Source organism: Streptomyces sp. NPDC001502 (genome assembly GCF_042894785.1).
In the GTDB taxonomy this organism is placed as follows: Bacteria; Actinomycetota; Actinomycetes; order Streptomycetales; family Streptomycetaceae; genus Streptomyces; species Streptomyces kutzneri.
This window is the reverse complement of the sequence record NZ_JBIAVW010000010.1, coordinates 228,736-325,857: the sequence shown is the minus strand read 5'-3', so window position 1 is coordinate 325,857 and position 97,122 is coordinate 228,736. Positions and strand designations below refer to the sequence as shown.

95 protein-coding genes, 4 tRNA genes and 2 pseudogenes (1 of these 101 only partly in view) are annotated in these 97,122 nt (G+C 71.7%); 53 read left to right on the top strand and 48 right to left on the bottom strand.

What is annotated here, in order from left to right; translation table 11 throughout:
- Positions 1–371: 371 nt before the first annotated feature.
- Positions 372–1,124, bottom strand: a complete 753-nt coding sequence (locus ACFY0D_RS20495; protein ID WP_390799562.1) for a hypothetical protein — start codon at positions 1,122–1,124, stop codon at positions 372–374.
- A 120-nt stretch (positions 1,125–1,244) separates the two neighbouring features.
- A complete protein-coding gene (locus tag ACFY0D_RS20490) occupies positions 1,245–3,326 on the bottom strand; it encodes a bifunctional glycosyltransferase 87/phosphatase PAP2 family protein (protein ID WP_390799561.1) in 2,082 nt (693 codons plus the stop codon).
- 240 nt (positions 3,327–3,566) lie between these two features.
- Here ACFY0D_RS20490 and ACFY0D_RS20485 point away from each other — a divergent pair, with 240 nt between their 5' ends.
- Complete coding sequence (locus ACFY0D_RS20485) at positions 3,567–3,770, top strand: antitoxin (RefSeq protein ID WP_327385706.1); 204 nt, start codon at positions 3,567–3,569, stop codon at positions 3,768–3,770.
- Positions 3,771–3,910: 140 nt separating this feature from the next.
- Entirely contained in the window at positions 3,911–4,243 is a 333-nt protein-coding gene (locus ACFY0D_RS20480; protein WP_301371460.1) for an antibiotic biosynthesis monooxygenase, read from the top strand.
- 179 nt (positions 4,244–4,422) lie between these two features.
- Here the strand turns inward: ACFY0D_RS20480 and ACFY0D_RS20475 are convergent, their stop codons facing one another.
- Positions 4,423–4,818, bottom strand: a complete 396-nt coding sequence (locus ACFY0D_RS20475; RefSeq protein ID WP_390799560.1) for a nuclear transport factor 2 family protein — start codon at positions 4,816–4,818, stop codon at positions 4,423–4,425.
- A gap of 107 nt (positions 4,819–4,925) precedes the next feature.
- On the opposite strand from ACFY0D_RS20475, the gene ACFY0D_RS20470 reads away from it, so the two are divergent.
- Complete coding sequence (locus ACFY0D_RS20470) at positions 4,926–5,438, top strand: GNAT family N-acetyltransferase (protein ID WP_390799559.1); 513 nt, start codon at positions 4,926–4,928, stop codon at positions 5,436–5,438.
- Between the two features lie 46 nt (positions 5,439–5,484).
- Here ACFY0D_RS20470 and ACFY0D_RS20465 read toward each other — a convergent pair whose 3' ends face one another.
- Both ACFY0D_RS20465 and ACFY0D_RS20460 read right to left on the bottom strand, forming a co-directional pair.
- Positions 5,485–7,554, bottom strand: coding sequence for a DHA2 family efflux MFS transporter permease subunit (locus tag ACFY0D_RS20465; RefSeq protein ID WP_390799558.1), 2,070 nt, complete (start codon positions 7,552–7,554; stop codon positions 5,485–5,487).
- Between the two features lie 134 nt (positions 7,555–7,688).
- Positions 7,689–8,429 (bottom strand): hypothetical protein, encoded by a 741-nt coding sequence (locus tag ACFY0D_RS20460; protein WP_390799557.1) that lies wholly within the window; start codon positions 8,427–8,429, stop codon positions 7,689–7,691.
- A gap of 40 nt (positions 8,430–8,469) precedes the next feature.
- On the opposite strand from ACFY0D_RS20460, the gene ACFY0D_RS20455 reads away from it, so the two are divergent.
- Together ACFY0D_RS20455 and ACFY0D_RS20450 are read left to right on the top strand one after the other, a co-directional pair.
- Complete coding sequence (locus ACFY0D_RS20455; protein ID WP_158712014.1) at positions 8,470–8,643, top strand: peptidoglycan-binding protein; 174 nt, start codon at positions 8,470–8,472, stop codon at positions 8,641–8,643.
- A gap of 134 nt (positions 8,644–8,777) precedes the next feature.
- Positions 8,778–9,461, top strand: coding sequence for an HAD-IA family hydrolase (locus tag ACFY0D_RS20450; RefSeq protein WP_390799556.1), 684 nt, complete (start codon positions 8,778–8,780; stop codon positions 9,459–9,461).
- Between the two features lie 1,442 nt (positions 9,462–10,903).
- Here the strand turns inward: ACFY0D_RS20450 and ACFY0D_RS20445 are convergent.
- Together ACFY0D_RS20445 and ACFY0D_RS20440 are read right to left on the bottom strand one after the other, a co-directional pair.
- Positions 10,904–11,431 carry a DinB family protein gene (locus tag ACFY0D_RS20445; protein WP_390799582.1) on the bottom strand — a complete coding sequence of 176 codons (528 nt, stop codon included), beginning with the start codon at positions 11,429–11,431 and terminating at the stop codon, positions 10,904–10,906.
- Positions 11,432–11,618: 187 nt separating this feature from the next.
- Positions 11,619–12,236 (bottom strand): TMEM165/GDT1 family protein, encoded by a 618-nt coding sequence (locus tag ACFY0D_RS20440; RefSeq protein WP_390799555.1) that lies wholly within the window; start codon positions 12,234–12,236, stop codon positions 11,619–11,621.
- Positions 12,237–12,777: 541 nt separating this feature from the next.
- On the opposite strand from ACFY0D_RS20440, the gene ACFY0D_RS20435 reads away from it, so the two are divergent.
- From ACFY0D_RS20435 to ACFY0D_RS20420, 4 genes are all read left to right on the top strand, one after another.
- A complete protein-coding gene (locus ACFY0D_RS20435) occupies positions 12,778–13,422 on the top strand; it encodes an HNH endonuclease family protein (protein ID WP_390799581.1) in 645 nt (214 codons plus the stop codon).
- Between the two features lie 94 nt (positions 13,423–13,516).
- Complete coding sequence (locus ACFY0D_RS20430; protein WP_390799554.1) at positions 13,517–15,175, top strand: alkaline phosphatase D family protein; 1,659 nt, start codon at positions 13,517–13,519, stop codon at positions 15,173–15,175.
- A 264-nt stretch (positions 15,176–15,439) separates the two neighbouring features.
- Positions 15,440–16,072 (top strand): DedA family protein, encoded by a 633-nt coding sequence (locus tag ACFY0D_RS20425; RefSeq protein ID WP_390799553.1) that lies wholly within the window; start codon positions 15,440–15,442, stop codon positions 16,070–16,072.
- 172 nt (positions 16,073–16,244) lie between these two features.
- Entirely contained in the window at positions 16,245–16,754 is a 510-nt protein-coding gene (locus ACFY0D_RS20420) for a hypothetical protein (protein ID WP_390799552.1), read from the top strand.
- A gap of 12 nt (positions 16,755–16,766) precedes the next feature.
- On the opposite strand, the gene ACFY0D_RS20415 is transcribed toward ACFY0D_RS20420, so the two are convergent.
- Positions 16,767–16,991 (bottom strand): DUF2277 domain-containing protein, encoded by a 225-nt coding sequence (locus ACFY0D_RS20415; RefSeq protein ID WP_030389450.1) that lies wholly within the window; start codon positions 16,989–16,991, stop codon positions 16,767–16,769.
- A 15-nt stretch (positions 16,992–17,006) separates the two neighbouring features.
- Positions 17,007–17,651, bottom strand: a complete 645-nt coding sequence (locus tag ACFY0D_RS20410) for a hypothetical protein (protein ID WP_390799551.1) — start codon at positions 17,649–17,651, stop codon at positions 17,007–17,009.
- Positions 17,652–17,777: 126 nt separating this feature from the next.
- On the opposite strand from ACFY0D_RS20410, the gene ACFY0D_RS20405 reads away from it, so the two are divergent.
- Entirely contained in the window at positions 17,778–17,852 is a 75-nt protein-coding gene (locus tag ACFY0D_RS20405) for a 50S ribosomal protein bL37 (RefSeq protein ID WP_100661309.1), read from the top strand.
- Positions 17,853–18,094: 242 nt separating this feature from the next.
- Here ACFY0D_RS20405 and ACFY0D_RS20400 read toward each other — a convergent pair whose 3' ends face one another.
- The 3 genes from ACFY0D_RS20400 to ACFY0D_RS20390 form a co-directional block, all read right to left on the bottom strand.
- Positions 18,095–18,622, bottom strand: a complete 528-nt coding sequence (locus tag ACFY0D_RS20400) for a DUF4352 domain-containing protein (protein WP_390799550.1) — start codon at positions 18,620–18,622, stop codon at positions 18,095–18,097.
- Between the two features lie 715 nt (positions 18,623–19,337).
- Positions 19,338–20,972: a hypothetical protein gene (locus tag ACFY0D_RS20395; RefSeq protein WP_390799549.1), complete on the bottom strand. Its 1,635-nt coding sequence runs from the start codon at positions 20,970–20,972 to the stop codon at positions 19,338–19,340.
- A 100-nt stretch (positions 20,973–21,072) separates the two neighbouring features.
- Entirely contained in the window at positions 21,073–21,528 is a 456-nt protein-coding gene (locus ACFY0D_RS20390; protein ID WP_390799548.1) for a GNAT family N-acetyltransferase, read from the bottom strand.
- On the opposite strand from ACFY0D_RS20390, the pseudogene ACFY0D_RS20385 reads away from it, so the two are divergent.
- The 3 genes and pseudogenes from ACFY0D_RS20385 to xerC all read left to right on the top strand — a co-directional run.
- Positions 21,475–22,260 (top strand): annotated as a pseudogene (locus ACFY0D_RS20385) (ATP-binding protein); the annotation flags it as partial. The gene ACFY0D_RS20390 and the pseudogene ACFY0D_RS20385 sit on opposite strands and share 54 nt — an antisense overlap.
- Before the next feature lie 448 nt (positions 22,261–22,708).
- On the top strand, positions 22,709–22,906 hold the full coding sequence (locus ACFY0D_RS20380) for a helix-turn-helix domain-containing protein (RefSeq protein ID WP_390799547.1): 198 nt from the start codon (positions 22,709–22,711) through the stop codon (positions 22,904–22,906).
- Positions 22,906–24,046, top strand: a pseudogene (xerC, locus tag ACFY0D_RS20375) (tyrosine recombinase XerC). Before ACFY0D_RS20380 ends, xerC begins: the two are co-directional and overlap by 1 nt.
- Positions 24,047–24,109: 63 nt before the next feature.
- Here the strand turns inward: xerC and ACFY0D_RS20370 are convergent.
- Positions 24,110–24,184 (bottom strand) — tRNA-Val (locus ACFY0D_RS20370).
- Positions 24,185–24,289: 105 nt separating this feature from the next.
- Between ACFY0D_RS20370 and ACFY0D_RS20365 the strand changes: the two genes are divergently transcribed.
- From ACFY0D_RS20365 to ACFY0D_RS20355, 3 genes are all read left to right on the top strand, one after another.
- Entirely contained in the window at positions 24,290–25,534 is a 1,245-nt protein-coding gene (locus tag ACFY0D_RS20365) for a hypothetical protein (protein ID WP_390799546.1), read from the top strand.
- A gap of 119 nt (positions 25,535–25,653) precedes the next feature.
- Complete coding sequence (locus ACFY0D_RS20360; RefSeq protein WP_390799545.1) at positions 25,654–26,388, top strand: DUF4383 domain-containing protein; 735 nt, start codon at positions 25,654–25,656, stop codon at positions 26,386–26,388.
- 69 nt (positions 26,389–26,457) lie between these two features.
- Complete coding sequence (locus ACFY0D_RS20355) at positions 26,458–26,670, top strand: zinc ribbon domain-containing protein (protein WP_094744670.1); 213 nt, start codon at positions 26,458–26,460, stop codon at positions 26,668–26,670.
- Positions 26,671–26,729: 59 nt separating this feature from the next.
- Here ACFY0D_RS20355 and ACFY0D_RS20350 read toward each other — a convergent pair whose 3' ends face one another.
- Genes ACFY0D_RS20350 through ACFY0D_RS20335 form a run of 4 tightly spaced genes read right to left on the bottom strand, consistent with a single transcriptional unit; the run spans position 26,730 to position 32,042 of the window.
- A complete protein-coding gene (locus ACFY0D_RS20350) occupies positions 26,730–27,389 on the bottom strand; it encodes an O-methyltransferase (RefSeq protein ID WP_390799544.1) in 660 nt (219 codons plus the stop codon).
- The gene (locus tag ACFY0D_RS20345; RefSeq protein ID WP_390799543.1) at positions 27,386–28,216 is read right to left on the bottom strand and encodes an HAD family hydrolase; all 831 of its coding nucleotides are present in this window, start codon (positions 28,214–28,216) and stop codon (positions 27,386–27,388) included. Before ACFY0D_RS20345 ends, ACFY0D_RS20350 begins: the two co-directional genes overlap by 4 nt.
- Positions 28,213–30,834 carry a phosphoribosyltransferase domain-containing protein gene (locus ACFY0D_RS20340; RefSeq protein ID WP_390799542.1) on the bottom strand — a complete coding sequence of 874 codons (2,622 nt, stop codon included), beginning with the start codon at positions 30,832–30,834 and terminating at the stop codon, positions 28,213–28,215. The genes ACFY0D_RS20345 and ACFY0D_RS20340 overlap by 4 nt, the downstream gene beginning before the upstream one ends.
- Positions 30,835–30,875: 41 nt before the next feature.
- Complete coding sequence (locus tag ACFY0D_RS20335; RefSeq protein ID WP_390799541.1) at positions 30,876–32,042, bottom strand: HpcH/HpaI aldolase/citrate lyase family protein; 1,167 nt, start codon at positions 32,040–32,042, stop codon at positions 30,876–30,878.
- A 194-nt stretch (positions 32,043–32,236) separates the two neighbouring features.
- On the opposite strand from ACFY0D_RS20335, the gene ACFY0D_RS20330 reads away from it, so the two are divergent.
- On the top strand, positions 32,237–33,013 hold the full coding sequence (locus ACFY0D_RS20330) for a TerD family protein (RefSeq protein ID WP_390799540.1): 777 nt from the start codon (positions 32,237–32,239) through the stop codon (positions 33,011–33,013).
- A 107-nt stretch (positions 33,014–33,120) separates the two neighbouring features.
- Here ACFY0D_RS20330 and ACFY0D_RS20325 read toward each other — a convergent pair whose 3' ends face one another.
- The 6 genes from ACFY0D_RS20325 to ACFY0D_RS20300 all read right to left on the bottom strand — a co-directional run bounded on the left by ACFY0D_RS20325 (position 33,121) and on the right by ACFY0D_RS20300 (position 37,745).
- Positions 33,121–33,861 carry a Tellurium resistance gene (locus tag ACFY0D_RS20325; RefSeq protein WP_351149271.1) on the bottom strand — a complete coding sequence of 247 codons (741 nt, stop codon included), beginning with the start codon at positions 33,859–33,861 and terminating at the stop codon, positions 33,121–33,123.
- Positions 33,862–33,983: 122 nt separating this feature from the next.
- Positions 33,984–35,099: a DUF475 domain-containing protein gene (locus ACFY0D_RS20320; protein WP_390799539.1), complete on the bottom strand. Its 1,116-nt coding sequence runs from the start codon at positions 35,097–35,099 to the stop codon at positions 33,984–33,986.
- A 25-nt stretch (positions 35,100–35,124) separates the two neighbouring features.
- Positions 35,125–35,700 carry a TerD family protein gene (locus tag ACFY0D_RS20315; RefSeq protein ID WP_030715379.1) on the bottom strand — a complete coding sequence of 192 codons (576 nt, stop codon included), beginning with the start codon at positions 35,698–35,700 and terminating at the stop codon, positions 35,125–35,127.
- Positions 35,701–35,937: 237 nt separating this feature from the next.
- Positions 35,938–36,513 (bottom strand): TerD family protein, encoded by a 576-nt coding sequence (locus ACFY0D_RS20310; protein WP_030715382.1) that lies wholly within the window; start codon positions 36,511–36,513, stop codon positions 35,938–35,940.
- Between the two features lie 180 nt (positions 36,514–36,693).
- The gene (locus ACFY0D_RS20305; protein WP_390799538.1) at positions 36,694–37,152 is read right to left on the bottom strand and encodes a peroxiredoxin; all 459 of its coding nucleotides are present in this window, start codon (positions 37,150–37,152) and stop codon (positions 36,694–36,696) included.
- Positions 37,153–37,313: 161 nt separating this feature from the next.
- The gene (locus ACFY0D_RS20300) at positions 37,314–37,745 is read right to left on the bottom strand and encodes a DUF3052 domain-containing protein (RefSeq protein ID WP_314250818.1); all 432 of its coding nucleotides are present in this window, start codon (positions 37,743–37,745) and stop codon (positions 37,314–37,316) included.
- Positions 37,746–38,204: 459 nt separating this feature from the next.
- Here ACFY0D_RS20300 and aceE point away from each other — a divergent pair, with 459 nt between their 5' ends.
- Together aceE and ACFY0D_RS20290 are read left to right on the top strand one after the other, a co-directional pair.
- Complete coding sequence (gene aceE, locus ACFY0D_RS20295) at positions 38,205–40,937, top strand: pyruvate dehydrogenase (acetyl-transferring), homodimeric type (protein ID WP_390799537.1); 2,733 nt, start codon at positions 38,205–38,207, stop codon at positions 40,935–40,937.
- Positions 40,938–41,028: 91 nt separating this feature from the next.
- Positions 41,029–41,862 (top strand): potassium channel family protein, encoded by an 834-nt coding sequence (locus ACFY0D_RS20290; protein ID WP_390799536.1) that lies wholly within the window; start codon positions 41,029–41,031, stop codon positions 41,860–41,862.
- Here the strand turns inward: ACFY0D_RS20290 and ACFY0D_RS20285 are convergent.
- Positions 41,843–42,244, bottom strand: a complete 402-nt coding sequence (locus ACFY0D_RS20285; protein WP_390799535.1) for a peptidase inhibitor family I36 protein — start codon at positions 42,242–42,244, stop codon at positions 41,843–41,845. The two genes, ACFY0D_RS20290 and ACFY0D_RS20285, sit on opposite strands and share 20 nt — an antisense overlap.
- A gap of 386 nt (positions 42,245–42,630) precedes the next feature.
- Here ACFY0D_RS20285 and ACFY0D_RS20280 point away from each other — a divergent pair, with 386 nt between their 5' ends.
- The 3 genes from ACFY0D_RS20280 (at position 42,631) to ACFY0D_RS20270 (ending at position 45,591) form a co-directional block, all read left to right on the top strand.
- The gene (locus ACFY0D_RS20280; RefSeq protein ID WP_390799534.1) at positions 42,631–43,293 is read left to right on the top strand and encodes a TetR/AcrR family transcriptional regulator; all 663 of its coding nucleotides are present in this window, start codon (positions 42,631–42,633) and stop codon (positions 43,291–43,293) included.
- Between the two features lie 219 nt (positions 43,294–43,512).
- The gene (locus tag ACFY0D_RS20275) at positions 43,513–44,664 is read left to right on the top strand and encodes an alpha/beta hydrolase (protein ID WP_390799580.1); all 1,152 of its coding nucleotides are present in this window, start codon (positions 43,513–43,515) and stop codon (positions 44,662–44,664) included.
- Between the two features lie 66 nt (positions 44,665–44,730).
- Positions 44,731–45,591: a DUF4429 domain-containing protein gene (locus ACFY0D_RS20270; RefSeq protein WP_390799533.1), complete on the top strand. Its 861-nt coding sequence runs from the start codon at positions 44,731–44,733 to the stop codon at positions 45,589–45,591.
- A 15-nt stretch (positions 45,592–45,606) separates the two neighbouring features.
- Here the strand turns inward: ACFY0D_RS20270 and ACFY0D_RS20265 are convergent, their stop codons facing one another.
- Complete coding sequence (locus ACFY0D_RS20265; RefSeq protein ID WP_390799532.1) at positions 45,607–46,629, bottom strand: aldo/keto reductase; 1,023 nt, start codon at positions 46,627–46,629, stop codon at positions 45,607–45,609.
- Positions 46,626–47,024 carry a MerR family transcriptional regulator gene (locus ACFY0D_RS20260; protein WP_202201697.1) on the bottom strand — a complete coding sequence of 133 codons (399 nt, stop codon included), beginning with the start codon at positions 47,022–47,024 and terminating at the stop codon, positions 46,626–46,628. The genes ACFY0D_RS20265 and ACFY0D_RS20260 overlap by 4 nt, the downstream gene beginning before the upstream one ends.
- Positions 47,025–47,102: 78 nt before the next feature.
- Between ACFY0D_RS20260 and ACFY0D_RS20255 the strand changes: the two genes are divergently transcribed.
- The gene (locus ACFY0D_RS20255) at positions 47,103–47,921 is read left to right on the top strand and encodes a serine hydrolase domain-containing protein (protein WP_390799579.1); all 819 of its coding nucleotides are present in this window, start codon (positions 47,103–47,105) and stop codon (positions 47,919–47,921) included.
- Positions 47,922–47,927: 6 nt separating this feature from the next.
- Here ACFY0D_RS20255 and ACFY0D_RS20250 read toward each other — a convergent pair whose 3' ends face one another.
- Positions 47,928–48,596 (bottom strand): pirin family protein, encoded by a 669-nt coding sequence (locus ACFY0D_RS20250; protein ID WP_390799531.1) that lies wholly within the window; start codon positions 48,594–48,596, stop codon positions 47,928–47,930.
- A 92-nt stretch (positions 48,597–48,688) separates the two neighbouring features.
- Between ACFY0D_RS20250 and ACFY0D_RS20245 the strand changes: the two genes are divergently transcribed.
- The 5 genes from ACFY0D_RS20245 to ACFY0D_RS20225 all read left to right on the top strand — a co-directional run bounded on the left by ACFY0D_RS20245 (position 48,689) and on the right by ACFY0D_RS20225 (position 53,600).
- Entirely contained in the window at positions 48,689–49,906 is a 1,218-nt protein-coding gene (locus ACFY0D_RS20245) for a CdaR family transcriptional regulator (RefSeq protein WP_301371398.1), read from the top strand.
- 89 nt (positions 49,907–49,995) lie between these two features.
- Complete coding sequence (locus ACFY0D_RS20240) at positions 49,996–50,913, top strand: ACP S-malonyltransferase (RefSeq protein WP_382540783.1); 918 nt, start codon at positions 49,996–49,998, stop codon at positions 50,911–50,913.
- 19 nt (positions 50,914–50,932) lie between these two features.
- Positions 50,933–51,937 carry a ketoacyl-ACP synthase III gene (locus tag ACFY0D_RS20235; protein WP_327385631.1) on the top strand — a complete coding sequence of 335 codons (1,005 nt, stop codon included), beginning with the start codon at positions 50,933–50,935 and terminating at the stop codon, positions 51,935–51,937.
- Between the two features lie 57 nt (positions 51,938–51,994).
- Positions 51,995–52,243, top strand: coding sequence for an acyl carrier protein (locus tag ACFY0D_RS20230; protein ID WP_030009997.1), 249 nt, complete (start codon positions 51,995–51,997; stop codon positions 52,241–52,243).
- A gap of 79 nt (positions 52,244–52,322) precedes the next feature.
- Positions 52,323–53,600: a beta-ketoacyl-[acyl-carrier-protein] synthase family protein gene (locus ACFY0D_RS20225; protein WP_390799530.1), complete on the top strand. Its 1,278-nt coding sequence runs from the start codon at positions 52,323–52,325 to the stop codon at positions 53,598–53,600.
- A 101-nt stretch (positions 53,601–53,701) separates the two neighbouring features.
- Here the strand turns inward: ACFY0D_RS20225 and ACFY0D_RS20220 are convergent, their stop codons facing one another.
- Positions 53,702–54,196, bottom strand: coding sequence for a DUF3145 domain-containing protein (locus ACFY0D_RS20220; RefSeq protein WP_030160508.1), 495 nt, complete (start codon positions 54,194–54,196; stop codon positions 53,702–53,704).
- Positions 54,197–54,445: 249 nt separating this feature from the next.
- Between ACFY0D_RS20220 and ACFY0D_RS20215 the strand changes: the two genes are divergently transcribed.
- Positions 54,446–55,345 carry an SGNH/GDSL hydrolase family protein gene (locus ACFY0D_RS20215; protein ID WP_390799529.1) on the top strand — a complete coding sequence of 300 codons (900 nt, stop codon included), beginning with the start codon at positions 54,446–54,448 and terminating at the stop codon, positions 55,343–55,345.
- Between the two features lie 87 nt (positions 55,346–55,432).
- Here the strand turns inward: ACFY0D_RS20215 and ACFY0D_RS20210 are convergent, their stop codons facing one another.
- On the bottom strand, positions 55,433–57,883 hold the full coding sequence (locus ACFY0D_RS20210) for a beta-glucosidase (RefSeq protein ID WP_390799528.1): 2,451 nt from the start codon (positions 57,881–57,883) through the stop codon (positions 55,433–55,435).
- A gap of 160 nt (positions 57,884–58,043) precedes the next feature.
- Here ACFY0D_RS20210 and ACFY0D_RS20205 point away from each other — a divergent pair, with 160 nt between their 5' ends.
- Entirely contained in the window at positions 58,044–58,619 is a 576-nt protein-coding gene (locus ACFY0D_RS20205; protein ID WP_351149307.1) for a TetR/AcrR family transcriptional regulator, read from the top strand.
- Positions 58,620–58,697: 78 nt separating this feature from the next.
- Here ACFY0D_RS20205 and ACFY0D_RS20200 read toward each other — a convergent pair whose 3' ends face one another.
- Complete coding sequence (locus ACFY0D_RS20200) at positions 58,698–59,021, bottom strand: putative quinol monooxygenase (RefSeq protein WP_390799527.1); 324 nt, start codon at positions 59,019–59,021, stop codon at positions 58,698–58,700.
- Positions 59,022–59,219: 198 nt separating this feature from the next.
- On the opposite strand from ACFY0D_RS20200, the gene ACFY0D_RS20195 reads away from it, so the two are divergent.
- Positions 59,220–59,939: a carbon-nitrogen hydrolase family protein gene (locus ACFY0D_RS20195; protein ID WP_390799526.1), complete on the top strand. Its 720-nt coding sequence runs from the start codon at positions 59,220–59,222 to the stop codon at positions 59,937–59,939.
- 13 nt (positions 59,940–59,952) lie between these two features.
- On the top strand, positions 59,953–60,675 hold the full coding sequence (locus ACFY0D_RS20190) for a PaaI family thioesterase (RefSeq protein ID WP_390799525.1): 723 nt from the start codon (positions 59,953–59,955) through the stop codon (positions 60,673–60,675).
- Between the two features lie 4 nt (positions 60,676–60,679).
- Here the strand turns inward: ACFY0D_RS20190 and ACFY0D_RS20185 are convergent, their stop codons facing one another.
- Complete coding sequence (locus ACFY0D_RS20185; protein WP_390799524.1) at positions 60,680–60,964, bottom strand: winged helix-turn-helix transcriptional regulator; 285 nt, start codon at positions 60,962–60,964, stop codon at positions 60,680–60,682.
- Between the two features lie 147 nt (positions 60,965–61,111).
- Between ACFY0D_RS20185 and ACFY0D_RS20180 the strand changes: the two genes are divergently transcribed.
- The gene (locus tag ACFY0D_RS20180; RefSeq protein WP_390799523.1) at positions 61,112–62,005 is read left to right on the top strand and encodes an NAD(P)-dependent oxidoreductase; all 894 of its coding nucleotides are present in this window, start codon (positions 61,112–61,114) and stop codon (positions 62,003–62,005) included.
- 11 nt (positions 62,006–62,016) lie between these two features.
- On the opposite strand, the gene ACFY0D_RS20175 is transcribed toward ACFY0D_RS20180, so the two are convergent.
- From ACFY0D_RS20175 to ACFY0D_RS20165, 3 genes are all read right to left on the bottom strand, one after another.
- Positions 62,017–62,817, bottom strand: coding sequence for an EI24 domain-containing protein (locus tag ACFY0D_RS20175; protein ID WP_390799522.1), 801 nt, complete (start codon positions 62,815–62,817; stop codon positions 62,017–62,019).
- A gap of 66 nt (positions 62,818–62,883) precedes the next feature.
- On the bottom strand, positions 62,884–63,306 hold the full coding sequence (locus ACFY0D_RS20170) for an organic hydroperoxide resistance protein (protein ID WP_202201684.1): 423 nt from the start codon (positions 63,304–63,306) through the stop codon (positions 62,884–62,886).
- Between the two features lie 64 nt (positions 63,307–63,370).
- Positions 63,371–64,393 carry an NADP-dependent oxidoreductase gene (locus ACFY0D_RS20165; protein WP_390799521.1) on the bottom strand — a complete coding sequence of 341 codons (1,023 nt, stop codon included), beginning with the start codon at positions 64,391–64,393 and terminating at the stop codon, positions 63,371–63,373.
- A gap of 95 nt (positions 64,394–64,488) precedes the next feature.
- Between ACFY0D_RS20165 and ACFY0D_RS20160 the strand changes: the two genes are divergently transcribed.
- Complete coding sequence (locus ACFY0D_RS20160) at positions 64,489–64,914, top strand: MarR family winged helix-turn-helix transcriptional regulator (protein ID WP_390799520.1); 426 nt, start codon at positions 64,489–64,491, stop codon at positions 64,912–64,914.
- 110 nt (positions 64,915–65,024) lie between these two features.
- Here ACFY0D_RS20160 and ACFY0D_RS20155 read toward each other — a convergent pair whose 3' ends face one another.
- Entirely contained in the window at positions 65,025–65,756 is a 732-nt protein-coding gene (locus ACFY0D_RS20155; protein ID WP_390799519.1) for a hypothetical protein, read from the bottom strand.
- A 78-nt stretch (positions 65,757–65,834) separates the two neighbouring features.
- Here ACFY0D_RS20155 and ACFY0D_RS20150 point away from each other — a divergent pair, with 78 nt between their 5' ends.
- A complete protein-coding gene (locus ACFY0D_RS20150) occupies positions 65,835–66,413 on the top strand; it encodes a hypothetical protein (protein ID WP_390799518.1) in 579 nt (192 codons plus the stop codon).
- On the opposite strand, the gene ACFY0D_RS20145 is transcribed toward ACFY0D_RS20150, so the two are convergent.
- Positions 66,410–67,066 carry an esterase/lipase family protein gene (locus tag ACFY0D_RS20145; protein WP_390799517.1) on the bottom strand — a complete coding sequence of 219 codons (657 nt, stop codon included), beginning with the start codon at positions 67,064–67,066 and terminating at the stop codon, positions 66,410–66,412. The genes ACFY0D_RS20150 and ACFY0D_RS20145 overlap by 4 nt on opposite strands.
- Positions 67,067–67,359: 293 nt before the next feature.
- On the opposite strand from ACFY0D_RS20145, the gene ACFY0D_RS20140 reads away from it, so the two are divergent.
- From ACFY0D_RS20140 to ACFY0D_RS20130, 3 genes are all read left to right on the top strand, one after another.
- The gene (locus ACFY0D_RS20140) at positions 67,360–68,397 is read left to right on the top strand and encodes a rod shape-determining protein (protein ID WP_030715469.1); all 1,038 of its coding nucleotides are present in this window, start codon (positions 67,360–67,362) and stop codon (positions 68,395–68,397) included.
- Positions 68,394–70,025 (top strand): GAF domain-containing protein, encoded by a 1,632-nt coding sequence (locus tag ACFY0D_RS20135; RefSeq protein WP_390799516.1) that lies wholly within the window; start codon positions 68,394–68,396, stop codon positions 70,023–70,025. The genes ACFY0D_RS20140 and ACFY0D_RS20135 overlap by 4 nt, the downstream gene beginning before the upstream one ends.
- A gap of 160 nt (positions 70,026–70,185) precedes the next feature.
- Positions 70,186–70,701 carry a GNAT family N-acetyltransferase gene (locus ACFY0D_RS20130; RefSeq protein WP_390799515.1) on the top strand — a complete coding sequence of 172 codons (516 nt, stop codon included), beginning with the start codon at positions 70,186–70,188 and terminating at the stop codon, positions 70,699–70,701.
- A 19-nt stretch (positions 70,702–70,720) separates the two neighbouring features.
- Here the strand turns inward: ACFY0D_RS20130 and ACFY0D_RS20125 are convergent, their stop codons facing one another.
- Positions 70,721–71,161, bottom strand: a complete 441-nt coding sequence (locus ACFY0D_RS20125) for an Lrp/AsnC family transcriptional regulator (protein WP_390799514.1) — start codon at positions 71,159–71,161, stop codon at positions 70,721–70,723.
- Positions 71,162–71,230: 69 nt separating this feature from the next.
- On the opposite strand from ACFY0D_RS20125, the gene ACFY0D_RS20120 reads away from it, so the two are divergent.
- Together ACFY0D_RS20120 and ACFY0D_RS20115 are read left to right on the top strand one after the other, a co-directional pair.
- Positions 71,231–71,965 carry a hypothetical protein gene (locus tag ACFY0D_RS20120; RefSeq protein ID WP_390799513.1) on the top strand — a complete coding sequence of 245 codons (735 nt, stop codon included), beginning with the start codon at positions 71,231–71,233 and terminating at the stop codon, positions 71,963–71,965.
- A 210-nt stretch (positions 71,966–72,175) separates the two neighbouring features.
- Positions 72,176–73,531 carry a carboxyl transferase domain-containing protein gene (locus tag ACFY0D_RS20115; RefSeq protein ID WP_390799512.1) on the top strand — a complete coding sequence of 452 codons (1,356 nt, stop codon included), beginning with the start codon at positions 72,176–72,178 and terminating at the stop codon, positions 73,529–73,531.
- On the opposite strand, the gene ACFY0D_RS20110 is transcribed toward ACFY0D_RS20115, so the two are convergent.
- Positions 73,528–74,601 carry an esterase-like activity of phytase family protein gene (locus ACFY0D_RS20110; RefSeq protein ID WP_390799511.1) on the bottom strand — a complete coding sequence of 358 codons (1,074 nt, stop codon included), beginning with the start codon at positions 74,599–74,601 and terminating at the stop codon, positions 73,528–73,530. The genes ACFY0D_RS20115 and ACFY0D_RS20110 overlap by 4 nt on opposite strands.
- Positions 74,602–74,748: 147 nt before the next feature.
- Positions 74,749–75,570 (bottom strand): helix-turn-helix domain-containing protein, encoded by an 822-nt coding sequence (locus ACFY0D_RS20105; protein ID WP_390799510.1) that lies wholly within the window; start codon positions 75,568–75,570, stop codon positions 74,749–74,751.
- 48 nt (positions 75,571–75,618) lie between these two features.
- Here ACFY0D_RS20105 and ACFY0D_RS20100 point away from each other — a divergent pair, with 48 nt between their 5' ends.
- Positions 75,619–75,981: a cupin domain-containing protein gene (locus ACFY0D_RS20100; protein WP_390799509.1), complete on the top strand. Its 363-nt coding sequence runs from the start codon at positions 75,619–75,621 to the stop codon at positions 75,979–75,981.
- A gap of 614 nt (positions 75,982–76,595) precedes the next feature.
- On the opposite strand, the gene ACFY0D_RS20095 is transcribed toward ACFY0D_RS20100, so the two are convergent.
- On the bottom strand, positions 76,596–77,858 hold the full coding sequence (locus tag ACFY0D_RS20095) for an MFS transporter (RefSeq protein WP_390799508.1): 1,263 nt from the start codon (positions 77,856–77,858) through the stop codon (positions 76,596–76,598).
- A gap of 214 nt (positions 77,859–78,072) precedes the next feature.
- Between ACFY0D_RS20095 and ACFY0D_RS20090 the strand changes: the two genes are divergently transcribed.
- A complete protein-coding gene (locus ACFY0D_RS20090) occupies positions 78,073–79,230 on the top strand; it encodes a glutamate--cysteine ligase (protein ID WP_390799507.1) in 1,158 nt (385 codons plus the stop codon).
- A gap of 66 nt (positions 79,231–79,296) precedes the next feature.
- Here ACFY0D_RS20090 and ACFY0D_RS20085 read toward each other — a convergent pair.
- The 3 genes from ACFY0D_RS20085 to ACFY0D_RS20075 all read right to left on the bottom strand — a co-directional run bounded on the left by ACFY0D_RS20085 (position 79,297) and on the right by ACFY0D_RS20075 (position 79,711).
- Positions 79,297–79,370, bottom strand: a tRNA-Ile gene (locus ACFY0D_RS20085).
- 190 nt (positions 79,371–79,560) lie between these two features.
- Positions 79,561–79,633 (bottom strand) — tRNA-Asn (locus tag ACFY0D_RS20080).
- 5 nt (positions 79,634–79,638) lie between these two features.
- Positions 79,639–79,711 (bottom strand) — tRNA-Asn (locus tag ACFY0D_RS20075).
- Between the two features lie 145 nt (positions 79,712–79,856).
- Here ACFY0D_RS20075 and ACFY0D_RS20070 point away from each other — a divergent pair.
- The 5 genes from ACFY0D_RS20070 to ACFY0D_RS20050 all read left to right on the top strand — a co-directional run bounded on the left by ACFY0D_RS20070 (position 79,857) and on the right by ACFY0D_RS20050 (position 86,112).
- On the top strand, positions 79,857–80,162 hold the full coding sequence (locus ACFY0D_RS20070) for a YtxH domain-containing protein (protein WP_351149383.1): 306 nt from the start codon (positions 79,857–79,859) through the stop codon (positions 80,160–80,162).
- A gap of 95 nt (positions 80,163–80,257) precedes the next feature.
- Complete coding sequence (locus ACFY0D_RS20065; protein ID WP_301371342.1) at positions 80,258–81,706, top strand: FGGY family carbohydrate kinase; 1,449 nt, start codon at positions 80,258–80,260, stop codon at positions 81,704–81,706.
- A gap of 144 nt (positions 81,707–81,850) precedes the next feature.
- Entirely contained in the window at positions 81,851–83,584 is a 1,734-nt protein-coding gene (locus ACFY0D_RS20060) for an ABC transporter ATP-binding protein (protein WP_390799506.1), read from the top strand.
- Positions 83,581–85,503, top strand: coding sequence for an ABC transporter ATP-binding protein (locus tag ACFY0D_RS20055; protein WP_390799505.1), 1,923 nt, complete (start codon positions 83,581–83,583; stop codon positions 85,501–85,503). Before ACFY0D_RS20060 ends, ACFY0D_RS20055 begins: the two co-directional genes overlap by 4 nt.
- A gap of 87 nt (positions 85,504–85,590) precedes the next feature.
- Positions 85,591–86,112: a GNAT family N-acetyltransferase gene (locus ACFY0D_RS20050; protein ID WP_390799504.1), complete on the top strand. Its 522-nt coding sequence runs from the start codon at positions 85,591–85,593 to the stop codon at positions 86,110–86,112.
- A 67-nt stretch (positions 86,113–86,179) separates the two neighbouring features.
- Here ACFY0D_RS20050 and ACFY0D_RS20045 read toward each other — a convergent pair whose 3' ends face one another.
- A complete protein-coding gene (locus ACFY0D_RS20045; RefSeq protein ID WP_390799503.1) occupies positions 86,180–87,292 on the bottom strand; it encodes an RNA polymerase sigma factor in 1,113 nt (370 codons plus the stop codon).
- A 93-nt stretch (positions 87,293–87,385) separates the two neighbouring features.
- On the opposite strand from ACFY0D_RS20045, the gene ACFY0D_RS20040 reads away from it, so the two are divergent.
- Both ACFY0D_RS20040 and ACFY0D_RS20035 read left to right on the top strand, forming a co-directional pair.
- Positions 87,386–87,988: a hypothetical protein gene (locus ACFY0D_RS20040; protein WP_390799502.1), complete on the top strand. Its 603-nt coding sequence runs from the start codon at positions 87,386–87,388 to the stop codon at positions 87,986–87,988.
- Positions 87,985–88,947 carry a nucleotidyl transferase AbiEii/AbiGii toxin family protein gene (locus tag ACFY0D_RS20035; RefSeq protein WP_390799501.1) on the top strand — a complete coding sequence of 321 codons (963 nt, stop codon included), beginning with the start codon at positions 87,985–87,987 and terminating at the stop codon, positions 88,945–88,947. The genes ACFY0D_RS20040 and ACFY0D_RS20035 overlap by 4 nt, the downstream gene beginning before the upstream one ends.
- Here ACFY0D_RS20035 and ACFY0D_RS20030 read toward each other — a convergent pair.
- From ACFY0D_RS20030 to ACFY0D_RS20015, 4 genes are all read right to left on the bottom strand, one after another.
- The gene (locus tag ACFY0D_RS20030) at positions 88,944–91,037 is read right to left on the bottom strand and encodes a molybdopterin oxidoreductase family protein (RefSeq protein WP_390799500.1); all 2,094 of its coding nucleotides are present in this window, start codon (positions 91,035–91,037) and stop codon (positions 88,944–88,946) included. The genes ACFY0D_RS20035 and ACFY0D_RS20030 overlap by 4 nt on opposite strands.
- Positions 91,038–91,083: 46 nt before the next feature.
- Entirely contained in the window at positions 91,084–91,458 is a 375-nt protein-coding gene (locus ACFY0D_RS20025; RefSeq protein ID WP_390799499.1) for a hypothetical protein, read from the bottom strand.
- Between the two features lie 75 nt (positions 91,459–91,533).
- Positions 91,534–92,304, bottom strand: coding sequence for an SDR family oxidoreductase (locus ACFY0D_RS20020; protein WP_390799498.1), 771 nt, complete (start codon positions 92,302–92,304; stop codon positions 91,534–91,536).
- Positions 92,305–92,370: 66 nt separating this feature from the next.
- Positions 92,371–93,078, bottom strand: a complete 708-nt coding sequence (locus ACFY0D_RS20015) for a vancomycin high temperature exclusion protein (RefSeq protein ID WP_390799497.1) — start codon at positions 93,076–93,078, stop codon at positions 92,371–92,373.
- Positions 93,079–93,412: 334 nt separating this feature from the next.
- Between ACFY0D_RS20015 and ACFY0D_RS20010 the strand changes: the two genes are divergently transcribed.
- The 4 genes from ACFY0D_RS20010 to dnaG form a co-directional block, all read left to right on the top strand.
- Positions 93,413–94,138, top strand: coding sequence for a sirohydrochlorin chelatase (locus ACFY0D_RS20010; RefSeq protein ID WP_390799496.1), 726 nt, complete (start codon positions 93,413–93,415; stop codon positions 94,136–94,138).
- Between the two features lie 36 nt (positions 94,139–94,174).
- The gene (locus ACFY0D_RS20005) at positions 94,175–95,500 is read left to right on the top strand and encodes a deoxyguanosinetriphosphate triphosphohydrolase (RefSeq protein ID WP_390799495.1); all 1,326 of its coding nucleotides are present in this window, start codon (positions 94,175–94,177) and stop codon (positions 95,498–95,500) included.
- Positions 95,501–95,593: 93 nt separating this feature from the next.
- A complete protein-coding gene (locus ACFY0D_RS20000; RefSeq protein WP_301371320.1) occupies positions 95,594–96,868 on the top strand; it encodes an NAD(P)/FAD-dependent oxidoreductase in 1,275 nt (424 codons plus the stop codon).
- A 34-nt stretch (positions 96,869–96,902) separates the two neighbouring features.
- Positions 96,903–97,122, top strand: the 5' portion of a protein-coding gene (dnaG, locus tag ACFY0D_RS19995) for a DNA primase (protein ID WP_390799494.1). 1,706 nt of this gene lie beyond the right edge of the window; 220 of the gene's 1,926 nt are visible here — the first part of the coding sequence; its start codon is at positions 96,903–96,905; its stop codon lies off the right edge, out of view.

Here is a 97,122-nt window from a genome sequence, read left to right as displayed (position 1 = left end):
CCGGCGCCTGAGACGCGGGGGTCCCGGGCGGAGCCCCCCTCTCCCAGCCCCGCCGGCGCCTGAGACGCGGGGGTCCCGGGCGGAGCCCCCCTCTCCCAGCCCCGCCGGCGCCTGAGACGCGGGGGTCCCGGGCGGAGCCCCCCTCTCTCAGCCCCGCCGGCGTTTGAGGCGCGGGGGTCCGGGGGCAGCGCCCCCGCAACGGCGCCGCACCCGTTCGAGTGGCGGCCCGACCCGAACGGAGTGATCCTGGCAAGCAGCGGCGATCCAGCCGAAGGGGCGCCGGGGCAGCGAATGCCCCGGCGCCCCTTCGGCCTCCCCGAGCCAGATCCGGCCAGGGCAACGGCCCGGCCAGGGCAACGGCCCGGCTAGGGCTACGGCCCAGACGGCCTCCCCGCAACCGCGTCGTACACCCGCAGCCGCACCCTCCTCCGCCACCCCTCCCTCTCCTCCCGCACCCGCGCCCTCCGCTCCTTCCGCCCCCCGGCGGGATACCGCGCCCGCGCCCACGGCGACCCCGGCCGGGCCAGCCGCACCGCCCCGACCAGCGCGAAGAACGGTACGAGGATCCCCAGCAGCCCGGTGAACACCTTCCCCTTGGCCAGCGCCACCAGCGCGAAGCCCGCGTTCACCGCGACCACCACCACGTACGTCCAGCCGGAGGCCTTCGTACCGCCCTCCGATACGTCGGCGTCGTCGACGCCGAAGGGCGACGCCCCCAGCAACAGCAGCCCGCACGCCGCGGCCCCGACCACCACCGCGTCCACCGACAGCCGGCCCTCCTCGGACCAGTACACGTCCTTCAGGTGCAGGATCAGCGCGAACTCGTCGAGCACCAGCGCCGTCCCGATGCCGAACACCGCCGCGTCGATCTCCGCCCACGGGGGCCGGTCGCCGGTCGGGGAGGCCAGCCCCAGCCCCCCGACGATCATCAGGACGACGCCGAAGACCACGTGATGGATGTGCAGCCCGCCCGGCGTGACGTTCTTCGGCCACCAGGAGACCTGCGCCCGGATCAGCCGCACGCTGATCCGGATGAAGAGGAACGCGCCGAGGAAGCCCAGCAGCAGGCAGAGCAGCGGCTGCTTGCCGGGTTCGACGATCTGACGCTGGTACCAGTCGCCCACGGGTCAGGCCACCCGCCCGGCGGCGTGTGCGCCCCCCGTCGGCTTCGCGCTCATGACCCGATGCTGGCACCGGGCCGGGCGCGGCGCCTGCGGGAGCCGGCCCGGCGCCGCCGCGAACCCCTACGAGGTCCGGGCCGGGGCCTTCTGCCGCCGTTCCCGTCCCTCGCTCGGCTCCTCCTCCTGCTCCTCCTTCTGCTCCTCGCCCACCGCGCCCTTGCGCTGCGCGGGCAGGGTCAGCTGCAGCCCCCGCGGCCCGGACAGCACGTACACGAGCCCGAAGCCGGCGGACACGACCACGGCTCCGCCGACGGCGTCCAGCACCCAGTGGTTGGCGGTGGCCACGATCGCGCACACCGTGATCAGCGGGTGCAGCGCGCCGAGCAGCTTCTGCCAGCCCTTCGGCGCCAGCACCACGATCACGATCCCGCACCACAGCGACCAGCCGAAGTGCAGCGAGGGCATCGCCGCGTACTGGTTGGAGATCGCGGTCATGGCCCCGTACGAGGGGTTGGCCAGGTCCTGCGGCCCGTGCACCGTGTCGATGAAGCCGAGGCCGGGCATCAGGCGCGGCGGTGCGAGCGGGTAGAGCCAGAAACCTATGAGGGCCAGCACCGTGGCCAGCCCCAGCGAGGCCCGCGCCCACCGGTAGTCGCCGGGGCGCCGCCAGTACAGGACCGCCAGGATCGTCAGCGGGACCACGAAGTGGAAGGAGGTGTAGTAGAAGTTGAAGAACGCCTCCAGCCAGGGCGTGTTCACCACGGCGTGGTTCACGGCGTGTTCGATGTCGATGCCCAGCGCGCGCTCGATCCCGTGGATCTGGCTGCCGTTGCCCTCGGCGAGGCTGCGGCTGGTGGGCGCGGCGGCCCGGATGTGCGAGTAGAGCGAGTAGCCCACCCGTATCAGCAGGAGTTCCAGCAGCAGGTTCGGGCGGGACAGCACGCGCCGCCAGAACGGCATCAGCGGCACCCGCGCCCAGCGGGCCGCCGCGGGCCGCCCGTAGTCGGTGGGTACGGGCTCGCGCCAGTACGCCGACGAGCGCGGCAGGAACGGTACCGCGCAGGCCGCGGCCACGGCGGTGAGCAGCAGCACGTTGTCGCGTACGGGGGCCAGTGCGGCCAGGTTCGGCAGCAGCATCGTGCTCGGCAGGGTCATCGCGAGGACCACGGCCACCGGCCACACGGGCCGGTCGGCAGCCCGCTTGCCCACCTTGCCGGCGACGGCGAGGAGCACCCACAGCAGCTGGTGGCGCCAGCCGGTCGGGGACACGGCGACGGCCACGCAGCCGGTGACGGCGACGGCGAGCAGCAGCTGGCCGTCGCGGGCGTAGCGGACCGCGCGGCGCAGGCCGATCCAGACGAGGGCGGCCGCGAGGGCTGCGTAGAGCAGGATCTCCGCGGGTCCGGTCAGGCCGAGGCGCAGCAGCGCGCCGTGCACGGACTGGTTGGCGAGACCGTCGGGGGCTCCGCCGAGGCCGGTACCGGCCAGGTGCTCGACCCAGTACGTCCAGGAGTCGCGCGGCATGGCCGCCCAGGACAGCGCGGTGGCTCCGGCGAAGGTCACGGCGGCGGTGCGCGCGGTGGGGCGGCGTCCGGTCAGCCACAGCAGCGGTGCGAACAGCAGCAGCGCGGGCTGGAGTGCGGCGGCCAGGCCGACGAGGAAGCCGGCGGGCCGGTCGCCGGGCACCCGGAACACGGCGATGAGCACCAGCAGCACGGGCAGGACGGCGGTCTGGCCGGGTGAGGCGGCCTCGCGGACGGGGAGCGAGACCATCATCAGGGCCGTGAGCACGGGCGCGGCGAGCAGCGCGGTGCGCCGCGGCACGGGGTCGGGCAGGCCGCGGGCGGCGACGAGCCCGATGGCGGCGACGCACAGCAGCGTCACGCAGGTCCAGGCGACCTCCAGCGACGGGGGGGCGAGGCCGACCAGCGGCCTCAGGACCAGCCCGGCGAAGGGGGTGTCGGAGAACTGGCCGGTGTCGTAGACCGATCCGGGCAGGCTGCCGGGGAGGTGGAAGCCGCTCAGCCACTCGGCCGGTGGCACCCGCAGCACGGCGGCGGCCTGTCTGACGGCGAGCGCGCCGGCCAGTGCCCACAGGAGAAGGCGAGCAGCCCCGAGCCTGCCGTGATCGCCTATGACTCCGGCATGTCCGTTCGCACCGCTGTGCTCTGCCGCGTTAGCCACGCCTCGCCGGCCTCCCGCCATGTTGACCGCAACCCTGACTTCGCCTGGCTGCCGCGCTCCATTACCCGCACGACGATATCTCCCACGGGATGCGTTGGACGGCTCTCACGGGCATCGCGAAGACCGACACGCCCGCCGACCTGCGAGGCCCGTTCCCGGACGGGGCCCCGGGTCGATCCGGGGCCCACGGGCCCTCCAGGTGCGGACAGCGGACTTCGTGGCGAAGCTGAGGTGACAGGCATTCCGTGGAGAGGACGGCTCATGTCCATGCTTGACAAGCTCAAGGACCTCATCAAGGGACACCCTGACCAGGCCCGCCAAGGTGTCGAGAAGGCCGGAGACGCCTTCGACGCGAAGACCGGGAACAAGTACCAGAGCCAGGTCGACACGGCGCAGCAGAAGCTCAACGAACAGATCGGCAAGCAGCCGCCCACGTCCGGGGAGGGCCGGCCGCCTCAGACCTGAGATGTGGAACCACGGCCACGGCGCAGGGACCGCACCACGGTGCGGTCCCTGCGCCCTTTCGGAGGGGCGGATGTAGGAAACTGCACGCATATCGTCGAGGCCGGGCGTTGGCCCGGCCTGTGTTTCATGAGAGGTGTCCTGTGCCTAGTGTCGTAAAGATCAACGCACTGACGGTTCCCGCCGAGCAGCGGGAGATCCTGGAGCAGCGCTTCGCCTCCCGGGCCGGGGCGGTGGAGAGCTCGGACGGGTTCGAGTGGTTCGAGCTGCTGCGCCCGGTGGAGGGCACGGACCAGTACCTGGTCTACACGCGCTGGCGTTCGGAGGAGGATTTCCAGGCGTGGATGGAGGGCCCGATGAAGGCCGCTCACCAGGGCGGCGGCGAGGGTGGCGGCGAGCGGCCGAAGCCCGCGGCTTCCGCCTCGACGGTGTGGTCGTTCGAGGTCGTGCAGCAGGCGGCCCCGAAGCAGGCCTGACGCCGTCCGGATGCGCGCAACGGGCGTGGTCCGGGCCGACACCGGCCCCGACCACGCCCGTGGCGCGCGGCGGGCTCGGGGGCGCGGCGGGCTCGGGGGCGCGGCGGGCTCGGGGGCGCGGCGGACTCGGGGACTCGGCGGACTCGGGGACTCGGGGACTCGGGGACTCGGGGGGAGCGTCAGCTCCAGAAGGCGTCTTCCTCGTCGATGTCCGCGGTGCACTGGTCGATATCGGTGATCTTGTTGCCGATGATCGTGAAGAAGAGCCCCTGGCGGATCTCGATGCCGCGGTCACCGCGGTCGGCGCGTGCCGTGTGGAAACTCATCACGTGCCCCCGCCCGTCCGCCAGCACCGATTCCAGATCCACCTGGAAGGTGCCCTTCGTCTCCTCGCCGAGGCGGCGGTAGAAGTCGAGGACGTTCTCCCGCCCCTTGTGGTGCCCGGACAGCGGGTTGCTGCCCGGCACGTGGTGGATGACATCGGCCATCAGCAACGTGCTCATCGTCTCCATGTCGCCTTTGCCGAAGGCCTCGTAACCACGGCGGACCAGGGCACAGTCGGGATGCTCTGACATGGCGTTCCCACCCTCCGGGTACGCAGGGAATGTCCTTTTTCCTATCATCGGCCCGGCCTTGTGGATATTCCACGCGGGAGATCCGCCGCGAACTCCACAATGACGCCATGACCACTCACAGCGAACACCGCACACCCACCCGGTCGTGGACCGTGGCCCCCGAACCGTTCACCACCCGGGACGCCACCGCCCTGCGCCGCGCGTACTACGCCGAGGTCGCCGGCCGTTACTGGAAACGACAGGTCACCGAGACCGAGATCGACCAAGGGCTGCTGGACTTCCCGGACGACGGGCTGGTCCCGCCGACGGGCCAGTTCGTCGTCGGCAGACTCGACGGCGAGCCCCTGGCCTGCGGCGGGATCCGGCTGCTCGACCCCCTCACCGCCGAGCTCACCAGGGTGTACGTCGACCGGCGCGCCCGCGGCACCGGCGGCGGGGCGGCTCTGCTGAATGTCCTGGAGGCGGAGGGCCGTGCGCTCGGCGCCGAGCGGGTCCGGCTGGACACCCGGTCGGACCTCGTGGAGGCCCGGGCGTTGTACGCGCGCCACGGGTATGCGGAAATACCGGCCTACAACTCCGGCCCGTATGCCCACCACTGGTTCGAGAAGCGCCTGGCCTGAGCCCGCGCCCCGGCGACGGGGCCGCGCACCGGCAGAGCCGCTGCCGCTAGTGGGCGGCGTGGTCCCGGCGCGGCAAGGCGTCGTAGGGCTCCTCGGCGTCGGAACCGCACAACTCCTTGTTGATCTGCCGCACCAGCTTCACCAGGTCCGTCGGACGGTCCGGGCCCCACCAGTCGCCGAGCAGCTCGGCGAGGGACTCCTCCCGGGCCTCGGCAAGCTTCGCGGCGCACGCGCGCCCCTGGTCGGTCAGGACCAGCGGCAGCCCGTCCCGGACGGCGAGCCCGCGCTCCTCGACCTGGCGGGCGGCGTCCGTGACGACCTTCAGCGGCACATTGGTGCGCTCGGCGAGCATCGCGGGCTCCACGGAGCCGTACCTCTTGATCCGCAGCAGCAGCCAGCTGGAGGCGGGCAGCAGGTCGTAGCCCGCCTTCTCGGTGATCTTCTCGTAGACGTGGCGGCGGCCCTCCCGGGTGCCGAGGACCGACAGGGCACGGGCGACCTCGTCGTGGGAGGAGCGCTGGACGGGGTTGGAGGCCAGGGTCTCCGTCACATCGGGGGCGGTGACCGAGCCGCGGAGCTTGTCCTCCTTCAGGAACCAGGCGATCACGAAGGCGATCAGGACGATCGGCACCGCGTAGAGGAACACGTCGGTGATGGCGGTGGCGTAGGCGTCGAGCGCCTGCGGTTGGAGCTCGGCGGGAAGTGCGCCGATGGCCCGCGGATCCGCCTCCAGCTGCGCGACGCTCGCACCGGCCGGCAGCGTGACGCCCGCGAGGGAGGCGGCCAGCTTGTCGTCGAGCTGATGGGTGAAGACCGTGCCGAAGATGGCCACGCCGAAGGAGGCGCCGATGGAACGGAAGAAGGTGGCACCGGAGGTGGCGACGCCGAGGTCGGCGTAGCTGACCGCGTTCTGCACCACCAGGACGAGCACCTGCATGACCAGGCCGAGCCCGGCACCGAAGACGAAGAAGTAGATGCTCATCTCCCAGGTGGAGCTGGTGCGGTGCAGCTGGTGCAGGAGGAGCAGACCGAGCGCGGTCACGGCCGTGCCCGCGATCGGGAAGACCTTCCAGCGCCCGGTACGGCTGACGATCTGGCCGGAGGCGGTGGAGGTGATCAGCATGCCGATCACCATCGGCAGCATGTGGACGCCTGACATGGTCGGTGAGACGCCCTGGACGATCTGGAGGAATGTCGGCAGGTAGACCATCGCACCGAACATCGCGAAGCCGACGACGAAGCTGATCGCCGAGCAGAGGGTGAAGGTGCGGATGCGGAACAGACCCAGCGGCAGGACGGGTTCGGCGGCCTTGCGCTCCACGAGGAGGAAGCCGGCGAGCAGGACGGCGCCGAGGACGGCGACGCCGATGGTCCGGGCCGAGCTCCAGCCCCAGGTCCCGCCGAGGGAGGCGACGAGCACGAGACAGGTGGCGACGCAGGCGATGAGGAAGGTGCCGAGGTAGTCGATGGTGTGCTTCGCGGAGCGCGCCGGGATGTGCAGGACGGCGGCGATGACGACGAGCGCGACGAGACCGATCGGGAGGTTGATGTAGAAGACCCAGCGCCAGGACAGGTTGTCCACGAACAGGCCGCCCAGCAGCGGGCCCAGCACGCTGGTCGCGCCGAAGACGGCGCCGAAGAGGCCCTGGTACTTGCCGCGTTCACGCGGCGGGACGATGTCGCCGACGATCGCCATCGACAGCACGATCAGTCCGCCGCCGCCCAGGCCCTGCAGGGCGCGGAAGCCGATGAGCTGGGGCATGTCCTGGGCGATCCCGCACAGGGCCGACCCGATGAGGAAGAGGACGATGGCGTACTGGAAGAGCCTCTTGCGTCCGTACTGGTCGCCGAGCTTGCCCCACAGGGGGGTGGCGGCGGTGGAGGCGAGTATGTAGGCGGTGACGACCCAGGACAGGTGCGCCATGCCGCCGAGGTCGCTGACGATGGTCGGCAGGGCGGTGGAGACGATGGTCTGGTCGAGTGCGGCGATCAGCAGGCCCAGCAGCAGGGCTCCGATGGAGACGAGTACGTCGCGGGAGGCGTGCTCGGCGGCGGGACCGGCCTTCTCCGGGTCGAGAACGGGGCCCGGGCCCTGCGCGGTCACATCCTGAGCCATCGATACCTCCTCAGGCCGGATCAACATCTCCATCCTGAGCGGTGTGTCCGGTTATGGCCTCTCGGGCGGTTGGGAGGGCCCCTGCGGGTCTGCATAATCGCAGGCAATAGCCAGGGAGGGAGTCCAGTGAGCCGTCAGCACTGTCCAGAATGCGGCGCCGCCGGCGCAGGCTGCGGGTGCGTGCCGGGTGTGGGTTTCAACCCGTTGCGCATCCGCCCGTACGTGACGTTGCCCGACCCGGGCGAGCCGGACACTCCGGTGTCCCCGCAGCCGGTGTCCGCAGTGGTGGCCCCGGACCCGCGCCCGGCGCCCGTGCCTGCGCCGGCGGAGGACGACACTCCGGCGTACGGGATACCCGTGCCGCCGCAGGACGGGCCGTGGCCTGCGGGGCCCGCCGGGCCTGCGCACGCGGCGCACCCGGCCGAGACGGTCCAGCTCCGGGCGGTCCCGGCAGCGGGCCCCACGTACGACAGCGGAGCGGGAGGGGGTGGGGGCGGGGGCGGGGGCGGGGCCCCGGAGAAGCGAACCGGCCCGGCCGCCCGAAAGCCGCTCGCGCTGCTGATCGGCGCCGCGGCGGCGGTCGCCCTCAGCGGGACGGCCGTGGCGGTGTGGGCGCTCCCGAGTTCCACCGAGACCGAGGCCGTGCTGATGGACGCGAAGGCGTCGGCGCCCGTGACGAGCGCAGCCCCGGCCGCGCCCTCAGCGAGCCCGTCCCCGAGCAAGGGCAGCCCGTCCCCCTCGGCCTCCCCGTCCCCGAGCGCCTCGAAGTCGGCGTCGCCGTCCCCGTCGCCGAGCGCGTCCCGCACATCGGCGCCCCCGTCCCCCAGCCCGTCTCCGAGCGCGAGCCGCTCCTCCAGCCCACCGCCGCCGCCCACGCAGGCCCCGACCCTGCGGCACGGGGACTCGGGTTCGGAGGTGGAGAAGCTTCAGCGGCTGCTCGCGGCGCAGGGCCTGTACCGGGGCAGGATCAACGGCCGGTTCGACTGGCGGGTGGAGGAGGCCGTGTCGGAGTTCCAGTACGACAGAGGCATCGACGATCAGGAGTGGGGCTTCTACGGGCCGGTGACCCGCAAGGCTCTGGAGGGATAAGCGTCACATGTCCGCTGGTGGCGCGGACTGCCCTTTGTTTTGTATCGTGAAGGAACAAAGTGGTTCCGTCCTCATTCCCTGACCGGTGGACGGAACCACTTGTTCTCTTTCCCGCCCCGTCTGGAGCCCCGCCGATGCCGGCCAGCACCACCACCGCACCCGTCGCCCTCACCGCCAAGGCCCTGCTCCTGGACATGGACGGCACGATCGTCAACTCCGACGCGGTGGTCGAACGCTGCTGGCACGAGTGGGCGGTCTCCCACGGGCTGGATCCGCAGGAAGCCATGAAGGTGGTCCACGGCCGCCAGGGCTACGCCACCATGGCCGTGCTCCTGCCGGACCGACCCATGGAGGTCAATCACGCCGAGAACGCCGTGATGCTGGCCCGCGAAACGGCCGACACCGACGGAGTGGTCCCGGTCGCGGGCGCCCCGGAGTTCATGGCCGCGCTCGACGGCCTGCCGCACGCACTGGTCACCTCCGCCGACACCGCCCTGGCCACGGCACGGATGACCGCCGCCGCCCTGCCGATGCCCGGGGTACGGGTCACGGCCGAGTCCGTCCAGGCCAGCAAGCCCGACCCCGAGGGCTTCCTCATGGGCGCCGCCGCACTGGGCGTGGACCCGGCCGACTGCATCGTCTTCGAGGACTCGGCCGCGGGAATCACTGCGGGCCGGGCGGCGGGCATGCGCGTGATCGGCGTGGGCCCCCGCGCAGCCGCCCACGCCCCGACGGCCCACGTCCCGGACCTGACGGCACTCCACGTCACAACGACCCCGGACGGCTCGATCACCATCACGCTCCAGCCGACGGCCTAACGGCAAACCCACAGGCCGCCGCCAGGCCTACGGGGGCGGGCGGGGCGGGCCGGGAGGTGCGGCGGGGGCTTCGGAGGGCGGGAGCCGGCGGCTCCGGTGTGCGGGAGCCGGCTGGACGGGGTCCGGGAAATGCGGCGGGGGCTCGGGTAGTCGGGATCTGCTCGATCGGTATCAGCGATGGGTATGGGGGTTTCCCGTCAGTCCCATCGTCCCTCCGTGTCGGGCCGGTCCCTCAAGGGCGCTCCTTCGTCGCGTCGCTTCGCGATGGCCTTCGGCCACCCTTGACCGACCGTCCCGCCCCGGAGAAACGAAAGACTGCCGGGAAGCCCCCAAAGGAACGGGCCGGGACATCAAGACAGGGACGGGGCGGCCAGAGACGTGCTGCCCGGTCGGGCGCGAAGAGCCACGATCAAGAGACGGGGCCCATCACAGACCAGGGCCCGTGTCGAGGAAGCGCACCCGATCGCTACGCGCTCCCCATCTCTCAGCGTCCGACGACCGTCCTGGGCTGGACATAAGCCGCCCACGACCTCGGGCGTTTCTCACCGACGGCGTCCGACGACCGTCTGCGGCTGTTCATAAGCCGCCCACGGGATCGGTGCGGCGCTCGACATGCGTCCAGCGGCCGTCCAGGGTGGGCATAAGCGGCCCACGACCCTTGGGCGCTCCCCCTGGGAGGTGCCTGACGGCTGTCCGGGGCGTACAAGCGCGGGACAGCGGCTATGTCGTCGTGGATGCGGGTCAGAGCAGGTGGGCGGTTCGAAAGGCCGACACGTTTGCCCCAATTACCCTTGTTTGACAGTGAGTTTGTGGTGCCGTGTGTGCACTGACCCGGCTCCACGACGGAATAGCCGAGCTGCCGGCCGTCCGCCCCTCTCAACGGCTCGCATCAGCCACTGACAGGCGCCGGTCGCGGTCACGGAGAAGCGCGTAGCGATCCGAGGCGGCCTGCGACCGGCCACAAGCCGCCGTCGGACGCATAACAAGCGTGGGGCCGGGGCCGTGGGCGGCTTATGTCCAGCCCAGGACGGTCGTCGGACGCTGAGAGATGAGAAGCGCGTAGCGATTGGACGCGCTCCCCCCGACGCGGATGCTGGTCTGTGATGGGCCCCGTCTCTGGACCGTGCTCACCCGGACCCCCTGCGCATCTCTGATCGCCCCGTCCCTGTCTTGATGTCCCGGCCCGTTCCTTTGGGGGCTTCCCGGCAGTCTTTCGTTTCTCCGGGGCGGGACGGTCGGTCAAGGGTGGAGCGCAGCGACATCGCGAAGCGACGCGACGACGAAGGAGGAGCGCCCTTGAGGGACCGTCCCGACACGGAGGGACGATGGGACTGACGGGAAACCCCCATACCCATCCCTGATACCGCCCCAGCAGCTCCCGCCCACCGAAGCCCCCGCCCCAGGCCCGACCCCGATCGAGCAGCTCCGCCCCCCGAAGCCCCCTACTGCCCCACTCGCCCGTCGATGCGTTCCCGCAGGAAGTCCGCGTGGCCGTTGTGGCGGGCGTATTCCTCGATCATGTGGACCAGGACCTCGCGGAGCTCCATCGGCTCGTCGCCGTGTCCGCTGTCACCCGTGACGTCCAGGCTGGCGGCTTCCGCGACCAGTTGTTCCGCGAAGGCGACTTCGGCGCGCCAGGTGGCCCACGCCTCCGCGACCACCTCCGGGTCGGCCACCGCGCCGGTGAACTCCCCCGCGCGGTCCTCCTCCGAGCGGTAGTGCCGACGTATCTCCTGACCCGCCATCACCTGCCGGAACCAGTACTGCTCCACGCCCGCGAGGTGGCGTACGAGACCCAGGAGGGACAGGTTGGAGGGTTCCACCGAGCGCCGTGCCAGGGCCTCCGCGTCGAGGCCCGCGCACTTGAGTTCCAGGGTCAGGCGCTGGTCACGCAGGTAGCCGGCGAGTACGGCGTGCTCGCCCTGGAACCCGCCGTCGGTCCGGGTGTCCTCGTCGGGGTGGACGAACATGTTGGACCAGCCGAACTGACGGTCCTCGGCGGACGCCGGCGCGGACGCGGATCCGGGTGCGGGCTCGACGGCGGGGCCGGTGGAGGAGGCGGTGGAGGCGGTGGTGTCTGTCACGCGCACGAGCGTGACCTGCGCACCGCCTCCCCGCAAGGAAATATCCGCCGCCGCGGCCCGCACCTCCGGCGTGTCAGCCCGCGATCGCCTCGTAGAGCGAGAACGCGGCCAGTGCGGCCATCACAGCAGCCGCGATCTTGGTGATCAGTCGCAGCGGCACGTACTTCATCAGGGTGCGCCCGCCCAGGATGCCGATGCCGGCGACCGCCCACAGAGCGAGGACGGCGCCGATGCCGACCGAGACGGGGTTGTCGTACCGGGCGGCGAGGTTGGCGGTCATGATCTGGGTCAGGTCGCCGAATTCCGCCACCAGGATCAGCATGAAGCCCGCCCCGGAGACCTTCCAGAAGGACTGGTCGGCGGGCGCCTTGACCTCCTCGTCCCCGTCGTCCTTCTTCAGGAGCAGCATGGCCGCGCCCAGGAGGAAGAGGACGCCGACGACGGCCTGGACGAGCCGGTGCGGGAGCAGCGTGAGGACGCTGCCTGCGGCGATGGCGAGTGCGACGTGTACGGCGAAGGCGGCGGCGACGCCCGCGAAGACGTAGGAGGCGCGGTAGCGCGTGCCGAGCATCAGGCCGGCGAGGGCCGTCTTGTCGGGGAGTTCGGCAAGGAAGACGACGCCGAAGGCGATCGCCGTGATGCTGAAGCTGAACACGGGGGTGAAACCTCGATCGGTCGGGCAGGGCGCCATCGGGACCGAGAGACCTGGGGTGTGTCAGGGGTCGCTTCGGCTCGGCGGCGCCCTGGCTTGCGCGTGCGCGTACGAAACGCGCCTGCGCTGAACAGGACACTGCGGCCGAAGGTCTCGCTGGCCGGCCGCTGTCCGCGTCCTGCCTCCGGGCGCCGGCTGGTGTGACCCAGCAGTATGTCGACGGTCCGGCGAAGAGCTACTCCCCTTCTGCTCAGAACAGAGTACGCGACGCCCCCGACCGGCCGGAATAGGTCTTTGGTCCCGCCCCCGCCCCGCGCTGCGGCCGCTCGGCCTCCGCCCGCGGCCCGCCCTGCCCCCCGCTCTGACCTGGGCCCGGCCGGCCGTCCTTGCCGCACCCACCCTCTTCGGAATTTCAACCTCCGTTTAAATCAGGAGCGTTGGGTGACTTGATGTGACGTGCTCATGTCGCCAGGCTGTCACCTGGCGCCCACCCCAGCGACACCCGGCGCCAGGACCATGGCCACGCCCCGCCGGGGCCGCACGGCCGCACCCCCGCACCCAGGGAGCCCTCATGGCACTCATACCCAGCATCTACGCGCGTCGAATTGGCGTGCTCGCGTCAGCCGCCGCACTCGCCGCGCTCACCTCCCTCCTGAACGCCCCCACCGCCCAGGCCTCCCCGCCCGCCCCCATCAGCGCCTCGGCCGCCCGCGCCTACCTGGCGACGGTCACCCCTAAGACCGAGGGATCCACCAGCGGCTACAGCCGCGACCTCTTCCCGCACTGGAGCACCGTCTCCGGCAGCTGCAACACCCGCGAGACCGTCCTCAAGCGGGACGGCGTCAATGTCGTCCAGGACTCCGCCTGCGCCGCGGTGAGCGGAAGCTGGTACTCCGAGTACGACGGCGTCACCTGGACCGCCGCCTCCGACCTCGACATCGACCACGTCGTCCCGCTCGCCGAGGCCTGGCGTTCCGGTGCCAATTCCTGGACCACGAGCAAGCGCCAGCAGTTCGCCAACGACCTCACCCGCCCGCAGCTCATCGCGGTCACCGACAACGTCAACCAGGCCAAGGGCGACCTCGACCCCGGCAAGTGGCTGCCCTCGCGGACGGCCTACCGTTGTACGTACGCACGGATGTGGGTCAACGTGAAGCAGTACTGGGGTCTGAGCATGGACTCCGGCGAGAAGACGGCCCTGGTCAACATCCTGAACGGCTGCTGACCAAGCCGGCCGATCTTTCCCCCGTCAGGGGGAGGCGTGGCTCCCCCCACCCGTCGTACCGTGATCGAAGGGGCTACGGAGGAGGGGGAGTTGCATGGCCGGACTGCGTCTGGGGCCGCTGCTGCGCCACGTCGACTGGGACACGGGCCGGTCGGCCACGATATGGGTCGAGGCGGACCGCCCGTGCACGGCCGAGGTGCGGTGCACGGACGGGGCGGGCGGCAGTGCGCGCACCTTCCAGATAGCCGGTCACCACTACGCGCTGGTGCCGGTGACCGGCCTGACGCCGGGCGCGACCACGGCCTATGAGGTGCTGCTCGACGGCCGGCCGGTGTGGCCGCTGCCGGAGAGCGGTTTCCCGCCGAGCACGATCACCTCTCCCGCCGTGACGGGCTCGGGCCGGCCTTCGCCCGGGCTGCGCGTGACCTTCGGTTCCTGCCGGCAGGCCGCACCGCCCGCCGGCCGGCACGGGCCGCACGGCGCGGACGCGCTCGACACCCTCGCGGCGCGGCTGGCCGCCGATCCGGAAGCGGTGCGCCCGGACGTCCTGCTGCTGCTCGGCGACCAGGTGTACGCGGATGCGCTGTCCCGGGAGACCCGGCAGTGGCTCGCGGCCCGGCGGGATCTGCGGGAGCCGCCGGGTGCCCAGGTCGCGGACTACGAGGAGTACACCCGGCTCTACTACGAGTCCTGGCTCGACCCGGAGATCCGCTGGCTGCTGTCGACGGTCCCTAGCCTGCACATATTCGACGACCACGACGTCATCGACGACTGGAACACGAGCGCGGCGTGGCTGGCGGAGATGCGGGCGACGCCGTGGTGGCGCGAGCGTGTCCTCAGCGGGCTGATGTCGTACTGGGTGTACCAGCACCTGGGCAATCTCTCCCCCGCCGAACTGGCCGCCGACGCGGTGTACGAGGCGGTACGGCAGACCCCTGACGGTACGGACGTACTCCAGGCCTTCGCGTCCGCGGCGGATGCCGATCCGGGCACGGTGCGCTGGAGCTACCGGCGCGACTTCGGCCGGACCCGGCTGCTGATGGTGGACACCCGGGCCGCGCGGGTGCTGGCCGAGGACGGGCGGGCGATGCTCGATCCGGCGGAGCAGCAGTGGCTGCGGGAGAACGCGCTGGCCGGGCACGGGGGTTACGACCATCTGCTGATCGGGTCCTCGCTGCCCTGGCTGATGCCGCCGCTGATCCACGATGCCGAGACGTGGAACGCCGCGCTGTGCCGCGGGGAGCGGGGGCCTCGGTGGGCGCGGATCGGGGAGGACCTGCGCCGGCGCAGCGATCTGGAGCACTGGGCGGCGTTCCCGGCCTCGTTCGCGGCCCTGACGGATCTGATCGAGGAGGTGGGGACGGGGCCGCGGGCGCCGGCGACGGTGTGCGTGCTGTCCGGGGACGTGCATCACGCGTATGTGGCCGAGCCTCGAATACCGAGTACGGCACGGGTGTTCCAGCTGACATGCTCGCCGGTTCACAATTCCATCCATACCGCGGTGAAGTGGGGTTTCCGGCTGGGCTGGTCCCGGACGGGGCGGTGGCTGGGGCGCGGTTTCTCCCTGCACGGGCGGACGGGGCGGCCGCCGCTGAACTGGCGGCGTACGGGTGGGCCCTGGTTCGGGAACCAGCTGATGACGCTGGCTCTGTCGGGGCGGACGGCGCGGCTGCGACTGGACCAGGCGCGCAAGAAGCGCGAGGGGGCCGTGCTGGTGACGGTGCTGGACCGGGATCTCACGGCGGCGGAGTAGGGGATGTGGCGGGCCCCGGCGGTGCGGGGTGGTGAACTTGGCGTGGCGGCGCTGCGGGAGTCGTCCTTGACGGGCATCAGCCTCCGGCAGGGGTCCGGCCCCGGCAGGCGTCCGTCCCCGGCAGGCGTACCGGGCAGGCGCCCCGGGCGTCCGGGGTGCGAACGCCGGGCGTACGCTGTCTGGCTGTCAGGCCGCTCCAGCCGCTCCCCGCGACGTCGCGGCGCTTCGTGTCGCAGCACGTCAACCGGACTGGGGAGTCCCGTTTTGTTTGAGACGCTGGGATCGCTGACCGCGAGCCCATGGATCTACGCCCTCGTGGCGGCCTCCATCGTGCTCGACGTCTTCCTCCCCGTGCTCCCGAGCGGAGTCCTGGTGATCACCGCGGCGGCGGCCGCGGCGGCCGCCGGGGCGGCGGGCCCGGTGCCGGTGCCGGTACCTGAACAGGTGCCGGACATCCTGCTCCTGCTCGTGATCGCCACGACCGCCTCGGTGCTGGGTGACATGGCCGCGTTCCGGCTGGGCCGGCGCGGCGGAGCCCGGCTGGACCGGGCCATCGCCCGCTCCCGGCGGCTGACCCGGGCCCACGAGCGCCTCGGTACGGCTCTGGCGCGCGGCGGCGGCGCCCTGGTGGTCATCGCCCGCTTCGCCCCGGCGGGACGCTCTGTGGTGTCGCTGGGTGCGGGCAAGACCCAGCGAAAGGTGGCGGAGTTCCTGCCCTGGTCGGTCCTGGCGGGCATGGCCTGGGCCGGTTACAGCGTGGCCCTCGGCTACTTCGGTACGCAGTGGCTGGGCACCCAGTGGCTCGGTACCGCCCTGTCGGTGGTCGCCCTCTTCGCCGCGGGCGCCCTGGCGGCCTTCCTCGTCCGCCGCCCGGAGGCGGCTGCGGCGACGGCGTAGGCCGTCCAGCACGACTCGGCTCCCCCGGGCGGAGCAGTGGCTCACCCGTTCACCCGGCCCCGATCGCCGCCCCCGGGCTGGGCTCCTAGCGTCCACAGCACGGTGCGCAACCGAATCCGCGTCACACCAGTGGCCTGGCCGCGCCGTTTCGACGAGCCGAGGAGTCCTCTCCATGCCCGCCAAACCGCCCGCCGCACCGCCCGCCACGGCGCGCCGCCTGATGACCGTCGCGGCCGCGACGCTCATCGCCGCTGCCGCCGCGCCCGCCACACTCGCGTACGCCTACCCCTCCGCGACCGTCTCACCCACCACTGTCGCCCCGGGCGGCCGGGTCGCTCTCAATGTCACGGGCTGCGGAACCCAGGTCGCCAGGGTCACGTCGACCGCCTTCGGCGAGGTCCGGCTGACCCCGGGCAGCTCGGCGGCCACCAACCTCATCGGCACCGCCACCGTCTTCAACAACGCCAATACGGGCACGCACAGCGTCGTCTTCGAGTGCGGTGGCCCCGGGGGCGAGCGCACCACCGTATCGCTGCAGGTCACCACAGGTGCGGCGCGAGGTGGGACGGGCGGCAGCATCGGTTCGATGAGCCCGGGCCAGATCGCCGTGGGCAGCGCCCTCACCGCGGGCGCGCTGGGCGCCGGAGTGTGGGTGATGCGCCGCCGCGCGGCGGCCTCGTAACCCGCGACGGGGTCATGCCGGGGCGGCCTGCCCCCGTACGTGCACTCCGTCGAGCAGCGCCGCGGTGGCCTCGGCGACGGCGTCCACCGCCGCCTCGAACACCTCGCGGTTGTGCGCGGCGGGCGCCCGGAACCCGGACACCTTCCGTACGTACTGCAGGGCGGCGGCGCGGATCTCCTCCTCGGTCGCCTTCTCGGGGATGGCCGGCGGGCGCAGGGTCTTAATGGAACGGCACATACCCCTACTATCGCGCTACCGGGGCAGCTCGGCCCCGGAAAGTTTCATGATCAAACCGGCTTGGAGGCGGGCCCTGAGCCCCGGGTCCTCGACCGTGTCCAGCAGCTCGATGGCCTGCTGGGTCGTCTCGGCGGCCCGCCGGTCGTCCCGCAGCGAGGCGGTCTGGTCGGCCATGTGCTTGAGCGCGATGTCGGCCCGCCGGTGGAAGAGCTGCCCGATCAGGGTGGTGACCAGTCCCGCCGAGCTCGTGACGATCCCCAGGTAGAGCTCCCCGCCTCCCTCGGCCTTCCAGACGGCCAGCCCGACCCCGAAGAGCAGGATCGCCGCCCCGACCCCGGCGAACCGCTGGCTGGTCGCGAAGCTGCTGCGCGCCTGGGTCAGTCCGTAGGCGTAGTACTCCACGAGGATCGGCGTGAAGTCGTCCCGCCGGTCGCCGAGCTGCGCCGCGGGGTGCTGGATCCCGCCGACGTCCTGGAACTTTCCCCCGCCGGGCACGGCGGACGGCCTGTCGGCCTCGCCCGGCTCGGCGAGGTGCGCGAGCAGCCGCACCCGTTCCTCGTCCCGCTTCCGCTCGAATCCCACCCCGAGGGATCGCTCCATCAGCGCCAGCGCCACGGCGACCACGGCGACGACCAACCCACCCCACGCGAGCTCGCCCATCCCCCGACGATCCCACGCCCCGAACCGGCGGCCAAGAGAGCGTCCGCCTCCCCAAATGCGGATGAACCACACCGAACCTAGACTGACCGAGGCATGAACCTGTCGCCGACGAGGGAGACCACGACCATGGCGAAGCGAGGCAACAAGCGTCGGGCCCGCAAGAAGAAGAAGGCCAACCACGGCAAGCGCCCCAACGCCTGAACGAACCACCCGAAAGACCCCCGGCCACAACCGGCCGGGGGTCTTCGCGGGTCACGTCCTCTTGGTGCAACTGGCACCGAGAGCTGTTCACCATCGCGGGCTTGGTACACGGACGCCCCGCGGCCGTCTGCGCCCTACACCTGGGCCGAGTCACATCGCCCTCCCTCCCTGCCCAGCGACGGCCCCGCGGGCGCGGGCGGCGCACCACACGCGGACGGAAGCACGACCGGCACACACCCGGGTCAACGCCGACCGGTCAGATCGACGGTGGTACCACCGCTGAACAGCGAGTCGTGCAGCTCGATGCGAACAGGGTCCGCAGCCTTGGGAACGTCGAAGACGACGATGCCGTCAACAGCATTGCCGGGGTTGATCTGCTGGAGGAACGACTCGCTTCCGTCGAGATGGAGCGCTGCGGCGGTGTCCGCGCTGTACTTGCTGCCGTTGCGGTCGATGAGCTTCTGGTCGGCACCGTCGAAGGTTTGCGCCCGGTCGCCGATGTTCTTCACGGTCATGTGCACAAGGAAGAACTGCCCTTGCGCGTTCCGACCGTACGCACCTCCGACATTCCGCACCCCGGGCTGCAGCTTGGTGACCGTGAACTCGAACTTCCCGTCCCGAACCGGCTCCCCCACCCCGGGCCGGCGCCCGGACTCCTTGACGGCCTCGGCTTCGGTCTTGGTCGCAGGCGGCGGTGCGACCGGCTCCTTACCGCCGAGCGCCCCCAGGACCCCCAGGCCCACAAGTCCGGCGGTCACGGCCAGCAACACCGTCAACAGCCGGTGCCGGGCAAACCACCTCCGCCGCTCCGGCGGACGCTCCGGGACGAACCCCCACTGCGGCGGCGGCTGAGGGCTCATGGCAACCTCCGGGCTAGGCCTCGCGGATCCCGATTGTCCCGCCGCAGGCACGTCCCGGCATTCCGAGAACAGAGTCGGCCGCAAGCCCGCGCCGGAAAGTCCGGCCCGAAGGGGCCGATCACCGCCTCACCGGGACTCGGCCACCACGAACCCGCCGAGCGCGTACGGCTCTTCACTCCATCTGGCGCGGGGACAGACCCACTTCGACGACACCCACGGCCTCGCGCGGTCCGGCTGCACGACGCCCTGCGCATAGTCCCAGTGGGGTCGGACATGGACGCAAAAAGACCCCCCGCCATGATCGGCGAGGGGTCCTCCCACTGGTGGGCGCGAACGGTTTCGAACCGCCGGCATCTGCTTTGTAAGCTCCCCCAGTACATGAGATGGCCTCGGGATTGGCCCACCAGCCATGCGAAGAGAGCACGGCCAGGTGCGGTACGGACCCGTCGACGTGAGCCGACGTTGCCGTCAGCGACTGCCGTCGGACCCGTCGCCTTCTGGAGAGCGCTTAGCCGCCCCGTCACAACCAGCGCCGGCCTAGCACCCTCTGATGCCAGGTCGGCGTGGTCCTTGCCACTGAGAACCTTCGACGCACAGCAGGCTCAAGCGTCCCCAGTAGTAGGACCTACGTTTCGATGAAACGCCAGAGGTGGCTCAGTACTGTTCCGGACTTCACTTCGGCAAGCAGCAGAGCCACCAGAGATACCACTAGGGACATGAAGGAAACCCAGAGGGCAATCCTTCCCACTTTGAAGGTGTCAATGGAGGCACCCAAAGATGCGACGGTAGAGAGGATCTCCCGATACTCTCTATCTTCCTTAGAGAGATTCTCCGCCCATTCTCTCTGACGCTCCATGATAATGCCGTTGTAGTTCTCTGGATCCTCAGCCGCAGCACCCGACTCGCGAGTCCTCCTCAACCAAGCAGGCTCTTCGACTACGAAGATCGGCAGCTCGGAAACTCTACCGACTCGGGAGTGAAACTCCCTAACATCACGGACAGTGCTACTCACATCGATACTCAAGCTCAGAAAAATGTCACGCATTCTCCTGAGGCGTTTCCGGGTGATTTTTCCATGTTGAATTCGAGCCGCATCGCGCAAGTCGGCAAATTCGCCCCGCATTTCCTTCAAGAATGCCGAAATGGATAGGAGGCGAAGAGTTTCTCGCACGCTATCATTGATGCGGTGTGCAATCGCCGGGGATTCGTCGCCGCCGTAAGTTCTCAAGTCGCCCAGCATTGAGGCAACCTTGCCCTTCTGGCCCCAGAGCGCCCATGTTTCAGGCTTCAGAACGGGGCACAACCCTTCATCCACCAGATCAAGAAGCAGACCGGGAAGGGCGTCAGACTTAAAGTCGTATGGGAATCCACACTTTAGACCCAAGGCCCGCAGGGCCCCGCTGAATTCGATATTATCCCTCTCTCCCAGCGTTGGGTCATGCTCGGAGAATAGAATCAAATCCACCAGAGGGTTGGCTACCTTCCTTCTAGCGAAGGCGCCAGGTAGTACGTCCCGCATCCAAGTGCGTGCTTGATTATGTAGCCCGTTCCGGGAGTGCTGAACTGCCCGAAAGGCGGACCATTGCCTATCTTCGGCAAATGGGCGCCCCCGGCGCCAAACGAGCTGCGGATCATGGGATTTATGCCATTCCACATTTAGGGAACTGGCCCCTTCGCTGGATGTCGCAAAGAACGCGACGACAGCCGTCAGCCCTTCCCCGATGTGAACTCCGGTCAGCTCGACCGATCTAAAAGCGGCGGGAAGAGGGACGATTTTGGCGTCAGGATGGTGGAAACCTGGACCGGATGCAAGGTGGCCAAGTCTCCACCACCCACTCCCACGTCCACTGCGCGACCTTTCTAGGTAATCTCGATTTCGGTCGCCGAACCCGTAGCGGACGCGATGCGCATCCCATGAATTTCGATCCAGGGCCTTAACCAGCTCGTCGAATTCACTTGGCGGAAAGAGCTCGATCGCCCAAACCCCTGGAACCTCCACCTCTTCTGTGGTCGGCACCAGAACGTTATGCATGCGATCTTCGCGACTCCAGATGAAATTCCTCTCGTGATCATTGAATGGGTGGAGGTAGTTCAGTGCGTATGTAAAGAGCTGGCGCACTCGATATGGGAGCCTCCCACCCACGCCCGATCGAAGAATTCCGCTGAAAATCTTGTATGGATAGTCGTACCAGCGTCGACCTTCCCCGATACTCGGAACCTGCTGGTAGGCTTCATCTATGCGGCTTCTGTTGTGAGCCATGCATCCCCCATCTTGCGAGCATCGTCTTCGAAATCGGGACGATCCACCGCCTGTTCATCACCCCCGCCATTCCGGCAGTCAGTACAAATCGCCATCGATGTCACACAACTTCGATTGATGGCGGGGTTGGCGTCAGATCCAGCAGGTGATGGCCCCAGTCTTCGCGGGCAGGGCGCTGGGCCAGCCAGCCGGAAACGCGAGGTCCGCCATTTACCGCCCCGCCGTCCGTTACGGTGCGGACGTGCTCGAACCCATGCCGAAGGTAGTACCGCTGGAGCTGCTCGTTCGTCGTCCACGCGTCTAGGCGCAGCCAGGCGGCACCGGCACGATACGCCCGGTCCCCTGCCCAATCCAACAGACGGCCACCGAGGTTAAGTCCGGCATACGACCTGGCGACCGTCAGCTTGTTGACGAACATCGATGGCTCGGCAAGTTCGCTACTCAACCAGAGCCCATCTTCCACCTCAGACGTGACCGTGATTGTCGCCGCTGTCGCCGTTACCTGATCACCGCTGTCGCCGCCGGGTGGGTCACCAGCCTGGACAACCTCTCCCACCTCGGCCCGGACCTGTCCGACCTCATGTGCTGCATCGTCACCGGCGCCGAGAACGTCAAGCGGGCCCTGTTCACCGACGGCGACGTCGTCCGCTCCCGCTACCGTCGCCCGCTGCTCCTGACCGGTATCGACGTGGGCGTGATCCGCCCCGACCTCGCCGAACGCCTCCTCCCTCTCCGCCTGGAACGCCCCCGCGTGCGGCGGACCGAGGCGGAGCTGTGGACGGAGTTCGCGCGGGACCTGCCCGTGATCCTCGGGTCCGTGCTCGACCTGGCCGTCAGCGTCCGCGCCGCCCAGGCCGACATCCCGACCGACCTGCGCATGGCCGACTTCGCCCACCTGTGCGCGCAGCTCGACGCCGCCCGCAGCTTCGGTGCGCTGGACGCGTACCGGGCCCGCCTGGACGACCTCAACGACGACGTCATCGAAGGTGACCTACTCGCCCAGACCGTCCTCAAGCACGCCGCCGAAACCGAGCCCGGCGGCGAGGTCCGGATGACGTCGGCAGAGTGGCTGCACGCCCTGACCCAGCTCTACACCGGCGAGGACTTCCGGCCCCAGCCCAAGGGGTGGCCCACCACCGGCAAAGTCCTCTCCGACCGCCTCAAGCGCCTCCAGCCCGTCCTCGCCGCCCGCGGCGTCCTCGTCGACTGGGGCCGCACCAACGCCGCCCGCTACATCGCGATGGCCCGACCCCAACCCTCGCAGGACGAGCAGAACGACCTCTTCTAGACCCCGCGCCGACGGTCCCGGCCGCACAAGCAAGAGGAGCACCCCCGCCCAGGCGCCCGGGTGCTCTTCTTGTTCTTCGGCGGCCGCGCCGCCGCCAAACGGGCGTGCCGCTTACGGCTCCGCATCTCGCCCGAAGGCGCACCCAACAACAGACACAAGCCCCTCCCTTTTCCCTAAGTAGGAAGACGCTGCGTCACCTGCGTCACCACGGCCCCGAAAACCTGGCCTGACCTGCACCAACAGGGGTGACGCAGAGGCCTAAATCCTGCGTCATCCTGCGTCACCTGCGTCACCCCGTGACGGACGGCTGTGTCACCGGTGACACAGATTCCAACCCTCTGTGTCACCCAAACCCGCAGCTCAGGGCCATGAATGACGCAGATGACGCGATGACGCAGAAATCCCAGCCTCGGACACACACGCACTGACCACCGCCCCGGAGGCCGCTGTGAGTTCCCCCCTGCCCACTACCCACCAGGCCCTGACTGTCCCCGAGTTCATGGCCGCCCTGCGGCTCAGCCGCTTCACCGTCTACAACCTGATCCGCTCCCGCGCCCTCCCGAGCTTCACCGAGGGCCGCTCGCGCCGGATCCCCGCAGACAGCGTTCGCGCCTATCTGGAAGCCAAGTTGGAGGAAGCAGCCTGATGGCACGCAAGAGGAACCCGAATGGCGCCGGCAGCATCTGGCAGCGCAGCGACGGTCGATACGAGGCGCGCGTCTACGTCCCGCAGCCCGACGGCACTCGCCGTCGGAAGACCGTCTACGGCAAGACGTGGGAAGAGTGCGACACCAAGCGTCAGGAGCTGGTCCTCCGCGACGGGCAGGGCGTCCCAACGCCCACCCGCTCGGCCAAGCTTTCCGAGTGGCTGCCGTTCTGGCTGGAGACGTTCGTCAAGCACGACCGCAAGAAGACGACGTACGCGAAGTACGAGACCCATGTCCGTCTGTACCTCATCCCGCATCTGGGGTCGAAGCGTCTGGAGACCCTCGGGGTGCGGGACGTGCGGCGGATGGTGGCTGCCGTGACCGCGCAGGCTTCCGCCGCGACGGCAAAGGAGTCGCACCGCGTGCTGCGCAGTGCGCTCACCGCCGTGAACCGGGAGGAGCTGATCAGCCGCAACGTGGTGATGCTCGTGCCGGCGCCGCGCGTAGTCCAGCGCGAGTTGAAGCCGTGGGACCTCGACGAGACGCTCACGTTCCTGGAGCCAGTCGGCGCGACCCGCTGTACGCGGCCTTCGTTCTGGCGGTCGCCCTGGGGCTGCGCCGGGGCGAGATCCTCGGACTGCGCTGGTCGGACATCGACCTCGACCGCCGCACCCTGACCGTGCGGAACCAGATCCAGCGGGTACAGAAGGAGCTGTACGCGGACTCCACCAAGAACCGGCGGAGCAGGGTCATCCCCCTCCCCCGGATGTGCGTCGCGCCCCTGCGGTGGCAGCGGATGCGGCAGGCCGCGTTGCATGCCGCACCAAGGAGTGGGAGGAGAGCGACTACGTGTTCACCACCCGCACCGGCCGGCCGATCGAGCCGCGCAACATCAGCCGGTCGTTCGAGCGGATCGGCCAGGACGCCGGCCTGCCGCGGATCCGGCTGCACGACGCGCGACACGGGTGCGCCACCCTGCTGTTCGCGGCCGGGGTGGCACCTCGGGTGGTGATGGAGATTCTGGGGCACTCACAGATCGCCGTCACCATGAACATCTACACCCACGTGGCTGACGGCGGCAGGCGCGAGGCCATGGGGCACATGGACCGGATGCTGCGCCGTCGGCGGCCGACCGAGTAGGCCACTGCCGTCACTTGGAACCGTCAAAGGCCCCCAACCAAGATCGGTTGGGGGCCTTCGTGCTGGTGGGCGCGGACGGTTTCGAACCGCCGACATCTGCTTTGTAAGAGCAGCGCTCTACCCCTGAGCTACGCACCCGTGGATGAGTGGACAGCCTACATGGCGGGCACACCCCCCACGCAAACCCGTTCCCGTGGGAGAGAATGGACCGGGGCATGGCGGACGCGGTACGGGAGAGGCATTGTGACGACGGCATCCCGGCGGTGGTTCGGCGGGCGGGACGAGAGTCGGCGGGCGGATGCGCAGGCGGCGAAGGATGCCGCCGCGGCCGCGTTCTACGAGCTGGACACGGCGCAGCGGGATCTGCGGATCTCGATCGAGACGATCGCCGCGGCGGACGGGTCGCCCGCCGCGCGGCAGGCGACCGAGGGGTTCGCCGCGCTGGGGCGGCGGATCGACGAGGTCAGTCATGTCTACATCGAGGCGGTCGACGCGCACGACCTGGACCGGGCGGAGTTGGAGGCCTCGGTCGCCACGCGCGCGCGGGAGCAGCTGACCCGGGCCCGGGACGAGCTGGTGCGGGTCCAGGGGGAGCTGGAGCGGTTCGCGCAGGGGCTGCAGCCGCTGCTGGACAAGGCCGAGACGCAGCTCGCGCGGGTGGCGCCGGCCCGGGAGCGGGCCAGGGCCGCGCTGATCGGGGCGAGTGACGCGCTGGACGCCGTACGGGCCAAGGGGATACGGGCCGATGACCTCGCGGCGCGGCTGGCGGCGCTCGGCCCGGAGCTGACCAAGCTGAACCAGGGCGCCGCCCAGCATGGTGTGCAGGAGACGGTGCAGCGTGCCGACCGGATCCTGCGTGACGCGGAGGCGGTACGGGCCGAGGTGGCGCGGCTGCCCGAGCGGGCAGCGGAGATCGACCGGCGGCTGGTGAGTCTGCGGACGCGGGCGCAGGCGTTGCGCAACCGGGCGGACCGGGTGGATCCGGTGCTCAGTGAGCTGCGGCGGCGGTTCAGTGCGGCCTGCTGGCAGGACCTGCAGCACGTGCCGGACCAGGCGGTACAGGACGTGGCGCAGGCCGAGGAGCAGTTGCGGGACGCCGGCCGGGCCCGGGACGAGCAGCGCTGGGCCGATGTGGGGGCGCTGATCGAGGCGGTCCGCGGCTCGCTGGACGCGACGGACGAGGCGGTGTCGGCGGCGCAGGACCGGCTGACGCGGCTGGAGGCGGTGGCGCGGGATCCGCAGGCGGAGGTGGACCGGACCCGTTTCGCGATCCGGGATGCGCAGCGGCTGGCGATGGCGGGGCGCAGTGTGCCGGATCCGCAGCACGCGCGGCCGCTGGACGATGCGGTGGCGCGGGTGGCCCGGGCGCTTTCGGCGCTGGAGGGGCGGCATCCGGACTACTGGGCGTTCCTGCTGGAGATGGCGGACGTCCGGGCCTCCGTGAACCAGGTGGTGAACGGGATCCGGGCCGAGCGCGGGCACGCCTAGGCGGTGCCGGGCGGGCCGAGCGCGGGCACGCCTAGGGTGCCCGGTCCCGGACCCGGTTGTTTCCGGGCGGCCTACGGCGGATGCTGGGAGGTGCCGGGAACGGACCAGAGGAGGGCACCATGGCTGCCCACAGCGTCAAGAAGCCTCCTGTGACGCATGAGCCTTATGTGGCTCATGCGGCGTACGGGTGCACGGAACCGCACGAGCACTACGCGCCCTACGTCGCCCATGAGCCCGATCCCGACGCGCCCGCCCCACCGCGCCTCGCCGACACGGTCTCGCGGCGCATGGCACGCGTGCTGCACCCCGTCAACGCGCAGCTCGACGATCATCTGCCCACCGACCACAAGCTCAGCCAGGTGTACCGGGTCGGGGCGGGGCTCATGGGTCTGCTGCTGGTGGTGTTCGGGATCCTGGGGCTGGTCAATCAGATCGGGTTCTTCGACACCGGCGGGGACACGGTGCTCGCCCTGAACACCAACGGGGCGCTGAGTGTCCTGTCCGTCTGCATCGGCGCGCTGCTGATCTACGGGATGGTGGTGGGCGGCACCTTCGCCTCGACCCTGAACATCGTGCTGGGCGTCCTCTTCATCGCGAGCGGGTTCGTGAATCTCGCGCTGCTGGACACGGAGCTGAACTTCCTGGCCTTCAAGATCCAGAACGTGCTGTTCAGTTTCGTGGTCGGCGTGATGCTGATGTGGTTCGGGATGTACGGGCGGGTGGGCAGCGCCCTGCCGCACGACAATCCGTACTGGCGGGCCCGCCACCCCGAGCAGGCAGCCCGGGAGGACCGGGCGCGGCGCGTTCAGGGGCGGGCCCCCGCGACCCCTGTCATGCACGGCCGCTGCCCGTAGCCGCGCCGTACGTGGCCGCAGCCGCGCCGTACGTAGCGCCGGGGCGCCGGGCGCGCTTAGCCTGTGCGCATGCCTCGATACGATTACCGCTGCCGGACCTGCGACGACACCTTTGAGGTCAGTCGGCCCATGGCCGAGTCCTCCGCGCCCGCCGACTGCCCGGCGGGGCACTCCGACACCGTGAAGCTGTTGTCCGCCGTCGCCGTGGGCGGGACGAGCAGTGCTCCCGCGCCCGCGATGGGCGGCGGGGGCGGCTGCTGCGGTGGCGGCGGCTGCGGCTGATCCCGGATCTCGGATCTCGGATCCCCGGATCCCCGGATCCCCGGATCCCGGGCGGAGTCTCAGCGCTTGCGCGAGAGGGTCAGGCCGTCCGAGATCGCGAGCAGGACGGATTCCATGCGCGGGTCCGCCGACACGTGGTCGTTGAAGGCGCGGACGCCGGCCGCCGCGCCCGTGGCCGACTCGTCGAGGACCGTGCCGTGGAACAGCGTGTTGTCGGTGACGATCAGGCCGCCGGGACGCAGTCGCGGCACGAGCTCCTCCCAGTAGGAGATCTGGCTCTGCTTGTCCGCGTCCACGTAGGCCATGTCGATGTGCGGTTCGGCCGGCATCGCGCGCAGGGTCTCCAGGGCCGGTGCGATGCGCAGCTCGATGCGGTCCGCGACGCCCGCCTCCTCCCAGGCCTGTCGGCCGTACTGCGTCCACTCCTCGGAGACGTCGCAGGCGATGAGGCGGCCGTCGGCGGGCAGTGCCTGGGCCATCGACAGGGCCGAGAAGCCGGTGAAGGTGCCGACCTCCACGATGTGGCGGGCGCCGGTCAGCCTCACCAGGAAAGCCAGCAGCGGCCCCTGCTCCTCCGCCGACTGCATCCCGGCCACGTCCGGGAATTTGGTGTACGTCGTCGCCACCAGCCCCCGCTGGACCTGGTCCAGCGGGGGGTTGTGGTCGAGCATGTACCGGTAGAGCTCGTCCGTGATCTTGGTGCTGTTGCCCTTGGTCATGCGTCCAGTCTGCCCAGTCGGGCCGCCTCCTGGGCGAATGCGCGCACGATTTCCTCGCCCGCCAGGACGCCCGCCGTGGCCAGCGCGGTCACCGTCGGCGCCGTCCACGCCGCGTCGGCCAGTTCGCCGTGGCCCGGCCGCCAGGCCGCGTCCGCGGCCAGCAGCAGGTCCGCGTCCAGCAGCGAGTCGCCGGCCGCGAGGGTGGCGGAGGCTCCCGTACGGCGGGCGACCTCGCGCATCGCCGCGCTCTTGGTGAGCGGGCGCGGGACCGCGTAGATCTTCCGGCCCTGGAGGGAGACCGTCCAGCCGCGGTCCTCGGCCCACCGGGTCAGGGACTTCAGCCATTCGTCCGGGACCAGGGCCCGCTCGACGACGAGGTACGCGAAGAGGTCCTCCGCCAGGCGCGTCTTGCGCAGCCACGCCGGGTCGGCCGTGGCCAGCAGGTGCTGGTGCACCTCCTCCAGGGGGGCGCACTCCTCGGCCAGGCGCGCCGCGACCTGCCGGCGCCAGTCCCGGTCCGGGACCCCGTCGACGAGCAGCTGCCCGCCGTTGGCGCAGATGGCGTACGCGGCCGGGCGGCCGGGGAAGCGGATGCGCTGGTACTGCTTGCGGGTCCGGGTCGTGGTGGGGACGAAGACCACCGAGGGGTCGGCCGTCAGCTCCGCCAGCAGTCCCGCCGCCGTCTCCGTCATGTAGGACAGCGGCTTGCTCTCGTGGACCTCGACGCACAGCAGCCGCGGGGCCACCGGGTCGGGCATGGTCAGACCGAGGGCGGCCGCCGAGTAGATGAGCGTACGGTCGAGATCACTGGCTACGAGGACAGTCACTTCGAGGCCACAGCCTTTCCGTCGGCGCCGGTGGCGCCGCGCGTGAATCGGGGGTGGATGAGTCCTACGCACGTGTAGGGCAGCCCGTCGACCTCTTCCACCGGGACGCCGCGCTGCTCGGCGAGCAGCCGTACGTGGTCCAGGTCGGCCCCGGCGCCGCGCTGCGCCAGGATCTTCCACGGCACCCGGCGCAGCAGGACGCGGGTGGTCTCGCCGACGCCGGGCTTGACGAGGTTCACGTCGTGGATGCCGTACTCCTCGCTGATCCGCTCGACCGCCGCCCAGCCCTCCCAGGTGGGTGTGCGGTCGGCCGCGAGGAGCTCCTTGACCTCCTCGTCGACGGCGTCGGCCACCTCGTCGAAGTGGGCGGCGACGGTGTCGACGAATGCGACGGAGACGTCGGCTCCGGCGAGCTCGCGGTAGAACTTCGCGCCGTGGAAGTCGTCGGGACCGACGAGGTCGGACCTCAGAACCGTACGTGAGATGAGACCGGAGACGGTGGAGTTGAGACAGGCGGAGGGGATCAGGAAGTCTTCCCGGGTGCCGTACGTGTCCACGCAGGAGCCGGGGTCGGCGAGGACGACGATCTCCGGGTTGAAGCCGTCGAACTCGGCGAGGGCCTCGCGCAGCTCGCGGGTGATGGCGCCCTTGCCGGTCCAGCCGTCGACGAAGACGACGTCGGCCGGGTCGTGGTGGGCGGCCAGCCAGCGCAGGGCGTTGGCGTCGATGCCGCGGCCGCGCACGATGGAGACGGCGTAGTGCGGCAGGTCCAGACCGTGGCGGGCGCGGGCCCAGCGGCGCATCAGTACGCCTACGGGGGTGCCGGCGCGGGCCAGGGAGACCAGGACCGGGGACGGGGAGCGCTCGGCGAGAACGGTCTCGGTGACCGTGCCGACGGCCCGGGCCACACGGACGGCGGAGGCGGCGAGCGCGCTCCCGTACAGCTCCTGGTACTGGGGGGACGGCTGGTACTCGACGGGCAGGGACTCGGCGTAGTGCGCGCCGCCCGCCTGTATCGCCTCCTCGCGCTCCTCCGTCGGCGCCTCCAGCTCGACGTCGGAGAAGTCCTGGAGCAGCCAGCCGACGTCCTCGGCGGCGTACGAGGAGAAGGCGGGGCCCCGCAAGGGCGCGCGCAGGGTCGGCGCGGTCGGCTGCTCGGTCGGCTGCGCGGTCGGCTCGGTCAGCTGCTGTGTCGGCTGCTCGGTCGGCTCGGTCAGCTGCTGTGTCGGCTGCTCGGTCGGCTCGGTCATGATCGGCTTCGGCTCCCGCCGGTCGGGTGTGTAGGACGGGACGACGGCCAGGACGACGTGGCCGGTGTGCGGGGCGAGGGCCGCCAGCAGTCCCGTGTGCAGCTCGGGGGTGTCCCCGGCCGAGTCCACGACGGCGACGACGGCGTCGAAACCGGCACCGTCCGTGCTGTGGACGTTGTAGGCGTAGCGGTCGCCGGGGCCGTCGGCCGGGGCGTCGTGGGCCGGGAAGACCAGCCGGGTGCGGATGGCGTATCCGGGGTCGTCGACGGCGAGCACCGGCGAGCGGGTGGTGGTCGAGAAGCGGACCTCGCGGGCCGCCCCCGCGTCCTCCAGGGCCTTGGCGAGGCGCAGCGGCGCGTACATCAGCTCCTCGTTGCCGAGGACGAGGATCCGGCCGGGTTCGGGGCCGAGCGCTGCGCTGAGCCGGTCGGCGATTTTCGGCAGGGCGGCTTCCAGGCGGGCGCGGTGGGTGGGGGTGAAGCCGTGGCGGCCGCCGTCGGGGACCCCGGCGGGCCAGTTCAGGTCGACGCGCGTGACCGGCTGCGGGCCGTCTGCCGGGGCTCCGCCCCGGACCCCGCTCCTCAAACGCCGGAGGGGCTGGTTCTGCCCGGCCGGGGGTGCGGGCTCGACGCGTGACTCGTACTCCTCGACCAGGGCCTGGCCCCTGGCGAGGACGCCGTCCGGGAGGGAGACGGTGCCCGAGGCGAGGGCGATCAGGTCCACGCGCGCGCCCAGCTCGGCGGCGAAGGCGGTGAGCCGGTCGCGGTCGGCCGGCGAGCGCATGTCGACGAGGGCGACGACGACGTAGTGCGAGCGGGGGTGGCGGGCGTGCAGGTCACGGATGGTGTTCAGGACCGTGTTGCCGGTGGAGAACTCGTCGTCGACGAGGACCAGGGGACCGCTGCCGGCGAGCAGCCGCGGGTCCTCGGGCAGCAGCAGGTGCGAGGTGGCGTGCGAGTGCGCCTCCTCGAAACCGCCGGCCGCCCGCACGCCCGGCACGGGGCGGCGGGTGGAGTGCAGGTAGGGGGCCGGGCCGAGGCCGTCGGCCACGCAGTGGCCGAGCCCGGTGGCGGTCTCGGCGTAGCCGAGGACCACGGCAGCTGCGGCGCCGTCCTCGCCGAGCAGGGCCCGGACGCGTTCGCCGAGGCCGAAACCGGCGGCGTGGACGACCGTCGGGGACTGCGGGACGTGCTTGCCGAGGACCTGCGAGACCAGCAGGTGGGCGCGCTTGGGGTTGCGCCGCAGGGCCAGTCCGAGCAGCTCGGTCAGCCGCGGACCGTCACCGGAGTCCTGCAGGCTCACGCCCAGCCGGTCCGCGACCCAGGTACCCGACCACACCTCTTCGATCGTCTTGCCTTTCCTCGTCATCGTCATTGTCCGTGCCTGGGCCGGCGTCCGCGCGGGCGTGCTCACACCTGGAGCCCGGCCGTGAGCAGGTCGACGAAGCCGACCTCCTCCTTCGCCACACCGAAGACCTCGGCGCGCAGCATGGTGCGCTCGGCCCAGGCCCGGTGGGGCTTCACCTCGTTCATCTTGTTCGTGTAGGCGGAACGCATCACGCCGCCGCCGCCGCGCTCGGGCCGCAGGATGTCCTGGGCGTCGCAGAACTCCTCGTGCGAGACCACCGACAGCGCGTGCACGGGCGTGACGTGGGCGGGGTGGATGCAGGTCTTGCCAAGCAGCCCGTTGGCCCGGTCCAGCTCGATCTCGCGCAGCAGTCCGTCCAGGTCGTGCTCGATCAGGGCGGTGCGCAGTTCCTCCACGCCCTCCTCCAGGAAGGGGCTGCGGCGCAGCTGGGGCTTGAAGAGGCGCTGCTGGCTGCGGAAGTACTCCCAGACGGGCCCGGTCACCGTGAAGCCGGTGCCGTCGGCCCGGCTGAGGACGTTGACGACGTCCGCGATGACGCCCGCCACGATCTGGACGTCGTAGGCGGTCATGTCGGGCGTGCGCCGCAGGCCGTAGGCCGAGCAGAAGTCGGTCACGCCGAGCCTCAGCGCCAGGACACGCTCGCGGTGGCTGTTGACCGTGCGGGAGATGCCGGCGAGGGCCTCGACGCGGGTTTCGAGGTGGAGGAGGTCCGGGGTCTCCAGGACCGGCATGGCATACAGGCGGGCCAGTCCGCTGACGGCCTCCGCCTCGGCGACGGCTTCGAGGAAGGCGATCCCGCGGTTCTCGTCGAATTTCGGGAGTACGAATCCGGCCAGTCGGCGCACGGAGCCGCCCAGCCGGCGCACCAGGTCGGGTATCTGCTCGGGCGTGCGGACGCGGATGAAGAGCAGCGGGAGCTCCGCGCCGTCGGCGTCGAGCTCGGAGAAGTGCCGGACGAGGTTCTCCTCGGCTCCGGCGACATCGCCGTCGCTGATGGAATCCTCCAGGCAGAGGACCATCGAGACGACTCCGCGGCCGGCCTGCTTGCGGATGTCGGCCGCGAGCGTGGGCCGGGTGGCCGGGCTGTAGAGGGTGGCGCCCAGCGCGGCCGCGAGGACGCGGGAGGGCGAGGCTCCGGTGAATTCCGCCGGTTCCTGGTGGAAGAGGTCCTTACGGACGGCGGGCGATATGTGCCCAAAGTGACGCATGTGCTTCCCCCGTACTGCCTCCGCGGCCCAACTGGCATGGCCGGTAATAGTACGTACGAACGTGAGTCAAGAGTTCCTCAAGCACATGAAGTTCAGGTAACCCTCTTGCACCATGCCCAGGTCTCGCGTTCGAGACAAGGCCCTACGGGGGGCCGCATTGTCCCTGTCCACCCCGGGAGGGCAGGATGACGTGCATGACGCACGCGATGCAGAAGGGCTCGAACATCCCGGTGGCCGCCGTGGCGGTCCGGGCGGTGCTGCGCTGGACCGGCGGCCCCGAGGTGCCGGACGTGGACGCCTCGGCACTGCTCGTCGGCCCGGACGGCCGGGTGCGTTCGGACGAGGACTTCGTCTTCTACAACCAGCCCCGGCACCCCTCGGGGGCCGTCTGGCGGCTCGGCAAGAAGCAGATCGGTGACGCGATCACCGACGCCGTCCAGGCGGACCTGCGCACGGTGACGCCCACGGTGGACCGGATCCTGGTGGTCGCCTCCGCCGAGGATGTCCCGTTCCAGCGGGTCCACGACCTGCGGATCCTCCTCTACGACGCCACCGCGACCGGCGGCTCCGAACCGCTGGCCTACTTCGACGTACGGCCCGAGACCGGCGCCGAGACGGCGCTGATCTGCGGGGAGCTGTACCGGCGGGGTGAGGGGTGGAAGTTCCGGGCGCTCGGCGAGGGTTACTCCGACGGACTGGTGGGGCTCGCGACCGACCACGGGATCTCGGTCGACGAGAACGCCGCCGCGGCCGAGGCGGCCCCCGCGGCCGGCGTCGGCGCCGGCGCCGGTCCCGACTCCGGGCCCGCTTCCGAGCAGACGGCGATGATGGCCCCGCCCACGCAGGCCCCGCCGCCCGTCCAGCCCGCCTACGGGTACCCGCAGCCGGTGTCCCCGGCCCCGGTGCCGGGTCCGGGCGGCGATCCGTCCTTCCGGCTGCCGGTGCAGGGCCCGCAGTTCATCCGCCGCTGACGCAGCCGAAACGGCTGAACCAGCCGACTCCACCGACCCCGATGTCGGCGCCGGTGCCGGCGCCGGGCCGAGGGCCCCGCGGACGATCACCCGTCCCGGGGTCCCGGTCAGCTCTTGGTGCTCTTGTAGCCCCGCCCCCACTGGAGCCCCCAGCCGTACAGCCGGTCCAGCTCGGCCTGGAACCCGTACACGAACTTCACCTCGCGCCGGACCACGAGCTCGCCCTTGACCTTCTCCAGGGAGACGACCGCGCAGGAGCGGGCCTGCGGGTGCCGCTCGTCCAGCGGGATCTCGATCCGCGGCCCCGTGACGGGGTAGAGGGTCACCATGGCGTGCGTCCGGTCGAAGGCCGGGGTCTGGTCGTAGATGTAGACGAAGACCAGCAGCCGCTTGATCTCGTCGGCGTGGTCGAGGTTGACGTAGAGGGTCTCCCCCGACGCCGAGCCGAACCGGTCGTCCCCGCTGAGCTTGACGTACGGCGGGTCGTTGAGGTCGCCCAGCAGGTTCCCCAGCGGCTGCACGGCGCCGCGGGTACCGTCCGTCAGCTCGTACAGGCAGCCCATGTCGAGGTCGACGTTGACCATGCCCTGGGTGTGCGCCTGCACCATGTCCGGCTTGAACAGCTTGAACGGGTGCCGGAAGAGCTGGCCGCTCTGGCCGGAGCGGCCTCCGATGTCCGAGGTGCGCATGCGCCAGGACAGATTCACGCGCAGGTTGCCGTGGACGGCCCCCTGTTTGGTCAGCGACACCGTCGCATGCCGCTTGGTCAGCTCGATCGCGTTCGACGAGGCACTGCCCGACTGGAACTGCACGGCCCGGCTGCCCATGATGCCGTCGAAGAAGCCCATCCCCTACCCCCCTGGTCCCCTGATCCCCTGATCGCCCTGAGCCTACGGAAGCGGGGCGGCCCGCCAGGTCCTCGGACCCGGTGGACCGCCCCGCAATGGAGCGTTCCGCATTACCGCCGCGGTCATGCCTCGGCGGTGGAACCCTCCAGTTCCATGCGCTTGTTGCGGCGCACCGAGGACCAGAAGGACCATCCGATGAGCAGCACGCCGACGAGACCGGTGATGATCTCGTTGATCTCGTACTGGATGGTGACGAGCAGGATCGCGGCGAGCGCGCCGATGGCGTAGTGCGCGCCGTGCTCCAGGTACACGTAGTCGTCGAGGGTGCCCTGGCGGACCAGGTAGACCGTCAGCGAACGGACGTACATGGCGCCGATGCCGAGGCCCAGGGCCATGAGCACGATGTCGTTGGTGATGGCGAAGGCGCCGATGACCCCGTCGAAGGAGAAGGAGGCGTCGAGGACTTCGAGGTAGAGGAACATGAAGAAGGCGGCCTTGCCGGCCATGGCGACGGCCGAGACGGGCTTGCCGCTCTTCTTGGCCTCTTCCTCGGCCTCGTGCTCGGCTTCCTCCTCTTCCTCCAGCTTGTTCTCGAAGTAGCCGGAGAGGCCGCCGACGATCATGTAGGTGATCAGGCCGAGGACACCCGAGATCAGGACGGTCTGCGCCTTGTCCACGTGGATGCCACCGTGCTGGTGGGCGTTGGCCCCCACGGTCATCGAGGCGACGACCAGGACGATCAGCGCGATGCAGGCGGAGAGCATGTCGATCTTGCCGAGCTTCGCGAGCGGACGCTCCAGCCAGGCGAGCCACTTGATGTCACGGTCCTCGAAGATGAAGTCGAGGAAGATCATCAGCAGGAACATGCCACCGAAGGCGGCGATGGACGGGTGGGCGTCCGTCACCAGCTGCTCGTACATGTCCTTGTCGGAGAGAGCCAGGTCGACGGCCTCGATGGGCCCGATCTTGGCGCTGATCGCGACGATCACAACGGGGAAGACCAGTCGCATGCCGAAGACCGCGATCAGGACGCCGACGGTGAGGAAGATCTTCTGCCAGAAGGCATTCATCTTCTTCAGGATTCCGGCGTTGACCACCGCGTTGTCGAAAGACAGCGAGATCTCGAGGACCGACAGGATCGCGACGATACCGAAGGCCTGCCACCCCCCGTAGAACACCGCTGCGACCAGACCGAGCGCAGTGATTGCGAACGACCAGCCGAAGGTTTTGAGAACCACTGGCACCCCATCGTCTTGTACGGCTTTACGAAACGTTGACCCCGAAGTCTAGAGCGATGCCTCGGAGCCCCGACGCGTACCCCTGCCCCACCGCACGGAACTTCCATTCACCCCCGTACCGGTAGACCTCGCCGAAGATCATCGCGGTTTCGCTGGACGCGTCCTCGGACAGGTCGTAGCGGGCCAGTTCCTGGCCGTCGGCCTGGTTCACCACACGGATGAAGGCATTGCTGACCTGGCCGAAGCTCTGCCGGCGGGAGTCCGCGTCGTGGATCGAGACCGGGAAGACGATCTTGTCCACGGCCGCCGGCACCTTGGTGAGGTCGATGATGATCGACTCGTCGTCGCCTTCACCCTCGCCGGTGAGGTTGTCCCCTGTGTGTTCGACGGAGCCGTCGGGGCTCTTCAGGTTGTTGTAGAAGACGAAGTACTCGTCCCCCAGCACCCGGCCGCTGTTGCAGAGCAGCGCGCTGGCGTCGAGGTCGAAGTCGGCTCCCGTGGTCGAGCGCGCGTCCCATCCGAGACCGATCAGAACCCTGGTGAGGTTCGGTGCGGCCTTGGAGAGGGAGACATTGCCCCCCTTGGCGAGTGTGACGCCCATGTTGTGGTCCTCCCCGGACGACGGTGTGGCGGTACGGCGATGTGCCGGTGTGGCGGGTGTGGTGCGGTGTGGCGGGTGTGGTGCGGTGTTGCTGTGTGCCGTGGTGCTGCGTGCGCTGTGCCGGTGGTGCGCTGTGCCTGTGGTGCGGTGTGCCGCCCGCGGCGGTCTCCGCGGGTAAAGCCGGTCCGGCGCCGTACACACAGTGCACGGCGCCGGACGGACGGACTGCTCTCAGGCTCAGACGTTGACGCCGAAGTCCTGCGCGATGCCGCGCAGGCCCGATGCGTAACCCTGGCCGATGGCGCGGAACTTCCACTCCGCACCGTTGCGGTACAGCTCGCCGAAGACCATGGCGGTCTCGGTCGAGGCGTCCTCGGAGAGGTCGTAACGGGCGAGCTCGCTGTTGTCGGCCTGGTTCACCACGCGGATGTACGCGTTGCGGACCTGGCCGAAGCTCTGCTGGCGGCTCTCGGCCTCGTAGATCGAGACCGGGAAGACGATCTTGGCGACGTCGGCCGGAACGCCGGCCAGGTTGACCTTGATCGCCTCGTCGTCGCCCTCGCCCTCACCGGTGGTGTTGTCACCGGTGTGCTCCACCGAGCCGTCGGGGCTCTTCAGGTTGTTGAAGAAGACGAAGTTCGCGTCGCTGGTGACCTTGCCCTGGTCGCTGGTCAGGATCGCGCTGGCGTCGAGGTCGAAGTCGACACCGGTGGTGGTGCGAGCATCCCAGCCCAGACCGACGATGACCGCCGTCAGGTTAGGCGCGGCCTTGGTCAGCGAGACGTTGCCGCCCTTGCTGAGGCTGACTCCCACGGGTCCTCCATTGGGTTCTGTGTGTGGGGCGGTGCCCCGTCGTGCGGTGCCCCGTCGTGCGGGGGCCCTCCCGGCCGTGACCGGAGGAGCTACCGGATCAACGTTTCGATCCTAGTGACGGGTTCCCGCCTGTAAGCGGTTTTCGCAGGGAAAATGCGTGTACGGCCCGCTCGGGCGCGCTCAGAGACTGTCGAGTGCCTTGATGTACTCGTTCAGGTCACGCGCGTCGGGCAGTCCGTTGACGACAGTCCAGCGCACGACGCCCTCCTTGTCGATGATGAAGGTGCCGCGGACCGCGCATCCCTTGTCCTCGTCGAAGACGCCGTAGGCGCGCGAGGTCTGTCCGTGCGGCCAGAAGTCCGACAGCAGCGGGTACTCCAGGCCCTCCTGCTCCCCGAAGACCCGCAGGGTGGGCACGGAGTCGTTGGAGACGGCCAGGAGCTGCACGTCGTCGTTCTGGAAGCGCGGGAGCTGGTCGCGCAGCTCGCAGAGCTCGCCGGTGCAGACGCCGGTGAAGGCGAACGGGTAGAAGAGCAGCACCACTGCCTTCTCGCCCCGGAAGTCGGAGAGCCGCACGGTGGCGCCGTGGTTGTCCTTGAGCTCGAAGTCCGGGGCCTTGTCGCCGACCTCGATCGCCATCTCTCGCATCCCTTCGTTCCCGCATCCCCGCGTTGGGCTGTTCGGGTGAGTCACAGACTAGGCCCTGGACGTGGGCAGGTCATGGAACGCACACACCCCGCAGACCGGGGTCACCTGGTCGGCGGGGTGTGGAAGCGTGTCCGCTCGGCAGCGGGCGCGGCTCAGCGCTTGGACTTGGCGGCGGTCTTGGGCGTCACCAGCTTGGTGGCGGCCCACTCCTTACCGACACTGATGCTCCGGGTCTGCGAAAGGCCGGCGGTCTCGGCGGCCTCGCTGATGTCGCTGGCCTCGACGTAGCCGGGGCGGCCCGTCTTGGGGGTCAGCAGCAGGATCAGTGCGCCGTCCTCGACCAGCTCTGTGGCGTCGACCAGCGTGTCAGTCAGATCGCCGTCTTCCTCCCGGAACCACAGCAGCACCGCGTCGGCAACGTCGTCGAAGTCCTCGTCGACGAGGTCGTTGCTGATGTGGTCCTGGATGGACTCACGGAATTCCTGATCGACGTCTTCGTCGTAGCCGATCTCCTGGACCACCTGTTCGGACTGGAAACCCAGCCGGGCGGCCAGGCTCTCCGCGTGGTCCGCGGTCGCGCTCACGGGGTGCCTCCTGCTCATGTTCGGTGAATGTCTTCGGCGGCGCGCGTACGCGCAGCATTGGGCGTAGTCCACACGGGCGCGGCGGATCGCGCAAGTACCCGGCCGCCGAGACCGTCGAAACGGTGACGATTGCGGCCGTCTCGCCGCAACTTTCAGCCTTCCCGTGTGCACCTCTCGTGATTCATCCCACACCATTCCAGCTCATTCGGCATCATCGTCGACGCTTGAGGACTTTCCTACCTGTTTGAGGGACGAACGGTCTTACGAAGTCGGTGCCCGTCTTGGGCGTAAGGTTGCGGTTTGGCCGGACTCGCGACGGATCCCCGCCGATCCTTCCCTCCCGGGTTCCCTGCGGTTTCCGGGGATTACCCGGTGGTAAAGATGAAGATTTCGGCCCAGCGTAAGAGCATGGGAGGCGGCGAACCCAAGGCACGACTCCCCCGACAGCGAAGGAACAGCGTGGCTTCCGCATCCGATCGCAATCCGATCATCATTGGCGGCCTGCCGAGTCAGGTCCCGGACTTCGATCCGGAGGAGACGCAGGAGTGGCTCGACTCCCTCGACGCCGCAGTCGACGAGCGGGGCCGTGAACGGGCCCGTTACCTGATGCTGCGGCTGATCGAGCGGGCCCGCGAGAAGCGCGTGGCCGTGCCGGAGATGCGCAGCACGGACTACGTCAACACGATCGCCACCCGGGACGAGCCGTTCTTCCCCGGCAACGAGGAGATCGAGCGCAAGGTCCTCAACGCCACCCGGTGGAACGCGGCCGTCATGGTCTCGCGCGCCCAGCGTCCCGGTATCGGCGTCGGCGGCCACATCGCCACGTTCGCCTCCTCCGCCTCCCTCTACGACGTGGGCTTCAACCACTTCTTCCGGGGCAAGGACGAGGGCGACGGCGGCGACCAGATCTTCTTCCAGGGTCACGCCTCCCCCGGCATCTACGCCCGCGCCTACCTCCTGGACCGGCTCACCGAGCAGCAGCTCGACTCCTTCCGCCAGGAGAAGTCGAAGGCCCCGTACGGCCTTTCGAGCTACCCGCACCCGCGGCTGATGCCGGACTTCTGGGAGTTCCCGACCGTCTCGATGGGCCTCGGTCCGCTCGGGGCGATCTACCAGGCACGGATGAACCGGTACATGGAGGCGCGCGGTATCGCCGACACCTCCAAGTCCCACGTCTGGGCGTATCTCGGCGACGGCGAGATGGACGAGCCGGAGTCGCTGGGCCAGCTGTCGATCGCGGCCCGGGAGGGTCTGGACAACCTGACCTTCGTCGTCAACTGCAACCTGCAGCGCCTCGACGGCCCGGTGCGCGGCAACGGCAAGATCATCCAGGAGCTGGAGTCGATCTTCCGCGGCGCCGGCTGGAACGTCATCAAGCTGATCTGGGACCGCTCCTGGGACCCGCTGCTGGCCCAGGACCGCGACGGCATCCTCGTCAACAAGATGAACTCCACGCCCGACGGGCAGTTCCAGACGTACGCCACCGAGTCCGGCGCGTACATCCGCGAGCACTTCTTCGGCGGCGACCAGCGGCTGCGCGCGATGGTCGAGAACATGTCCGACCAGCAGATCCAGCACCTGGGCCGCGGCGGTCACGACCACAAGAAGGTCTACGCGGCGTACGCGGCGGCCAAGGCCCACAAGGGCCAGCCGACGGTGATCCTGGCCCAGACGGTCAAGGGCTGGACGCTCGGCCCGAACTTCGAGGGCCGCAACGCGACGCACCAGATGAAGAAGCTGACGGTCGACGACCTCAAGCGCTTCCGCGACCGTCTGCACATCCCGATCACGGACGCGCAGCTGGAGGGCGGGGCCCCGCCGTACTACCACCCGGGCCCGAACTCCCCCGAGATCCAGTACATGCACGACCAGCGCAGCGCGCTGGGCGGGTACGTGCCGACCCGCGTGGTGCGCGCGAAGCCGCTGCAGCTGCCGGACGACACGACGTACGCGGCCGCCAGGAAGGGGTCCGGGCAGCAGTCGATCGCCACGACCATGGCCTTCGTCCGCATCCTGAAGGACCTGATGCGGGACAAGGAGATCGGCAAGCGCTTCGTGCTGATCGCGCCCGACGAGTACCGCACCTTCGGTATGGACGCCTTCTTCCCGAGCGCCAAGATCTACAACCCGCTGGGCCAGCAGTACGAGGCGGTCGACCGCGACCTGCTGCTCGCGTACAAGGAGTCCCCGACCGGCCAGATGCTGCACGACGGCATCTCGGAGGCGGGCTGCACGGCCTCGCTGATCGCCGCGGGTTCGGCGTACGCGACGCACGGCGAGCCGCTGATCCCGGTCTACGTCTTCTACTCGATGTTCGGTTTCCAGCGCACGGGTGACCAGTTCTGGCAGATGGCCGACCAGCTCGCGCGCGGTTTCGTCCTCGGCGCGACCGCCGGACGGACCACCCTCACGGGTGAGGGCCTCCAGCACGCCGACGGTCACTCCCAGCTGCTGGCCTCGACGAACCCGGGCTGCGTGGCGTACGACCCGGCCTACGGCTACGAGATCGCGCACATCGTCAAGGACGGTCTGCGGCGGATGTACGGCCCGGAGGCGGAGGACGTCTTCTACTACCTGACCGTCTACAACGAGCCGATCCAGCACCCGGCCGAGCCGGCGGACGTCGACGTGGACGGCATCCTCAAGGGCATCCACCGCGTGTCGCAGGGCACCGCGGGCACGATCGGGGCGCAGCTGATGGCCTCGGGCGTGGCGGTGCCGTGGGCGCTGGAGGCGCAGCGGATCCTGGCGGCCGACTGGGGCGTCCGGGCGGACGTCTGGTCGGCGACCTCCTGGAACGAGCTGCGCCGCGAGGCGGTCGAGGTGGAGCAGCACAACCTGCTCCACCCGGAGGAGGAGCAGCGCGTCCCGTACGTGACGCGGAAGCTGTCGGGTGCGGAGGGGCCGTTCGTGGCGGTCTCGGACTGGATGCGTGCGGTTCCGGACCAGATCTCGCGGTGGGTGCCGGGTGCGTACACCTCGCTGGGCGCGGACGGCTTCGGCTTCGCGGACACCCGTGGCGCCGCGCGCCGCTTCTTCCACATCGACGCCCAGTCGGTGGTCCTGGCGACGCTCACCGAGCTCGCCCGGGCGGGGAAGATCGACCGCTCGATGCTGAAGCAGGCGATCGACCGGTACCAGCTGCTGGACGTGACGGCGGCGGACCCGGGCGCTGCGGGCGGCGACGCGTAGTCGCCGCGCGGCGGGACGGACCACAGCGGCGGGCGGGTCCCGGCTTCGGCCGGGGCCCGCTCCCCTTTACGGATTCCTTACGATGCTCGGCATGAAGGAACCCTCCCGCCAGCTGCTGTGGGAGCGGCGGAGCCAGACCCCGCTGCTCCTGCTCGCCGTGGCTTTCGCCGTGGCGTACGCCGTGCCCATCGTCGCCCCCGACGCGCGTGCGGAGGTGCACCGGGCCTGCACGCACGTCGAATGGGTGGTGTGGGGGGCCTTCGCCGTGGACTACCTGGTCCGCCTCGCCCTCGCGGCGGACCGCAAGCACTTCGTCCGGACCCACTGGCTGGACCTGGCCGCCGTGGTGCTTCCGCTCGTGCAGCCGCTGCGCCTGCTGCGGCTGGTCGCCACCTTGATGCTGGTGGGCCGGCGGGCCCGGATGGCTCCGCAGATCCAGCTGACGACGTATGTGGCCGGGGCCGTCGTGGGGCTGCTGATGTTCGGCTCGCTGGCGGTGCTCAGCGTGGAGCGGGACGCCCCCGACGGGAACATCAAGAACCTGGGCGACGCCGTGTGGTGGTCCTTCACCACGATGACGACGGTCGGGTACGGGGACCATTCGCCCACCACCGGCCTCGGCCGGGTCCTGGCCGTCGGTCTGATGCTGTCGGGGATCGCCCTGCTCGGTGTGGTGACCGCCAACATCGCCGCGTGGTTCATCTCCCGCTTCGAACGCGACGACCGGGCGGACATGCTCCAGCTGGCGGCCATCCGGGAACTGCAGGACGAGGTACGGGCGCTGCGCGGCGAGGTCGCCCGGCTGGGCGGCACCACGGCCCCGGCCGCAGCCGTGGCCTCGATCACGACCGCGACCGCGACCACGACCGTGGCCGGCCCGCCGAACGCCCCGGCGCAGCGGGAAGCTACCTCTCCCACACCTTGAACGCCCGCACCTGGTAGGGCGACTGGGGCAGCCAGACCCCGTCGCCCGGATAGGTCTGGAACTCGCCCGTCTCCGCGCACTCGGCCGACTGGTAGGTGGTCACCGGGCGCCCGGTGCGGTTGGTGAGCGACTGGGCGCTGGTCCCGGCCGGCAGCGCGGTGCAGCTGTTGATGTCCAGGTTGCTCAGCTCGTGCGTCTGCCGCGCTCCCTTGAACTCCGGTTTCGCCCACAGGCACAGCTGCCCGGTCGCGCAGGCCCCGAGGGTCGGCGGGCCCGCGGCGTGCGCCGTGGTGGCCGTACTCGGGATGAGGGCGGTGAGGGCCAGGACGGCCGCGGCGAGGGTGGTCGTGGTGGTGGCGCGGGCATTTCGACACGTACGCATGACGGGTCAACTCCTTGTGGACGGCGGGCACCGGACCGTTTCCGAAAGCTCCGCCGAGACCACGCTGACCTGCGGCGACGGGCGGGCGGAAGAGGCCCCGGACGGGTCCACCCGGATAGGCGACAGCCCCGGCGGAACCCTCCGGCATGGCCTTGGTACGTACGGAGTTGACGCCTCCGGGAGCCGTGGGGCCGGGCCCGCGGCCGCCCCGGCCGGGGTGCGGGCCGGGCCCGGCCCGCACCCGAACGTGTCATGCGCGAGCGCTCCCGCGGGCCGGCCGAGGACCTCGGACGGCGCGTCGCAAACGGCTTAACGCAGCGGTCGCCACCCCGTCGGTCACCGGTACGCTGACCGCCCACTCGGCGTCAGAAGGGAGCCCCGCGGTGATGACCGACGAGCGGTCGGCGACGGCCGCGCCGGTGACCGGACTGCGCGAACGCAAGAAACGGCGCACCCGGAACGCGCTGCTGCGCGCCGCCCTCCTGCTGTTCCTCTCCCAGGGGTACGAGCGCACCACCGTCGACGAGATCACCGACGCCGTGCACGTGTCCCAGCGCACCTTCTTCCGCTACTTCGCCAACAAGGAGGAGGTCGTCTTCGCCCTCCAGGAGCTGGTCGAGTCGCGGTTCGTCGCCGAGCTGCACGCCCGGCCGGCGGCCGAGGGGCCCTTCGAGGCCCTGCGGGGTGCGGCGCTCGCGGCCTGGGACAGCGTCGAGCTGGCCCTGTCCGAGGTGGTCCCGGTCGATCTCTACATGCGCAGCTACCGGTTGATCGAGTCCACCCCGGCCCTGCTCGCCGTGCACCTGCGGCGCTCCACGGAGCTGGAGGAACGGATCTCCCGGCTGATCGGCGCCCGCGAGGGACTGGACGTGGACGCCGACCCGAGGCCGCGGGTCGCGGTCGCCGCGTTCTGCGGCGTGATGCGCGTCACGGGGCGGCTCTGGGGGCAGGGCGAGGACACCAGTGTGGAGTCGATCCGGCGACTGACGGAGAGCTACCTCGACCGGATCGGCCCGGCGCTGACCTCCAGTTGGCGCGGGTCCGCGTAGCCCGTCGGCCCGCGCCGTCCGGTCCGCCGACGCGCCCGCGGGTCCTCCGACCGGGCCTCACGGAGTCCCACGGTCGGCCGTGAGTCCTGTCACCCGGCACGTCTGCGGCGTAAGACGTCTCATACGCTGGTCACAGTGAACCTGCCCGGCCTTGCCCACCCCACCGCCCTCGGCGCCGACCCGCGCCCTGCCGCTTTGCGTGCCCTGCTCGCGCTGGCGGTGGTCTTCATCATGCTGGCGACCACCGGCTGGACGGCCGTGCACCGGCCCGAGAAGGACACCCCGCTGCGGGTCGCAGCCCTCGGCGCCTGGGCCAAGGCCCGGATCGACGGCCGCCCGGTGCCCGCCGCGGACGCTCCCGCACGGACGGTGGCCCGTTTCTTCGCGGGCCTCGACGGTGCCCAGCGCGCCCGGCTCGCCGACGGCTATCCGCTCGTCGTGGGCAACCTCGACGGGGCCCCCGCGGCCGTCCGCTACCGGGCGAACCAGCAGGGCCTGGAGCAGGCCCGCCGGGTCGAGGAGGCCCGCAGCCACGATGTCGCGCTGACCCCTGCCGACCGGTCCACGGCCATCCGGCGCTCCCACCGCTTCGCCTCGCTCACCGGGCCGGGCCGCCAGATCCTCGCCTTCGACCCGAGCGGCAACGGCCGCGTGGCCGAGGTCTTCGGTGACCTCGCCGGGGCCGAGCGGGTCTCGGTGATCGTCCCCGGTGTCGACACCGACGTGCTCACCTTCGAGCGCACCCAGCGCCGGCTGACCTCCCCGGTCGGCATGGCCGAGTCCCTGTACGAGGCCCAGCGGGCGGCCGAGCCGGACAGCCGGACGGCGGTCATCGCCTGGGCCGGCTACACCGCCCCCACCGGCATCGGTGTGGACGCCGCCACGGGCCGCATGGCCGTCGACGGCGCCGTCCTGCTGAAGTCCCTCACCACGGCCCTGCCCGGGGACGCGAGCGTGGCGCTGTTCTGCCACAGCTACGGATCGGTGGTCTGCGGGGTCGCGGCGCACGAGCTGCCGCGCCGGGTCACCGACGTGGTGGTGGCGGGCAGCCCCGGGATGCGCGCGGAGAACGTCGCCGGGCTGCACACCTCGGCGCGGGTCTGGGCGACGCGCGACGAGGGCGACTGGATCGCGGACGTACCGCACCTGGAGGTCGGCGGTCTGGGCCACGGCGCCGATCCGGTCTCCCCGGCGTTCGGCGCGCGGCTGCTGTCCTCGGCCCGGGCCAAGAGCCACACCGGCTATTTCGCGCCAGGTACGGACTCGATGGACAACTTCGCCAAGATCGGAACCGGCGCCTTCGCTTCCGTTGTCTGTGCGACCGGGAACGATGCGTGCCGGCGCGGGATTTCCGGGACAGAGCAGGACTGACGCGCGTAGAGGCGCGGAAATCGGTCCCCGCAACCGGGGGGACGCGCGGGGGCACCGCCGTTTACGATGTGCCGCATGGGTGACGTACTGGCCGGAAATCATGCCGTCTGGGAGTTCGACTCGGACTCGGTGCTCATCCGCTTCGCACGGGGGATCAGAACGCCGAGGCTGCCACGACTCTGGCATGCCCTGGGCTCGCGCCGGATCCCCCTCGAAGCGGTGTCCGCCGTGACCGTGACCGTGACCGGCAACAAGCGGGACACGGTGGTTCTGCGTGCCCTGCCGCGGCCGGGCGCGGATCCGCTGATGGAGGCCGCCGCCGGGCAGCTCAAGGAGGCCTGCGACCCGTACCGGCTGGTGCTGCCGGGTGACCGGGCGCCGGCCGCCACGGCGTTCGCCGACGAGCTGCGGTCCCGGCTCGGGCCGGACGCCGCCGAGCCGTCCGAGCACTTCCTCGTCGACGTGCCGCAGCCGCCGCTGCACCTGAAGGCGTACGACGCCCGGGTGGGCTTCGACGGCTCGGCGATCACCTTCCAGTGGTCCCGTACGGGCGCCTCCAGCACCAAGTGGAAGGCGGGCGACCAGCGCTTCCCGCTGGCCGCGCTCACCGGCGTCGAGTGGAGCTCCCCCGAGGGCCCCGGCGGGCACCTGCGGCTGCTGCTGCGGGACACCACCGGTGACCCCCGCCCGGACCACGACCTGGCGGCGGCCGTCTTCGGCACGGGCTACGGGGCGGTGCACGACTCGCTGCCGTTCGCCGCGGCCGTCCTGGCCGCCCTGCGCGCCCGTACCCCGGTCGCCTCCGTGCCACGGGCCCGCTCCGGCGACGACCGGCTGCGGCACCTGAGCGAGCTGCACACGGCGGGGCTGCTCACGGACGCGGAATACGCGGCGCTGCGGGACCGGTTCGCCGCCGAGTCGCTCTGAGCGGGGCCCGGCGGTTCAGGCCTCCCGCGCCGCCGAGGTGAAGCTCATGTCCGGGTAGCGGTTCCCGGCGACCTGCGCGGCGATCGGCTCCAGCAGGTCCAGCTCGGCCTGGGTGAGGGTGATCCGGGTCGCCCCGGTGTTCTCGCGCAGCCGTCCGGGCTTGCGGGTGCCCGGGATCGGGACCACGGTCAGCCCGTGCACCTTCGCCCGCTGCTGCACCCAGGCCAGGGCGATCTGCGCCGGGGTCGCACCGCGCTGCGCGGCGATCTCCCGGACCGGGACCAGCAGCTCCGCGTTGGCCTTGGCGTTGTCGCCGTTGAAGCGCGGCTGGTAGCGGCGGAAATCGTCCTGCGACAGCTCCGCGGACGCGTCCGCGAAGGACCCGGTCAGGAAGCCCCGGCCGAGCGGGGAGTACGGCACGAACGCCACACCCAGCTCCGCCGCCGCGCCGACCGCGCTGCGCTCCACGTCCCGGCTGAACAGCGACCACTCCGACTGGAGCGCCGCGATCGGGTGCACGGCGTGCGCCTCGCGCAGCTCCGCGCCGGTGACCTCGCTGAGGCCCAGGTGGCGGACCTTGCCCTCCTGCACCAGCTCCGCCATGGCGGCGACGGACTCGGCGAACGGCACGGCCGGGTCGCGCCGGTGCATGTAGTACAGGTCGATGACGTCCACGCCGAGCCGGCGCAGGCTGGCCTCCACGGCCGCGCGGACGTAGCCGCGGTCGTTGCGGATGCCCCGGTACTGCGGGTCGTCGGTGCGCTCTATGGCGAACTTCGTCGCCAGGGTGATCTCGTCCCGGTGGGCGGCCACGAAGGGCGCCAGGAACTCCTCGTTGCGCCCCCGCCCGTAGACGTCCGCGGTGTCGAAGAGCGTGACCCCGGCGGCCAGCGCCGCGTCCAGGGTCTCCCGGGCCGCCGCCTCGTCGGTGTCCCCGTAGAACTCGCTCATGCCCATGCAGCCGAGCCCCTGGACGCCGACCAGCGGGCCGCCCTTGCCGAGCTCGACCTGTTCGAGGGTGGTGCCGTGCTCCGTCATTGCTGTGCCTTCCCCGATACCGTTTTCATGGCGTACATATCGATCTTGTAGTCCAGTACGGCGAGCGCGTCCGTGAGCTCCGTGATCCGCGAGCGCACCTCGCGGCGCGTGCGTTCCAGCAGCTCCCGGCGTTCCCCCACCGTGTGCTCGCCCTCGCGGACCAGTTCGGCGTACCGCACCATGTCCGCCACCGACATCCCCGTGGCCCGCAGCTTGCCCACGAAGGCCAGCCAGTCGAGGTCCTTGTCGGTGAAGCGCCGCTGCCCCGAGTGGGAGCGGTCCACGTGCGGCATCAGGCCGATCCGCTCGTACCAGCGCAGGGTGTGCTGGGTCAGACCGGTCCGGGCCTCGACCTCGCTGATCGTGTACCGCGTCTGCGTCAGGCTCTGGCTCATGACTCCACGCTAAAACCCTTGAGTGCACTCCAGGCAAGTAGGCTCGGCGACATGGACAGCGTGGAGGACGGGAACGGCATGGAAAGCCTGCGAATCATCGAGACCTGGCCGGTGCCGACCGCGGCGGCGGCCGTCGTACGGGCCGACGGGAGCCTGGCGGGCTCCCACGGGCCCGTCGACCACCGGTTCGCTCTGGCGTCGGTCACCAAGCCGCTTGCCGCGTACGCCGCCCTCGTCGCGTACGAGGAGGGGGCGATCGAGCTGGACGAGCCGGCCGGGCCCGAGGGGTCGACGGTCCGTCACCTGCTCGCGCACACCAGCGGCCTGGCCTTCGACGAGCACCGGGTGTCGGCCCCGCCCGGGCAGCGCCGGCTGTACTCGAACGCCGGTTTCGAGGAGCTCGGCGACCACATCGCCAAGGCCACCGGCATCCCCTTCGCGGAGTACCTGCACCAGGCGGTCTTCGAGCCGCTGGGCATGGAGCGGACCACCCTGGAGGGCTCGCCCGCCAAGGACGGCGTCTCGACCGTCGCCGACCTGCTGCGGTTCGCCGCCGAGCTGCAGGCGCCGCGGCTGCTGGACGTCCGTACGGTCGCCGAGGCCACCTCCGTGGTCCACCCCGGGCTCAAGGGCGTCCTGCCGGGCTACGGGCACCAGTCCCCCAACGACTGGGGCCTCGGCCTGGAGATCCGCGACCACAAGTCCCCGCACTGGACGGGCGTTTCCTCCTCGCCGCGCACCTTCGGCCACTTCGGCCAGGCGGGCACCTTCCTGTGGGTGGACCCGGACGCGCGCGCCGCGTGCGTGGCCCTGACCGACCGCGCCTTCGGCCCGTGGGCGGCCGAGGCCTGGACCCCGTTCACCGACGCGGTACTGGCCGAGCTGCGCTCCCGCTAGGCCGGCCTAGTCACCGGACCGGTCGGGGAACTCCCAGATCAGCAGCTCCCCCGGGGACCCGGCGACGACCTCCAGGTCCCGTTCGGCGGTGATCCGTACCGAATCCCCGGGGCCCAGCTCCGCCCCGTCCAGGCGCACGTCCCCGCGCACCACATGCAGGTACACCCGGTCGGCCGCGGGTACGGCGACGCGCTCGCCCGCGCCGGGCCGCCGGACGTGCAGGACGGCGCCGGCCCCGGGGACCTCGTAGGGCGCGGTGCCGGTGATCCCGCGGACGACCCCGTACGAGGGCTCGCCGCCCGCGGCGAGGGGCGAGAGCCACATCTGTACGAAACGCAGCCGCCCGGCGCCGTCGTTGCGCTCCACGTGCCGCGCCCCGGATCCGGCGCTGAACCGCTGTACGTCCCCGGGCCGCACCACGCTCTTCTCGCCGGTGCTGTCCTGGTGGGTGAGCTCGCCCTCGATCACCCAGGTCACGATCTCGGTGTGGCTGTGCGGGTGCTCGTCGAAGCCGGCGCCCGGCGCGAGGGTCTCCTCGTTGCAGGCGAGCACCGGCCCGAAGCGCAGATTGTCCGGGTCGTAGAAGGCGCCGAAGGAGAAGGCGTGCCGGGTGGTGATCCCGGCGGCCGGGTCCCCGCCCTCGTACCGGTCGGCGCCGGGGCGAACATCAATCATGGACGCCACGGTAGACCCCGGCGCGGACCGGGGCGCGGGCCGCGGGCGGGACCGGACTCCGCGTACCCGTCCCGATAAGGCAGTCTTGTCACGTGCCCCAACCCGAACGTGAGCATTCGCCCGCCACACATGCCGCGCATCCCGCTCCCGCCCATCCGCACACCGCGACCCTCCGCCGACTGGAGAAGTCCGCGGGCCGGCTGGCCGCCAACGCGATCGCGCGCATGGACGAGACCCTGCCGTGGTACCGGGCCATGCCGCCCGAGAACCGGTCCTGGATCGGCCTGGTCGCCCAGGCCGGCATCGCCGCGTTCACGGAGTGGTTCAGGCACCCGGAGACACCGCAGGCCATCTCCACCGATGTCTTCGGGACGGCTCCGCGCGAGCTGACCCGGGCGATCACCCTGCGCCAGACCGTCGAGATGGTCCGCACGACGATCGAGGTCATGGAGTCCGCGATCGAGGAGGTGGCGGCCCCGGGCGACGAGTCGATCCTGCGCGAGGCGCTGCTCGTGTACGCCCGGGAGATCGCCTTCGCGACCGCCCAGGTGTACGCGCAGGCCGCCGAGGCGCGCGGGGCCTGGGACGCCCGGCTGGAGTCCCTGGTCGTCAACGCGGTGCTGTCCGGCGAGGCGGACGAGGGTGCGCTGTCGCGGGCGGCGGCGCTGGGCTGGAACTCGCCGGAGCACGTGTGCGTGGTGCTCGGCACCGCGCCGGAAGGCGACAGCGAGCTGACGGTCGAGGCGATCCGGCGCGCGGCCCGTCACCACAAGCTCCAGGTCCTCACGGGCGTGCTCGGGGACCGGCTGGTCGTCATCGCGGGCGGCAGCGACAACCCGATCCAGGTGGCCAAGTCGCTGATCGGACCGTTCGCGGCGGGTCCGGTGGTGGCCGGACCGGTGGTGTCCGACCTGCTGAACGCGACGAAATCGGCGCAGGCCGCGGCGGCCGGGCTGAAAGCGTGCACGGCCTGGCAGGATGCCCCTCGGCCGGTCCTGGCGGACGATCTCCTGCCGGAACGTGCCATCGCCTCCGATCCCGCCGCCAGGGATCAGCTGGTGGAGGAGATCTACAGACCGCTGGAGGAGGCGGGGTCCGCACTGCTGGAGACCCTGAGCGTCTACCTGGAGCAGGCGAGCAGCCTGGAAGGGGCGGCGCGGATGCTGTTCGTGCACCCCAACACGGTGCGCTACCGGCTGCGACGTGTGACCGACGTCACCGGATGGTCTCCTTCTGATGTCCGCTCGGCGTTCACGCTGCGAATCGCCCTGATTCTCGGGCGTCTGGCCGACGGCGACCCCCAGTCCTAGACTTTTGTCGGACATCAACAATTACCCCGACGGTTCTTCGTCCCTGTCCCCACGGGCGGCAGGGACCATCCACAAGAGAGAGTGTGAGGGTGCTCGTACTCGTCGCTCCCGGCCAAGGCGCTCAGACGCCCGGCTTCTTGACTCCCTGGCTCGAACTTCCCGGTGCCGCTGACCGCGTCGCCGCGTGGTCGGACGCCATCGAGCTCGACCTTGCCCACTACGGCACGAACGCAGATGCCGACGCGATCCGCGACACGGCCGTGGCCCAGCCCCTGCTGGTCGCCGCGGGCCTGCTGTCCGCGTCCGCGCTCGGTTCCCCGGCCGCCTTCGGCGCCGTCGCGGGCCACAGCGTCGGTGAGATCACCGCCGCCGCCTACGCCGGCGTGCTGTCCGAGGCCGACGCGCTGTCGTTCGTCCGGACCCGCGGTCTGGGTATGGCCGAGGCCGCCGCCGTCACCGAGACCGGCATGGCCGCGGTCCTCGGCGGTGACCCCGACGTGGTCGTCGCACACCTGGAGAAGCTGGGCCTGACGCCCGCGAACATCAACGGCGCGGGTCAGATCGTGGCCGCCGGCACGATGGAGCAGATCGCCGCTCTGGAGGCCGACAAGCCCGAAGGCTCCATGAAGGTCGTCGCCCTCAAGGTCGCGGGCGCGTTCCACACGCACCACATGGCCCCCGCGGTCGCCACGCTGGAGAAGGCCGCCGAGGCCCTCACCCCGGCGGACCCGGCGCTGAAGTACGTCTCGAACAAGGACGGCCTTGTCGTCACCACGGGCGCCGATGTCGTCGCCCGCCTGGTCGGTCAGGTCGCCAACCCGGTCCGCTGGGACCTGTGCATGGAGACGTTCGCCGAACTGGGCGTCACGGGAATCATCGAGCTCAGCCCCGGTGGCACCCTGACGGGTCTGGCCAAGCGCGCGCTGAAGGGCGTACCGAGCGTGGCGCTGAAGACCCCGGACGATCTCGACAAGGCCGCGGCGCTCATCGCCGAACTGACGGCCTGAGAGAAGGAGCCCACACAGCATGTCCAAGATCAAGCCGGCCAAGGGCTCCCCTTACGCCCGCATCCTCGGTGTCGGCGGCTACCGCCCGATCCGTGTGGTGCCCAACGAGGTCATCCTCGAGACCATCGACTCGTCCGACGAGTGGATCCGCTCCCGCTCCGGCATCGCGACCCGGCACTGGGCCTCGCCCCAGGAGACCGTCTCCGCGATGTCGGTGGAGGCCTCGGGGAAGGCGCTGGCCGACGCCGGTGTCGCCCCGGAGCAGATCGGTGCCGTGATCGTCTCGACGGTCTCGCACTTCAAGCAGACCCCGGCCGTCGCGACCGAGATCGCGCACCGGATCGGCGCGGGCAAGCCCGCCGCCTTCGACATCTCCGCCGGCTGTGCCGGGTTCGGCTACGGCCTGACCCTGGCCAAGGGCCTGGTGGTGGAAGGTTCCGCGGAGTACGTCCTCGTCATCGGCGTGGAGCGGCTCTCGGACCTGACCGACCTGGAGGACCGCGCGACGGCCTTCCTGTTCGGTGACGGCGCCGGCGCCGTGGTCGTCGGTCCCTCGGACGAGCCGGCCATCGGCCCCACGGTGTGGGGTTCCGAGGGCGACAAGTCCGAGACGATCAAGCAGACCGTGCCGTGGGACGAGTACCTCGGCAAGGACGGCGGCGAGAAGTTTCCGGCCATCACCCAGGAGGGTCAGGCGGTCTTCCGCTGGGCCGTCTTCGAGATGGCCAAGGTGGCCCAGCAGGCGCTCGACGCGGCCGGGATCACCGCAGACGACCTGGACGTCTTCATTCCGCACCAGGCGAACATGCGGATCATCGACTCGATGGTGAAGACTCTGAAGCTGCCGGAGCACGTCACGGTCGCCCGTGACGTGGAGACCACCGGCAACACGTCGGCCGCCTCGATTCCGCTCGCTATGGAGCGGCTCCTGGCGACCGGAGCGGCGAAGAGCGGCGACACCGCGCTCGTCATCGGCTTCGGGGCGGGGCTCGTCTACGCCGCGACGGTCGTTACCCTCCCCTAGGGCCGGGATCCACATCCCGCCCTGTTCCACCTCAGTTAGCTATAGAAGGAGCGCCACATGGCCGCCACGCAGGAAGAGATCGTCGAGGGTCTCGCGGAGATCGTCAACGAGATCGCCGGTATCCCCACCGAGGACGTCGCGATCGAGAAGTCCTTCACCGACGACCTGGACGTCGACTCGCTCTCCATGGTCGAGGTCGTCGTCGCCGCCGAAGAGCGCTTCGACGTCAAGATCCCGGACGAGGACGTCAAGAACCTCAAGACGGTCGGCGACGCCGCTGACTACATCCTGAAGCACCAGGCCTGAGCCTGACGAGCGTTTGTCGCCACCTGGCGGTGGCGCCGTGACAATTCAGCACCCCCTGAGACGTGGAGAAAGAATTCCTGTGAGCCCGACCAATCGCACCGTGGTCGTCACCGGTATCGGCGCAACCACTCCGCTGGGTGGCGACAGCGCTTCGACCTGGGAAGGTCTGCTTGCCGGCCGTTCCGGCGTGAAGCCCCTGGAGGGCGAGCGCTTCGCCGAACTCCCGGTACGCATCGCCGCTCGGGCCGCCGTCGACCCGAGTGAGGTCCTGCCCCGGCCGCTGGCCCGCAAGCTGGACCGCTCGGCGCAGTTCGCCATCATCGCGGCCCGTGAGGCATGGGCCGACGCCGGTTACACGACCCCGGCCGGCGAGGAGACGGAAGAGGGCGCCTTCATCGCGCCCGAGCGTCTGGGCACCGTGATCGCCTCCGGCATCGGCGGTGTCACCACCCTGCTCGACCAGTACGACGTCCTGAAGGACAAGGGTGTGCGCCGGGTCTCCCCGCACACCGTCCCCATGCTCATGCCGAACGGCCCGTCGGCCAACGTCGGCCTGGAGGTCAACGCCCAGGCGGGCGTGCACACTCCGGTCAGCGCCTGCGCGTCCGGCGCCGAGGCCATCGGCTACGCCGTCGAGATGATCCGTTCCGGCCGCGCCGACGTGGTCGTCGCGGGCGGCACCGAGGCGGCGATCCACCCGCTGCCGATCGCCGCGTTCGCCAACATGATGGCGATGTCCAAGAACAACGAGAACCCCGAGCAGGCCTCCCGCCCGTACGACAAGGCCCGTGACGGCTTCGTACTGGGCGAGGGCGCGGGCGTCGTCGTCCTGGAGTCCGCCGAGCACGCCGCCGCGCGCGGTGCCCGGGTCTACTGCGAGGTGCTGGGCCAGGGTCTGTCCGCGGACAGCCACCACATCGCGCAGCCGGAGCCGACCGGCCGCGGTGTCGCGGCCGCGGTGCAGAACCTGCTCGACAACACGGGTCTCGACCCGGCCGAGCTGGTCCACCTGAACGCGCACGCCACGTCCACCCCGCAGGGTGACACGGCCGAGCTGAAGGCCCTGCGCAAGGTGCTGGGCGACGACCTCGACCACATCGCGATCTCCGCGACCAAGTCGATGACGGGTCACCTGCTGGGTGGCGCGGGCGGTATCGAGACCGTCGCGACCGTGCTGGCGCTGTACAACCGGCTGGCCCCGCCGACGATCAACATCGACAACCTCGACGAGGACATCGACGCGGACATCGTCGTCGGCGAGCCGCGCAAGCTGCCGGCCGACGGCCCGATCTCCGCGATCAACAACTCCTTCGGCTTCGGCGGCCACAACGTGACCCTGGCATTCCGCACGGTCTAGTACGTCCGAGCTACGCGAAAGGCCCACCCGGTGCATCCGGGTGGGCCTTCTGCGTGCCCATTGCGTGCCTTCTGCGTAACCGCCGCGGGCCTGCAGCGGGCTCAGACCACCTGGTGGAGCCAGCGGACCGGGGCACCCTCGCCCGCGTAGCGGAAGGGCTCCAGTTCGTCGTCCCACGGCTTGCCCAGCAGCTTGGCGATCTCCGCCTCCAGGTCGGTCTCGCCGCGCGCGGAGCGGGCGAGGGCGGCGCGCAGCCGGTCCTCGGGGATCAGGATGTCGCCGTGCATGCCGGTGACGGCGTGGAAGATGCCGAGCTCCGGGGTGGAGCTGTAGCGCTCGCCCTCGGCGGTCGGGCACGGTTCCGCGGTCACCTCGAAGCGCAGCAGGTGCCAGCCGCGCAGCGCGGAGGCGAGTTTCGAGGCGGTGCCCGCTTCGGCCTGCCAGGAGAACTCGGCTCTCCAGGTGCCCGGGGAGGCGGGCTGTCTGATCCAGTCGAGGTTCACCCGCACCCCGAGCACGCCCGCAACAGCCCATTCCACATGCGGGCAGAGCGCGCGCGGTGCGGAATGCACGTACAGAACTCCACGTGTCGTCACCGGGACCTCCAGTGTGGGACGAGGTCGGGAATAAACTCCAGAAAACGGACAGTATGTGACGTGATGTAATGTAACGGAAATTATTTGACATTGCGCTACGGGACCTGCGGCCGAAACGCCACGGGAAAAAGCTACCGTGCGCCAGGGGTCATGGTGTGACGTACGGTCGCTCCAAGACCCGTAAACACAGAGCTTTCACTCAGCAGGACCCCCCGAACGATGTGGGGACGACAAGGAGGGCCCCTTCCCATGCGCACCACCGCTCCGCGCCGCCGCGCGCGCCGGACCCTCGCGGGCGCGGGCGCGGCGGTCGTCCTGCTGGCCGGGGCGGCCACCGGGTGCAGCTCGGGCGGGTCGGGCGGGCAGGGCGGGGAGAGCGGGGCGCAGGGCGCACCGCGCTGGAACACGGCACCCGCCTCGATCGCGGCCGTGGGCGACTCCATCACGCGCGGTTTCGACGCCTGTTCGGTTCTGGCCGACTGCCCGGAGGTCTCCTGGGCCACCGGGAACGACCCCGCGGTCCGCTCCCTCGCCGCCCGGCTGCTCGGGGACGCCGAGGTGCCCGCCCGGAGCTGGAACTACGCGGTGACCGGCTCGCGGATGGCGGACCTGCCGGCTCAGCTGGCGGGGGCCGCCGCGCACAAGCCCGACCTGGTCACGGTCATGGTGGGCTCGAACGACGCCTGCCGGCCCACGGCTTCGTCGATGACGCCGGTGACGGAGTTCCGGTCCGGTTTCGAGCAGGCCCTCGCGGGCCTGCGGACCGCGTCCCCCGCCTCCCAGGTGTACGTCTCCAGCGTGCCGGACCTGCAGCGGCTGTGGGAGCAGGGCAAGGACCTCCCGATGGTGCGGCAGGTCTGGAAGCTGGGGATCTGTCAGTCCATGCTCGCCGATCCGCTGTCGGCGGCCTCGGGGGCGACCGCCCGGCGCGAGCAGGTGCGGGCGCGGGTGGTGGAGTACAACGAGGTGCTGCGCGAGGTCTGCGCGAAGGACGCGCTGTGCCGCTACGACGGCGGCGCCGTGTTCCAGTACCCCTTCGCGGCGGATCAGTTGAGCCGCTGGGACTGGTTCCATCCGGGCAAGGACGGGCAGGCGCGGCTGGCGGAACTGGCGCACCGCCAGGTGACGGCGGCCGAACCGCCGCGTTGACGCCCCGGCACGCGGCGGGTCCGGGGCCGGGGGTCAGGGCCCGCCCCCGGACCGGTTTTCAGGGGTGATTTCCGGCCATACGGCGTGTCACGCGATGTCGAGCGTCGCGGTCAGCCGGGTGTCACCGTGCGCGTGGCTCGCGCGGACCTCGTAGGTGCCGCCGATCCGCCGCCAGCCGCGGGCCTCCTCGTCCCAGATCTCGAAGGCCCGGGCGGGCAGGGCGATCTCGGTCTCGACGCTCTCGCCGGGGCCCGCCGTGACGCCCGCGAAGGCGGCCAGCCAGCTCGCCGGGCGCTCCGCGCTGTCGTGCGCGGGCGCCAGGTAGACCTGGACGACCTCGCGGCCGGGGCGGGCGCCCGTGTTGGTGAGGCGGACCCGGACCGTGTCGCCGGTGACCTCCAGGGAGTCGTACGTCCAGTCGGTGTAGCCGAGTCCGTGCCCGAAGGCGTAGGCGGGGGTCACGGCGTGCTTCTCGTACGCCCGGTAGCCGATGAAGAGCCCCTCGCGGTACTCCAGTCGCCCGTCGGTGGGGACGACCTCGGTGACGGGCGCGTCCGCGAACCGCGCGGGCCAGGTGGTGGGAAGCCGCCCGCCCGGTTCCGCGTCGCCGAGGAGTACGTCGGCCAGCGCGGCCCCGCCCTCCTGCCCGGGGAACCAGGTCAGCAGGACGGCGGCCACGTCCTCGCGCCACGGGAGCTCCACCGGGGAGCCCGCGTTGACGACGACCACCGTGTTCGGGTTCACGGCGGCGACGGCGCGCACCAGGTCGTCCTGGCGGCCGGGGAGGGTGAGGTCCTGCCGGTCGAAGCCCTCGGACTCCACGCGCTCGGTGGTGGCGACGACCACGACGGCGGTCTCGGCCTCGCGCGCGGCGGCCACGGCCTCGGCGATCAGCTCGTCGGCGTCGCGCCGCGGGCCGAGGTGGAGCAGCGAGAACATGATCGCCCTGAGCGGCAGCGCGGACACGTCGGGGACCTGGAAGGTCAGTGACACCTCGACGGGCTCGCCCTCGGTGAGGGTGAGGCGGGCGCGCTCGCTGGGGGCGCCGAAGAAGGCCTCGAAGGGGTCGGCCTCGTTGCCCATCTCCTGGACGCCGCTCCACATCTGCTCGCCGCCGACGGCCAGGGCGAAGGCGCCGAGTCCGCGGGTGCCGAAGGCGTGCTCGCCGCTCTCGCGCGGCACGAACGTGCCGCGGACCTCGATGCTCGCCATGGTCTCGTACGTGACCCCCGCGGGCAGGTCGTCGCCGATCCACTGGACCTGGCCCGAGGGCAGCCCGCCCTCGCCGAGGACGGCGCCGGAGGCGTCGCGGCAGACGGCGTGGAGCTCGAAGCCCTGACCGGCGGGGGTGAGCTCGTCGGAGGGGTCGGCGCCGACGGTGTAGGTGAGGGCCCCTTCGGGGAGGGCGGCGGTGAGGCCGTCGAGCGGGGAGACGATCCGCTCGGGGAAGACGGTGGCGCTGCCCCCGCCGAGGACACGGGCGTCACGGGCGGCGGCGCCGGAGAGGGCGACGGTGCGGCTGGCGGCCCCGTCGAGCGGCAGTGCCCCTTCGTTGCGGACCAGGACGAAACCGCGGGCGGCGAGCTCGCGGGCCAGCGCCTGGCCGTCGATCGGGGCCGGGGCGCCCTCCACGGCGGCGGGGGCGCCCTCCAGGACACCGACGCGGGCGGCAAGGCGCAGGACGTTGCGCACGGCGTCGTCCACGGCGGACTCGGGGACCTCGCCGGCGCGGACGGCCTCGGCGAGGGCGGGGCCGTAGACGGTGGTGGGGCCGGGCATGGCCACGTCCATGCCGCCCAGGATGTCGCCGGCGGTGGAGCGGGCGGCCATCCAGTCGGAGACGTTGCAGCCGTCGAAGCCCCATTCGGCGCGCAGGACCTCGTTCACCAGGTACTGGTGCTCGGTCATGGTCGTGCCGTTGACCTGGTTGTAGGCGGTCATGATGCCCCAGGGGTGGGCATTGGCGACGATCGCCTCGAAGGGCGCCAGGTACAGCTCGCGCAGCGGGCGCGGGGCGATGACGCTGTCGACGGTGAACCGGTCGGTCTCGGCGTCGTTGCCGACGAAGTGCTTGACGGTGGTGCCGACGCCGCCGTCCTGGACGCCCTTCACATAGCCGGAGCCGACGGCGCCGGTGAGGTACGGGTCCTCGGAGTAGCACTCGAAGTGCCGGCCGCCGAGCGGGGAGCGGTGCAGGTTGACGGTGGGCGCGAGGAGGACGTGCACGCCCTTGCGGCGGGCCTCCTGGGCGAGGAGCCGGCCGGCGCGGCGGGCGAGCTCCGGGTCCCATGCGGCGGCGAGCGCGGTCGGGGACGGCAGGGCGATGGACGGGTCGTCGGCGGTCCAGCGCACGCCGCGGACCCCGATGGGCCCGTCGGAGAAGACCAGGGACTCCAGCCCGATCGCGGGGACGGCGGGCAGGGACCACATGTCCTGGCCGGCCAGGAGCCGGGTCTTGGTGTCGAGGTCCAGTTTGCCCAGCGCCGCCTCGACGGCGTCGTTGCGGCTCTGTTCGCGGACCTGATCGGCATCGGTCACGGCCGTGCCTCCTCGTTGAGTGCGGTTGCTCGGTGCGGTGCCCTCATCGTGGACCTGATACCTGTTGAACGGTAGGGTTCGTAATGTGTTCGTGATATTTGGATGCCGTACGGTCCTGTGGGCAGGGCACAGCGCGTGAACGGGAAGGGGTGCCGGGTCGATGGTCCGGGCGAGGAGCGAGGAACGCCGCGGGGAGATCGTCCGCGCGGCCGTCGAGGTGATCGCGGAGCGCGGCTACCGGGGCGCGTCCCTGGCCACCGTCGCCGAACGCGTGGGCCTGACCCAGCAGGGGCTCCTGCACTACTTCCCGACCAAGGAGGCCCTGCTGGTCGCGGTGCTGGAGGAACGCGACCGCTGGGACACGGGCGGCGGCTCGCGCTCCGCCGCCGACACCTGGCGCCTGGACCTGCTGGACTCGCTGGTCGAGTACAACGCCATGCGCCCGGGCATCGTGCAGACCTTCTCGGCGCTGCTGGGCGAGAGCGTCACCGACGGGCACCCGGCCCGGGAGTTCTTCACCGAGCGCTACGCCCAGGTCCGCTCGGAGATGGCCGCGGTGCTGCGCGCCGAGTTCGGCGACCGCCTCCCCTCCGGCCTCACCCCCGAGCAGGTGGCCCCGCTGCTGACGGCGGTCATGGACGGCCTCCAGTACCAGTGGCTGCTGGCCCCCGAATCGGTGGACATGCCCGCCGCCTTCCGCTCCTTCCTGACCCTGCTGCGGGGCCCGGAATCCTAGGTCGTGCCCAGTGCCATGACCGGCAAGGTTCACCGGGTCGCGACGCCCGGTACCCGGCAAACCCTTCCGGTCACGGCACTAGTCGATCCGGAGCTCGCCCATCCGGCTCCATCCGGTCGCACCCTCGATGGTGGTGCTGACGATCTCGGGCGTACGGGTCACCATCGGCCGCATGGTCTCCAGCGCGGCGCTGAAGTGCTCGGAGGTGACGTGCGCTTCGGCGGCGTCGTCCTGGAAGGCCTCTACCAGCACATAGGTGTCCGGCTCCTCCAGGCTGCGCGACCACTCGAACCACAGGTTCCCGGGTTCGGCGCGGGTGGCGCGGGTGAACGGCGCGACCTTGTCGGGCCACGCGTCGACGTATTCGGGCTTGACGGGGAATTTCACCACAATGAAGATCACACCGGCATTTTATGCAGGTTGATCCACACCGCGGGCGACCTTCCCCCGGCCCCGGCCGGGTCAGGAGCGCAGGGCGCGGAGGTCCCGGGCAGCGAGTTCCGGGCGCGTGCGGCCGGGCGCGGCGTCTCCCTGATCCCGCCGCCCTCTCCTTCCCGGCCCTGCTGAGGGAGGTCGCGGCCGGGCTGGCATCCTGACCCCGTGAAGATCGCCGCAGCGCAGCTGACCTGCGCCCCCTCCGATGTCCGGGCCAACGTCGCGCGGGCCGCGGACCTGGCCGCCGCGGCCCGCGCACAGGGCGCCGAACTGGTGGTGTTCCCCGAGCTCACGCTCACCGGCTACGAGCTCGCCGCGCTGGCCGCCGACCCGGGCCTGTGGACGGCCGCCGACGACCCCCGGCTGGATCCGCTGCGCTCCGCCGGGATCGCCACCGCGGTGAACGTCGCCCTGCCCACCGGCGGCCCGCGTCCCGCCATCGCCACGCTGGTCCACGACGCGGACGGCGCGCACGTGACGACGTACGCGAAGCAGCACCTGTACCGGCACGAGCAGGAGGTCTTCGAGCCGGGCCGGGGCGACGGGCGGTTCGAACTCGGCGGGATCCGCTTCTGTCTGGGCATCTGCTTCGACAACCACTTCCCCGAACTGCCCGGCCGGGGCGCCGCCGCCGGCTGCCGGGTCCACCTGGCGAGCTCCCTGTACGGCACGGGCGACGGGATCCACGAGCGCGCCACCGTGTACCCCGGGATCGCGAAGGAGCACGGCCTGTACGTGGTCCTCGCCAACCACGTCGGCCCGGCGGGCCCCTGGACCGGCTGCGGCCGCTCGGCCGTGTGGGGCCCGGGCGGCGCCCTCCTGGCCGAGGCCGACGACCGTACGCCCTCGGTGGTGACGGCCTCGGTCGCGACGGTCCCGGTGTGATGAGGTGGGCGCCATGAGCGACTTCGAGACGATCACGGTTCCGGAACGCCTCCACGGATATCCGGGGGTGGCCTTCGGCGGCTACGTGGCGGGCGTGCTGGCCGCCCGGGCCGCGGCGAAGGACGTACGGGTGGACTTCCGGCGGCCCGTGCCGACCGGTGCGCCGGTGCGGCTCGCCGCGACCGCGGACGGCGGCTGCGAGCTGACGGACGGCGAACTGCTGCTGGCCGCGGCGACCCCGGCCGAAGCACCCCGCGCCGACTCTCCCGAAGCCCCGTCCTGGGACCGGGCCGTGGCCGCGGCCGAGGCCTTCCGGGCGGACCCGCCGGACGATCAGGCCGACTGCTTCGGCTGCGGCCTGGACCGGACGCCCGCCACCGGGCTGCGCCTGCACTGCGGTACGGTGCCGGGCCGCGAGCTGGTCGCCACGGCCTGGACGCCCGCGCCCGAACTCGGTGGCGCGGACGGACTGCTGCCGCCCGAGCTGGTGTGGGGCGCGCTGGACTGCCCCGGGAACGCGGCCGGGCGGCTGCTCGACGGCCGCCGGGCCGGTGCGGTCACGGCCGCGCTCGGCGCCCGGCTGCTGCGGCCGGTGCCGGTGGGCGAGGGGCTCGTCTCGTACGCCTGGATGCTGTCGTCCTCGGGCCGCAAGTACACCGTGGGCACGGCCCTGGCCACGGCCGACGGCGAACTGTGCGCCGTCGCCGAGGCGCTGTGGGTGGAACCCCGCGGGTAAGGCCTCACGCAGAATCGGGCAGCAGGTGCTTGCTGCCCCACATCCCCAGGGGCGCCAGGGCCGCGTTCAGGTCCTGGCCCAGCGGGGTCAGGGAGTACTCGACGCGCGGCGGAACCTCCTCGTAGACCTCGCGGTGCACGATGCCGTCGGTCTCCAGCTCGCGCAGCTGGGCGGCGAGCACCTTCTCCGAGACGCCGGGTACGAGCCTGCGCAGTTCACCGAACCTGCGCGGGCGCTGCTCCAGCTCCCACAGGAGCGACACCTTCCACTTGCCGTCGATCACGGACATCGCCGCGGCGATCCCACAGTGATCCGCACCGGGCCTTCGTGCCACCGCCATCGCACACCCTCCCCACCTGCTCGCTCACCTTGGGGTAACCACCCACTCCAAAGTGCGTACTTGAGCGCCCTGCCGCCTGCCAACAGGCTAAACGTCATGACCGACACCCACACCACACCGCGCCACTCCCTCACCCTCCTCGGCCTCGGCGACATGGGCGCCGCCCTCGCCCGCACCTGGCTCGCCGCCGGGCACCCCCTGACCGTCTGGAACCGCACCCCCGCCAAGGCCGAGGCACTGGCCGCCGAGGGGGCTTCCGTCGCGGCGACCGCCGCCGACGCGGTCGCCGCGAGCGCGCTGGTCGTGGTCTGCCTGCTGGACGACGCCAGTGTCGGCTCCGCCCTGGACGGCATCGACCTGACCGGCAAGGACCTCGTCAACCTCACCACCGGCACCCCGGCCGAGGCGCGCGCCCGCGCCACCTGGGCCGAGGAGCGCGGCGCCCGGTACCTGGACGGCGGCATCATGGCCACACCGACGATGATCGGGGTCCCCGAGGCCGGCGGGTACGTCTTCTACAGCGGCTCGCGCACGCTCTTCGAAAGCCGCCGGGCGGTCCTGGAGGTCCCGGCCGGGTCCCGCTTCGTCGGCGAGAACCCCGGGCACGCGGCCCTGCACGACGTGGCGCTGCTCAGCGCGATGTGGGGGATGTTCGCCGGCGTGTCGCAGGCCTACGCGCTGACCGAGGGCGAGGACATCGCCCCGAAGGACCTGGCTCCGCTGCTGTCCGAGTGGCTCGGCGCGATGGGCTTCTTCGTCGGCAACGCCGCCGAGCGGCTGACCTCGCGGGACTTCACCTCGGGAGTGGCGTCCAGCCTGGCCATGCAGGTCGCCGGCAGCGGCACGATGCTGCGCACCGCCGAGGAGCAGGGCGTCAGCGCCGAGCTGATCACCCCGTACGTGGACCTGCTGCGCCGCCGGCTGACGGCGGACCCGGCCGCGCACGGCGGGGAGGACACGACGGGGGCCATCCTGCTGCTGAAGCGGTAGGCGGCCGGAGACTACGAGTACGCGGGCGGCGGCGGTCCGAAACCCGCGGGGGTGGTCTCGGCGGCCGGAGCCTCGTCGGTCCGCATGAGGTCGCGGGCCATCAGCGTGGCGCCGGCCACCGCGCCCGGCATCAGGAACACCGCGACCAGCGGCACCAGGAACGCCAGCACCAGCGGCACCCCGAAGCCCAGCACCAGCATCCGCCGCGAGCGCATCAGCTCCAGCCGGTCGGGCAGCTGCACCTTGCGCCGCTGCAGGGCCACGGCGGTGAGCTCCTGGGTCAGGAAGTACCCGGAGACGCAGAAGCCGAGCACCGGGATCACCGTCTGGCCGATCACCGGGATGAACCCGAGGGCGAAGAGCAGGATCCCGTACAGCAGCACCCGTACGAGCACCTTCACGCTGTCCCGGGCCGAGACCCACAGCTCCAGCCAGAGCGGGAGCCCCGACTCCGGCACCTCGCCGCCCTCGCTGCGGTCGACCTGCTCCGAGAGGGACTCGTAGAACGGCTGGCCGATCAGCAGGGTCACGGCGGTGAAGGTGATCACCGCGAGGAACAGCCCGAGGCTGAAGAGCAGGGCGGTCAGGAAGCCGCGGAAGACCGGGAGCCAGGGCGAGGACCAGTCGTCGGCGAAGGGGGTGGCCCAGGCGGTCAGGTCGTCGGCCCCGTAGCCGAGCCCGATCAGGGCGCCCGCGTAGAGGACGAACGCCACGAGCCCGGGCAGCAGCCCGAAGCCCAGCCACCGGCCGTGGCGGAACACCCATCGCTGTCCGGCCAGCAGATACCGGAAGCCCCCCGCAAGATCACGCATGGGGGTCAGTTTACGGCGAAGGCCGCACCCCGGTCGGGGTGCGGCCTTCGCGCTGCGAGCGCCGGATCAGACGGCGAGCTCGACGGTGATGTTGCCGCGGGTCGCCTTGGAGTACGGGCAGACCTCGTGGGCCTTCTCGATGAGGTCCTTGGCGGTGGCGGCGTCCACGTTCGGGATCACGGCGGAGATCTTGACGATCAGGCCGAAGCCGTCGTCGTTCTTGCCGATGCCGACCTCGGCGGTGACCGTGGAGCCGGAGATGTCGGCGTTCACGTTCTTCGCGACGACGCCCAGGGCGCCCTGGAAGCAGGCGCTGTAGCCGGCGGCGAACAGCTGCTCCGGGTTGGTGCCGGCGCCACTGCCACCGAGCTCCTTCGGCGGGTTCACGACGACGTCGAGCTGGCCGTCGTTGGTGGCGACGCGACCGTCGCGGCCGTTCTCGGCGGTGGCGACAGCGGTGTAGGCGACGTCGGACTGCTGGATGGACATAAAGGAAAATCCTCCTGGTAATCGCCGTGAGTCGCGCCCACGATCACGACGGTGTGCAGTGAGCCTAACCGGTGAAGGAAACGATCATCTTTCCGGTGTTCTCGCCGCGCAGCATGCCGAGGAAGGCGGAGGTGGCGTTCTCGACACCCTCGACGACCGTCTCGTCGTACCGCAGCTCGCCGGAACGCAGCCATCCGGCGACGTCCTGGACGAACTGCTGCTGCAGTCCGTTGTGGTCGTTGACGAGGATGCCCTGGAGGCGCAGGCGCTTGCCGATGACCTGCATCAGGTTGCGCGGGCCGGGGGCGGCCTCGGTGTCGTTGTAGCCGGCGATCGCGCCGCACAGGGTGGCGCGGCCGTTCACCTTCATCGAGGAGATGGCCGCCTCCAGGTGGTCACCGCCGACGTTGTCGAAGTAGACGTCGATGCCCTCGGGAGCGGCGGCCGGCAGCTGCTCGGCGACGGGGCCGTTCTTGTAGTTGAAGGCGGCGTCGAAGCCGTACTTCTCCGTGAGCAGCGTCACCTTCTCGTCCGAGCCGGCCGAGCCGATCACCCGGGACGCGCCCTTGATCTTGGCGAACTGGCCGACGAGGCTGCCGACGGCACCGGCGGCGCCGGAGACGAAGACGGAGTCGCCCTCCTTGAAGGAGGCGACCTCGAAGAGGCCGGCGTAGGCGGTCAGACCCGGCATGCCGAGGACGCCGAGGTAGGCGGAGAGCGGGGCGAGCGAGGCGTCCACCTTGACGACGTGCGCGGCGTCGAGGTCCGCGTACTCGCGCCAGCCCAGGTGGTGCAGGACGTGGTCACCCACGGCGAAGCCCTCGGCGGCGGAGGCGACGATCTCGCCGACCGCGCCGCCCTGCATCGGCTCGTCCAGCTGGAAGGGCGGGATGTACGACTTCACGTCGTTCATCCGGCCGCGCATGTAGGGGTCCACGGACATGTGCAGGTTGCGCACGAGGATCCGGCCGGCGGCGGGCTCGGCGGACACGGGCACCTCGCGCAGGGCGAAGTCCTCGGCGACGGGCCAGCCCTGCGGGCGACGGACGAGGTGCCACTCGCGGCTGACGGCGGGGATCTGAGACATGCGGCGCTCCTGGTCAGAACGAAATTGCTTCACTAGGTGAAACAACCATGCGCCTAGATATTTCATGTTGTCAAGTAAATGGGTACGCTGGTTCCATGCCCAGTCGTCGAGTGGACCCAGTGACCATCGAAGTCGTCGAGCTCATCGGCGACGTCGTGGCCCGCTATCACATGGAGTACGAGCACGCGGCCGCCAGCCACCAGCTCACCGGTGCCCAGGCCAAGGTGCTGAACATGCTCTCCCTGGAGCCCATGCCGATGCGGCGCATCGCCCTGAAGCTGCGGTGCGAGCCCTCGAACGTGACCGGCATCGTCGACCGCCTGGAGACCCGCGGCCTGGTCGAACGCCGCCCGGACCCGGCGGACCGCCGGGTGAAGCTGGCCGCCCCCACCGAGGAGGGCACGCTGACCGCGGAGCGGCTGCGCGAGTCACTGGACTTCGCCCGCGAACCGCTGGCCGGGCTGTCCGCGGAGGAACGGACGGTCCTGCGGGACCTGCTCAAGCGGATGCTGGGCGACTAGGACGCGGCCCGGGACGGGTCCAGGACGGGTCCAGGACGGGTCCGGGATGGGTCCGGGACGGGCCGCCTGATGCTGTCACCGGCAAGGTTTGCCGGTGGCCGGTGACAGCACTAGAACCAGCAGCTGAAGTCGAAGATGCCGCAGGGCTTCTTCGTCGGCGCCGGCGACGGCGTCGGGGACGGCGAGGTCGACGGTGGCCGCGTGCTCGCGGAGGCGCTCGGCGAGGGCCTCCCCGACGACGCGGTCTTCCCTACGGACGGTCCCGGGCCGGGAGTACGGGACACCGGGTCCGACGTCGCGGGCGCGGGGGCGGACGAGGCCGGACCCGGCTGCGCGACGCTCCCGGAAGGCGCCGCGGCACCGCCCGTCTTCGTACCCGCGGCGGGGGCCTTCGCCGTGACCTTGCCCGGCCCCGTGGGCGCACCGGCCGTCGGAGCGTCGGGCAGCGGGGCGGGCTGTTGCGGGCCGTCGTCGGTCAGCACCACGGTCGCGGCCCGGTCGGCGCGCTCCCCGTCGATGGCCATGCGGGCCACCGTCATGGAGCCCCCGACCGCGATCAGCAGGCCGAGCGAGAGCGACAGCGCGGTCCGGCGGCGGCGCCGGTGCGTGACCCGGCGGCGGGCACCGGCGCGCCGCTCGTTCGGCTCGGACAGCACGACGAGCGAGTCGGCGTAGACCTCGGCCAGTGCGGTCGGCGGTCCGGGGACGGGTGCCTCGGCGGCGGGCCCGGCGGCCGGCGCGGCACTGGAGGCGGCGGGTATCAGGTACTCGGCGGGGGTTCCGCATCCGGCGCACGCCAGTGCGCCGTTGAGGTGCCTCCGGCAGGCGTGGCAATAGTTCATGGCGCCCGCAGGCTACGTGGTCTGCGGCAACATCCGGATCCCGAGAACGTAAGGATCCTGTGTGGAATCGTTCCTTCCATGACATCTTTCGGGCCGACCGGATTCCAGTTGGTGCTCTTGCGGCGGATGGCCGACTTCCAGCCGGACCTCGCCGACGAGGCCCGTCGCCGGCTGGGCGCCTCACTCGCGGACCAGCGGGCGGCGAACAGGCACTGGCAGGCGATGCGCCGCTCGGCCCGCTCCCGCGGGGCCCTGGCCCGGTACCGCTCGGTGCTCGGTCCGCCGGAGTCCGCCGAGCACCGCACGATCGGCGATCTGGAGTGCGAGGCCCTGCTGTGGCCGCTGCCGCTCTGGCCGGACCTGCGCTTCGAGGTGCTGGCCGCGCCGGACGGGGCCGTGTGGAACGAGTGGCTGGTGCGGGCCCCGGGCGCGCGGGGGCCCGTACTGGAGTCGCCGGACGATCTGCGGCCCTGGTCGGCGACGGTGGACGAGGTGGCGCGGGCCTTCGCCCCGGTCCGGCCGATGGAGGGCACCGCGCCGACCCGCTGGCGCCTGGCCTTCGCCGCGCGGGGGCGGCCCTGCGTGGCGGAGTTCACCTACGGCCTGCTGCAGCGGTTCTCCCTGGACGACACCCCCACTAGAGGGCCGGGACACTAGGAGGAGAGGAAGGCGCGGACCTTGGCCGAGGTGCCGTCGTCGCCGAGCAGGTCGTTGTGCTCCAGGCAGCCGACCGGCGTGTTGGCGGCTCCGGTCAGCGGGACGCTGTCGTCCGGGTTGACGATCTCGTCGCAGTGGGACCAGAAGGTCGCGTACTTCACCGCGCCCGGGGTCTCGTCCCCGCCGTTCAGGTTCTTCACCACGTACGACCCGGGGGTCATGTCCCGGCACGCCTGGTCCCACAGCGCGCAGGCCCAGGCGGTGGAGGTGCCCCGGTTGGGTCCGGCCAGCGAGACCCAGTGGTCCACGGCGGCCGCGCCGCCGCCGAACTTCACGTACCAGCGGCTGACCAGCGAGCCGAAGGAGTGCGCGACGACGTCGACCTTGGCGGCGCCGGTCTCCCGGCGGACCTGGTCGACGTAGGCGCCGAGCCGTCCGGCGAGGACCTCGTTGACGGACTGGTGGGTGTCGTAGCCGAAGGAGAAGAGCTCCGCGTCGGTGTACCCGGCGGCGCGCAGGTCCGCGCGCAGGGCTCCCCAGACTCCCGGGTCGGCGTTGTAGCCGTGCACGAGGACCACCGGATTGCGGGAGGAGGCCTGGGCCGGGGAGGCCGTCGGCAGCGCGAGGCACAGCGTCAGAAGTGCCAGGAGCACCGGAAAGGTCAGGAGCGCCGGGAGGGGCGGGAGGGGTGGGAGCGCCGGGAGTGCGTGCAGTCTCTGTCGGCCCGTCAGCATCGGGTCCCCCCTACCTTGTTACGCGTGAGTAGCGCGTGTGGTGCGGGCATGGTGCTGCCTGTCGGTACAGAAATCCACCCCCATGCAGCCACGACACACCCCCCGGCCGGAGCATCTCAACGGGCCATGAGACCGAATTGCCCGCGATGATATGAAAAGTGACCGACATTTCCGTCGGCCCTCATGCGTCCGTGCTCTCGGGAGGATCTGCCGTGACCGTCAGTCTTGAGCAGTTGCGCCGCTGCCACGTCGCCGTCGACCTGGGGGCGGCAAGAACCCGCGTGTACGTCAAGGGCGCCGGCCTCGTGGTCGACGAACCCAGCGTCGCCGCGGTCAACACGCGCACCGGCGCACTCATCGCCGTCGGCTCCTTCGCCGAACGGATGACCGGCCGCACGCCCGACTACATCCGGGTCGTACGCCCCGTCTCCGGCGGCACCGTCGTCGACATCGAGATGGCCCAGCGGATGCTGCGTCACCTCCTCGGCGAGAAGCTGCGGCGCGCCCTGCGCCGCAAGCCGCGGCTGCGGGCCGCCGCCTGCACCCCGCACGACGCGGACCCGCTCGCCCAGCGGGCCACCGTGGAGACCCTCGTCGGGCTCGGCGCCCGGCGCGTCGAACTGGTCGACACCCTGATCGCGGCGGCCGTCGGCTGCGGACTCCCCGTGGAGCAGCCGACCGCGACGATGATCATGGTGTGCGGGGCCGCGGCCACCCAGGTGGCCGTCCTCTCCCTCGGATCCATCGTCACCGCCCAGCGGATCCCGGTCGGCGGCGAGGCCATCGACCACGCGGTCGTCCAGCACCTGCGCCACGCGCACGAGCTGATGCTGCCCAGCCAGGCCGTCCGGCCGCTGCAACTGGCGCTCCACGGCAACGGCCTCACCGCCGAGGGGCCTGCCTCCACCCTGATCCACGGCCGCGACGTGGCCACCGGACTGGCCCGCTCCGTCCACGTGGACACGGCGGCCGTCCGGGACGCCATCCACACGCCGCTGACCGCCGTCCTCGACGGCATCGGCAAGGTGCTGCGGGACTGCCCGCCGGACCTGGTGGCCGATCTGACGGACCGGGGGATCATGATGGTGGGCGGCAGCGCCCTGCTGCCGGGCCTGGACCAGATGCTGCGGGACGCCACCGGAATGCCCGTCGCCATCGCGGAACGGCCGGACGTGTGCGCCGTGCTCGGTCTCGGCGCGATGCTCGAAGGGAAGATCGCCCCCATGGTCCTCAACCCGCTGGCCGAATGAGGCCCCAGGAACCGAAAGAGCCCAAGGAGACCGAGGAGTCCTACGAGCCCGAGGAGTCCTACGAGCCCGCGGAGCCGGTGGAGCCCGACGAGGAGGCGGCGAGCCTTCCGGTGCTGCTGGAAGCCGTCCTCAACGTCGGGTCCGAGCTGGAACTGCACACCACCCTCCAGCACATCGTGGACTCCGCGACCGAACTGTGTGCGGCCCGGTACGGAGCGCTCGGGGTCGTCGACCCCGAGCGCGTCCTGCTGACCCGGCTGTTCACGGCAGGGCTCACCGAGGAGGAGCGGGCCGCGATCCCGCACCTGCCGGACGCGCGCTCCGGCGTGCTCGGAGCCCTCGTCAGCGACCCGCGCCCGCTGCTCCTGGACGACGTCGCCCAGGACCCGCGGGCGACCGGATTCCCGCCGGGCCACCCGCCCATGCACAGCCTCCTGGGCGTCCCGATCCGGGTGCACACGGAGGTCTTCGGCAATCTCTACCTCACCGAGAAGCGGGGCGGCGGCCCCTTCACGGACGAGGACCTCGCCCTGCTGCGCGTCCTGGCCTCGCAGGCGGGCATAGCGATCGGCAACGCCCGGCTCTACGACACCGCGCGCCGCCGGGAGCGCTGGATCGACGGCGCCGCCGCCGTGACCACGACCCTGCTCGCAGGACGCCCCGCGGCGGACGCCCTGATGTGCGTGGCCGAACGGGCCCGGCTGCTGGCGGACGCCGCGGCCGGGGTGGTGCTCCAGCCGACCCCCGAGGGCGGCATGGAGATCGTGGCCGCCTCCACGCAGGGGGACCCCGGGGACCTGGTGGGGACGGCGATCGCCCCCGGTTCGCCGGTGCTGGTACAACTGCTCGGCGGCGAACCCGTCTTCATCGACGACTCGGCGACGGACCCCCGGATGACCACGCACGTGCGGGAGCGGTTCGGGCCGAGCATGATGCTTCCGCTGCAGAGCGGCGGCCAGCTGATCGGCACCCTGGCCCTGCCCCGCGCCCGGGGCGGCCCCGCGTACGACGCGGTGGACCGGCTGCTCGCCTCACAGTTCGCCTCCCAGGCCGCGCTGGCCCTCGTACTCGCGGACGCCCAGCACGACCGGGAGCAGCTCGCGGTGTACGAGGACCGCGACCGGATCGCGCGGGACCTGCACGACCTGGTGGTCCAGCGGCTCTTCGCCACCGAGATGATGCTCGAAAGCACCCGGCGGCGGGCCGCGAACGCGCCGTCCGGGGACACGGTGGGCGACGAGCTCAGCCGCGCCGTGGACGAGCTCGACTCCACCATCCAGGAGGTCCGGACGGCCATCTTCGCCCTCCAGCAGCCGCCGACCGACGCCCCGACGACCTTCCGGGGGCGGGTGCTGCGCGAGACGGGCGGGGCGGCGGCCGTGCTCGGCTTCCAGCCGTCGGTGCACTTCGCGGGCGCGGTGGACGCCCTGCTGCCGGATCCGGTGGCGGTCGGCCTGCTCGGAGCCCTGCGCGGAGCCCTGGCCGCGGCGCACCGGCGCGGCGAGATCACCTTCATCGACGTGCAGGTGGACGCGAACCCGTCCCGGGTCCGCCTGACGGTGGCGGACGACGGCCGTACGGAGTCGGGCGCGCGGGGCACGACGGTGACGTGGGAGTCGGCGCTGTGACGGGCCGCGGGCCGCGGGGCCGCGGGGTGCACCGGAGACGGCTGGTCACAGGGTTCTGCTTCGCGGGCTGTGCTTCCATGCTCCGGTGAACGACGAGAGCGCGCCGGCAGCCGGCGAACCCCCGGTCCCGCATGTCCCGCGTGTGCGGCGTGTCCCGCGTGTGCGGCGTGTCCCGCGTGTCCGGCACCGGACGGACTCCGACCTCGGCGCGTGCGTCCAGGTACTCGCCGAGGTCCACGAGCGGAACGGCTACCCCGTGAACTGGCCGGACCGCCCTGGCGACTGGCTGTCCGGGCCGGGGCTGCTCGCGGCCTGGGTGGCGGAGCTCGACGGGCGGATCGTCGGTCACATCGGCCTGTCCCGCAGCGCGGCGGACGATGCGGCGCCCGCGCTGTGGAGCAGCCGCGAGGGCGTGAGCGGTGCGGCGGCCGCCGTGGTCGGCCGCCTGTTCGTCGCTCCGGCGGCACGAGGCCATGGAATCGGTGCGCTCCTGATGGCCCGCGCGACACGGGAGGCGCGGGAGCGCCACCTGCATCCCGTGCTCGACGTCGTGGCCTCCGACGCCTCGGCGGTGGCTCTCTACGAGCGTCTGGGCTGGGAGTTGCTGGCCACGGTCGAGCAGCGGTGGAGCCCGGAGCGGACGGTGACCGTGCACTGCTACGCAGCGGCCGGGTGACCGGACGGCCCCCTCCTGCCTAGTACTGCCCCGGCCGGGTGGCCGCGCGCAGTGCGATCCGGGTGTTGGACTGGGCCACCCCCGCCTCCCGTTTCATCCGGCGGAGCAGCCCGTCGAGGGCGGCGGGGTCGGCAGCCCGGGCGCGTACGAGGTAGTCGTGCTCGCCGGTCACGTGCACGACCTCGGTGATCCCGGAGAGCTTGGCGACCTGCCGCTCGAACTCCTCGTTGGTGGTGTCCTGGCGCAGGGTGACGTCGATGAAGACGACGAGCCCGCCGGCGGTGTCGGCCGCCGGGTCCACGAGCGTGGTGAACCCGCGGATCACCCCCTCGCGGCGCATCCGCCGTACCCGGTCGGCGGTGGCGTTGGCGCTGAGGCCGACGCGGACTCCGAGGTCCCGGTACGAGATCCGCGCATCCTGCTGCAGGATCCCGAGGATTTCCCTGTCGAGGCGGTCCATACCGCGATTCTCGCAGCCGGGCCCGGTATGCGCACTCATCCCCCGGGGGCCGGGCCCGACGCTCGCCCCATGAGCGAACTGATGACACCGACGCTGGCGGGCGCCGCCGCGGGCCTGGGCGTGGCGATGCCCATGGGGGCGATGAGCGTGCTGCTGCTGCAGGAGGCGATGCGCGACCGCCGCACGGCCGTCGCCGCGGCCGCGGGGATCGCGGCGGTCGACCTCGGCTACGCGGGCCTCGCCACCGCCCTGGGGCCCTGGGTGGCCTCCCACATCTCCCCGGTCGAGGCCTGGGTCCGGCTGGCCTCGGCGGTGATCCTGCTGGTCATCGCGGCGCGCGGCCTGGCCGGAGCCCGCCCCGCCGGCCGCGCCCCCGGCTCCGGCGCGGTGCCGGGCTGCAGCCCGGCCGCCGCCGACGCCGCTGCGTCCGGCTCCGGGCTCGGCTCAAGTACCGGGGCCGGGGCCGGGTCCGGGTCCGGCGCCGGGCGGGCGGGCGTGTTCGTGCAGGCGCGGCCCGGGAAGGCCTTCGTCCGGTACGTCGGGCTGACCGCCCTCAACCCCACCACCGCGCTCTACTTCGCCGCCCTCACCACCGCCCAGGGCGCCGCGCTGCGGACCGGTGCGGCCGGGGGCGCGTTCCTTCTCGGGGTCGGCGCGGCCTCGCTCCTCTGGCAGCAGGCCCTCGTGGTACTCGGCTCCCTCGCCGGGACCCGCATCCCGGACCGCGCCCGCATCTGGACCTTCCGCCTCGGCTACGGGCTGGTCGCCGCGTACGCCGTGAAGATCGCCCTCCCGCTGCCGTGACCGGCCCGCCGAGGGCCGCTTTGCGTCCGGCACCGGATCGCCCGGCCGGTCCCGCCCGCGCCGCGCCGGTCGTCGGCGTCCAGCGCCGGGCGCCACGGCACCACCCCGTCCAAGTCCAAGTACTGTCTCCCGTACACGACTTCGCCGACCGCCGACCGTCCACCGCCGGACCGCCGACCGTCAACCGCCGACCCGACCTGGGGTGACCCCGTGACGACCCGCCTCTCGGCCCGCGCGGCCATCGCCTCCGTGACCGACCCCGGCAGCTTCACCGAACTCCCCGCGCCCCGGCGGGAGTCCCCCGCCGACGGCCCCCTGGAGTGGACCGGCTACGACGACTCCCGCGCCCGCGCCGCCGAGCGCACCGGCGAGCAGGAGTCCGTGGTCACCGGCACCGCCCGGGTCGGCGGCCACGAAGCCACCGTCGTCTCCTTCGAGTTCGGCTTCCTCGGCGGCTCGCTGGGGCAGCGCACCGGGGACCGGCTCGAAGCCGCGTACGCCCACGCCCGCGAGCACCGGCTCCCCCTCGTCTCGCTCATCGCCACCGGCGGCTCCCGGATGCAGGAGGGCATGCTCGCCCTCACCCAGCTCCAGCGCGTGGCCCGCCAGTGCGTCCTGACCCGGGCCGCGGGGCTCCCCCAGCTCGCCGTTCTGCGCGATCCGACCACGGGCGGCGGCTGGGCCACCCTCGGGGCCGGCGCCGATGTCGTCCTCGCGCTCCCCGGGGCCCAGGTCGGCTTCGCCGGGTCCCGGGTGCGTCCGGCGGACGCGGATCCGGCGGCCTACTGTGCCGAAGGCCAGTACGCCGCCGGTCACGTGGACGCGGTGGTGCCCGCCGCCGAGCTGCCCGGCACCCTCGCCGACTGGCTCCGCGTGCTGGCCGCGCCCCGCCCCGCGGGGCCGGTCGAGCCGCCGGGCGCACTGGCGGACGTGGCACCGCCGCGGACCGGCTGGGACGCCGTCCTGCAGGCCCGGCACCCCGGCCGGCCGCACGCCGCCGCGTACCTGGACGCGTACTTCGAGCTCCGTCTGCCCCTCTCCGGGGACCGGGCGGGTGGCACCGACCCCGGCATGCTGTGCGGATTCGGGCTGCGCGAGGGCCGCGCCGTCGCCTACGCCGCCCAGTGCGGCACCGCCACCCGCCCGGCGGGCTACCGTACGGCCGCCCGCGTCATCCGCCTCGCGGACCGGCTCGGCATCCCGGTGCTCACCCTGGTGGACACCCCGGGGGCGGCCAACGACGCCGCCGCCGAACACGCGGGCGCGGGCGCGGCCATCGCCGACACCTTCGCGGCGCTGGCCGCGGCCACCGTCCCCGTCACCACCCTGCTGATCGGCGAGGGCGGCTCGGGCGGCGCCCTCGCGCTGGCCGCGCCCGGGAACACCTGGGTCACCCCGGACAGCTACTTCTCGGTGATCGCCCCGGAACTGGCGGCGGCCATCCTCAAGCGGCCCCCGTCGGCCGCGCCCGCCACGGCGGACCAACTCCGCGTCCGCCCCCAGGACCTGGTCACCCTGGGGGTCGCCCGCGGCATCGTCGGCCCGGCCCGGCCCCGGTCGGGCTAACTCCGGCGCTGCGGCAGCCGGACGTCCACCCGGTACAGCCGCGTCACCTGCTGGGCGAGCTCGTTGTCGTCGCTGGCCAGCAGCAGCCGTACGCGCCCGGTCCCGTCGTGGTCCGTGACCACCATGCCCTCGATGTTGTCCACCAGCGGGTGGTTCTGCGGCAGCTTCGACGGCGCCCCCAGCGTCGGGCAGTCGTCGAAGTCCCCGATCGCCGTCTTCCGGGCGACCCGCAGCCCCGCGCCCTCCGTCAACGTCTGCACCCTGGAGGTGTCCGTCGCACCGAGGGGATCGGCGACATACAGCCGTACGGTGATCGCGAACTCCCGGGTGAAGCCGCGCTCCAGCACGATCAGCCGGCCGTCCCGCGTCGGCGCGAGCTCCACCAGCCCGTGCCCGGGATCCACCGGGTAGGCGTACTGCCGGCCGAGGACGAACTCGCCGTTCCCGCGCCGCTCCCAGGTCTGGATCCGCTGCAGGGTCCGGCCGTGCGCGTCCTTGCCGTCACCGGCCAGCGCACCCTCGACGCCCGCCACCAGGGTGCGTCCGCCGGGTAGCAGGGTCAGCGACTCGAAAGTCTGGTTCGCGGTCGCCCGCCCCTGCGGCGCGAGCCGGAAGGCGTCCGGGACCGGCAGTGTGCCCAGCACCTCACCGGTCCGGCCGTAGCGCCGGACCGCGGGCGCGAACTCGTCCGTGACCAGGTACGAGCCGTCCCGGTCGACGACGATCCCCTCGGAGTCCAGCGGCTGCCCGCCGCCGTCCGTCAGCGGCAGCCGCCTGGTGGCCGTGGCCTTCGGGGTGTCCCCGCGACCCACCTTCAGCGAGTACAGCGCCGACTTGTCGGAGATGCCGGCGATCGTGCCGTCCCGGTCGACGGCGAGACCGGAGATGCCACCGACCGGGCGCCCGTCGATCGTGGTCTTGTCGAGCGCGTCGGAGTAGCCCGCGACAGAGAGGTACGGCGAGCAGGACCGGTTCCCCTTCGGGGCCTCGCCCGCCACGGCGGGCGGGGCGAGCAGTCCGGCGAGTGCGGCGGTGGTTGCCGCGGTGGCGGCGAGCGTACGAAGGCGCATGAAGGCCTTCCTCCTGGTTCGGCGGGTGGGGGTGCGGAGCGGGTGCGGGCTGTGCGGAACCACGCGGACTGCCGAACTGTCATATGCCGAATCGAAAGAAAGCGGAAGGTCCTGAAACAGGAAGGCAACGAACCGGCCAACTTCCCTTCACAACCGGCCGGATCGGGCGAACCTCGCCGGGCTGATCCCGACATGCCGCCCGAAGTGCCGCGTCAGGTGCGCCTGGTCGTAGAACCCCGCCGCCACCGCCGCCTCGGCCGGCCGCACCCCCGCCAGCAGCAGCCGCCGCGCCAGCGCCACCCGCCGCGCGGTCAGATACGCGTGCGGCGGCAGCCCGTAGGCCGCCTTGAAGCTCCGGATCAGGTGCGTGGGATGCGGGTACCCGAGCTCGGCCGAGGCCTCCTCCAGGGTGATCCCCTCGGTCACCCGCGCGTCGAGCAGCTCGCGCAGCCGTACGGCGACCCGCGCACCCGGCACCGGCCCCGGCGCCTGCCCTTCGGCCGCGCGCCCCGCCAGCCGGCGGTGCAGCCGCTCCCGTACGAAGGCCAGGCGCGACCCGGCCTCGAAGGGGTCCCGTTCCGCGAGCGCCAGGTGCAGACCGTGCACGCGCTCGCGGAGCGTGGGGTCGGCCAGCAGCGGGGTGTCGACGGCGGCTCCGGTCAGCCGCTCCGGGAGCACCGAGGTGTCCAGGTACAGCACGCGCTTGCGGAAACCGGCCTCGGTGACGGTCCGCCCGTCGTGGCTCACCCCGGGCGGCAGCAGGACCACCACGTCCGACACCCCGAGGCCGTGCCGCTCCCCGTCGAGGGCGAAGTCCACCCGCCCGCCGTCGAGGATCATCAGCGCCCAGGTGTCGTGCACGTGGGCCGGGTACGCGTGCTCGGTGAAGCGGGCATGGAAGACCTCGGCGATGCCGGGCACCGACGGCTGCCAGGCGGACACGGTGCTGCGCGGGCGTATCGCGGCCATGTCAGGAACGTACAAGACCGCCCGCGGGCGTGCCGACAGGCTGTCCGCATGACGACACACAAGGTCAACATCGCCGAGAAGCTGGCCGGATTCACCGAGCAGTGGGCGCCGCGGCGCATCGCCCGCGTCAACGACTACGAGGTCAAGGCCGCCCGGCTCCAGGGGGAGTTCGTCTGGCACACCCACGAGGACACCGACGAGCTCTTCCTGGTGGTCGGGGGCACCCTGACGATCCGCCTGCGCGACGGGGACGTGGTCCTGGGCCCCGGCGAGATGTACGTGGTCCCGCGCGGGGTCGAACACTGCCCGGCGGCGGAGGAGGAGGCTCAGATCCTGCTCTTCGAGCCGACCGGCACCACCAACACCGGCACCGAGGGCGGCGACCGCACCCGGGAACCGGTGGACGCGTAGGCCGTCCCTTCCGGATCGCGCCGGTGCCGGGGCGCTCCCCGCAGGGCGCCGAAGGCACTACCGCCCGGCCTTGCGCCCCCCCACCACGCCCGGCACCCGAGAAGACGGCCCCGGCACGACTCGGCACCTCGCGGCGTTGTCGGGGCACGCCTTGCGAGGCACCACGCCGGACGCCGCAACCCGGCAAACCTTCCCGGCCGGTCGTGCCGGGGCCGGGTGTGTGCCGGGGCGCTCCCCGCAGGGCGCCGAAGGCACTACCGCCCGGCCTTGCGACCCCCCGCCACGTTCGGCGCCCGAGGAGACGCCCCGGCGCGCGCCCGGCGCCGGCGCGACCAGCCCCGGCGCGGTTCGGCGCGGGCCGGCAAGCGCGTCGACCCCACCGGCAGGCAGCAGCGTCCGGCCCCCGCCGACCGGCCACCGCCCGATGCCGTCCGGCCCAGCGGTCCCAGCGGCTAGGGGGTGTCTTGTCGGTCAGGCCGGATCAGGGAGCGGTGGTCGGTGCCGTGGATCGCAAGGCGGACGAGGGAGGCGACGCGGAGCGTCGCCGACCGAGGACAACGCGGCGAGGCGCGGTGCCGGCCGCCGCGAGCCCGGCATGACCGGCAAGACACCCCCTACGCCTGGGGGGAGCGGGCGTCGTACCGGGCGAAGTTGCGCCACCGCAGCGCGAGCAGGCCCAGCACCAGTACACAGGCCAGCCCGCCGCCCGTGACGGCCACGGTCGGGGAGATCAGGTCGGCGGTGGTCCCGGCGAGGAAGTCTCCGAGCCGGGGCCCGCCCGCGACGACGATGATGAAGACGCCCTGCAGGCGGCCGCGCATGTCGTCGGGGGTGGCGGCCTGGAGCATGGTCGTGCGGAACACCATCGAGGCGGTGTCCGCGTACCCGGCCAGGGCCAGGAAGAACATGCCGAGCCACAGGTTCCGGGTGAGCCCGAACACCGCGACGGCCAGCCCCCAGCCAGCCACGGCGAGCAGGATCGCCAGCCCGTGCCGGCGGATGCGGCCCTGCCAGCCGGAGAACAGCCCGCCGAGCAGCGCCCCGGCGGCCATCGCGGCGACCAGCAGGCCGACCGTACCGGGGCCGCCGCCGTACCAGAGCCCGGCGATGGCCGGGAACAGCGCCCGGGGCTGGGCGAGCACCATGGCGGCCAGGTCGGAGAAGAAGGTCATCCGGATGTTCGGCCGGGTGCCGAGGAAGCGCAGTCCGTCGAGAACGGAGGCCCTTCCCCGGGCGCCCTCGGCCCGGTCGGGCTTCATCGACGGCAGCTTCCACATCGCGTAGAGCGCGGCGGTGAAGGTGACGGCGTCGATCAGGTAGGCCGTCTCGTAGCCCGCGACGGTGACGATGAACCCGCCGAAGGCCGGGCCGACCATCGACCCGAAGGTCATGGTCACCGAGTTCAGGGCGTTGGCGGCGGGCAGCTGTTCGACCGGGAGCAGCCTCGGGATCATGGCGGACCGCGCCGGCCCGGTGAGCGCCCCGCAGACCGCCTGGAGTGCGACGACGGCGTACAGGAACCAGACCCGGTGGAAGTCGAGCAGCGCGGCGGCGGCGAGCACGACCGACAGCGCGGCGGCGCCCATCGAGCTGTAGAGGCCGAGTTTGCGCCGGTCCACGGTGTCGGCGATCGCGCCGCCGTAGAGGCCGAAGACGACGAGCGGGACGAGCGAGAAGAGACCGACGAGCCCGACGGAGAAGCTGGACCGGGTGATGTCGTAGACCTGGAGCGATATCGCGAGGGTGGTCATCGCCTGACCGACCCACGAGATGGTTCCGCCGAACCACAGCCGCCGGTAGTCCGCGGATGCGCTCAGCGGGGTGAGGTCGGCGAATATGCGCTGCCAGAGCTGGGGTGGGGCGGTCGTCCGGGTCACAGCGGATGATAACCACCGGCCGTCCGCCGCCCTCCTGGATTTTCGGCCCCTTCACACACCGGCAACAGTCGCCACACCCGGCTCCGGGCTCCCGGCCCGGGCGGCGCATTGCCGGTAACTCGCCACTATCACCGGACATTTGACCGAATCGACGTGCGCTCCTCACCTCGGGTTCAGCTCATGATGAAAAGACTCGTATGTCCAGGGAGGCGTAGTGATCGAACCTGGCAACAGCACCACGAGCACCGGCACGACGCAGAACACGGTGCGCACCACCGTCCCCCTCACCGTCGGCGTCGAGGAGGAGTTCCTGCTCGTCGACGCCCGCAGCTTCCGGGTGGTTCCCGCCGCCCCGCTGGTCCTGGCGACGGCCGGCGGGCTGCCCGGCGAGCTCCACCCCGAGGGCACCCGCTACCAGGTGGAGATATCCACCCCGATAGCCCACTCGGCGGCCTCGCTGCGCACCGAGCTCGCCGCCCTGCGGCGCACCCTCGGCCGGGCCGCCCGCGCCCACGGCTGCCGGCTGCTGGCCGCCCCCTCACCGGTCGTCGCGGTGGAGGGGCCGCTGCACCTGACCGACGACGAGCCGCGCCAGCGCGAGCAGCACCGCCGCTTCGGCGCGCTCACCGACACGCTGGTCAGCTGCGGCCGCCACATCCACATCGGCACGCTCGACGTGGACACGGCGGTGGCCGTGTCGAACCGGATCAGACCCTGGCTTCCCACGCTGATCGCGCTGGCCGCCAACTCGCCGTTCTGGGGCGGCCGTGACACCGGTCACGCCAGCTGGCGGGCGATGGCCTGGTCCGGCTGGCCCTCGGCGGGCCTGCCCCCGCACTTCACGTCCACGGCGCACTTCCGGCGCTCGGTGCAGACCCTGCTCGGCTCCGGGGCGGCCCTGGACACCAAGATGGTCTATTGGGACCTCCGCCCCTCCGGGCACTGGCCGACGCTCGAGCTCCGGGCGCCCGACATGTCCCCGGACATCGACTCGGCCATCCTGCAGGCCGAACTGGCGCGGGCGCTGGTCTCCACGGCGCTGCGCGAGATCGCGGAGCGCCGCCCCGAACCGGCCGTACGGGACGACGTACTGCGCCTCGCGCGCTGGCGGGCGGCCCACGACGGCCTGGAGGGCTTCGGCCTCGACCCGTACTCGGGGACGGAACTCCCCGCGGCGGACCTCGCGGAGGCCCTGCTGGACCTGGTCGCCCCGGAACTGGCCGCCGCCGGCGACCTCGACCACGCCGCCAAGACCCTGGCGGGCCTCCTGCGCGACGGCTCGGGCGCCCATCGCCAGCGGGTGGCGTTCGCCCGTCGGCAGGACCTGACGGACGTGCTGCGCCACCTCACGGACGAGACGGAGGACTTCTGACCCACGCCCGGCGTCCGGAAACGCCGAAGCCGCAGGTGCAATCGTTTCTGCACCTGCGGCTCGCAGTGGGGCGGGTGGGACTCGAACCCACGGCCGACGGATTATGAGTCCGCTGCTCTAACCGGCTGAGCTACCGCCCCTTCACGGCGTGGCGCGTACACGTGTGCGCGCCGTCTGCCGCAGCATAGCCGCTCATACGATCTCCTGCCTCGGATGCCTCGCATGATCGGCTTCGCCTGTTCAGAGAGACCGCGCCGAGGGCTGCCCGGTTCCGGAACGGGGCGACAAAGAAAAGAAGAGGACCCCTCAGGGTCCTCTTCTTCTTCCTTGCTCCCCCGGCTGGACTCGAACCAGCAACCCTCCGGTTAACAGCCGAATGCTCTGCCAATTGAGCTACAGGGGACCGCGCTCCCCCGACTGGACTCGAACCAGTAACCTGCCGGTTAACAGCCGGCTGCTCTGCCAATTGAGCTACAGGGGATTGCTGCGGTGCATCGAACAGCCCACCTCCGGCGTTGCCGGGGGGCGAGTGCCCGTTGCGAGTCATAGATTAGCGCAAGCAGGGGGGTGCTCCGCCAATCGGTATCGACAGCGGGCCGGGCACCACACGACGAAGGGTGACAGGCATGCGGTACAAGGTCACGTTCGTGGTCGGACTGGCCCTCGGGTACGTGCTCGGAACCCGGGCCGGACGCGAGCGCTACGAGCAGCTGCGGAAGTCCGCGCGGCAGCTCGCGCAGAACCCCGCGGTGCGCAATGCCGCCGAGACCGCGGGCCAGACCGGGCGCGAGTTCGCCGGGAAGGCCTTCACCGCGGTGAGCCACAAGGTCGGCGACGCCGTCCCGGACTCGCTCGCCGGGCGGGTACGGGGGCTGCGCGACCGGGTCGGCGGCGGCGCCGGCGAGGACGACTGGGGCACCAGCAACACCTGAGCTGCACAGGTCCGTGCCGGGGCCCACGGGATCCATGAGGTTCCGGGGGCTCCGGACCGGTCGAGTCCGGCCCCGCGTGCGGCAGAATTCACCGCATGGGGATAGTCGCCGGGCTGGACAGCTCTTCCGCGTTCACACGCATCGTCGTCTGTGACACCGAGACCGGCGCCGTGCTGCGCCAGGGGTACGCACCCCATCCACAGCCCACGGGTGAACCGGAAGGCGCGAATCCCCACGAGACCGACCCGCAGGCCTGGCTGCTCTCGCTCGGCGAGGCCGCCGGCGGCGGGCTCCTCGAAGGGGTCCAGGCCATAGGGGTCTCCGCGCAGCAGCACGGTCTGCTGCCGCTGGACCCGCAGGGCGCCCTGGTGCGTCCCGCCCTCGTCGGCAACGACAAGCGCGGCCAGGTCGCCGCCGCCGACCTCATCGACGCCTACGGCGGCCGGCACGGCTGGGTCGAGGCGGTGGGCTCGGTCCCGCACTCCGCGCAGCCGGTCGCGAAGCTGGCCTGGCTGGCCCGCAACGAGCCCGAGGCCGCCCGCCGGATCGCCGTGCTGATGTCCCCGCACGACTGGCTCGTCTGGCAGCTGCTGGGCCGCCCGGCCCGCCGGACCACCGACCGCGGCGGCGCCTCCGGTACCGGGTACTGGTCGGCGGCCACCGGAACCTGGCGCCCCGACCTGGTCGAGCTGGCGCTCGGGCACCGGGCGCTGCTGCCCGAGGTGCTCGGCCCGGCCGATGCCGCCGGGACCACGCCCGAGGGGCTGCTGATCTCCGCCGGCACCGGCGAGACGATGGCCGCCGCGCTCGGGCTGGGGCTGGGCCCCGGCGACGCGGTGGTCTCGCTCGGTGCCTCCGGTTCGGTGATGGCGGTGCACCACGAGGCGGTGTCGGAGCCGGGCGGGCTGGTCACCTCGCTGGCCGACGCCAGCGGCATGCACCTGCCCGTGGTGAACACCTCCAACGCCGTACGGGCGCTGCGCGGCACCGCCGAGCTGCTCGGCACCGATCTGGAGGGGCTGTCCGAGCTCGCGCTGAAGTCGACGCCGGGCGCGCACGGCCTCGTACTCCTGCCGTACCTGGAGGGTGAGCGGACCCCGAACCTGCCGCACGCCGCCGGCACCCTGTCCGGGCTGCGCCGGGACTCGATGAAGCCGGAGCACCTGGCCCGGGCCGCCTTCGAGGGCATGCTGTGCGGGCTGGTGGACGCGCTGGACGTGCTGCGGTCGCGCGGGGTCGAGATCCGCCGGGTGTTCCTGCTGGGCGCGGCGGCCGAGCTGCCCGCCGTGCAGGCCGCGGCCCCCGGGCTGTTCGGTACGCAGGTCGTCGTACCGGCGCCGGCCGACTACGCGGCGCTGGGCGCGGCCCGCCAGGCGGCCTGGGCGCTCGGTGTGGCGCAGGGCACCCTGGCCCCGCACACCCCGCCGGTCTGGCCGGCCCCCGCGGCCCAGGTCTTCGAGCCGGGCGAGGAGTTCCCGGCGTGGCAGGCGGTACGCCAGCAGTACATCGCGACGCGGGAGCAGATCCACCCCGGGGCGTTCTAGCGAGATCCGGTCGGGCACCGCCTACGTCGCGGGTCGGGGCGGGCTGGTCCTTTTGACCGGCCTTTGCGAAATCCGGTGGGGATCACAGGGCCGGTTGGCCCAAGATGGGTTGAACCCCTCGATCATGCCGACCGGAGCCTGCGCGTGCTCATACGACTTCTGCGGACCCATCTGGGTACGTACCGGAAACCCATCGTGGTGCTGGTCCTGCTGCAACTGCTGCAGACCAGCGCCAGCCTCTACCTGCCCACACTCAACGCCGACATCATCGACAACGGTGTCGTCAACGGCGACACGGGCTACATCCTGCGCTTCGGCGCGCTGATGCTCGGCGTCTCCCTCGTCCAGCTCGTCTGCAACGTCGGAGCCGTCTACTACGGCGCCCGCACGGCCGCGGCCTTCGGCCGGGACGTCCGCGCCGCGATCTTCGACCGCGTGCAGAGCTTCTCGGCACGGGAGCTGGGCCAGTTCGGTGCCCCGTCGCTGATCACCCGTACGACGAACGACGTCCAGCAGGTCCAGATGCTGGTGCTGATGACCTTCACGCTGATGGTCTCGGCCCCCATCATGTGCGTCGGCGGTATCGCCATGGCGCTCTCGCTCGACGTGAAGCTGTCGGGCGTACTGCTCGCCGTCGTCCCGGTGCTCGGGATCTCGGTCGGCGCGATCGTCTTCAGGACGCGGCCGCTGTTCCGCCAGATGCAGGCGCGCCTCGACACCGTGAACCGGGTCCTGCGCGAGCAGATCACCGGCAACCGGGTGATCCGCGCCTTCGTCCGCGACGACTACGAGAAGGACCGCTTCCGCGAGGCCAACGCCGACCTGACCGGTGTCTCCCTGGCCGCCGGCAAGCTGCTGGCCTTCATGTTCCCCACCGTCATCGTGGTCGTGAACATCTCCAGCGTCGCCGTCATCTGGTTCGGTGCGATGCGCGTCGACAGCGGCGGCATGGAGATCGGCCAGCTGACGGCCTTCCTCGCCTACCTGATGCAGATCGTCATGGCCGTGATGATGGCCACCTTCATGTTCATGATGGTGCCGCGCGCCGAGGTCTGCGGGGAGCGCATCCAGGAGGTCCTGGACACCGAGTCCAGCGTGGTGCCGCCCAAGGACCCGGTGCGCGAACTCGCCCGCCGCGGCCGCCTGGAGCTGCGCGGCGCCGACTTCCGCTACCCGGGCGCCGAGGCCCCGGTCCTGCGCGGGGTGGACCTGGTGGCCCGCCCCGGCGAGACCACGGCGGTCATCGGCTCCACCGGAAGCGGCAAGTCCACGCTGCTGGGCCTCGTCCCGCGACTGTTCGACGCGACCGGCGGCGAGGTCCTCGTCGACGGGGAGGACGTCCGCGTACTCGACCCGGAACTCCTGGCCAGGACGGTCGGCATGGTGCCGCAGAAGCCGTACCTGTTCTCCGGGACCATCGCCTCCAACCTGCGCTACGGACGCCCGGACGCGAGCGACGAAGAGCTCTGGCAGGCGCTGGAGGTGGCCCAGGCCAAGGAGTTCGTCTCCGCGCTGGAGGGTGGCCTGGACGCCCCCGTCAGCCAGGGCGGAACCAATGTCTCCGGCGGCCAGCGCCAGCGTCTGGCCATCGCCCGCACGCTCGTGCAGCGCCCGGAGATCTACCTCTTCGACGACTCCTTCTCGGCCCTGGACTACGCGACGGACGCGGCGCTGCGCGCGGCGCTCGCCCGCGAGACCGAGGACGCGACCGTGGTCATCGTCGCCCAGCGGGTCTCCACGATCCGCGACGCCGACCGGATCATCGTCCTGGACGAGGGCCAGGTCGTGGGTGAGGGACGCCACCACGAGCTGATGGCCGGCAACGAGACCTACCGGGAGATCGTGCTCTCCCAGCTGACGGAGGCGGAGGCCGCATGAGCGGGCCCGGAGGACGGATGATGATGGGACCGGCCCAGCGGTCCATGGACTTCAAGGGCTCGGGCAAGCGGCTGCTGCGTCAGCTCGCGTACGACCGGGCCAAGATCTGGGGCATGGTCGCGGCCGTCGTCGGCAGTGTCGGCTGCGCGGTGGTCGGCCCGAAGATCCTGGGGGAGGCCACCGACCTGGTGTTCGCCGGGATCGTCGGCCGCGAGATGCCGGCCGGGGCCACCAAGCAGCAGGCGCTGGACGGTCTGCGCGCCCGGGGCCAGGACGGTATGGCGGACATGCTCGCCGGTACCGACTTCACCCCGGGGCAGGGCATCGACTTCGGTGCGGTCGGCGTCGTCGCGATCTGGGCGCTGGTGGTCTTCACCCTGGCCGGCCTGCTGATGCTGGTCGCCACACGGCTGTCGAACCACGTCATGAACGGCACCGTCTACCGGATGCGCGAGGAGCTCCAGGCGAAGCTGTCGCGGCTGCCGCTGTCGTACTTCGACCAGCAGAAGCGCGGCGAGGTGCTGAGCCGGGCCACGAACGACATCGACAACATCGGCCAGACGCTCCAGCAGACGATGGGCCAGCTGCTGAACTCGCTGCTGACCATCGTCGGCGTGCTCGTGATGATGTTCTGGATCTCGCCGCTGCTGGCGCTGGTCGCGCTGGTGACCGTGCCGCTGTCGGTGTTCGTCGCCGCGAAGATCGGCAAGAAGTCGCAGCCGCAGTTCGTGGCGCAGTGGAAGGCGACCGGCGCGCTCAACGCCCACATCGAGGAGATGTACTCGGGCCACAGCCTGGTCAAGGTCTTCGGCCGGCAGAAGGAGTCCGCGGCCGTCTTCGCCGAGCAGAACGAGGCGCTGTTCCGGGCCTCGTTCAAGGCGCAGCTGGTCAGCGGCATCATGCAGCCGGTGATGTTCTTCATCTCGAACATCAACTACGTGCTGATAGCCGTCGTCGGCGGGCTCCGGGTCGCTTCCGGCACCCTGTCGATCGGTGACGTGCAGGCCTTCATCCAGTACTCGCGGCAGTTCTCGATGCCGCTGACGCAGGTCGCCTCGATGGCGAACCTCGTGCAGTCCGGTGTCGCCTCGGCGGAGCGGGTGTACGAGCTGCTCGACGCGGCGGAGCAGGAGCCGGACGCCGAGGTTCCGGAGCGTCCGCAGGAGCTGCGCGGTCAGGTCACCTTCGACAAGGTGGCGTTCCGTTACGAGCCGGACAGGCCGCTGATCGAGAACCTCTCGCTCACGGTCGAGCCGGGCCACACGGTCGCGATCGTCGGCCCGACCGGCGCCGGAAAGACCACGCTGGTCAATCTGCTGATGCGGTTCTACGAGATCACGGGCGGGGAGATCGCCCTCGACGGGGTGGACATCGCGAAGATGACCCGCGAGGAACTGCGCGACGGCATCGGCATGGTGCTCCAGGACACCTGGCTGTTCGGCGGCACCATCGCGGAGAACATCGCCTACGGTGCTTCGCGCGAGGTCACCCGTGCCGAGATCGAGGAGGCGGCGCGGGCCGCCCACGCGGACCGGTTCATCCGCACCCTGCCGGACGGCTACGACACCGTGCTGGACGACGAGGGCGCGGGGGTCAGCGCGGGCGAGAAGCAGCTGATCACCATCGCCCGGGCGTTCCTGTCGGAGCCGGTGATCCTGGTGCTCGACGAGGCGACGAGCTCGGTGGACACCCGTACCGAGGTACTGATCCAGAAGGCGATGGCACGCCTCGCGCGCGGCCGTACGTCCTTCGTGATCGCGCACCGGCTCTCCACGATCCGCGACGCGGACGTGATCCTGGTGATGGAGAGCGGATCGATCGTGGAGCAGGGCACGCACGAGGAGCTGCTGGCCTCGGGCGGCGCGTACGCGCGGCTGTACGCGGCGCAGTTCGCGCAGGCGGTGGCCGAGGTCGACTAGGCCGTCTCCTTCGCGGGCCGCACGGCGCAGGGGCACCCGGGTACGGGACGCACCCGGGTTCCCCTGCGCCGTCGTTAGCATGGCGGCATGGCACTTGACATGGTGATTCGCCCTGCCCGGGCGGAGGACGAGCGCGGGATACTGGAGCTGTTCCGCTCGACGTGGTCGCGCGTGAGCGAACCCGGGCCCGAACGCCCGGCCGACGCAGCCGTCTTCGACGAGCGGCACCCCGTGGAGAACTACCTCGTCGCGGAACGCGGGCAGAGGATCGTCGGGTACATCGCCCACGCCCCGGCCAGCCCCCTCGAAACCAATCGGCACGTCCGGCACATCCAGGGACTGGCCGTCCTCGAATCCGCTCGTGGCAGCGGGGTCGGGCAGGCCCTCGTCGAGGCGGTCTGCGCCGCCGCGCGGGCCGGTGGTGCCCGCCGCATGAACCTGCGCGTGCTCGGCCACAACGGGCCGGCGCAGCAGCTCTACCGGCGCTGCGGCTTCACGGTGGTCGGTGTGCTGCCCGAGGAGTTCCTGCTGGACGGGGCCTATGTCGACGACGTCTGGATGAGCCGGAGCCTGTCCGACCCGCGCGATCCCGCGCAGCCACAGCCGTAGCCGAGCGACGGGGTGGGGGCGCCTGGCGGGGCGCCCCCTTTTCCGTTGGTCCGCCGGTCCGGTGCCGTCAGTCCAGGTAGCCGCGGAGCTGGTCGGCGAAGGCGTGGTCGCGCAGTTTGTTGAGGGTCTTGGACTCGATCTGGCGGATCCGCTCGCGCGTCACGCCGAAGATCCGCCCGATCTCCTCCAGGGTGCGGGGCCGCCCGTCGGCGAGGCCGTACCTCAGCTGCACGACCTTGCGTTCGCGCTCGCCGAGGGTCGACAGGACGGCTTCCAGGTGCTCGCGCAGCAGGAAGAAGGCGGCCGACTCCACGGGCGAGGCCGCGTCCCCGTCCTCGATGAGGTCGCCGAGCGCGACGTCGTCCTCCTCGCCCACGGGGGCGTGCAGGGAGACCGGCTCCTGGGCGAGGCGGAGCACCTCCAGGACCCGCTCGGGGGTCAGCTCCAGGTGGACGGCCACCTCTTCGGCCGTGGGCTCGTACCCGCGCTCCTGGAGCATCCGGCGCTGGACGCGGACGACCCGGTTGATCAGTTCGACGACGTGGACGGGCACGCGGATGGTCCGGGCCTGGTCGGCGAGGGCCCGGGACATCGCCTGCCGGATCCACCAGGTGGCGTAGGTGGAGAACTTGTACCCGCGGGCGTAGTCGAACTTCTCGACGGCCCGGATCAGCCCGAGGTTCCCCTCCTGCACGAGGTCGAGCATGGTGAGTCCGCGGCCCACGTACCGCTTGGCGACGGAGACGACGAGCCGCAGGTTCGACTCGATGAGCCGGCGTTTGGCCATCCGCCCCATGACGACGAGCTTGTCGAGGTCGAGGGCGAGCTGGGAGTCGAGGTCGGGGGTGTTGCCGAGCTTCTCCTCGGCGAACAGGCCGGCTTCGACGCGTCGCGCGAGGTCCACCTCCTCGGCGGCGGTGAGCAGCGGGATCCTGCCTATCTCGCGGAGGTACTGCCGGAACAGGTCGGCGGACGGTCCTGCTCCGCCTCCGCTGTCGGTGCTGCTGCGCCTGCGCTGCACGGGCACCGGCTCGATCAGCTCCAGTACCTCGGGCTCTTCGTCCACGGCCTTGGCCTCCGAGGACTCGCTCACGTTCACGGTCAGGGTCCGGGTCTGCACGGGGGCGACCTCCAGGGCTCCGAGGACGGGGGCACCGCACCTCAGTGTGGGGTACGACACATCGCGGCCACGAGGGGCGTGCGAGCACTTTCTGAGTCCGGTGCGTGACCGGATGGTTACCCGCCGGCGAGAACCCCGATGCGGATCGGACGCATGTCCGAGATGATCGACTCCATGTCGGAGTACGAGACCCATGTGACGGTGCGCTGCGCGGACGCGGCCGAGCTGGCGCGTCTCGACGCCTGGGCCGGGGCACGGGAGTTGAAGGTCACGCACATCCTGCTGGCCCGCGGCCGGATGGTGTCCCAGCCGATGCTGACCCTGCCGGACCGCACGGGCCACGAGCTCCTGGTGCCGCGGCTGCGGGCGGCCGGCTTCGCCCCGGTCCGGGTCAAGGTGGAGACGGTCCCGTGGACCACGGACTCCCCCGGCCCGGGCGGCGGCTACTTCGAGCACCACCTGAAGCTGCTGCTGCCCGCGGACTTCGACCGCGCGGCCCTGGAGTCCCTGGTCGTCCCGCACGGGGCCCACCTGTCCTGGAACGCCCGCCGGGTCCTGGCCGCAGGCGCGCAGGAGCGGTTCGTGACCCAGCGGTGGCGCGGCACGGCGGCGGAGGCGGGCGCGGCCTGCGACGCGCTGGTCGCCGCGCTCGGCTCGGCCGGGTACGAAATCCGTTCGGAGGAGCGGGAGTTCGTGCTGTACGACAGTGACCTGTCGGTGGACGACGGGTGGATCGGCGAAGAGGTGACGGCATGACCGGGACGAGCGCGCAGGACGCGGCCAGGGACGACTGGAGGCGGCGCCAGATCGACCTGCCCCGCACCTCCACGGCGGGGCTGGACGCGGCGGGCCCCGATGCCCGGGTCTTCGACCCGGCGCTGAAGCACTTCGCGGACGGCTACCGGATCACGGACGCGGCCGTGGACGGCGCGCTGCGCCCCGCCTGGCGGGCCGCCCGCCGCACGGCACTCGACGTGGTGGCGCGGGGCGTCGCCGGGTCGGGCTGGGCGGATTCGCTGGTGCTGCGGGGCAGCATGCTCATGGCCGGATGGTTCGGGGCGGCGGCCCGGGAGCCGCACGACCTGGACTTCGTGGTGGTCCCCCAGGACTGGGCGATCGGGGAGCCGCGCACCGCGCGGCTGCTGACGGCCGTCGCGGAGGCGGCCGAGCGGGCCGCCGACGAGCAGGGCGGGCTGGTGATCGCGGCCGGCGCGGCGGTCTGCGAGGACATCTGGACGTACGAGCGCGTCCCCGGGCGCCGTCTGGTCCTGCCCTGGTCGGCGCCGGGGCTGCCCGGCGGCCAGGTCCAGCTGGACTTCGTCTTCAACGAGCGGCTCCCGGCGGCGCCGGAGCCGGCCGACGTCGCGGGGGTGCGCCTGCGGGCGGCCACGCCGGAGCTGTCGCTGGCGTGGAAGCTGATCTGGCTGGCCACCGACATGTACCCGCAGGGCAAGGACCTCTACGACGCGGTCCTGCTCGCCGAACGCTGCACGGCTCCGTACGAGCTGATCCACACGGTCTTCCGGGAGTCGGGCGAGTACTTCCCGCCGAATGCGCCCTGGGACACCCCGCTGACCCTGGAGGCCTTCGCCGAGGTCAAGTGGGCCGACTGGGACACCTTCTTGGCCGACTACCCGGGGATCTCCGGCTCCGCCGAGTCCTACGCCGAGCGGCTGCTGGCCGCCCTGGCGCCGACGTTCGCGGGGCGCGGCTAGGCAATCTCGACGCGGACCGCGCAGACCTTGAATTCCGGCATCCGGGACACCGGGTCGAGCGCCGGGTTGGTCAGGGTGTTGGCGCGGCCCTCGCCCGGCCAGTGGAAGGGCATGAAGACCGTGTCCGCCCGGATGGTGTCGGTGATGCGGGCCGGGGCGACGGCCCGGCCGCGACGGGAGGTCACGGCGAGGGGGCTGCCGTCGACGGCGCCGATCCGGGCGGCCAGCCGGGGGTGGAGTTCCACGAAGGGGCCGGGGGCGGCCGCGTTGAGCTCGTCCACCCGGCGGGTCTGGGCCCCGGACTGGTACTGGGCGACCACCCGGCCGGTGGTGAGCAGCAGCGGGTAGTCCGCGTCGGGGACCTCGGCGGCGTCGCGGTGGGAGACGGGGACGAAGCGGGCCCGGCCGTCGTCGGTGGCGAAGCGGTCCAGGAAGAGCCGCTCGGTTCCCGGGGGGCCGTCGGTGCCTTCCGGGCCTTCCGGGCAGGGCCAGAAGACGCCCTGTTCGGCTTCGATCCGGGCGTAGGTGATGCCCGAGTAGTCCGCGGGGCCGCCGGCCGAGGCGCGGCGCAGTTCCTCGAAGACCTCCTCCGGCTCGGTGGGGAAGCCCTTCTCGACGCCCAGGCGGGCGGCGAGTCCGTGCAGGACGTCCAGGTCGCTGCGGATCCCCGGCGGCGGGGTCAGCGCCCGGCGGCGCAGCAGGACGCGGCCCTCCAGGTTGGTGGTGGTGCCGGTCTCCTCCGCCCACTGGGTGACCGGGAGGACCACGTCCGCGAGGGCCGCGGTCTCGGAGAGGACGACGTCGGCCACCGCGAGGAAGTCCAGGGAGCGGATGCGGTCCTCGACGTGTCCGGCGCGGGGGGCGGACACCACCGGGTTGGAGCCCATCAGGAGCAGGGCCTTCACGTCCGTACCGAGGGCGTCGAGGAGTTCGTAGGCGCTGCGGCCCGGGCCGGGGAGGCTGTCGGGGTCGACGCCCCAGACCCCGGCGACGTGGGCGCGGGCCGCCGGGTCGGTGAGCTTGCGGTAGCCGGGGAGCTGGTCGGCCTTCTGGCCGTGCTCGCGGCCGCCCTGGCCGTTGCCCTGCCCGGTGAGGCAGCCGTAGCCGGACAGCGGGCGGCCGGCCCGGCCGGTGGCCAGGCACAGGTTGATCCAGGCGCCGACGGTGTCGGTGCCCTTGGACTGCTGCTCGGGTCCCCGGGCGGTGAGGACCATGGCGGATTCCGGGGCGCAGAACATCGCCACGGCCTCGCGGAGCCTGGGGACCGGTATCCCGGTGATGCGCTCGACCAGCTCCGGCCAGTGGGCCATCGCGGCGGCCCGGGTCTCCTCCCAGCCGGTGGTGCGCGCGGCGATGAACTCCTCGTCGGTCCGGCCTTCCGCGACGATCAGGTGCAGCAGGCCGAGGGCGAGGGCCAGGTCGGTGCCGGGGCGCGGGGCGAGGTGCAGGTCGGCCTGTTCGGCGGTACGGGTACGGCGCGGGTCGATGACGATCAGGGTGCCGCCGTTGGCTTTGAGCTCCGTGAGGTAGCGCAGCGCGGGCGGCATGGTCTCGGCGAGGTTCGAGCCGACGAGGATCACGCAGCCGGTGCGGGGGATGTCCGCCAGCGGGAAGGGCAGCCCGCGGTCGAGCCCGAAGGCCCGCTGGTGGGCGGCGGCGGCCGAGGACATGCAGAAGCGGCCGTTGTAGTCGATCTGCGAGGTGCGCAGGGCGACGCGGGCGAACTTGCCGAGCGCGTAGGCCTTCTCGTTGGTGAGCCCGCCGCCGCCGAAGACCCCGACGGCGTCGGGGCCGTACGTGCGGCCGGTGCGGGCGAGTCCCTCGGCGACGGCGTCGAGGGCCTCCTCCCAGGTGGCCGGCTCCAGCCGCCCGGCGTGGGTGCGGACGAGCGGCCGGGTCAGGCGTACCCGGGAGGAGAGCACGGCGGGGGCGGTGCGGCCCTTGCCGCACAGCGCGCCCCGGTTGACGGGGAAGTCGGCCCGCTCCTCCACCGCCACGGTGGCGCCGCCCGGTTCGGGGCGCAGCCTCATCCCGCACTGCAGGGCGCAGTAGGGGCAGTGCGTGTCGGTGACGGAATCGGAGGTGTGCATACGGTCCAGCGTGGGTCGGTGGTGTTACGCCGGCCGCCGCTGCGCGTTACAAGTCCGGGTGCTCCGCCTCAGCGCCGCCGGACGGCTGCGGTGAGGCCCGGCGCAGCGGTGGACGGTCGACGAGTTCGACGTACACGATCCGGCCGTCGACGACGTCGAGGTTCAAGAACCCGCTGCCCGGGTCGAGGGCCAGCATGCGGTGACCGGGACCGTACGGCGTGCCGGGCGGATGCCGGTGGGTGCGGAAGCTCTGGCAGAAGTCGTTGCGGCAGTCGCACTCCTCCAGCAGGCGGAGGTCGTACGCGCAGACGGCGAGCCAGGGCTCCCCTTCCGCCTCCAGTAGCCGCACGAGCTGTGCCGTCAGGTCGGGGAAGACGTCACGTACGAGGGGTCCGTCCTGTTCCGCGGTGTGCTGTTCCACGGGAGGACGGTAGCCCGGGGCGTCTCCGGCGGCACGCGAATACGCGTCCGTCCCGCCGGGGGGCGCTGGGGTGGGTCACTGTCCCGTCAGGTACTTCACCGTCAGGCCGGCGGTCCAGCCGCCGTCGACGGCGAGTTCGGCGCCCGTCATGTAGCCGGCGGCGTCGGACAGCAGGAAGGCGATCGCCGCGGCGATCTCCTCGGGGACGCCGACGCGGCCGAGCGGGGCGCCGGGGTAGTTGCCCTCGCCCGCCCGGATGCCGATCGGGGCGGTCATCGGGGTCAGGGTTATGCCGGGGTGGACGGAGTTGACGCGGATCCCCGCCTCGGCGAGTTCCACCGCGCCGATCTTCGACAGCCCGCGCACGCCCCACTTGGAGGCCCCGTACCCGGCGGTGAGCGCGAGACCGGTCAGGCCGGCGGCGGAGGAGATGTTGACGATGGACCCGCCGCCGTTCGCGCGCAGCAGCGGGATCGCGGTCTTGATGCCGATGAACACGCCGACCAGGTTGATCTCGACGACCTGGCGGAAGTGCTCGACGCTCTCGTGCTCCAGGAACTGGCCGGTGGAGATGCCCGCGTTGTTCACCAGGCCGTCGATGCGGCCGAATTCGGCGACCGCGTACTGCAGGGCCGTCTGCCAGTCGGCCTCGCTCGTCACGTCGTGCCGGACGAAGCGCGCCGCGTCCCCGAGCTTCGCGGCCGTCCCGGCGCCCTCCGCCTCCAGCACGTCGGTGATCAGCACCTGGCCGCCGCCGTCCACGACGGCTTGCGCGGCCGCGGCGCCGAGGCCCCGGGCTCCACCGGTGATGACGACGACCTTGCCGCTCAGATCCACAACAGCCACGGTTCCACACCCCTGCTCTCGTACGGACTGACCGGCATATGACTAATCGGCATAGCCGGCGCCGCGTCAGTCTGTCAGAGCGGCCAGGGCCTGCGACACCCCTTCCTCCTTCGGTCCCAGGAAGCGCGGGGCGGGCTTGAAGGCCGCGTCCAGCGCCGCCTTGCCCGCCGCGAAGACCTCGCGGGTCTCGCCGTAGTACCAGGTGGCGTCGTGCACGTCGGCGACCCCGACGCCGTACGACTCCAGGCCCGCCGCCTGGCACAGGGCGACGGCCCGGCGGATGTGGAAGCCCTGGGTGACCAGCACGGCCCGCTCCACGCCGAAGATCTCCTTGGCCCGCACACAGGAGTCCCAGGTGTCGAAGCCCGCGTAGTCGCTGACGATCCGCCCGTCCGGCACCCCGTGCGCGGTGAGGTACGTGCGCATCGCGTCGGGCTCGTCGTACTCCCGCCGGCCGTTGTCCCCGGTGACCAGCACGACCTTGACCTTGCCGGTGCGGTACAGCTCGGCCGCGGCGTCGAGCCGGTCGGCCAGGTAGGGGGTCGGCCGCCCCCGCCACAGGCCCGCGCCGAACACCACGGCCACCTCGGCGGCGGGCGCGTCGGCCGTGGTCCGCAACCGGTCGGCGGCCACCGCGTGCATCCACGCCGAGGGCAGCAGCGCCAGTACGCAGCCCGCCATGACGGCCTGCACCGCCCGCCGCCGGGTCCGTACGCTGCGCAGCGCCGCCACGGCCCGGCTCCACTCGACTCTCGGCAGGCGCGGTCGGCGCATCATCCATCCCCTGGTGTCTCGGCTGCTCGTCCGCTGGTCAGGACGCGTACCGGGGCCGCGCGGTTCGCCCGGTCCCCGATCCGCGGCAGGTACGCCGCCGGCCGCGCCGGCTCCGAACAGCCGGGCCGACCGCCCTGTGAGCACACGGCAAAGACCCGTCATCCCCGCGCAACGCGGCGGCAACCTCCGGCGCGGAGGATCGGTTCATGACGGAGCCGGTGCACCCTCCCGAGTTTCCCACCCTTCCCTTCGACAGCACGGCCGAGCTGCTCGGCCGCATCACCCTTCAGCTGGGCACCCAGCTCAGCGGCCTGCGCCGACCCGGAGTCCGCCCATGCAGCCCACCCTCGTCGCCGTGGCCCACGGCAGCCGTGACCCGCGCGCCCTGCACACCGCCCTCGCCCTCCTCGAACGGGTCCGCGAACTCCGCCCCCGGCTCGACGTCCGGCTCGGCCACATCGAGCTGAACGAGCCGCTGCTCGACGACACCCTGGCCGGGCTGTCCGGCTCGGCCGTGCTCGTCCCGCTGCTGCTCGGCCGCGGGTACCACGTCAAGCGTGATCTCCCCGCGGCGGCCGCCCGGGCCGGCCACCTGCTCACCCGCGTCGCCGCCCCGCTGGGCCCGCACCCGCTGCTCGTCGAGGCCCTGTACGAGCGGCTCCTGGAAACCGGCTGGGCCCCGGCCCCCGGTTCGGCCGTCGTGCTGGCCGCCGCCGGTTCCCGCGACCCCGACTCGGCGGCCGACACCCGCCGCACCGCCGCCCAGCTCTCCGAACGCCTCGGCGGTGTCCCGGTGACCCCCGCCTACGCCTCCGCCGCCGCGCCGAGCGCGCCCGAGGCGGTCCGGGCCCTCGCCGCCCGCGGTCACCACCGGATCGCCGTGGCCTCGTACTTCGCCGCTCCCGGCCGGTTCGCCACCCAGACCGCCGCGGCGGCGCCCGGCCTCGCCGCCGCCCCGCTGGGCGATCACCCGGCCCTGGCCCGGCTGCTGCTGCACCGCTACGACGAGGCCCGTGCGCTGCCCCTCGACCTGGTGCGGCCGGAACTCGTCTCCGCCTGATCCCGGTTTGTCAGTTGTTCCGGTTACCGTCTCTGCATGGAAGGCACCACGCACGCCCTCACCGACGACCACCGCGACCTCTACGACGCGGCCGACACCGAGCGCTGGGCCGCCGAGCCCGACAAACGGCCCGGCCGGACCGCCTTCCAGCGCGACCGCGCCCGTGTGCTGCACTCGGCCGCGCTGCGCCGCCTCGCCGGGAAGACCCAGGTCGTCACCCCCGGCAGCCGTTCCTACGACTGGGACGCGAGTCCCCGTACCCGCCTCACCCACTCGCTGGAGTGCGCCCAGGTCGGGCGGGAGCTCGGCGCCGCGCTCGGCTGCGACCCCGACCTCGTCGAAGCCGCCTGCCTCTCCCACGACATGGGCCACCCGCCTTTCGGCCACAACGGCGAGGAGGCGCTCAACGAGTTCGCCAAGGACTGCGGCGGCTTCGAGGGCAACGCCCAGTCGCTGCGCCTGCTGACCCGTCTGGAGCCCAAGCGGTTCGTACCCGATCCGGCGAGCGGGGAACTCGTCAGCGTCGGCCTCAACCTCACCCGGGCCTGCCTGGACGCCGCCACCAAGTACCCGTGGGCCCGCGGGGACCACCCCACCGACCCCGGCTCGGTGAAGTTCGGCGCGTACGAGGACGACCTGCCGGTCTTCGCCTGGCTGCGCCGCGGCGCGCCCGCGGACCGCAAGTGCTTCGAGGCCCAGGTCATGGACTGGGCGGACGACGTCGCGTACTCCGTCCACGACTTCGAGGACGGCCTGCACGCCGGCCACCTCGACCCCAACATGCTCTACGCCGAACCCGAGCGCACGGCGATCTGGCAGGTGGCCATCGGCCGGTACGTCCCCGCCGACACCGCGCCCGAGGAGCTGCGGGCCGCCCTCGACCGCTTGATGGAGGAGGAGTGGTGGCCGCACGGGTACGACGGTTCGGCCGTCGCCCAGTCCCGGCTGAAGGACGCCACGAGCCAGCTGATCGGCCGGTTCTGCCTGGCCGCGGAGGGGGCCACCCGGGAGGCGTACGGCTCCGGCCGCCTCACCCGGTACGGTGCCGAACTGGTGATCCCGCGCGAGGCGCGCAACGAGTGCGCGGTGCTCAAGGCGGTCGCCGACCTGTACGTGATGCAGCGCGACGAGCAGGAACGGATCCGCGCCGACCAGCGCATCGTCCTGGCCGAACTCGCGGAGGCGCTGAGCGCCCGCGCCCCCGAGGGGCTGGACCCGCAGTTCCGGGCGATCTTCGACGCGGCCCAGGACGACAAGGCGAGGAAAAGGGCGGTCATCGACCAGATCGCGTGCCTCACCGACGCATCCGCCCGTTCCCTTCACGCACGCCTCACCCGGCGCGGCCGACGCGCCGAAAGGTGAGCTGATCGAGCCACTCCCCCTTCACGCGGCAGGCTCGGTGCGGGACGCTCGCATGTGCTCGCATGTGGCGGAGAGGTTATGAGGAGGCATCAGGTGGTCGACGCACACCGGACATTCGTCATCGTCGGCGCAGGGCTCGCCGGGGCAAAGGCGGCCGAAACGCTGAGGTCCGAGGGGTTCACGGGGCGGGTGATCCTGATCGGCGACGAGCGCGACCATCCCTACGAACGCCCCCCGCTGTCCAAGGGCTACCTGACCGGCAAGGACGACCGGGAGAGCGTCTTCGTCCACGAGCCGTCCTGGTACGCGGCCGCCGACGTCGAGCTGCACCTCGGCCAGCCCGCCGTCCACCTCGACCGGGACGCCAAGAAGGTGGTCCTGGGCGACGGCACCGTCCTGTACTACGACAAGCTGCTGCTGGCCACGGGCGCCGAGCCGCGCCGCCTGGACATCCCCGGCACCGGCCTGGCCGGGGTGCACCACCTGCGGCGCCTGGCGCACGCCGAACGGCTGAAGGGCGTCCTGGCCGGGCTCGGCCGGGACAACGGGCACCTGCTCATCGCGGGCGCCGGGTGGATCGGGCTGGAGGTGGCCGCCGCGGCCCGCGGCTACGGCGCCGAGGTCACCGTCGTCGAGCCGGAGGCCACGCCGCTGCACGCGGTCCTCGGCCCGGAGATCGGCCGGCTCTTCGCGGACCTGCACGCCGATCACGGGGTGCGGTTCCACTTCGGGGCGCGGCTGACCGAGATCGTGGGCCACGACGGCATGGTGCTGGCCGCCCGTACCGACGACGGGGAGGAGCACCCGGCGCACGCGGTGCTCTCCGCGATCGGGGCCGCCCCGCGGACCGCGCTCGCCGAGACCGCCGGGCTGGCCCTGGTCGACCGGGAGCACGGCGGCGGGATCGCGGTGGACTCCTCCCTGCGCACCTCCGACCCGGACGTCTACGCGGTCGGGGACGTGGCCGCCGCCCACCACCCGGTGCTCGGGACCCGGCTGCGGGTCGAGCACTGGGCCAACGCGCTGAACGGCGGCCCGGCCGCCGCGCGGGCCATGCTGGGCCAGGAGGTCGGCTACGACCGGGTGCCGTACTTCTTCTCGGACCAGTACGACGTGGGCCTGGAGTACTCGGGGTACGCACCGGCCGGCGGCTACGACCAGGTGCTGATCCGCGGGGACGTGGGCAAGCGGGAGTTCATCGCCTTCTGGCTGTCGGAGGGGCGGGTCCTGGCCGGGATGAACGTGAATGTGTGGGATGTCACCGAGCACATCCAGGCCCTGATCAGGTCGAAGACCCCGGTCAACCGCGAGGCGCTGGCGGACCCGTCCGTTCCGCTTGACTCCCTGGTGCGGGCCGAGGGGGCCTGACCGGATTGCCGGCGCCCGGCCGTAGACTTCACGGGTGGCAGGACGGATCAACGACGACGACGTGAAGGCGGTACGGGACGCGGTCCCGATCGACGCCGTGGTCTCCGAGTACCTCCAGCTGCGCAACGCGGGCGGCGGCAACCTCAAGGGCCTGTGCCCCTTCCACGACGAGAAGTCCCCTTCCTTCCAGGTCAGCCCCAGCAAGGGGCTCTACCACTGCTTCGGCTGCCAGGCGGGCGGGGACACCCTCGACT

What these genes read in the sequence shown, in the direction of transcription:
- ACFY0D_RS20490 (WP_390799561.1), bottom strand. Translation starts at nt 3,326, where the DNA reads ATGGCGGGAGGCCGGCGAGGCGTGGCTAACGCGGCAGAGCACAGCGGT.
- ACFY0D_RS20485 (WP_327385706.1), top strand. Translation starts at nt 3,567, where the DNA reads ATGTCCATGCTTGACAAGCTCAAGGACCTCATCAAGGGACACCCTGAC.
- ACFY0D_RS20475 (WP_390799560.1), bottom strand. Translation starts at nt 4,818, where the DNA reads ATGTCAGAGCATCCCGACTGTGCCCTGGTCCGCCGTGGTTACGAGGCC.
- ACFY0D_RS20470 (WP_390799559.1), top strand. Translation starts at nt 4,926, where the DNA reads ATGACCACTCACAGCGAACACCGCACACCCACCCGGTCGTGGACCGTG.
- ACFY0D_RS20465 (WP_390799558.1), bottom strand. Translation starts at nt 7,554, where the DNA reads ATGGCTCAGGATGTGACCGCGCAGGGCCCGGGCCCCGTTCTCGACCCG.
- ACFY0D_RS20450 (WP_390799556.1), top strand. Translation starts at nt 8,778, where the DNA reads ATGCCGGCCAGCACCACCACCGCACCCGTCGCCCTCACCGCCAAGGCC.
- ACFY0D_RS20445 (WP_390799582.1), bottom strand. Translation starts at nt 11,431, where the DNA reads ATGTTCGTCCACCCCGACGAGGACACCCGGACCGACGGCGGGTTCCAG.
- ACFY0D_RS20440 (WP_390799555.1), bottom strand. Translation starts at nt 12,236, where the DNA reads ATGGCGCCCTGCCCGACCGATCGAGGTTTCACCCCCGTGTTCAGCTTC.
- ACFY0D_RS20430 (WP_390799554.1), top strand. Translation starts at nt 13,517, where the DNA reads ATGGCCGGACTGCGTCTGGGGCCGCTGCTGCGCCACGTCGACTGGGAC.
- ACFY0D_RS20420 (WP_390799552.1), top strand. Translation starts at nt 16,245, where the DNA reads ATGCCCGCCAAACCGCCCGCCGCACCGCCCGCCACGGCGCGCCGCCTG.
- ACFY0D_RS20415 (WP_030389450.1), bottom strand. Translation starts at nt 16,991, where the DNA reads ATGTGCCGTTCCATTAAGACCCTGCGCCCGCCGGCCATCCCCGAGAAG.
- ACFY0D_RS20410 (WP_390799551.1), bottom strand. Translation starts at nt 17,651, where the DNA reads ATGGGCGAGCTCGCGTGGGGTGGGTTGGTCGTCGCCGTGGTCGCCGTG.
- ACFY0D_RS20395 (WP_390799549.1), bottom strand. Translation starts at nt 20,972, where the DNA reads ATGGCTCACAACAGAAGCCGCATAGATGAAGCCTACCAGCAGGTTCCG.
- ACFY0D_RS20360 (WP_390799545.1), top strand. Translation starts at nt 25,654, where the DNA reads ATGGCTGCCCACAGCGTCAAGAAGCCTCCTGTGACGCATGAGCCTTAT.
- ACFY0D_RS20355 (WP_094744670.1), top strand. Translation starts at nt 26,458, where the DNA reads ATGCCTCGATACGATTACCGCTGCCGGACCTGCGACGACACCTTTGAG.
- ACFY0D_RS20350 (WP_390799544.1), bottom strand. Translation starts at nt 27,389, where the DNA reads ATGACCAAGGGCAACAGCACCAAGATCACGGACGAGCTCTACCGGTAC.
- ACFY0D_RS20340 (WP_390799542.1), bottom strand. Translation starts at nt 30,834, where the DNA reads ATGACGAGGAAAGGCAAGACGATCGAAGAGGTGTGGTCGGGTACCTGG.
- ACFY0D_RS20335 (WP_390799541.1), bottom strand. Translation starts at nt 32,042, where the DNA reads ATGCGTCACTTTGGGCACATATCGCCCGCCGTCCGTAAGGACCTCTTC.
- ACFY0D_RS20330 (WP_390799540.1), top strand. Translation starts at nt 32,237, where the DNA reads ATGACGCACGCGATGCAGAAGGGCTCGAACATCCCGGTGGCCGCCGTG.
- ACFY0D_RS20325 (WP_351149271.1), bottom strand. Translation starts at nt 33,861, where the DNA reads ATGGGCTTCTTCGACGGCATCATGGGCAGCCGGGCCGTGCAGTTCCAG.
- ACFY0D_RS20315 (WP_030715379.1), bottom strand. Translation starts at nt 35,700, where the DNA reads ATGGGCGTCACACTCGCCAAGGGGGGCAATGTCTCCCTCTCCAAGGCC.
- ACFY0D_RS20305 (WP_390799538.1), bottom strand. Translation starts at nt 37,152, where the DNA reads ATGGCGATCGAGGTCGGCGACAAGGCCCCGGACTTCGAGCTCAAGGAC.
- ACFY0D_RS20290 (WP_390799536.1), top strand. Translation starts at nt 41,029, where the DNA reads ATGAAGGAACCCTCCCGCCAGCTGCTGTGGGAGCGGCGGAGCCAGACC.
- ACFY0D_RS20285 (WP_390799535.1), bottom strand. Translation starts at nt 42,244, where the DNA reads ATGCGTACGTGTCGAAATGCCCGCGCCACCACCACGACCACCCTCGCC.
- ACFY0D_RS20280 (WP_390799534.1), top strand. Translation starts at nt 42,631, where the DNA reads ATGACCGACGAGCGGTCGGCGACGGCCGCGCCGGTGACCGGACTGCGC.
- ACFY0D_RS20270 (WP_390799533.1), top strand. Translation starts at nt 44,731, where the DNA reads ATGTGCCGCATGGGTGACGTACTGGCCGGAAATCATGCCGTCTGGGAG.
- ACFY0D_RS20265 (WP_390799532.1), bottom strand. Translation starts at nt 46,629, where the DNA reads ATGACGGAGCACGGCACCACCCTCGAACAGGTCGAGCTCGGCAAGGGC.
- ACFY0D_RS20260 (WP_202201697.1), bottom strand. Translation starts at nt 47,024, where the DNA reads ATGAGCCAGAGCCTGACGCAGACGCGGTACACGATCAGCGAGGTCGAG.
- ACFY0D_RS20255 (WP_390799579.1), top strand. Translation starts at nt 47,103, where the DNA reads ATGGAAAGCCTGCGAATCATCGAGACCTGGCCGGTGCCGACCGCGGCG.
- ACFY0D_RS20250 (WP_390799531.1), bottom strand. Translation starts at nt 48,596, where the DNA reads ATGATTGATGTTCGCCCCGGCGCCGACCGGTACGAGGGCGGGGACCCG.
- ACFY0D_RS20235 (WP_327385631.1), top strand. Translation starts at nt 50,933, where the DNA reads ATGTCCAAGATCAAGCCGGCCAAGGGCTCCCCTTACGCCCGCATCCTC.
- ACFY0D_RS20230 (WP_030009997.1), top strand. Translation starts at nt 51,995, where the DNA reads ATGGCCGCCACGCAGGAAGAGATCGTCGAGGGTCTCGCGGAGATCGTC.
- ACFY0D_RS20215 (WP_390799529.1), top strand. Translation starts at nt 54,446, where the DNA reads ATGCGCACCACCGCTCCGCGCCGCCGCGCGCGCCGGACCCTCGCGGGC.
- ACFY0D_RS20205 (WP_351149307.1), top strand. Translation starts at nt 58,044, where the DNA reads ATGGTCCGGGCGAGGAGCGAGGAACGCCGCGGGGAGATCGTCCGCGCG.
- ACFY0D_RS20190 (WP_390799525.1), top strand. Translation starts at nt 59,953, where the DNA reads ATGAGCGACTTCGAGACGATCACGGTTCCGGAACGCCTCCACGGATAT.
- ACFY0D_RS20185 (WP_390799524.1), bottom strand. Translation starts at nt 60,964, where the DNA reads ATGTCCGTGATCGACGGCAAGTGGAAGGTGTCGCTCCTGTGGGAGCTG.
- ACFY0D_RS20180 (WP_390799523.1), top strand. Translation starts at nt 61,112, where the DNA reads ATGACCGACACCCACACCACACCGCGCCACTCCCTCACCCTCCTCGGC.
- ACFY0D_RS20175 (WP_390799522.1), bottom strand. Translation starts at nt 62,817, where the DNA reads ATGCGTGATCTTGCGGGGGGCTTCCGGTATCTGCTGGCCGGACAGCGA.
- ACFY0D_RS20170 (WP_202201684.1), bottom strand. Translation starts at nt 63,306, where the DNA reads ATGTCCATCCAGCAGTCCGACGTCGCCTACACCGCTGTCGCCACCGCC.
- ACFY0D_RS20165 (WP_390799521.1), bottom strand. Translation starts at nt 64,393, where the DNA reads ATGTCTCAGATCCCCGCCGTCAGCCGCGAGTGGCACCTCGTCCGTCGC.
- ACFY0D_RS20160 (WP_390799520.1), top strand. Translation starts at nt 64,489, where the DNA reads ATGCCCAGTCGTCGAGTGGACCCAGTGACCATCGAAGTCGTCGAGCTC.
- ACFY0D_RS20155 (WP_390799519.1), bottom strand. Translation starts at nt 65,756, where the DNA reads ATGAACTATTGCCACGCCTGCCGGAGGCACCTCAACGGCGCACTGGCG.
- ACFY0D_RS20150 (WP_390799518.1), top strand. Translation starts at nt 65,835, where the DNA reads ATGACATCTTTCGGGCCGACCGGATTCCAGTTGGTGCTCTTGCGGCGG.
- ACFY0D_RS20135 (WP_390799516.1), top strand. Translation starts at nt 68,394, where the DNA reads ATGAGGCCCCAGGAACCGAAAGAGCCCAAGGAGACCGAGGAGTCCTAC.
- ACFY0D_RS20125 (WP_390799514.1), bottom strand. Translation starts at nt 71,161, where the DNA reads ATGGACCGCCTCGACAGGGAAATCCTCGGGATCCTGCAGCAGGATGCG.
- ACFY0D_RS20120 (WP_390799513.1), top strand. Translation starts at nt 71,231, where the DNA reads ATGAGCGAACTGATGACACCGACGCTGGCGGGCGCCGCCGCGGGCCTG.
- ACFY0D_RS20110 (WP_390799511.1), bottom strand. Translation starts at nt 74,601, where the DNA reads ATGCGCCTTCGTACGCTCGCCGCCACCGCGGCAACCACCGCCGCACTC.
- ACFY0D_RS20105 (WP_390799510.1), bottom strand. Translation starts at nt 75,570, where the DNA reads ATGGCCGCGATACGCCCGCGCAGCACCGTGTCCGCCTGGCAGCCGTCG.
- ACFY0D_RS20100 (WP_390799509.1), top strand. Translation starts at nt 75,619, where the DNA reads ATGACGACACACAAGGTCAACATCGCCGAGAAGCTGGCCGGATTCACC.
- ACFY0D_RS20070 (WP_351149383.1), top strand. Translation starts at nt 79,857, where the DNA reads ATGCGGTACAAGGTCACGTTCGTGGTCGGACTGGCCCTCGGGTACGTG.
- ACFY0D_RS20065 (WP_301371342.1), top strand. Translation starts at nt 80,258, where the DNA reads ATGGGGATAGTCGCCGGGCTGGACAGCTCTTCCGCGTTCACACGCATC.
- ACFY0D_RS20055 (WP_390799505.1), top strand. Translation starts at nt 83,581, where the DNA reads ATGAGCGGGCCCGGAGGACGGATGATGATGGGACCGGCCCAGCGGTCC.
- ACFY0D_RS20050 (WP_390799504.1), top strand. Translation starts at nt 85,591, where the DNA reads ATGGCACTTGACATGGTGATTCGCCCTGCCCGGGCGGAGGACGAGCGC.
- ACFY0D_RS20040 (WP_390799502.1), top strand. Translation starts at nt 87,386, where the DNA reads ATGTCCGAGATGATCGACTCCATGTCGGAGTACGAGACCCATGTGACG.
- ACFY0D_RS20035 (WP_390799501.1), top strand. Translation starts at nt 87,985, where the DNA reads ATGACCGGGACGAGCGCGCAGGACGCGGCCAGGGACGACTGGAGGCGG.
- ACFY0D_RS20030 (WP_390799500.1), bottom strand. Translation starts at nt 91,037, where the DNA reads ATGCACACCTCCGATTCCGTCACCGACACGCACTGCCCCTACTGCGCC.
- ACFY0D_RS20015 (WP_390799497.1), bottom strand. Translation starts at nt 93,078, where the DNA reads ATGCGCCGACCGCGCCTGCCGAGAGTCGAGTGGAGCCGGGCCGTGGCG.
- ACFY0D_RS20010 (WP_390799496.1), top strand. Translation starts at nt 93,413, where the DNA reads ATGCAGCCCACCCTCGTCGCCGTGGCCCACGGCAGCCGTGACCCGCGC.
- ACFY0D_RS20005 (WP_390799495.1), top strand. Translation starts at nt 94,175, where the DNA reads ATGGAAGGCACCACGCACGCCCTCACCGACGACCACCGCGACCTCTAC.